The sequence below is a fragment of the Rhodovulum marinum genome, from assembly GCF_004343075.1.
In the GTDB taxonomy this organism is placed as follows: Bacteria; Pseudomonadota; Alphaproteobacteria; order Rhodobacterales; family Rhodobacteraceae; genus Rhodovulum; species Rhodovulum marinum.
On the sequence record NZ_SLXP01000007.1, the window covers coordinates 1 to 109057 of the forward strand.

The window sequence follows — 109057 nt, forward strand, 5'->3', positions numbered from 1 at the left end:
TGGCACAGGCCGGTGGCCTTGATCTCGACCAGGACCTCGCCCGCCTTCGGGCCGGCAAGCTCCACCTCCGTCACCTCAAGAGGCTTCCCCGCCTCGTACGCAACCGCCGCACGCGTCCGCATCCCAGATGTCTCCCTGTCGTATGGCACTCTTATTTTTCTTAAGTGAGGCGAGTATGCGAAGGCACACCGGGACCGGCAATTGCGACCTTGGTGGGTATTGGGCGGCGTGGACTTGCGCCCGATCCTCGCTAGACTTCGCCACAGGGAGGAGAATCCATGTCAGCACGCGCGATTTCCGGGGCGCTGGCCCTTGTCCTGGGTCTTGCGACGGCCGCGGGGGCTGCCGATTTCTCGGACCCGACATGGCCCTGCATCCAGCGCAAGGTGGAGCGGCTGTCGCCCGGCATCATGTGGCCCTACCCGATCGAGGAACAGAGCTTCGACGCCGAGACCGAGGCCGCGGTGCAGGACCTGGCGGGCCGGATGGCGCTGCGCCGGGTGACGCTGGAAGAGCTGAACCCGCTGGTCGCCGCCTTCACCGCCGCCCATGGCCGCGACCGGGCGCTGTTGGGGCATCTGTTCATGGCGGCCTTCGACACGCTGGCGGCCCAGCGCCAGGCGATCATGGCCGGCATCGCCGACTATTCGCTGAGCCAGATCGCGCTGGCCGAGCGGATCGACGCCACCCGCAGCGAGATGACCCGCCTGATGGACGCCGAGACACCCGATTACGACCGCGTCGACGCCCTGGAGGAACAACTGGCCTGGGACGAGCGCATCTATACCGACCGCGCGAAATCGCTGACCTATGTCTGCGAGACGCCGGTGATCCTGGAAAAGCGGCTGTTCGCGATTGCGCAGATGCTGGTGCAGGCCGCCGGGGAGTAGGACCTACTCCCACTCCAGTTCGGTAAAGGCGACGGTGGCGTTGCGCGCGTTATAGGCGTCGAACAGCTGCCAATGCGGGCGTTCGGCGGCGGCGATCCGCTCGACCGCCGCGCCGAGGCGGTCGCCCGCGGCGATGGCGGCGCTTGTATCGGCGGCCAGCACGTCCAGGTAGCGCCGCGTATCGGCCGCGCCCGCGGGCCAGGGCAGGACCGGGCCGCCATGGCCGGGCACGACCCCGGCGGCGGTCTCTGCGCCCATCTCGTCCAGAACCGCCTGCCAGCCGCGCAGCGACCCGTCCAGCGCGGGGGTGTGGGCGTCGAACACCAGGTCGCCCGCGAAGACCAGCCCGCTTTCGCTGTCATGCACGGTCAGGTCGGTGCCGGTATGGGCGGGCGGCCAGGCGCGCAGGCCCAGCACCCGGCCGCCCAGGTCGATCTCGGCCCGGTCGGCAATGGCGCTGTCGATCCGCGGCACCGCCGTGCCGATCAGCCGGTCGGGCCCGATCAGGGCGGCCAGGCTTTCCAGGTAGTTCGCCTGCCGGTCGGCCAGCGCGCGCGCCAGCCCCGCATGGCCCACCACCTGCGCCCCGGTTTCGGCCAGCACGGTCGCGCCGAAGACATGGTCGGGATGCATGTGGGTCAGGATCACGTGGCTGACCGGCAGATCGGTGCGTGCCCGGATCGCGCGCCAGATCGCCTCGCCCATCCAGCGCGCGCTGCCGGTGTCGATCACCGCGACCGACGCGGCGCCGATCACGAAGCCCAGGTTCGCCACGTCGCCGCCATTGTCACGGTCGGGCTCGGCGACCGTGCCGCGATGCACGAACACCCCCGGCGCCACCTCGTCGAAACCCAGCGCGGGGCCAGCGGGCCGGCAACCCGCCGCCCCCTGCGCGACCAGCCCATCAAGGCGCGCCACCGGCGGGCGGGCGGCCAGCGCGGCGCGGCACCCGGCCTCGGTCCCGGCCTCGTAGCCCGGCAACAGGACGGGCCGGCACATCTCGCCCGACAGGGCAAGGCACAGCGTCAGAACGGCCTCGAACATCGGCGCCTCCCTTTCCGGCACAGCCTGCGCCCGCACGCAGGCGTGATCCATACCGACCAATGGAGAATGTCTTTCTGCCCGGTTTCGTGACATAGTCGACCATCAGGATCGCGTATCAGGGAGGACGCGCCCCATGAAAGCCGTGCCAATGAAGGCCGTGATCGCCGCCACCATCGCCGCGCTGGCCTGCGGCCCGGCGCTGGCCGAGGACACCCGCCAGAATCCGCTGACCGACAGCTATATCTGGACCGAGTTGCGCGGCGACATCGTCGGCGATGTCGAGATCGCCGATGGCGCCGGCGCGTTCGAGGTCGACGCCCCCTACCGCGCGAACGACGCCGCGACCGTGCCGGTCACGATCCGCCAGACCGACCCGGCGGTGACGATCCGCGGCGCCAAGGTGGTGATCGACGAGAACCCCGCCCCCGTGGCCGCCGATTTCACCTTCGGCCCCGGCATGGCACCCCTCGACATGGAAATCCGGGTGCGCGTGAACCAGTATTCCAACGTCCGCGTGATCGCCGATACCGACCGCGGCGCGCTGATGACCGGCCGCTTCGTCAAGGCCTCGGGCGGCTGCTCGGCCCCGGCCACGCGCGACCCGGAACAGGCGCTGGCCGCGATGGGACAGATGCGGCTGAAACATTTCGGGCAGACGCCCGCGATGTCGACCGCCCGGCGCGAGGCGCAGATCATGATCCGCCACCCGAACTACTCGGGGCTGCAACGCGACCAGGTCACCCAGCTGTTCATCCTCGCCCATTTCATCGACCGGCTCGAGGTCTGGCAAGGCGACGAGAGGCTGTTCACCATGGCGGGCGGCATCTCGATCAGCGAGAACCCGGTATTCCGCTTCGCCTATACCGACAACGGCGCGCCCGCGCTGAGGGTCGTGGCCCATGACACCGAGGGCAACCGCTTCGAACGCGTGCTGCCGAAAGACGGCCAGATCTAGGACGCCCCCTTCTTCTGGCCGGAAATATCCCCGCCGGAGGCCCGCGCGCGTGAGCGCGCGCCACGCCCAACGCCGGGCAAGCGCGGCGCAGCCGCGGGCGGCCCGGGGGCGGGAGCGCCCCCGCCCCGGATCAGAAACAGAGGATCTCGGCCTCGGCCTGGGCCCGGCGCAACTCGGCCACCAGCGCGTTCGCCATGGCCGAGCTGCGAAAGATCGACATCCGCTCGCCGCCGACCTGGCGCATCGACAGCACCGTTTCGGCCTGGACATAGGCCTCGTAGGGCAGGATCGAGGCGATCACGTCGATCGAACAGGCGCATTTCTCCAGCACGTCGCGCCCCTGCCCGTTCGTCGCCATGCAGGCGAAGACGTAATCGGCGCGCGCCGCGGTCGGGTAATCGTTCAGCCGCGCCGCCATGCCGGCGCCGCCGCCCAGGCCCTGGGCCGGGCCGGGCACGGGCGTGCCCAGCAGCAGGCCGGCCGCGGCCAGTGCGGGAAGGAACCGCCTCATCGCAAAGCCCCCCCCGCCGCGCCGGGGTCCAGCGTCAGGCGCGAGGCATAGAACGGGTCGCCCCCGGCCGGGTCGGCAAGCTCGGCGCTCAGGCTGTGATACCAGCCGGGCACCGCGTCCGACATCGTCACCGTCACCGCCAGATCGGCAAAGCCGCGCATCCGCGCCCGGTTCGGATCGTCCTCGAACGGGTGCAGCGTCAGCGTCCGGGCCTGGACCTCGCCGCCGCCGAAGGGCGCCTCGACCTCTTCGACCTCGGCCGAGCGGACCAGCGATTCCTTCAGCCGGTTGCGGATGTAGAAGGGACTCCCGCCCGAGGTTTCGGCGACGTCACGCACCAGCGATTCCAGGAAGTACATCACCACCGGGTTGCCGACCTCGGCCGGAAACGCGCCGATGGCGCTGAAACTGTCGCCGCGGGTAAAGCGCAGCACCGCGCGTTCCGGCGTTTCGCCCGCGAAGGACAGTTCCACCGCGCCGGTGGCGGCCTCGGCGGCCTCGGGGTTGGCGCGGTTCGTCACCTCGCGCGCATAGACCAGCGTGGCCGCGCGCGGCACCGCGTCCAGCGTGCCGCCCTTGAACAGCATGTCGTAGGTTTCGGTGCCCTGGGTATCGGCCAGCGCCGCGCCCCCGGCGATCAGCGCCGCGGCCAGAAGCCCGGTCAGTGTCTTGCGCATCTGTCGTCCTCCCTGCGCGCCAGCCTAACCCGGCGCCGGTCGCTGTCACGCGATACTTTGGTCGGTCGCCACCGACGCGGCGCGGGTCTTCCAGTCGATCAGCGGGCGCAGCCGCGACAGCTGCACCGGTTTCCTGAGCACGGTGAAATCGCCCTCCAGCCCCGCGCGCACCAGGTCCTCGCCCTGGTCGGCGGTGATCATGATCGCGGGGATGGGGCTGCCGGTGGCCGCGCGCAAGGCGGCGATGGCGGCCACGCCGGTATCGTCGCCGTCCAGCTGGTAATCGGCCAGGATCACGTCGGGGGCCATGCCGATCTCGTCCACCAGCCGCACCGCCTCGGCGGTGGATCCCGCCGCCAGCACGCTGGCCCCCCAGCTTTCCAGCTTTTGCGTGGTGGCGAACAGCACGCTGGGGTCGTTCTCGACGATCAGCACGATCAGGTTCAGGTCGCCCTCGTCCTCGTCCGGCGCAGCACCCGGCCCGTCGAGGCCGGGACAATCGGGCCGCGCGGGCGCGGTGTCCAGTTCGATCGCGAAGACCGACCCCACGCCCGGTTCCGAGCGCACCGACAGCCGGTGGCCCAGGTTGCGGCAGGTGCGTTCGACGATGGACAGGCCCAGCCCCATCCCCGAGCCGGGCGGCACGTTGCCCGCGCGGGTGAATTCCTCGAAGATGCGGGCCTGGTCCTTGGGCGAGATGCCGATCCCGGTATCCCAGACTTCCAGCACCACCCGGCCGCCGCGCCGCCGGCAGCCGACCAGAACGCGGCCCGTTTCGGTATACTGGATCGCGTTCACCACCAGGTTCTGCAGCGAGCGCGTCAGGTATTGCCGGTCGCTGCGCACCCAGGCGGTACAGGGCACCATATCCAGCCGCAGCCCCTTTTTCGCGGCGACCATGGCCTGGTCCTCGACCACCGGGCGCATCACCGAGCCGATGCAGAATTCCGTGGGCGTCAGCGCCGAGCCGGTGCTTTCCAGCCGCGACAGGTCCAAGAGCGCGTGCAAGAGCGATTCCATCGAGGCGAAGGAGCCCGCCAGCCGGTCGGTCAGGGTCGCCAGCTCGCTGCCCGCGGCCATGTCGGACAGGGTCGAGATCAGGAGTTTCGCGGCGTTCACCGGTTGCAGAAGGTCGTGGCTGGCCGCCGCGAGGAACCGCGTCTTGGATGACATCGCGGCCTCGACCTCTTCCTTGGCGAGGCGCAATTCCTCTTCGACGCGGCGCTGTTCCTCGTGCTGTTCGCGCAGCCGCCTGTTCGCCTCGGTCAGTTCGTGGGTGCGTTCGCGCACGCGCTTTTCCAGCAGGTCGGTCGCGCGGGATTCCAGCGTGACATCGGCGATATCGACGAGAAACCCGCGGTCGGGCAACAGGTGCACATGCAGGTCCAGCACCCGGCCGCTGGCGTGGTGCAGCCGCTTGCGCAGCCGTCCCTCGCGGCGCAGCTCGGCGGGCCAGTGGTCGATATCGGCCATGTCGGCCTCGGCCACCAGGCGGTTGTCGCGCACGTAGCGCAGGATCGTGGTGAACTCGGTCCCGTCCTGCACCAGCGTGTAGGGCACGCCCAGCAATTCGCGGAACCGGCCGTTGCGGATCGTCACCTCGCCCGCGCGGGAAAAGGTGCAGATGCCCAGCGACATGTGATCGAAGGCGGCCTGCAGGTAATGGGCCTGCATGTCGATCAGCAGGTCTTTCTCCATCCGGTTCTTGCGGACGATATCGGTGATCTCGGTCTGCAGAAGGATGATGTTGCCCGAGCGCGTGCGCTGCTGGCTGATCTGGAACCAGCGGTCGTGGTCCAGTTCCAGCACGAAGGCCGCGCTGGCCCCGCCCGCGGGGCCGCGGATCGCCTCGGCCAGGTCGCGGCAGGCCTTGTCGGGGTCGGCCAGGTGGCGGCTGGTCTGCAGCGCGCGGAAATAATCCTCGACCGTCAGGCCGGGCAGGATGCGGGCCGAGATGTCGGGCAGGATCGACTGGAACAGGTCGTTGCAGACCTGAAGCCGCCCCTCGTTGAACAGCGCAAAGCCGCCCTCCATCGCGTCCAGCGCCTCGGTCAGGCGGCGCTGGGTCTGCTCGCGGTCGAAGCGGGCCATTTCCAGTTCGGTCGAGGTGCGTTCCAGGTCGCGTGTCTTGGCCCAGACCTGGCCCTGCAACGCCACCGCCGACTGGAACAGCGCATAGGCCGATCCGCCCACCTCGTGCTGGCGGCTGGCGCGGCGGATCAGGGCGTCGATGATGCGCGCCTGGCGTTCGATGGTGATTTCGGGGGGATCGCTGGGGTCGATCATGCCAGCACCCGCCGCCGCGGTTCGAAGAAGGCCACGCCCACGAAGGTCTGGTTCACATGCACCCCGCAATGCTGTTCGCCGTAGGTGTTGAAGCCCAGCACCCGGCGGTCGCGCAGGATTTCCGACACCCGGCCGGTCAGTTGCTTTTGCCCGATTTCCAGCTTTCGCAGGAAGCAGTCGAAGCCGAGGATGAAATCGGGGGCGCGGCCGGCCTCGTCGGTGACGTCGAGGCCCTGGTCCAGCGTGCGCAGGATTTCCTGGCCCTGGCCCAGCGTCAGCAAGAGCCCGTCGTCGATCGCCGACAGGAAGGCCAGCGCGCCGTCGCCGGTGACCTTCTGGATCGCGCGGACGTGGTAGATGGAATTGTTGCGCACCAGAACCGGGTGTTCGGCAAAGATCTCGGGCGACAGCTGGTCGACCGGACAGCCGACGAGGCGGGCGTATTCCTGGGCCGCGGGGGCGCCGTTCAGTTCCAGCACCAGCCGTTCCTCGGGGATGGCGTCGGTGACCACCATCAGGTGTTCGGTCGGCAGGAAATGGTCGAAGCCCAGCCCGGCGAATTCAAGGTCGGTTTCCAGCAGGATCAGCAGCGCCGCGTCGGAATGGAACGCGCCGTTCTGGAACACCGCCGTGCGGCGAAAGTTCATACCGTCGCCGGCGGACCCGCCGAACACCGGCAGATCGTCCAGCCCGGCGGCCAGCGCGGCGACCAGCATGTCCTCTTGCCTGGACAACCCGTCGGCGAAGATCAGCGCCAGCCGGTTCCAATGCGCGGAATGCGAGAATTGCGCGGCCAGCTTGCGCGCATCGGCCGAGACCTTTTCGATCGGGCAGGGGCCGAGCGGTTCGATCAGCATGGACGCACAACGGAAATGCGCCCGCGGGAAGGCCAGCATCATCAGCGCGTCGTCTTCGTAGCCCTCGGGCGTGATCTGGCCCGCGGTGGTGCAGCCGAACACCGGCAGCCCGGCCAGCGTGCCGCCCAGCGCCGCCGCCAGCGCGCCCAGGTCCATCCGGTCGGGCACGAAGACCAGCACGAAGCAGCTTTGCGCCAGGTCCAGCTGGGCCGCGGCCTCGGCCACGGCCCGGGCCGGATCGGCGGCCCGGGACAGGCCCACGCCGACCGCGCCCGCCCCGGGCCTGTCGCGCATCTGCAGCATCGCCGCCGCCCCCGCCCCTATTGGCTGAGGAAGGCGCGGGCGTCCGCGTCGCCAAGCCCGGTGCCGGTATCGAGGCTTGCGCTTTCGACCAGAACGGCCGCCTGGGTCCGGTTCTGCACGCCCAGCCGGCGCAGAAGCGCGGTGATATGCGCCTTGACCGTGGCCTCGGCCAGCGACAGTTCATGCGCGATCTGCTTGTTCGGCTTGCCCGCGCAGATCAGTTTCATGATGCGGGCCTGTTGCGGGGTCAGTTCGGCGATCTTCTGGCTGACCTCCTGCACGGTGGGCATGCGCGGGCGCACCTGCGCGGTACGGCAGGCGGCGCGATAGGCCGGCGGCAGGTAACGGCGCCCGGCGCGCAGTTCGATCAGCGCGGTCTTCAGCTCGTCGGTGGACGCGTCCTTGGGGATGAAGCCCGCCGCGCCACCCTCCATCAGGGCGTGCACCACCTCGACCGAGGTCAGCGCCGAGATCACCAGCATGGGCACGTCGGGGATGCGTTCACGCAGGCGCAGGAACCCGCTGATACCGGTGACGTCGGGCAGCTTGAGATCCAGCATCACCAGGTCGGGGGTGAAATCGGGGCCGAGCTGGGCCAGCCCCTCGCCCAGCGAGGTGGCGGTGCGGATCGTGCAGCCGTCGAAGACGTGGCGCAGCGCCATGGTCAGGGCGTCGCTGTAAAGCGGATGGTCGTCGATCACGAGGATCGAGCGTATCCGGCTTGCGCTGGGCGCAACCGTGTCCTGTGTCATCGAAAAGTCCTCCCGGGCGGAAGGATAGCAACACTTGAACAGATGGCGCAACGCCGCAGGCGATGCGAACCCGTCAGGGCGCGGCCTTCAGCCGGTCGAGATACCCGCCGGCCCCGCGCCGCGCGGCGCGGCGCCAGTCGGCCCCGGTCTGGCGGGCGGCCAGGGCGGCGGCGATCTCGACCTCGTCGAAGCCGCAGGCGCGCGCCATGGGATACTGGTCGGCGACCAGGTGGCCCGCCGCCCTGAGCCGGCCGCGAAAGCCCATCCGCCGCAACTCGCGCGCCAGGGTGAAGCCGCGCCCGTCGGAAAACACCGGGAAGGCGATGCGGATCGCGGCGATCCGGGGCAACAGCCCGGCCAGCGCGGCAGGATCGTCGCCGGGCGCAAGATCGACGCATCGCGGCGCGCCGGGGTCGAGATCGGCCAGCGGCACGAAGCAATCGCCCGGCCCCGCCGGGGCGATGCCGGCATCGGTGACCAGAACGGTGTCGCCCGGGCCGGTCATCCCGCACCCCCCGCCCCGGCCCGGCGCAGCACGCGGCCGCCCGCGAAATGGATGCCGCATTCTTCCTTGGCGCGGCCGCGCCAGCGCCCGGCGCGCGGGTTTTCGCCGGGCGCGACGGGGCTGGTGCAGGGCGCGCAGCCGATCGAGGCATAGCCGCGGGCGACCAGCGGGTGCCGCGGCAGGGCATGCACGTCGATATAGCGGCGCAGATCCGCAGCGGACCAATGCAGCAGCGGGTTGACCTTGACCCGACCGGCCGGGTCCAGTTCGACCGGGGCGATGGCGGCGCGTGCGCCGGTCTGGTGCCGCTTGCGCCCGGTGATCCAGGCGCCGTAGCCCGCAAGCGCCGTTTCCAGCGGCCGCACCTTGCGCAGCGCGCAGCAGCGGTCGGGGTCGGTTTCGTGCAGCGTGCCATCGGGATCGGCGGCGGCCAGCGCCAGCGGGTCGGGGCGCACCACCCGCACCCCGGTCAGGCCCAGCGTTTCGGCCACCCCGCGCTGGTAGGCCAGCGTTTCGGGGAACAGCATCTCGGTATCAATGAACAGCACCGGCAGGCCCGGGTCGATCCGCGCGACCATGTGCAAGAGCACCACCGATTCCGCCCCGAAGGACGACACCAGCGCGATGCGCCCGGCGAAGGCGTCCAGCGCGCGGGTGAGCACCGTTTCGGGCGGGGCGCCGTCGAGCGTGGCGTTCAACGCGGCCACCTGTTCCCCGGCGGGGTCGAACCCGGTCTCAGGCCGCATCGTCCGCCTCCCCTTCGCCATAAAGCGCCTGCTGGAACGGGGCGAGGCCGACCCGCCGGAACACCTCGGCAAAGGTTTCGCCCGCGTCGCGGCGCAGGTCGAGATAGGCCAGCACGATCCGTTCCACCGCGCCGACGATCTGATCGGCGGAAAAGCCCGGCCCGGTGCGCTGGCCGATCGCCGCGGTGTGCGTCGGGTCGCCGCCCAGCGTCACCTGGTAGGTCTCGACGCCCGCGCGTTCGAGACCCAGGATTCCGATATCGGCCACATGGTGATGCGCGCAGGCATTGATGCAGCCCGAGATGTTCAGCCGAAGCGGGCCGATCTGGTGTTCCAGCCTGAGCGCCTCGAAATGCTGTGCGATCCGCTGCGCGACGGGAATCGACCGCGCGGTCGCCAGCGCGCAGTAATCCAGCCCCGGGCAGGCGATGATGTCGGACACGAGCCCCGCGTTGGCGGCGCCCAGCCCGGCGCCCGCCAGCGCATCGAACAGCGCGGGCAGGTCGGCCTTGCGCACATGGGGCAGCACGACGTTCTGGCGTGGCGTGATGCGCAATTCGTCATGGCCGTAGCGCTGGGCCAGGTCGGCCAGCATCCGCATCTGCGCCGCGGTCGCATCGCCCGGCACCTGTCCGGGCGTTTTCAGCGAGACGGTGACGATGGCATGGTCCGCGCGGCGGTGGGCGGCCAGGTTGGTGTCGCACCAGGCGCGAAAAGCGGGGCTGCCGGGCGGGATCGCCGGCGGGCCGTCCCGAAAGGCGGGGGGCGCGAACTGCGCCTTGATCCGGGCCAGCATCTGCTGGTCTGCACCGCGGAATTCGGCCCGCGTCTGCGCGAAACGCGCCTCGACCAGGTCGCGCAGGCGGTCAAGGCCCATCTCGTGAACCGCGATCTTTATGCGCGCCTTGTACTTGTTGTCCCGCCGGCCCAGCCGGTTGTAGACGCCGAGGATCGCCTCGACGTAAGGGAGCAGGTCCGCCGCGGGCAACGCCGCGCGCAGCACCCGGCCCAGCATGGGCGTGCGCCCCAGCCCGCCGCCGACGCTGACCTCGAACCCGATCCCGTCGCCCAGCCGCACCAGCCGCAGGCCGATATCGTGGGCGGCGGTCACGGCGCGGTCTTCCTCGGCGCCGGTGATGGCGATCTTGAACTTGCGCGGCAGGAACTGGAATTCCGGGTGGTCGGTGGACCATTGCCGCAACAGTTCGGCGTAAGGCCGGGGATCGGCGATCTCGTCCGCGGCGGCCCCGGCGAAGGGGTCGGCGGTGACGTTGCGTACGCAATTCCCCGAGGTCTGGATCGCGTGCATGCCCACATCGGCCAGCGCCTCCAGCATGTCGGGCACGTCGCGCAGGTGGGGCCAGTTGAACTGGATGTTCTGGCGCGTGGTGAAATGGCCATAACCGCGGTCCCAGCGGTCCGCGATCATCGCCAGCTGGCGAATCTGGCGGGCGTTCAGCGTGCCATAGGGGATCGCCACGCGCAGCATGTAGGCATGCAGTTGCAGGTACAGGCCGTTCATCAGGCGCAGCGGCTTGAACTCGTCCTCGGTCAGGCGGCCGTCGATGCGGCGTTCCACCTGGTCGCGGAACTGGCGCACACGGGCGCGGACGAAATCGTCGTCGAACTGGGAATAGGCATACATCGGCTTATCCTTCGGCGGGGCGCGCGGGGCCGCGGGCGCGGACCCGTTCGCGGAACTCGACGGGGCGGGGGCCGAACGCCCCCGGCCGGACGGCGGCAAGATAGGGGGCCACCACGCGGTCGGGCCGGGCCGCGGCCTGGGCAAGGCGCGCCTGGGCCCGGGCGGGTTCGGACAGCAGCTCGGCATCGGCCAGCGCGCGCGACCAGTTGCCGCCCGGGGTCAGCCAGATCGCGTCCCCGGTCAGCAGGTCGTTCGCCGTGACGACGGCGGGCAGGGCGATGCGGGTCATGGCGCCACCTCGGCAAGCGGCGCCGGGGCGGCGGTTGCCGCGCGCGGGGCGAGGCCCAGCATGAGAACCGCGGGCCCCCGCAGGTCGGCCGCGGCAATCTCTGCCGCCAGCCGGCCCAGACGGGCGGCGAGGATGCGTTCGTCCGGGCGGCCCGCGTTCTCGACCACGCTGACGGGCGTGTCCGGGCGCGCGCCATGCATCAAGAGCCGCCCCTGGATGAACCGCGCGGCGCGCTTGCCCATGTAGATCGCGGCGACGGTGCCGGGGCGGGCCAGCGCGGCCCAGTCGTGATCGGCCAGCCCGTCGGTTTCCTGCCCGGTGAGCAGGCGCAGTTCGGAATTGCGGCCGCGCCGGGTCAGGCTTTGGCCCAGCCGCGCGGCCGCCGCCGAAGCGGCGGTGATCCCGGGCAGGATCGCCCAGTCCAGCCCCGCCGCCGCGCAGGCATCGATTTCCTCGTCCAGCCGGCCGAACACCCCCGGGTCGCCCGATTTCAGCCGCACCACCAGCGCGCCCGCCCGTGCACGGTCGACGATCAGGCGGTTGATCGCGTCCTGCGGCATCGCGGGGCCAAAGCCGGTCTTGCCCGCCTCGACGATCTCGGCCTCGCGCCGGGCAAGTTCCAGGATCGGCTGCGGCACGAGCCGGTCGTGGATCACAACGTCGGCCCGGTCGAGCGCGCGGCGCGCACGCAGCGTCAGGTCGTCGGGATCGCCGGGGCCTGCGCCGACGAACAGGACGCGGCCCGGGACCGGCGACGGGGCGTCCTGCGGGGCGGGCGCCGCGGGCGCGGTGTCGCCCGCCAGCGCGCGGTCGAACAGCGCGGCCCAGTAGGCGCGGCGCGCCCGGCCCGGCGGCAGCGCCTCGGCCTGCGGGCGCAGCGCGCGGGCACGGTCCAGCACCCGGCCCAGACCGGCGGGCAGGTGTTCCTCCAGATGCGCCTTGATCTTGCGCGCCAGAACCGGCCCCGCGCCCTCGGTGCCGATGGCGACGACCAGCGGGTCGCGGTCGACCAGCGCGGGCGTCAGGAAGGCGCTGGCCTGAAGGTTGTCGACGATGTTGCAGGGCACGCCGGAAGCGGCGGCAAGTGCCGCGACGCGGGCGTCTTCCTGGGCCTCTTCGTTGGCGGCATAGACCAGCCGCAGCCCGGCCATGTCCGCCGCCCCGATCGGGCGGGGCAGCACGATCAGGCGGCCCTTGGCCGCCCATCCGGCGATAACCGGGTCGATCTCGGCGGCGTGAACCTCGATCCGGGCCTCGGTTTTCAGCAGCAGGCGCAGCTTGGCCACCGCGGCGGCGCCGCCGCCCGAGACGGCCACGCGCTGATCGGCGACACGCAGGAAGACGGGAAAGAACTTCATCGGACACCTCGTGAAAAGATGCCGGATTTAGAACATTTTTCCGCCATTGGCGCCATATGAGCGGGCGAATAAGGATATTTTCACTCCGCTTGCGGCACATGCCGAAACACCGGCCCGGCGCGGGCGGGGTTGGCGTGCCGCCCGGCCCGGGCCGGGCGCGCCGCGTGGGAAACCCGCCCCGCCCTAGCCGCGCATCGCGAAGAAATGGTCCGTGGGCCCGTGCCCCCGCCCCACCGTCAGACGCCCCGCCCCGCGGATCGCGCCCAGCGTATAGGCCTTGGCCTCCCGCGCGGCCTGCAGCGGGTCGCGGCACAGCGCAAGCTGGGTGGCCAGCGCCGCCGACAGGGTGCAGCCGGTGCCGTGGGTGTTCGCCGTCGCCACGCGCGGGGCGGGCAGCCAGACGCGCGTGCCGGATGAGAGGAACAGGTCGGGGCTGTCCGCGCCCGAAAGATGCCCGCCCTTCAGCAGAACCGCCCCCGCGCCCAGCGCGGCCAGCGCGGCCAGCGCCTCGCCCTGGCGCAGCATGTCGTCCTCGGTCGCGGCCTCGGGGATGCCCAGCAGGTCGGCGGCCTCGGGCAGGTTGGGGGTGATGACCGTGGCGATCGGCACCAGCGCCGCGCGCAGGGCGGCGACCGCGTCCTCGGCCAAGAGCCGGTCGCCGCCCTTGGCGACCATCACCGGGTCCAGCACCACCGGCACGCCGCGCCCTGTCAGCACCTCGGCCACGGCGTGGACGATGGCGGCCGAGCCCAGCATGCCGATCTTGACCGCGTCCACGCGGATGTCGTCGAACACGGCGGCGACCTGGGCCGCGACGAAATCGGGCGCGAGCAGTTGCGCGGCGCGCACCCCTTGGGTGTTCTGCACGGTCAGCCCGGTCAGCGCGGCCATGCCATAGCCGCCATTGGCCGAGATCGCCTTGAGATCGGCCTGGATGCCGGCCCCGCCCGAAGGGTCGGACCCGGCGATGGAAAGGATGTTGGGGATCATGCGGTGCTCCATGTCCGGGCAAGGGTGCGGGCGGCCTGTTCGGGGTCGGGCGCGGCGGAAATGGCCGAGACGACGGCGAGCCCGGCGCAGCCCGCGGATTTGAGATCGGGGATGTCGGCGGCCCCCACCCCGCCGATGGCGACCGCGGGCACCGGGGCCGCGCGGACGATGCGGGCCAGCCCGTCGAGGCCCAGCGGGGCGGCGTGGTCGGGCTTGGTCGCGGTGGCGCGGACGGGACCGACACCGATGTAATCGACCACCCCCGGCGAGAGGGCGGCAAGTTGCGCCCCGGTCTCGATCGACAGGCCCAGGATCGCGCGCGGGCCGAGCGCCGCGCGGATCCGCGCCGGGTCGCCATCGGATTGGCCGATATGCAGCCCGTCCGCCGCGGCGGCCAGCGCGACGCGCAGCCGGTCGTTCACGATGAGCGGCACGCCCAGCGGCGCAAGCCGGGCGCGCAACCGGCGGGCCCGGGCGATCATCGCGGCATCGGGGGCGTGCTTGTCGCGGAGTTGCACCATGGTGGCCCCGCCGCGCACCGCCGCCAGGACCAGCGCATCGGGCGCGCCGTCGGGCGTGACGAAATAGACGGACAGGGTCATGCCGCCGCCACCCGTGCCCCGGCGGCCAGATCGTCGGGCGTGACCGCGGCCAGCGCATCGAGGAAGGCGACCTGGAAACTGCCGGGGCCGCGCGCCCCGTCGCCCGCGCGTTCGCCCGCCAACCCGTAATAAGCCAGTGCGGCGGTGGTGGCGGCGGCGCGGTCATCCGCCCCGGAGACGAAGGCCCCGACGATCCCGGTCAGCGAACAGCCAAGCGCGGTGACCAGCGGCATCAGCGGGTGGCCGTTCGACACATGCCAGCCGCGCGTGCCGTCGGTCACGAAATCGACCGGGCCGGTGACGGCGACCACGGCGCCGGTCTGCGCGGCCAGGGCCCGCGCGGCGGCCTCGGCCTCGGCCACGCCATCGGTGGCATCCACGCCCTTGCCGCCGACGCCCCGGCCCGCCAGCGCCAGGATTTCCGAGGCATTGCCGCGCACCACGGCGGGCCCCATATCCAGCAGCCGCGCGGCGGTGTCGCGCCGCAACCGGCTGACCGCAACGGCCACCGGGTCGAAAACCCAGGGGATGGCGTTGTCGCGGGCGGTTTCCACGGCCTTGAATATCCCGCGCATCCACGCGGCGTCGGCGGTGCCGAAATTGATCGTCAGCGCCCCCGACAGGGCGGTGATCTCGGCGATCTCTTCCTCGGCATGAGCCATGGCCGGCGAGGCGCCCGCCGCCAGCAAGACGTTCGCCATAACGTTCATCGCCACGAAATTGGTGATGTTCAGCACCAGCGGCGCCTGCGCGCGCATGGTGGAAAGGTGGCTGCCCCAGTCGGTCATTCCGTGCTCCTTCCGACGAGGCGGCAGGAATGACGGGAATGCGCGCCGATGGGGCAAGGCATTCGCGACTCCCTCCGCCAGCATGATCTGGTTCAGGTTCAAAGGGTGCTTCTCAGCCCGGGTGGCCCCGGACGCCCCTGTCACGCGCGCATGGAAGCACGCCAAAGCGCCGAGCGAAAGCCCCGCGGCGCGGAAATTGCGCCGCAGCCCCGGGACCGCTTGCTTTCCCCGGGGCGCGGGCGTGCTAGGGTCTGCGGTGACCTGCACGGAGAACGCCATGGCCCTGACCGCCCGTTCGACCCTTGCCGCGGCGCTTGTCGCCGGTCTTGCCGCCCTGCCCGCGCGGGCCGACGAGGGGGCGACGGTCACCCGGCACGGCATTTCCGCCTTCGGCGCGCTGAAATACCCCGAAGGTTTCGCCCATTTCGACTATGTGAACCCCGACGCGCCCAAGGGCGGCACGATGAGTTTCCGCGGCACCGGGGCCTCGCGCACCTTTGACAGCCTGAACCCGTTCATCCTGGCGGGCGAACCGGCGCAGGGGCTGGAGCGCATCTATGACACGCTGATGGTGCGCGCCCATGACGAGCCCGACGCGGTTTACGGCCTGCTGGCCGAAAGCGTGACCTATCCGCCGGACCGGTCCTGGGTGGTCTACCGGCTGCGCGCGGGCGCGCGGTTCGCCGATGGCGACCCGGTCGAGGCCGAGGACGTGGTGTTCACGCTTGAGACGTTGCAGGCCCAGGGCGCGCCCGCCTACCGCATCCGGCTGAAGGACGTGGCCGGTGTCACCGCGCTGTCGCCGTCCGAGGTGCGGGTGGAGTTCGCCGAAGGGGCGGCGACGCGCGATTTGATCGCCGATGTGGGCCAGGTGCCGATCCTGCCTGCGCATTACTATGACACCGTGGCCTTCGACCGCTCGACGCTGACGCCGCCGCTGGGGTCGGGGCCCTACGTGGTGCAGGAGGTCGACGCGGGCCGGTCGATCACCTATTGCCGCAACCCCGATTACTGGGCGGCGGAGTTGCCGGTGAATGTCGGCAAGAACAATTTCGACTGCTATCGCTATGAGTATTTCGCCGACAACACCGGCGCGTTCGAGGCGTTCAAGACCGGTGCCTACCTGTTCCACGAGGAATTCACCTCGGCGCTGTGGGCCACGAATTACGGCTTTCCGGCCATCGAGCGGGGCTGGATCCTGCGCGAGGTGATCGGGGATGACCGGCCCTCGGGGGCGCAGGGGTTCTGGATGAACCTGCGGCGGCCGCAATTCGCCGACCCCCGCGTGCGCGAGGCCATCGCGATGATGTTCAACTTCGAATGGTCGAACCGGACGCTGTTCTATGGGCTTTACCAGCGCACCGACAGTTTCTGGGAAAACTCGGGGATGCAGGCCGAAGGGCTGCCGCAGGGGGACGAACTGGCGCTGCTGGAGGAATTCCGCGACGCGTTGCCCGACAGCGTGTTCACCGCCCCGGCCGTCACACCGCGCGTTCTGTCGCCCGAGCGCAACCTCGACCGGCGTGCGCTGCGCGAGGCGGGCGCGCTGCTGGACGCGGCGGGCTGGACGACCGACGACCGGGGGCTGCGCCGGAACGCGGCGGGCGAGACGCTGCGGGTGGAATTCGTGTCGGACAGCCCCGCCTTTGAACGGATCGTGCTGCCCTATATCGAGAACCTGACCCGGCTGGGGGTGGACGCGGTGCAGACCCAGGTGGACGCCGCGCAGATGCAGCAGCGCCAGGAAGAGTTCGACTATGACGTGACCATCGCGCGGTTCGTGCTGCCGCTGAGCCCGTCGATCGAGTTGCGCACCCTGTTCGGCAGCGAAAGCGCCGAGGCGCCGGGCAGCAACAACCTGGCGGGGATCGCCGACCCGGTGGTGGATGCGTTGATCGAACGGGTGCTGGCCGCGCCCGACCGCGCGACGCTGGAAACCCGGGTCAGGGCGCTGGACCGGGTTTTGCGGGCGAAACACCTGTGGGTGCCGAACTGGTACAAGGGATCGCACTGGATCGCCTATTGGGACGTGTTCGGAAAGCCCGCCGAAAAGCCGCCCTATGACCGGGGCACCGATTACTGGTGGTGGGACCAGGCGAAATACGAGGCGTTGCAGGCCGAAGGCGCGCTGCGTTAGCGGGCTTTGACCGGGGGCGCGGGCGGGCGTACCCTGCGGCGGCACAAGGAGGATCAGCGATGGCGGGCGGATGGGCGCGCGACGGCGCGGTGAACGAACAGATCGACGCCTCGATCAACGACGAGCTGGCGCGGCTGAAGGCGCAGCGCAGGCCCGTGGGCGAAAGCCTGAGCCATTGCGCCGAATGCGACGAGCCGATCCCCGAGGCGCGGCGGCGGGCGATCCCCGGCGTCAAGCTGTGCATCGATTGCCAGGGGGCGCGGGATGCGCGGCCCGTTCAGCGCGGCGGCATCAACCGGCGCGGGTCCAAGGACAGCCAGTTGAAATAGGCCCCTAAAGCGTGGCGAGGAACCGGCAGCGGAACGCGGCGGCGTCGAAGGCGCCCGGCGCGCGGCCATAGATCGCGCAGTCAAGCGCGCGCAGCAGCACCGCCCGCGCCGGGTCTGGCGCAGCGCTTTGGTCAAGCCCCGCCGCGGCCCGGCGCATCAGGGCCAGGTCGCCCGACCGCGCGCCGTGGCGCAGGGCGGCGCGCAGGCGCAGGCGGGCAGCCATCTGGGCCCGGCGCGGTAGCGCGCGCCCGGCCAGCAGCCCGCCCAGCCCCAGCAGCACCCCCGCCCCCAGCCCGCCGAGGACCGCGCCCCGGTGCAGCGCACCGGCGACGGGTGGTTCGGCGGCGGTGTCCCCCGCCGGGGCGACCCCGGCATAGGCGACCCGCGTGGGCGAGATCGTGACGCGGCGGGGCACGCGCGCGAGGGTGTCGTAATAGTCGAGCGAGAACGGCTCGACGATCGCCGAGACCGGGCCGCCGGGCCGGATCGTCCAGCGCCAGAAGGCGATGGCGACCGGGCCGTCGGGCGACAGTTCCACCAGCCGCTTTTCCGGGTGCGGAAAGATGTCGGCGCTGGGCGAGGTCAGGTCGGGCATCGGCGGCAGCATCTCGGGCGCGATGCCCGTCGCCTCGACGCGGATCACCCGAAGGACGCCCGCGCCCGGGGCCAGCTGGTCGGGCGGGTTCGACCATTGGTCCGAGATTTCCAGCCGCTTGAGCGGCAGCCAGCGGTCGGGCGGGGCGGGCGCGGGCAGCACCTCGATCGTGACGGGGGCGGAGCGGATTTCGTGCGGGAACCAGCGGTTCGCGGAATCGATCAGGTCCAACTTGTGAACGTAGGGCGCGATGGTCAGCCGCCCCGCGCGCTGGGGAAACAGGGCCATGCGGCGGCGGAAATTCTTGACCTTCTTGCCGCGCACGGTGGTGTCGTACCAGTAGTCATAGCCCAGCTGCATCCAGCTGAAGCCGTCGAGTTCTGGCTGCGCCAGCGACTCGCGCGCGATGTGGCGGGTATAGCGGCCGTGGATCGTCACCAGAACCAGTTCGCCCACGTAAGGCGTGGCCGCCCCCGGTTCGACCGTCACGGTCAACGACAGTTCGCCCTCGGTCACGGTGTCGGTCTGGGCCGCGGCGAGAGGTGCGGAGAGGATCAACAGGATAAGGGCAAGGACCCGTTTCATCGCGGGTCCTCCGGGGCGGGCGGGGACAGGCCGGCCTCGGCGCGGCGCTTGTGTTCGGCGGCGATGCGGGCCCCCAGATAGGCGCCGGGCACATCCTCGAGCGTTTCCAGCCAGCGGGCATTGGCGCGCACATGCTTGTCGTCGAACACCTTGCGCACGGCGCCCTCGGCCTCGCTGAACAAGAGCGGCAGGCCCATGTTCGCGCCGGTATTGGTGACCGCGTCGCCGGTGCCCGCCGCGCGGCCGCTGCCCTGCCCGGAGGGCGCGGACAGACGCGGCCCCTCGCGGTCGCCGCGCCACCAGGCGACCGAATCCGGGTCGACCGCCATCCCGCCATAGGCGGCGGCGACGAGGTCGAAATTCGCGCGCGCCGCGTGGTCGGCGGGGTTCAGCGCGGCGGCCATGTCGAAGGCCTCAAGCGCGGCGGCGAACCGGCCATCGCGGGCCAGCGCCACGCCGCGGTTGTAGTGGGCGGACGGGCCTGCCTGTTCGAACGCCTCGGCCGCCTCGGCGAACCGGCCGGCGCGGGCCAGCGCCGCGCCCTTCCACGCGGGATCGGGCAAGAGCGGCACCGCCAGCCCCGGCAGGCCCAGCGCGAGCGCAAGGCGGCCGAACGGGGCGGCCCCGCCCATCAGCGCGGCGAGGCCGAGACACAGAAGGGCGGCCAGCGCGATCCTCATGGCGCGGCCCTGCGAAACAGCAGCAAGAGCGGGAAAAGCGCGAGGATCAGCAGGTAGCGGCCCAGATCGGCGCGGAACAAGAGCGCATAATCTTCGCGCGCGAGACGGTCGCCCGCGCCGGTGGCCAGCGCCGCCCGCAACGCGTCCAGATCGGCGGGCGCGTGGACCGCGCCGCCGCCCGCGCGCGCCAGCGTTTCCAGCGCCTCGCCCGGCGCGGTGCCGATCCGCACCACCGACAGCGCGGCGCCGGCCCCGGCGATCCGGTCCGCAGCCGCCATCGCCCCGGCCCCCACACCGCCGCCATCGGTGATCAGGACCACGTCTCCGGCCAGGATGTCGGCCTGGGCCAGCAGGTCGGCGGCCATGGCCAGCGCACGTTCGGGCCGGGTTCCGGGATCGGGGACCGTGCCCGGCTCGATCACCGACACGGTCAGGCCCAGCTGCGCGGTGTCGCGCGTGAACGGCGCGGCGAGGTAGGCGTCGCCCGCATAGACCACCAGCGCCGCGGGTTTCGCGCCCAGCGCGCCCAGCCCGATCCGCGCGGCGGCGACCGCGTCGGGCCAGCCCGGCCCCGCGACCATCGAGGGCGAGGCGTCGAGGACGAACACCGCCCCGTCGAGATTGCGAAAGGCGCTGGCCCCGCTGCGGTCCACCGCGGGGCCGGTCAAGGCAAGCACCACGATCCCGGCGGCCAGCGGCGCCAGCAGGGCGGCCCCGGCCGCGCCGCGCCCGTCGACCCGGCCGATGGCGCGCATCGCGCGCAGAAGGCCCGGATCGGCCGCGCGCATCCAGTCGCCAAGCCCGCGCTGGCGGCGCCAGGCCCACAGCCCGAGCCCCGCCACCAGCGGCAGCGCCAGAAGCCATTCGGGCCGGAGCAGCGCAAGCCCGCTCATTCCGGCCCCCGCACCGTCAGCACGAGGCAAAGCGCGCCGCCAAGCATCGCGGGCCAGATCCAGAGGGGGCGGTGGATCTCGGCGGCCAGCCCGTCGCCCGCCGTGGGTTCCAGCCGGTCGATGGCCTGGGCCACGGCTTCCAGGTCGGCGGTGGTGCGCACGCGGAAGCTTTCGCCGCCGCTCGTTTGGGCGATGCGGCGCAGTGCTGCGGCATCCACCGCGCCGGGTTCACCGGGATCGGCGGTGGTGAAATCGCGGGGCCCCATGGCGATGGTGTGGACGCGCACGCCCATCCCGGCGGCAAGGGCCGCCACGCCGTCGGGACGGGCCGCGCCCGCGTTGTTCGCGCCATCCGACAACAGGATCACCACGCGGCTGTCGGCGTCGGACCCCTGCAGCCGTTTCAGCGCCAGGCCCAGCGCATCGCCGATATTGGTGGCGCGCCCCGAAATGCCGATCTCGGCCCCTTCGATGGCGCGCGCGACGGCCTGGGTGTCGAAGCTGGGCGCGGCGGCGACATAGGCCTCGGAGCCGAAGACGACCAGCGCGACGCGGTCGCCCTTGCGCCCGCGGACGAAACGGGCGGCGACCCGCTTGACCGCGTCGAGGCGGCTGGCGGTTTCGCCGTCCAGTTCGAAATCCTCGCGCACCATGGACCCCGACAGGTCGAGCGCCAGCACCAGGTCGCGCCCGCTGACCGGCAGGGCGGGCGTGGGCACCAGCTGGCGCGGCCCGGCCAGCGCCACCACCAAGAGCGACCAGGCCAGCGCCCCGAGCCACAGGCCCCGCCGCGCGCCCGCCGCGCGCCCCGACAGCCCGGACAGCCGCCGGCCCAACCCGTCGGGTACCACCAGCGCCGCGCCGATCCCGGCGCCGGGGGGCAGAAGGCGCAGCGCCAGGAGCGGCAGGGGCATCAACAGCAGCGCCAGCGGATCGGCGAAACCGAAGGTCATGGCCGCGGCTTCCCGCGCAGCATCGCCCTGAGCCGTTCCGCGGACGGCAGGCCGCCCGGCGCGTAAAGGGTCGGGCGCAGCGCCGCGAATTGCGCGGGCCGTTCGCGTTTGAGCGCGTGCAAAAGGGCGATACGGTCCTCTTCGGTGCCGGTTTCGGGGGCGGCGATTTTCCGGGGGCGCGCGGTCAGGCCGCGCAGGACGGGCGCGAGGGCGGCGGCCAGCAAGAGGCCGATGCCCAGCGCGGCCAGCGCCTCGGCGGGCAGGCCGCCCGCGGCCTCGGGCGGCAGGCGCACGGGGTGCAGCGCCTCCAGCAGGGTGTCGACCTCATGCGGGGCCATCGGCGCCCCCGAGCCGGGTGGACAGGTCCTCGACCGGCCAGGCCGGATCGAGCGGCAGCGGGGTCAAACCGGCAATCCGGGGCGGGGTCTGGGCCCCTGCCCCCGCCAGCCGCACCGCCAGCCGCCGCCCCTCGCCGGTGCGGATCGGGTAGCGCCCCGCGGGCAGCGCATCGGCCCCGTCCCCGACATGCCACAGCGTCACCGGGCAGCGCCGGTCGATCTGGGCCAGCCGGTCGTCGAGCCGGGGGCCGCGGGTGTCGAGGCCGCTGGCGATCACCACGCGCGCGCCGGTCGGCGCCACGCGCGCGACCGCGGCCAGCGCGTGATCCAGCGGCGGGTCGGCGATGCGGTGGCGCGCGGCCTCCAGCGCGGCGCGGTGCGCGGCGACCATCCCGCCGATCACCGCCAGCATGCCGCGCGTCTTGGGGCGTGGGCGGATCAGCACGGGCGGGCCGTCGATCAGCGCGGCCAGCGCGACGCGCCCGCCCGCCTCGGCCACCTGCCAGCCCAGCAGCGTCAGCGCCTCGGCCGCCGCGACCGAGCGGAAGGCACGGCGCAGCCCCCACAGCATCGAGGGCCGGAAATCGGCGACCAGCACGGTGGTCCGGTCGCGTTCGTCCTGGAAGGTCTTGACGTGCAGCTCGCCGGTGCGGGCGGTGGCCTGGGCGTCGAGATGGCGGATGTCGTCGCCCGCGACATAGGCGCGGATGTCGTTGAATTCCTGCCCCTGCCCGCGCCGCCGCAGGACCACGCCGCCGGGCAGGCCCGAGGGCGCCCGCACCTCGCCCGGATGGCGCAGCGCCAGCGGCCGCAGCGCGATCAGCGCGTCCTCGGTCAGGGTGGCGCCGGGCGGGGCGGGCATCACAGGGGGTCCACCCGGCCCAGCAAGTCGGCGATCACGTCGCGGGGGCTGCGGCCCTCGGCGCGCGCGCGCCAGGTCAGCGACAGCCGGTGCGACAGGGCATCGGTCGCCACCTCGGCCACGTCCTCGGGCAGGGCATGGTCACGCCCGTGCAGGAAGGCGCGCGCCTTGGCCGCCGCGGCCAGCGCCAGCGAACCGCGGGGCGAGACCGCGTGCTCGATCTCGGATTGCATCGCCTCGGCGCGGGTCGCCATGACCAGCCGCACGATGTAGTCGCGCAAGGGATCGGCCAGGTGCACCGCCATCGCCGCGCGCCGCGCCGCGTGCAGCGCGTCGAGCGACAGCGCCCGGGGCGCCGCCGGGGGGGCGTCCTGCTCGGATTCGACGAGGTCGAGGATGCGGCGTTCGGTCTGCGCATCCGGCAGGGCAAGGTCGACATGCAGCAGGAACCGGTCGAGCTGGGCCTCGGGCAGGGGAAAGGTGCCCTCGTGCTCGATCGGGTTCTGGGTGGCCACCACCATGAACGGGTCGGGCAGCGCGCGGGTTTCGCCGCCGCTGGTGACCTGCGCCTCGGCCATCGCCTCCAGCAGGGCCGACTGCACCTTGGGCGGCGCGCGGTTGATCTCGTCGACCAGCACGAGGTTGTGAAACACCGGGCCGCGGACGAATTCGAACCCGCCCCGGTCGGGGCGGAAAACGGGCGTTCCGGTCACGTCCGAGGGCAGCAGGTCGGGGGTGCACTGGATGCGGGCGAAACTGCCGTCCACGGCGCGGGCCAGCCAGCGCACGGCGCGGGTCTTGGCCAGCCCCGGCGCCCCCTCGACAAGCACGTGCCCGCCGGCCAGCAGGCCGATCAAAAGCCGTTCGACCAGCACGCCATGGCCGATCAGGCCCTGTTCGAGGTAGTCCTTGACGCCGATGAGATCGCCCACCGGCGGTGCTGCGTCCGGGCTCATCTGTCCTCCCCGCCCTGTCGGGCGCTGTGCTGGGGATCACGGTCGCCGGTCGGACGCGATCAGGCAAGTGAGCAATTCGGATCGGTCCGGCCGGATCGCGCGCCCGATTGAACGACAGTCCCGGGGGGGCTATGGAACGGGCCTCGCATCCGCAGGGAGGGACCGTCTTGCCCCAGATCATCCTTGTGACCGGCGGCGCCCGGTCCGGCAAGAGCCGCCATGCGGAGGCGCGCGCCCGCGGCTTGCCGGGCGAGCGGGTCTATATCGCCACGGCCCGGGCGGATGACGACGAGATGCGGGCGCGGATCGCCAGGCATATCGCCGACCGAGGCGACGGCTGGACCACGATCGAAGCGCCGGTCGACCTGGTGGGGGCGCTGGATCGAAGCGACGGGCGCGGGCCCAGGCTGGTCGATTGCCTGACGCTTTGGCTGTCGAACCTGATGCTGGAAGGGCGCGACTGGGAACCCGAGGCCGCGGCGCTGGTCGCGGCGCTGGCCCGGCAGAAAAGCCCGGTGGTGATGGTCTCGAACGAGGTCGGCATGGGCATCGTGCCCGACAACGCGCTGGCGCGCGCGTTTCGAGATGCCCAGGGCTGGCTGAACCAGCGCGTGGCCGCCATCGCCGACGAGGTGGAATTCGTCGTCGCGGGCCTGCCGATGCGGGTGAAGGGGCCCTCGCCCGCCTGACGCCGGCGCCGCGGCCCCACGCGGCGCGCCCCTGCCCGAACCGGGTTCCAAGGATCGAAGAGTGGTTCTTCGCCCATCTGCCGATCGAGGGCGTGATGTCGGGGCGCGTCCCGGGCGGTTGCCCCTAGCCGTCGTCCTTCAACAAGAGGACCAGCGCCAGCACGGTCAGCGCGATGCCGCCCAGCACCAGCCCGCGCGGCACGCCGTTGCCCAGCGCGATTTCCCAGCCGATGACCCAGGTGGGCGTCAGGTAGGTATAGGCCATCACCTTGGCGGATGGCAGCCGCAGCGCCGCGTATTGCAGCAGCACGAAGGTCGCCGCACTGGCGAAGATCGCGAGATACAGCGTCACCCACCAGACCTGCGCGGGCAGCGCGGCCCAGTCGGTCGCCCGGATCGCCGGCATGCCGTAGGCCGCCAAGAGAACCAGCGCCGCCAGCATCATGCCGAAGGTGAAGACCACCGCCGGCTCGCCCCGGTTGAACCTGCGCACCAGCGGCGTATAGGCGGCATGGGCCAGCGCGCCGGCGAAAAAGATCGCCTCGCCCCGGCCCAGGTCGAAGGCGATCAGCGCCGCCGGGTCGCCGCGAAAGATCACCCAAAGCGCCCCAGCCGCCCCGATGGCCAGCGCCAGGCCCATCCGCCCCGTGATCCGCTGGCGCAGGAACAGCCAGCCGAAGCCCGCCGACATCAGCGGCGTCAGCGTGAAGATCGCCGCGGTGGACACGGGTGCGGCGGTCTTCAGCGCCTCGAACATCAGAACGAAATAGGCGGCGAACAGCGCGCCCAGCACCAGAAACCGCCAGGGCGCGCGGAACTGTTGCCGCTTCAGCCCCGGCCCAAGCGCCGCCGCCGCGCCGATCACCGCGCCCGCGATGACGAAGCGCACCGCGGTCAGCGCCACCGGGTCGATCTGGGTGGCGATGGTCTTGCCGAAGCTGAACGAGCCCGCGACCAGCGCCGAGAAAGTGAGCATGGCAAGGTGGCCGCGCCGGGCCTCGCCGCCGCTCAGGGCCATTCGCGCGCCGCCTCCTTCAGCCGGGCGGTCAGGGCCTGCACCTTGGCGGTGCGGTGCAGGTCGACATGGGTGACCAGCCACAGCGCCACGTCCCAGTCGGACTGGGCCGGGCGCATCTCGACGAGGTCGGGCATGGCCCGCGCCTGCCAGACCGGCACGAAGCCGATCCCCGCCCCGGCCTCGACCGCCTCGACCGCGCCGCGCATGTCGCTGACGCGGAAGGTGATCCGGTCGGCCGGCACGTTGGCCCGCAGCCAGCGATAGAAGGGCGCGCGGTGGTTTTCCTCGGCCGGGCCGACGAAGCGGTGCGCCGACAGGTCGTCGCCCAGGGGGCCATGCGCCTGTTCATAGGCCCGGCTGGCATAAAGCGCGCTGTGCTGGACATGCAGTTTCTGCACGATGTTGTCGGGTTCGTCGGGCTGGGCGCCCGCGCGCACGGCGACATGCGCCTCGCCGTATTCCAGCCGGTAAAGCCGCGGGTCGGCCAGCAGACGCACCGACAGGTCGGGGTGATCGGCCTGGAACGCGGCAAGGACAGGGAGAAGCAGCGGCGTCAGCGAATCCACCGTGGTCACCGCCAGATCGCCGGTCATCGCCGTGCCGTGACCGCGCAGCCGGCCCGCAAGCTGGCTGAACTGGTCGGCGGTGACCTGGGCCACCTGCAACAGTTCCTCGCCGGCCTCGGTCGGCGTGTAGCCGCGGGCATGGCGCTGGAACAGCCGGACGCCCAGCCGGTTTTCCAGCGCGTCGACATGGCGGATCACGGTGGCATGGTGCACGCCAAGCGCCTCGGCCGCGCCGCTGACCGTGCCCAGCCGCGCGACGTGATAGGCCGTGCGGACCTCGTCCCAGTTGTCCAGTTCCATATGTGCGCCACCTCACAGTTCATGTTGATTTTGGGAAATTGTGTTCGCTCACGCAAGAACCATCTTTCGCACACGTCACCCCGAACCACGGAGATTCCCCATGCCGCACACCATCCTGCGCATCGACAGTTCGGCCCGGATCGACGGGTCGGTCTCGCGCGAACTGACCGACCGCATCGTCGCCCGCCTTGCCGACGCCGAGACCTGCATCGTCACCCGCGACCTGTCGGGCGGGCTGCCGCTGTTGAACGCCGCGTGGATCGGCGCCAATTTTACGCCCGAGACCGACCGGACCGAGGCGCAGCACGCAGAACTCGCCTTGTCGGACGAGTTGATCGCCGAGTTGCGCGACGCCGACACGGTGGTGATCGGCCTGCCGGTCTATAATTTCGGCCTGCCCGCCGCGCTGAAGGCCTGGGTCGACTTGGTGGCGCGGGCCGGGGTCACCTTCCGCTATACCGAGGCTGGGCCCAAGGGCTTGCTGGGCGGCAAGCGGGTGATCGTGGCGCTGGCGTCGGGCGGGACGGGGATGGGGTCCGAGATCGACTTCGCCACGCCCTATCTGCGCCATGTGCTGGGTTTCCTGGGCATCACCGACGTGACCTTCGTGGGCGCCGACAGGCTGGCGCTGGATGCCGAGGGGGCGCTGGCGGCCGCGCACCGGGCGGTGGACGCCCTGCCCCGCGCCGCCTGACCGGCCGGCCTGCCCGCCCCCACGGGCAGGCCGCGCTTGACTCCGGCGCCCATCCGTGGCTTAAGCCGCGCCGATATCCGGAAAGGTGCAGACCCTTCCGGTCCCGGGACCATATCCGGGATCGCCCCCCGTCAGCGCGGTTGCGCCCACGGGGGCAAATCGCGTTTGGCGCATCGCGTCACGCTGACAAATCAGGCGTCCCCACCCACATTCGGGGGCAAGGTGCAACGGTCGACGGAGGGCCCCGCCCATGTTCGAAAGTCTTTCAGATCGCCTTTCCGGCGTCTTCGACCGGCTGACCAAGCAGGGGGCGCTGAGCGAGGACGACGTCAAGACGGCGCTGCGCGAGGTGCGCGTGGCGCTGCTGGAGGCGGACGTCTCGTTGCCGGTGGCGCGCAGCTTCGTCAAGTCGGTGCAGGACAAGGCGACCGGCCAGGAGGTGACGAAATCGGTCACGCCGGGCCAGCAGGTCGTCAAGATCGTCCATGACGAACTGGTCAAGGTGCTGACCGGCGAGGGCGAGCCGGGGTATCTGAAAATCGACAACCCGCCCGCGCCGATCCTGATGGTCGGCCTTCAGGGCGGCGGCAAGACCACCACCACCGCCAAGCTGGCGAAACGCCTGAAAGAGGTGAACGGCAAGCGGGTTCTGATGGCGTCCCTCGACGTGAACCGCCCGGCCGCCATGGAACAGCTGGCGATCCTGGGCCGGCAGATCGGGGTCGACACCCTGCCCATCGTGCCGGGGCAGAAGCCCGTCGATATCGCCAAGCGGGCCAAGCAGCAGGCGGCGATGGGCGGCTATGACGTCTACATGCTGGACACCGCGGGGCGCCTGTCGATCGACGAGGCGCTGATGGCCGAGGTCGAGGCGGTGCGCGACGTCGCCAACCCGCGCGAGACCCTGCTGGTGGTCGACGGCCTGACCGGCCAGGACGCGGTCAACACCGCCGAGAATTTCGACGAGCGTATCGGCATCACCGGCGTGATCCTGACCCGGATGGACGGCGACGGGCGCGGCGGTGCGGCCCTGTCGATGCGCGCGGTGACCGGCAAGCCGATCAAGTATGTGGGCCTCGGCGAAAAGCTGGACGCGATCGAGGAGTTCCACCCCGAACGCATCGCGGGCCGCATCCTTGGGATGGGCGACATCGTTTCGCTGGTGGAAAAGGCCCAGGCCACCATCGAGGCCGAACAGGCCGAGCGGATGATGAAGCGGTTCCAGAAGGGTCAGTTCAACATGAACGACCTGAAGATGCAGCTGGAACAGATGCTGAAGATGGGCGGGATGGAAGGCATCATGGGCATGATGCCCGGCATGGGCAAGATGTCCAAGCAGATGGAAGAGGCGGGCTTTGACGATTCGATCCTGCGCCGCCAGATCGCGCTGATCAATTCCATGACCAAAAAGGAACGCGCCAACCCGCAACTTCTGCAGGCCAGCCGCAAGAAGCGGATCGCGGCGGGCGCCGGGCTGGACGTGCCGGAACTGAACAAGCTTTTGAAGATGCATCGGCAGATGTCGGACATGATGAAGAAGCTGGGCAAGAAGGGCGGCCGGGCGCTGTTGAAAAAGGCGATGGGCGGCATGTTCGGCGGCAAGGGCGGCCTGCCCGCCGACATGGCCGGCATGGATCCCAAGGCGCTGGAAGAGGCCGCGCGCCGGATGGGCGGCGGCATGCCCGGCATGGGCGGCGGGATGGACCTGCCCCCGGGCCTGAGCGGACTTGGCAAGAAGAAGTGACGGCGACGGCCCGCATACCCGATCCGGCGACTGCCGCGATCACGATCCCGGCGCTGGACACCGGGCGGCTGGTGCTGCGGGCCCCGTGCGCGGCCGACGTGCCGGTGCTGCGCGCGTTCTATGCCTCGGACCGGTCGCGTTTCGTGGGCGGGCCGAAATCGGCCGAGGACAGCTGGCGGCAACTGGCCACCGAGATCGGGCATTGGGCGCTGCGCGGCTATGGCCGCTGGATCGTCGAGGAAAAGGCGACCGGCCGGGCCGCGGGCCTTGTCGGGCTGTGGAACCCGGACGGCTGGCCGGAACCGGAAATCGGCTGGGACCTGTTCGAGGGCTTCGAGGGCAAGGGCTATGCCACCGAGGCCGCGGCGGCGGCGCGCGACCATGCCTATGGCGTGCTGGGCTGGCCCACCGCGATCAGCCTGGTCAACCCCGCCAACACCGCCTCGGCCCGGGTGGCCGAACGGCTGGGCGCCACGCCCGAAAAGACGGTCGAACTTGCCCGGTTCGGCACCGTCATCATCTACCGCCACCCCGGCCCCGCGGGGGTGCGGTGATGGCCCATAGCGCGATCCCCGTCATCGAAACGGACCGGCTGGTGCTGAAGGGCCCCGCGCCCGAGGACTATCCGAATTTCGAGGCGACCTTCACCAGCTACCGCGCGCGGTTCATGGGCGGGCCGCTGTCCGAATACGAAAGCTGGATGCTGTATGCCGCCGAGATCGGGCATTGGCAGATCCACGGCTTCGGCATGTGGATGATCCACGACCGCGACACCGATGCAACCTGCGGGATGGCCGGCGGCTGGTATCCCAAGGGCTGGCCCGAACGCGAAATCGCCTGGGTGATCTGGCCCCGCGTCGAGGGCCGCGGCATCGCGCTGGAGGCGGTGCACGCCGTGCGCGGCTGGCTGTACGACCGGATGGGCTGGGACACGGCGGTGACCTATGTGGACCCCAAGAACGTCAGTTCCGTCCGGCTGTGCGAACGGCTGGGCGCAGAGATCGACGAGGCGGCCCCGACCATCGACAGCCATGACGTGGCCTATCGGCACCCCTCTCCCGCGCGGCTGCGATCCAGCCAGCTGACCGATGGGATCCTCATGGAAATCCGATGCTATCGCGATCCCGTTTTCCGCACGAAAGGAGTGCCCCTTGACTGACGACGCCACCCGCGCCGCCGAGGTTTTGGCCGAGCACCGCGCCAGCATCGACCGGCTGGACGCGATCCTTGTCTACACGCTGGGCGAGCGGTTCAAGCACACCCAGGCGGTGGGCCGGCTCAAGGCGCTGCACGGGCTGCCGCCCTCGGACCCCGCGCGCGAGGAAAACCAGATCGCCCGGCTCGAGGCATTGGCCCTGGAGGCCGATCTCGACCCGGAATTCGCCAAGAAATTCCTGGCCTTCATCATCCAGGAAGTCATCCGTCACCATATCGAACACCAGAAATAGGCGGGCCTTCCGCCGAACGCCAAAAACAGGAGAAACTGACCATGGCACTGAAACTTCGTCTCGCCCGCGGCGGCTCGAAAAAGCGTCCCTTCTACCGCATCGTGGTGGCCGACAGCCGCATGCCCCGCGACGGCCGCTTCATCGAGAAGCTGGGCACCTACAACCCGCTGCTGGCCAAGGACAGCGAGGACCGCATCAAGATGGACCTCGACCGGGTGAAGCACTGGGTCGCCCAGGGCGCCCAGCCGACCGACCGCGTCGCCCGCATGCTGGAAGCGGCCGGCGTGCTGGCCAAGAAAGAGCGCGCCAACCCCAAGAAGGGCGAGCCCGGCGCCAAGGCCAAGGAGCGTGCCGAGGAGAAGGCCGCGAAGGCCGCCGCCCCCGCCGAGGAAGCATCGGCCGAGTGATCGGCCGGCGCCCCGCCCATGCTGCGGCTTTTCGCGATCCTGTTCCTGTTCGGCGGCGTCTGGCTCGGGATGAAGCTCGAGCGGTCGATCCTTGCGGATCGGTGCCGGGATGCCGGCGGGCAGGTGGATCCGCGGGGCCTGTGCATCGGGGCCACGCGATGAGGCGCGCATGAGCGAGACACGGGTCTGTGTCGGGGCGATCGCCGGGGCCTTCGGGGTTCGGGGCGAGGTGCGGCTGAAAAGCTTTTGCGCCGACCCCACGGCGATCGCCGATTACGCGCCGCTGTTCACCGAGGACGGCGCGCGGTCTTTCGACGTCACGCTGACCCGCCCTGTGAAGGGCGGGTTCGCCGCGCGCCTGTCGGGCGTCGCCACCAAGGAACAGGCCGACGCGCTGCGCGGCACCCAGCTTTATGCCGACCGTGCCGTGCTGCCCTCGCTGCCCGAGGACGAGTATTACCACGCCGACCTGATCGGTCTGGAGGTGCTGGACACCGGCGGCACGGTGCTGGGCCGGGTCCGCAGCGTGCAGGACCACGGCGCGGGCGCGTTGCTGGAAATCCACGGTCCGGGGCTGTCCTCGACCGTGTTGCTGCCCTTTACCAATGCCTGCGTGCCGACCGTCGATCTTGCGGCCGGGCGCCTCATTGCGGACCCGCCCGAAGGGCTGTTTCCCTGAGCCGCGGAAAACAGGAACGAGAACCGTCATGTCCACTCCGAACATCTTCTACGCGATCATCCTGCTGGGCGCCTTCCTGGCCGGGCAATCCCAGAACCCGGCCTGGGTCATCCTGATCATCGCCGCGCTGGCCAGCGTGGCGCGCATCGCCGACCCCGAGACCCGCGCGGCCAACGCCGCGCAGGGCAAGTCGCTGGCCAAGGCGCTGCCGATGCTGGTCATCAACCAGATCATCTGGGTGAACCTTGCCTTCCTGATCGGCTTCGGCATCGTCTGGGCCTTCGGCGCGCCGCTGGTCGCGCTGCCGCTGTGGCTGCCGCTGGTCGTGTCGGCGCTGGGGCTGGGCGGGTTCCTGGCGCTGTCGCTGAAGGGCTGAGGCTTTCGCCTTTCGCCGCTTCCGGCCGGAGACCGCCCATGACGGACACGCCCAAGGCCCCCGGGCCCCGCTCGCACGGGCGGCTCTCGATCTCGGCGAGCCTGCAGCCCCGCGACCTGATGGACGGCCGCCCGCGCCTGAAAGGCGCGTGGACGGCGCGGGTCGTGACCCTGTTCCCCGAGGCGTTCCCGGGCGTTCTGGGCCTGTCGCTGACGGGTCGCGCGCTGGACCTTGGGCTTTGGGCGCTGGAAACCATCGACCTGCGCCCCTTTGGCGAGGGCAAGCACCGCAATGTCGACGACACGCCGGCGGGGGGCGGTGCGGGCATGGTACTGCGCCCCGACGTGATGGGCGCCGCGCTCGACCAGGCGGCGATCGGCACGCCCGGCGACCGCGCCCGCTGGCCGGTGGTCTACCTGTCGCCCCGGGGCGCGCCGTTCACGCAAGCGATGGCCCACCGGTTCGCGCAGGCCGACGGGATCACCCTGATCTGCGGCCGGTTCGAGGGGCTGGACGAACGCGTGATCGAGGAATACGCCGTCGAAGAGGTATCTTTGGGCGATTTCGTCCTGACGGGCGGCGAGATCGCCGCACAGGCCTTGATCGACGCAAGCGTCCGCCTTATACCCCGCGTACTCGGGAATCAGGCATCCACCGAGGAGGAATCCTTTTCCGAGGGCCTGCTTGAACATCCGCAGTACACACGGCCCGCCGTCTGGAAAGGCCGCGCGATTCCCGACATTCTCCTGTCGGGCCATCACGCGAAGATCGCCGACTGGCGCCGGGCCATGGCCGAAAGGCTGACCAAGGAACGCCGCCCTGACCTCTGGCGGGCTTACCGTGAGCGTCACGGTAGGGACCCGGACGGAGACCAAGAGCTCTGAGGGTTGCATCACCTTCGCGGAACGAACCGCGAGCAGAGATGGAGACGATGCGATGGACCTGATCGCAAAGCTCGAGGCGGAACAGATCGCCGCCCTCGACAAGAAAATTCCGGATTTCAAGCCGGGCGACACGATCCGCGTGGGTTACAAGGTGACCGAGGGCACCCGCACCCGCGTGCAGAACTATGAAGGCGTGTGCATCGCCCGCAAGAACGGCAGCGGCATCGCCGGAAGCTTTACCGTCCGCAAGATCTCGTTCGGCGAGGGTGTGGAGCGGGTGTTCCCGCTGTACTCCACCAATATCGACTCGATCGAGGTCGTGCGCCGTGGCCGCGTGCGCCGCGCCAAGCTCTACTACCTGCGCTCGCGCCGGGGCAAATCGGCCCGGATCGCCGAGGACAGCACCTACAAGCCCAAGGCCGAGGCGTAAGGAGAGGGTCCATGAAAAAAGAAATCCATCCCGACTACCACCTGATCGACGTCAAGCTGACCGACGGCACGGTGGTGCAGATGAAATCGACCTATGGCAACGAAGGCGACACCCTTGCGCTGGACATCGACCCGTCGGTGCACCCGGCCTGGACGGGCGGCAGCTCGCGCCTGATGGACACCGGCGGCCGCGTGTCGAAGTTCAAGAAGAAATACGAGGGCCTGGGGTTCTGAACCCCGCCCGATTCGCCTACGGACACGCCGCCCCCCCGGGGCGGCGTTTTCGTTGCGGGCCGGCGTTAAGGCGGCGTTCACCTCTGGCGGAGATAGTCATCCCGGGGGCATTTGCATCACCGGAGGCAAGACGCATGACCGACTGGGACGCCCTGATCCCGGGCATCGACGCCGCGCTCAAGAAACACATGGCCTGGAAATCCGCATTGCTGAGCGCGCTGCATTCCGGCACGTCCGAGATGTCGCCCTACGAGGCCGCCTGCGACCATGCCTGTGACTTCGGGCGCTGGTTCCACGGCCCCGATATCCCCGATGCCGTGCGCATCCTGCCGATTTACCGAAGGGTCGCGCAGCTGCACGCCGAATTCCACGCCAATGCCGCAAAGGTGCTGCTGCACGCCACCGGCGGGCGCAAGACCGAGGCGCGCGAGGTGCTGAACGGCCCGTTCGAGGCGGCCTCGGCCGCGTTGATGCGGGCGCTTCAGGACTGGAAGCATGACCTGTCCACCGCCCCGCGCACCGGTGCCGCGCTGTCACCGGCCGCCCCGCCGGTTGCAGCCGCCCCCGCGGCCCCGGCAATGCCACCGGGCCACCCGCCGGTCTGACCGCCCCGCCCCGGCGCGGCTTTCCCGCGACACGCACGCCACGGGTGACACCTTGCCCTCAACTCCGGCTTTGACTACGGGTCGCCACAACATATGGTGGTTGGCGACTCTGCCTCCCACAGGCCAACAGATCGCAGGGGGACATCGGACGTGGCGCATATCATCGTCGTCGGCAACGAAAAGGGGGGTGCCGGCAAATCCACCGTGTCCATGCATGTCGCCACCGCGCTGGCGCGGCTGGGCCACCGGGTCGGCGCGCTGGACCTCGACCTGCGCCAGCGCAGCTTCGGCCGCTACATGGAAAACCGCCGCGCCTATCTCGACCGCGAAGGCATCGACCTGCCGATGCCCGATTACCGCGAGTTGCCCGACATCGCGCCCGACCAGCTGGAACCGGGCGAGAACATCCACGACCGCCGCATCGCCGAGGCCATCGCCGGGATGGAACAGCAGAAGGACTTCATCCTGATCGACTGTCCCGGCTCGCATACCCGTCTCAGCCAGGTCGCGCACACGCTGGCCGACACGCTGATCACGCCGCTCAACGACAGCTTCATCGATTTCGACCTGCTGGCCCGCCACGACGGCGCGACGGGCAAGATCCTCGGCCCGTCGGTCTATTCCGAAATGGTCTGGAGCGCGCGGCAGATGCGCGCCCAGGCCGGGCTGAAACCGATCGACTGGGTGGTGCTGCGAAACCGGCTGGGCGCCCAGCAGATGCACAACAAGCGCAAGATGGGCGAGGCGCTGGAAAACCTGTCGCGCCGCATCGGCTTCCGCGTGGCGCCCGGCTTCTCGGAACGGGTGATCTTCCGCGAACTGTTCCCCAATGGCCTGACGCTGCTGGACCTGCGCGATATCGGCGTGACGGGCATGAACATCTCGAACGTCGCCGCGCGGCAGGAATTGCGCGACCTCATGGTTGCGCTCAAGCTGCCCGGCGTCGAGGTCGCTTTCTGAAAACACCTGCCCGGGACTTTTTCTTGGGCGAAATACCCCGGGGGTCTGGGGGCAGAGCCCCCAGCCGGTCGCCTTGGCGAAGCCAAGGCGAAACCCGGACGCCCCTCACCCGCCCGCCGCCGCCGGCAGGGCGGGCGGCAATTCGGGTCCCGCCTCGACCGCGGTACGGGCCCTGGCCACCAGGTGATCCTGGAACGCCTCGGCCGCCACCGACAGGTGCTTGCCGCGCGGATAGGCCACCTGCCATTGCCGCATCAGGGGAAACCCGGCCAGGTCCAGCACCTTCAGAACCCCGGTCTGCCCCTCCAGCGCCAGCGTATCGCGGGACAGCAACGCCAGCCCCAGCCCGCCGATGACCGCCTGCTTGATGGCCTCGTTCGACCCCAGTTCCATCCGCATCGGCAGCGTCAGCCCGCGCGCACGAAAGAACCGCTCGGCCGCCAGCCGCGTCCCGGATCCCGCTTCGCGCAGGATGAAGGGTTCGCGCGCGATCCGCTCGGGCGCGATGTTCCGCTGCCCGACCAGAGGGTGGTCATAGCGCGCCACCGCCACGATGGGGTTGTCGGCGATGGCGGTGGCGACCACGTCCAGCCCGTCGGGGACAGAGCCCAGCACGCACAGGTCGTCCTCGTTGGCGGCCAGGCGTTCCAGCATCGCTTGCCGGTTGGTCACCGTCAGCGCGACCTCGATGCCGGGGTTCTGCGTGCAGAAATCGCCCAGCAGCCGCGGCATGAAATATTGGGCGGTCGACACGATGGCCAGCTTCAGCCGCCCCTCGCGCAGCCCGCGCATGTCCGCAAGCCGCATCTTCATCCGCTCCAGCCCTTCCAGCGTGTCGCGCGCGCCCTCCAGCACCACGCGGCCCGCATCGGTCAGGAACATCCGCTTGCCGACCCGTTCCATCAGCGCCATGCCCAGCCGTTCCTCCAGCTGCCGGACCTGGGCAAAGACCGCCGGCTGGGTCAGGTTCAGCTCCTCGGCGGCGCGGGTATAGCTTTCGTGCCGGGCCACGGCCTGGAACACGCGGAACTGGCGGATGGTGACGGGCAAATATCATAACCTTTCATCTATTGTGGAAATAAAAACTATTCATTTTTGCATATTGACGCAAGCGGCCATAGTGCCCCCGACCCGACTCGGATCGGGTGGAGGAACGGCACAAATCTCGGAGGAGGCGACATGGCCAAGAAATACGATGCCGGTGTCAAGGAATACCGGTCGACCTATTGGGAACCCGATTACAAGGTGAAGGACAGCGACGTCCTGGCCGTGTTCAAGGTGATCCCGCAGCCCGGCATCGACCGCGAGGAGGCCGCGGCCGCCGTCGCCGCCGAAAGCTCGACCGGCACCTGGACGACGGTCTGGACCGACCTGTTGACCGATCTGGACTATTACAAGGGCCGCGCCTACGCGATCGAGGACGTGCCGGGCAGCGATGACGCGTTCTACGCCTTCATCGCCTACCCGATGGACCTGTTCGAGGAAGGCTCGGTCGTCAACGTCTTCACCTCGCTGGTGGGCAACGTGTTCGGCTTCAAGGCGGTGCGCTCGCTGCGGCTGGAGGACGTGCGCTTCCCGCTTTGGTTCGTGACCACCTGCTTTGGCCCGCCGCACGGCATCAATGTCGAGCGCGACAAGATGGACAAGTATGGCCGCCCGCTTCTGGGCTGCACGATCAAGCCGAAACTGGGCCTGTCGGCCAAGAACTACGGCCGCGCCGTCTATGAATGCCTGCGCGGCGGCCTGGATTTCACCAAGGACGACGAGAACGTCAACTCGCAGCCCTTCATGCGCTGGCGCGACCGCTTCGACTTCTGCCAGGAGGCGATCGAGAAGGCCGAGAAGGAAACCGGCGAGCGCAAGGGTCACTACATGAACGTGACCGCGCCCACCGTGGAAGAGATGTACAAGCGCGCCGAATACGCCAAGGAGATCGGCACGCCGATCATCATGTCGGACTACCTGACGCTGGGCTGGGCGGCGCATAACTCGCTGTCCAAGTGGTGCCGCGACAACGGCATGCTGCTGCACGTGCACCGCGCCATGCACGCCGTGATCGACCGCAACCCGAATCACGGCATCAACTTCCGCGTTCTGACGAAACTGCTGCGCCTTCTGGGCGGCGACCACCTGCATTCGGGCACCGTCGTGGGCAAGCTGGAAGGCGACCGCGAGGCGACGCTGGGCTGGATCGACATCATGCGCGACCGCTACATCAAGGAAGACCGCTCGCGCGGGATCTTCTTCGACCAGGACTGGGGCGGGATGCCGGGCGTGTTCCCGGTGGCCTCGGGCGGCATCCACGTGTGGCACATGCCGGCGCTGGTCTCGATCTTCGGCAACGACTCGGTCCTGCAGTTCGGCGGTGGCACGCTGGGCCATCCCTGGGGCAACGCGGCGGGCGCCGCGGCGAACCGGGTCGCGCTGGAGGCCTGCGTTCAGGCCCGCAACGAGGGCCGCGAGATCGAGAAGGAAGGCAAGGACATCCTGATCAACGCGGCCAAGCACAGCCCCGAACTGAAGATCGCCATGGAGACGTGGAAAGAGATCAAGTTCGAGTTCGACACCGTGGACAAGCTGGACACCCAGCACCGCTAATCGCTTAGGGAGAGAGAAACATGAGCGTTCAGGACTACACATCGCGCCTGTCCGACCCGGCCAGCCGCAAGATGGGCACCTTTTCCTACCTGCCGGAAATGGACGACGCGCAAATCCGCAAGCAGGTGGAATGGATCGTGAAACACGGCTGGAACCCGGCCGTCGAACACACCGAGCCCGAGCATGCCACGTCGAACTACTGGTACATGTGGAAGCTGCCGATGTTCGGCGAAACCGATGTCGACGCCATCCTGGCCGAGATCAAGGCCTGCGCCGAGGCCAATCCCGGCAACCATGTCCGCCTGATCGGGTACAACAACTTTACCCAGAGCCAGGGCGCCAACATGGTGGTCGTCCGCGGCAAGATGGTCTGATGCACCTTGGCCCGCCGCGCCGCACGCGCGGCGGGCCGATCGCAGGGAGGCGAGGATGACGGATGTGATCGAGCAATACCGCGTGACGGGCGAACCCTATTACCGGCCCGTCACCGACGAGGTGGCGATGTTCGAGGCGGCCTATGCCGCCAAGATGCCGGTGATGCTGAAGGGGCCGACGGGCTGCGGCAAGACGCGCTTCGTCGAGCACATGGCCTGGAAGCTGGGCAAGCCGCTGGTGACGGTCGCCTGCAACGAGGACATGACCGCATCCGACATCGTGGGCCGGTTCCTGCTGGATGCGGACGGCACCCGCTGGCAGGACGGGCCGCTGACATTCGCCGCGCGGCACGGCGCGATCTGTTACCTGGACGAAATCGTCGAGGCGCGGCAGGACACCACCGTGGTGATCCACCCGCTGACCGACAACCGGCGCGTCCTTCCCTTGGAAAAGAAAGGGGAAATCCTGCGCGCGCACCCGGATTTCCACCTCGTGATCTCGTACAACCCGGGCTATCAAAGCCTGATGAAGGACCTGAAACAGTCCACCAAGCAGCGCTTTGGCGCGCTGGATTTCAACTATCCCGAACATGCCGTCGAGGTCGAGATCGTGGCCCACGAATCCGGCGTCAACGCCGAGGACGCGGACAAGCTGGTGTCGATCGCCGAACGCGCGCGCAACCTCAAGGGGCACGGGCTGGACGAGGGGATTTCCACCCGGATGCTGATCCATGCGGGCAGCCTGATGGCGCAGGGCATCGCGCCGGTCGCGGCCTGCCAGATGGCGCTGGTGCGGCCGATCACCGACGACCCCGACATGCGCGACGCGCTTGACGCCGCCGTCACGACCTATTTCTGAGCCATGTCGACGCTCGACGAGTTTGCCGAGCTGACCGCCGAGCTGGACGCGGCCCAGCGCGAGGTGCTGGACCAATGCTGGCCCGATGCGGTGCGGGTGCTGTCGCCCCGGGGCCTGGATAACTGGCTGAAGGGGGCGGTGGCGCTGGGTCACATGGGGCGGGGCGATCACATCGTGCGCACCTGGATCGAGGTCGTGCCGGTGCTGGCGCGCGACCTGGGCGAGGATATCGTGCCCGATTTCGCGCAGACGCTTCTGGGCTTTGCCTCGCGCACCTCGGGCGCGGTGATCGAGCGGGTGATCGCGACCGCCCCCACCGCGTCACGCCGGTTGTCGGACCCCGACCTGTTCCTGGCCTACCTGCAGTTGCTGAACCAATTGCTGGCGCAGGCGCCCCGCGGTCTGCGCCCCATGCTGGAACACCTGGAAGAGTTGCTCGACGTCCTCACGCTGGGCGGGTTGCGCCGTTGGGCCAACTGGGGCGCGCAGGCGCATCGCACCGATTTCGAGGAACTGACCCGCTATTTCAGCCTGGAAAGCGCCGAATCACAGGCGATCCTGCAAAAGGAACGCAAGGGAACGCTGTTCGTCGATATCCACCGCCGGATCGGGATGTATCTGAGGGCACTCTGGGGCCGCGATTTCCTGATGCGCCCGACCGCCGGCGATTTCGAATCCCGCGAGGGCGCGCGGCCCTTTATCGCCGATTTCTTCCTGCACCTGCCGGATGCCTATGACGACTGGAACGGCGTGCCGGGGCTGGATCTGTACCGCGCCGCCGCGGCGCATGCCTCGGCCCATGTGGTCGCCACGACCAGGGCGATTCCCGGCGACGAGTTGAACGCGCTGCAACGGGCCTGTGTCGGGCTGATCGAGGATGCGCGGATCGAGGCGCTGGCCATTGCCCGGTTCCCCCGCCTGCGCGACCTGTGGCGGCAGTTCCACGCGCCCACGGGCGACGGGGCGATGGGGGCGCAGTTCGACCGGATCGCCTTGGCGCTGCTGGACCCGGAGTGGGAAACCGACGACCCGGTGGCGGCATGGGCGCGTGGGGCGTTTGCCGGGGCCGACCTGTCGGATGCCGCAATATCGCGCGACCTGGGCCTGCAGCTGGCGCACCAGTTGCGCGACCGCCCCTATTCGGCCTATCGCGACGTGCAGGGCGCGCCCTATCGCGACGACAACCGCTATATCTGGGAATTCGAGGAGATCGACTGGGAGAAGGGCTTTGCCCCCGCGCCGGAACAGGTGCGGAAATACGTCAGCGTCTCGGAAATGGTCAACGAGGTCGAGGTCGAGACCGCGGGCGACGACGCCCAGGAAATCTGGGTCGCCGAACACGAACTGTTCGACGATGACGGTCTGTCCTTCAACGAGAAGGAAGGCAAGGAACCCACCGCGCCCCCCGTCCCCTATGACGAATTCGACTACCAGATCCAGATGGCGCGCCCGGCCTGGGCGACCGTGCTGGAAAAGCGCCCGCGCCTGGGCGACCCGGCCGAGATCGAGACGATCCTGGCCGAGAACCGCAAGCTGACCCAGCGGATGCGGCACCTGCTGGACGCGATGCAGCCCCAGGGCGTGCAGCGCATCCGCAAGCTGGAGGATGGCGACGAGATCGACATCAACGCAGCCCTCGGCGCCATGATCGACATCCGCATGGGCCGCCAGCCCGACCCGCGGGTGATGATGCGGTCGGTCCGCAAGGTGCGCGACATCGCGGTGATGACGCTCCTGGACCTGTCGGAATCGACGAACGACAAGGTCGCCGGGCAGGACCAGACCGTGCTGGACCTGACCAAGGCGGCCACCGTCCTGCTGGCGGAAGCCATCCACAAAGTGGGCGATGCCTTCGCGCTGCACGGGTTCTGTTCCGACGGGCGGCACAACGTGTTCTACCAGCGCTACAAGGATTTCGATCAGCCCTGGAACGAGATGCCCAAGGCACGGCTGGCGGGGATGCAGGGGCAGTTGTCGACGCGCATGGGGGCCGCGATCCGGCATGCGGGGGCGCACCTGTCGCGCGTCGCGGCGGCGAAAAAGCTGATGCTGGTCATCACCGACGGGGCGCCCGCCGATATCGACGTGCGCGACCCGCAATACCTGCGCCAGGACGCCCGCGCCGCGGTGCAGGAGGTCGCCAAGCAGGGCGTGATCCCGTTCTGCCTGACGCTGGACCCGCGCGCCGACAGTTACGTCGCGCAGATCTTCGGGCAGCGGAACTTCTTCATCCTCGACAACGTGGAACGTCTGCCCGAGCGGCTGCCCCAGCTTTATGCCGGGCTGACGCGCTAGCCCCCCTGGAATGAAATCCGCCCCGGCCGTTCGGCCGGGGCGGTGTCGTTTCCAGTGAACGCAGCGGGTCCCGCCCGCCCCGGATCACTCCTGGGACAGCGTCGCGATATAGGCGTAGATGTCGCGCACTTCCTGCGGGTTGCGGGCGTTGTAGGTCATGTTGCCGCGGGCCTTGGGATCGCCGAGGTATTCACGCAGGAACTCGGTCGGGTTCTGCGAGTATTCGACGACCAGGTCCTCGGTCCAGACCAGGCCCGCTTCGCCGGCCGCGATCATCGACTTCGAATAGCGGAACCCTTCGACGCTGCCGGCAACGCGGCCGGGCGTGCCGTACTGGTTCGGACCGACGCGGGCGCCGTTGCCGGCCAGCATCTCGCCCGAGGGGCTGGTGACCACGTGGCAGGTGGCGCACTGGCGGAACGCCTTCTCGCCAGCGACCGGATCGCCGGTGAAGGCGGCCGCGACGACGGCGGCTTCCTCAGCCGGGGCTTCCTCGGCAGCGGCTTCCTCAGCCGGGGCCTCTTCGGCAACGGCTTCCTCGGCCGGGGCCTCTTCGGCAACGGCTTCCTCAGCCGGGGCCTCTTCGGCAACGGCTTCCTCAGCCGGGGCCTCTTCGGCAACGGCTTCCTCGGCCGGGGCTTCTTCGGCAACGGCTTCCTCAGCCGGGGCTTCTTCGGCGACGGCTTCCTCGGCCGGGGCCTCTTCGGCGGCGGCTTCCTCGGCCGGGGCTTCTTCAGCGGCGGCTTCCTCAGCCGGGGCTTCTTCAGCGGCGGCTTCCTCGGCCGGGGCCTCTTCGGCGGCGGCTTCCTCAGCCGGGGCCTCTTCGGCGGCGGCTTCCTCAGCCGGGGCCTCTTCGGCGGCGGCTTCCTCAGCCGGGGCTTCTTCGGCAACGGCTTCCTCAGCCGGGGCCTCTTCGGCGGCGGCTTCCTCGGCCGGGGCCTCTTCGGCGGCGGCTTCCTCGGCCGGGGCCTCTTCGGCCGGGGCCTCTTCGGCAACGGCTTCCTCGGCCGGGGCCTCTTCCACCAGCAGGGCCGACTTGCCGGCCAGGGCCGCGGCGCGCTGGGCAAGATCGGCGTATTCGGCAGCCAGCGCCGCCGCCTGCTCGGCCAGCGTCATCGCGCTTGCCGCGGCTTCGGGCGTATCGACGACCGGGGCTTCGACAGCTTCCATCCCCGGCGGTTCCGGCTGCGGGTTGATTTCCGACGACACAGCCTCGGCCGGCACTTCTTCAGCGACGGCTTCTTCGGCCGGGGCTTCTTCAGCAGCGGCTTCCTCGGCCGGAGCTTCCTCGGCAGCGGCCTCTTCAGCCGGGGCTTCTTCAGCAGCGGCCTCTTCAGCCGAGGCTTCCTCGGCCGGGGCTTCCTCGGCCGGAGCTTCCTCGGCAGCGGCTTCCTCTGCCGGGGCTTCCTCGGCGGCGGCTTCCTCTGCCGGGGCTTCCTCGGCGGCGGCTTCTTCGGCCGGGGCTTCTTCGGCGGCGGCTTCTTCGGCCGGGGCCTCTTCCGCAACGGCTTCCTCGGCGGGCGCCTCGACCGCGGCCGCTTCTTCGACGGCTGCCGGTTCGGGCTTCGGCGACCCACTATAGGTCACGGCATAGAACGCGAGACCGATCGCCGGTGCGGCGACGATCAGGCGGATCAGGTTCTGCTTGTTATCGGCCATCTTCCATCCTTTTTCTGTCCGCTGCCCCCGGAGGGCGCGCGCCTCCCGTGGCAGGACGTCCTCCTGCGGGTTCTCTGGCGGGAGCCCCAGTTCTCTCCCGCGTCCGGCCGTTCAAGCACCTGACCACCCGCAAGGTCACGGACCTTCGGGACGGCACATTCGCTGTCGGCCGAGGCGGACAATAGCGCGCCCCTTCCCGGATGACAGCCCGCGATCCCTGCCTGCGACGCTGATACGCGCCCCGGGCGCCTTGCAATGGCCGGTTCACTGGATGTTACGGGCTTTTTCGGCACGATCCCGCGCCCCGCGCCGGCCACGCGGGCCGGATCACGCACCCGGCGCGATTCGCAATCAGCAATCGGATCGGCGTTGATGAGGGGGAGTGGCGCGCTGGGGAGGATTCGAACCCCCGACCCCTTGATTCGTAGTCAAGTACTCTATCCAACTGAGCTACCAGCGCGTGGGTGGTGCATGTAACGCCGGTGATCCGGCTTTGCAAGGGGCAAACCGACCTGAGGCCCGATCGCGTTTCTTCGGGTCAGGAGACACCACCGTCCGGCCCGTACAGCACCGCCTCGGATTTCGGCAGGCGGATCTCGAACTCGGTGCCGGTCGCGTCACTTCGCTTGAGCACCAGCGTGCCGCCATGGCCGCGCACCAGTTCGACCGAGATCGCAAGGCCGAGGCCCGTGCCGCCCTTGCGCGTGCCGCCCTGGAAGGGCTGGAACAGGTGCTCGCGCGCCTTGGGCGGCAGGCCGGGGCCGGTATCGGTGACGTGGATCGTCCAGGCCTCTTCGTCCTCGTCGGCACGGATGCCGATTTCGCCGGGCCGGGCGGCGGCGGCGATCGCCTGGCGGGCGTTGCGGATCAGGTTGGTCAGCACCCGGTGCAGCTGTTCGGGATCGGCCCTGAGCGTCAGGCCCGCTGGCACGTCCTCGGCAAAGCTGACCTCTTCCTCGCCGGCGGCAAGACGTTCGGCATCGACGACATCGTTGACGATGGCGGCCAGTTGCACCCGTTCCAGCCGGGGCGGCGGTTCCTGGGCGCGGCCGAAGGCCAGCGTCGTCTCGCACAGGTTCACCGCGCGGCTGATCGCGCCGACGATCTTGGGCGCGGCGCGGTTCACGCCGGGGTCGTCGCTGCGTTCCATCCGGTCGGCGAACAGCTGGGCGGTGGTCAGGATGTTGCGCAGGTCGTGGCTGATCTTGGCGACCGCGCTGCCCAATTGCGCCAGGCGTTCTTTCTGGCGCAGCGCGCCCGTCAGTTCATTTTGCAGGGATTGCAGCGTGGTTTCGGCCTCGTGCAATTCGCGCACGCGCGCGGTGGGCGAGATGATGCGGCGGGTATCCTCGGGCGCCTCTGCGTAAAGCTGCATGGCGCGGACCACCCGCTTGATCGGCGTGACCAGCAGGCGGCGCACCGCGAGGAACAGCAACAGCGCCGTCAGCACCGAGATCACCGCCGACAGCAGAAGGATGCGCAAGCCGTAGTCGATCATCGCCATGCGCAGCGATTCGGTGCCCATCGTCACCTCGATCAGCAGGCCCGCGCCGCGCACGGGTTCGCCGATGACCCGGATCACCCGGGGCTGGGGATCGGCCAGCTGGCGCAGCGCGTCCGCGATCAGTTCGGCCGGTCCGGCGCTGCGCAGGTCGAAACTTTCGTGGACGGGCTCGGGGATGGGCGAGGAAAGGACCAGTTCGCGCGCCTGGTCGCGGCGCAGGACGACGTTGTAGACGCCCGCATTGGCAAGCAGTTCCTTTTCCAGGTCCTCGCCGATCATCTCGTCGGTGGCCAAGAGCGCCAGCGAGGCGATCTGGGCGCGTTCCAGCCGCGACAGCAGGTAATCCTCGCGGAAGCGCGCCACCGAGGGCACGAAGATCAGCACCTCGGCCAGCATGACGAACAGGATCGTCAGCATCAGGAAGCGGCCGGAGAGCGAATTCAGGAACATGCCTTGCGCCTAATGGGCCCCGGGGATCAGGGCACGAGGCGTTGAATCAGCCGCACGGCCCGCTTGACCCAGGGGTTCTCGAACAGTTTGGGCGAAAAATAAGCACCCGCCGCCCGCTTGTTAACCTCGCCCAGCGTCGGATAGGGCGCAACCATGTTCGCGACGGCGGTCATTTTCAGGTTGTTGGCGAGCACCAGCGCCCAGGGGCCGATCAGCTCGCCCGCCTCGGGGCCGGCGATGGACACGCCGACGGGACGGCCGCGGACGACCATGACCTTGATTCGGCCCTCGGTGCGGCCCGCGGCGATGGCGCGGTCGTTGCCGGCGAAATCGAACCGGGCGACGGTCAGCTTGTCGCCATGCTCGGCGCGGGCCTCGGCCTCGGTCGGGCCGATCTGGGCAAGCTCGGGGTCGGTATAGGTGACGCGCGGAATATGCGCGGTCTTCGCCTTGCCGGGCAGGCCCAGGAGGATCGGGCGGATCACCACGCCCGCGTGATAACCCGCGACATGGGTGAACTGCATCCCCCCCGCGGCATCGCCGATGGCATAGATGCGGCGGTTGGTGCTGCGCAGGTCGGGGCCGACCTTGACGCCGGCGCGCGTCGTTTCGACGCCGGCCGCGTCGAGGTTCAGCCGGTCGAGCGCGGGGCGGCGCCCGGCGGCGACCAGCAGGTGCGTGCCGGTGACTGTGCCCTGCCCGGTCTCGACCGTGATCGCGCCGTCGGCCCCGCTGACGCGGTCGGCCTGCGCGCCCTCGACGATCCTGATGCCCTCGGCGCGCAACCGGTCCAGCACGATGGCGGCCAGTTCCGGATCGTCGCGGTTCAGCGCGCGGTCGCCCTCGATCACGGTGACCTGCGCGCCCAGCCTGCGGTGCGCCTGGGCCATTTCCATCCCGATGGGACCGCCCCCGATGACGATCAGGTGGCCGGGGCGGTCGCGCAGGTCGAACAGCGTTTCGTTGGTCAGGTAGGGCACCGCGTCCAGCCCCGGGATCGGCGGCACGACGGGGCGCGAGCCGGTGGCGATCACGAATCGACGGGCGCGGATGATGTCGCCGCCGGCCTCCAGCTCTCGATCGTTCAGGAACCGACCCCAGGCCTGGATCACGCGCACGCCCAGCCCTTCGAATCGTTCGACGCTGTCATGGGGTTCGATGGTGGCGATGGCGGCGTGCACATGCGCCATGGCGGCGGCGTAGTCGACCCGCGGTTCTGCGGGCGCCACGCCGAAGCCGCCCTTGCGCACGGTCTGCGCCTGTTGCGCCGCCGCCAGCAACGCCTTGGACGGGACGCAGCCGTAGTTCAGGCAGTCGCCGCCCATCTTGTGGCCCTCGACCAGCACGACGCGGGCGCCCATCTGCACCGCGCCGGCGGCCAGCGACAGCCCGCCCGAACCTGCGCCGATGATGCAGAGATCTGTCTTGATCCGGGCCATCTCAGGCGGCCCCGCGGCGGATCAGGCGGACCGCCATGGGCAGCGCGGCCAGCGCCGCAAGACCCAGAAGCGGGCCCAGGATATGGGGTTCGAAGATGATGCCGAGGTTCGGCGTCTCGCCCCGGGCGAACACCTCGCCCAGCCCGGCGCCGACCCAGGTGTAGACCAGCGCGCCCGGCATGATCCCGAAAAAGGTGGTGAAGGCGAAGCGGCCCAGCGACACCCCCACCAGCGCGGGCAAGAGGTTGGCCACGAAGAACGGCACCGCGGGCACCAGCCGGATCAGGAACAGGACCGAAAGCTCGTTCTCGCGCAGCCCCTCGCGCAGGCGTTTCACCCGGCCTTCCGAGGCGTCGATGCGCGCGGCCAGCCGGTCGCCCAGCCCCCAGCGCGCAGCCAGGAAGATCAGCACCGCCCCCATGGTCGCCGCGGCCACGTTGAACAGCACGCCGGGAAAGACCCCGAACAGGAACCCGCCCGCCAGCGTCGCCACCGTCGCACCGGGCAGCGAGAAGGCGACAATCACGACATAGGCCGCGACGAAGCCCAGAACGGTGCGCGCATAGTTCGCGTCGCGGACCCCGATCAGCGCCTCGCGATGGTCGGCCAGCGCCTGGAACGACAGCTGGTCGCGCAAGGTGAGCGCGCCCAGCGCCGCCACCGCGAGGATCACGATCAGCGGCAGGCGGCGGGCAAGGCCGGGCTTCGGGGTCTGTGTCATGTCGCTCATTCTGTCCGGCCGTCCCAAGGTTGTGCATCCCCCGGAACATGCGATTTCGCCGCGCCGGGCGACAGGGCCCTCACGCCGCGTTGATCGCCGGTGACGGAGAGGACCGGTTCCGCGGCGCAAATGCAACGGCTTCGTAACATTCCCGCGGACGAACGGGGCAAATGTTGCAACAATTCCGGCCGGGGATGAATTGACTTGTCCCGCCCGACCCCCTAAAGAGCGGGCTTCGAACATCATGGGGCCTTCGAATCCGCACGCGGTTTGGGCCTGAGCGAACGGAGCGAAGCGCGATGAAACGCACTTTCCAACCCTCGAACCTGGTCCGCAAGCGGCGCCACGGTTTCCGCGCCCGCATGGCCACCAAGGCCGGTCGCAAGATCCTGAACGCCCGCCGCGCCCGCGGCCGCAAGCGGCTGAGCGCGTAAGACCCGCGCCATCACGCTGGACGACATGACACCGCCGGGGGCGAACGTGGCAGGCGACAGGCCGGAGACCACGCAAGCGCCCCCGGCGGTTTCGTCCTGTCTGCATGTCCTGACGAAACGGGCGGATTTCCTGCGCGCGGCCCGCGCCCGGCGGCAGGGCACGCCCGGATTCACCCTGCAGGCCCGCCAGCGCGCCCCCGGCGAGGCCGAGGGTATCCGCGTCGGTTTCACCTGTTCGAAAAAGGTCGGCAACGCCGTGGCGCGCAACCGCGCCAAGCGGCGCCTGCGCGAGATCGCACGTCTGGTGCTGCCCGCCGATGGCCGGCCCGGCTGGGATTACGTGCTGATCGGCCGGCCGGGGATCACCGCCACCCGCGATTTCGCCGAGATGCAGGCCGACCTGCGCCGCGCGCTGGCCAAGGTGCACGGGGGCGACCGATGACCCCGCTGGCCCGCCTTGTCGCGCTGCCGATCCGGGCCTACCGGCTGATCCTCAGCCCGTGGATCGGGTTCAACTGCCGCTATCAGCCGACCTGTTCGGCCTATGCGCTGGAGGCGCTGGAAAAGCACGGCGCGCTGCGCGGCGGCTGGATGGCGGCGAAACGCATCCTGCGCTGCAATCCCTGGGGCGGCTGCGGCTATGACCCGGTCCCCGACCCCAAGGACCGCGACGCCCCCGGGCGCTAGGGCTCAGGGCCGAAGCGCCAGGTTGCCCTGCGCGGTGGGCAGGCGGGTCGGGAATTCGTGCCGGTCCAGGTCCCCCTGCACCGTCAGGAACACGTCCTGCATGAAATGGGCATCGTCGAAATACCAGTTATGCGCCACCGTCGGTGCATCGCCCAACATGTCCTTGTGCCGGTCGAAATACTCGCCGCAATAGACATTCACGGCCTTGCCGGGCAGCGCGTCGGGCAGGCCGATCCGGCCCGCCCGGGGCGCCACGCCGATCCGCTTGATGTTGGACAGCGACAGCACCGAATCGTACGGGTTGTAATAGTTGGTCAGCCGCACGCAGTGCCGGTAGAGCGAGGAGGATTTCGGGTTGCCGTCCTCCATCGAGGCGGCCGAGATGTCGGCGCCGACCAGCATCACCTGGCTGACCGCCCAGCTGTGCGCGGCAACGGCGGGCCGGTCGTCGGCATCGTCGAACGCCTCGCGTACCACGTAGGCGCCCATTGAATGGGCCAGGATATGAACGTTGATCCGGCAATCGGGCCGTTGCAGCGCGGCAAAGGCGGCGATCCCCTCGTCGACCAGGCGGAACGCGGTCTGCTTGGCGTCGGTGCGATCCTCGAGGTAGTTCAGCGCGCTGTCGGCGCTGGGCCAGTCGAAGCTGACGACGACGCCCTTGAACCCGTGCGCCTCCAGGCCCTTGCGGATCTTGCGGTGGCGGTCGAGCATGGTTTGCTGGCTGTTGTTGTAGCCGTGCACGTTCATCACGATATCGCCCGCGGGCAGCCCGTCGAAGGTGCCGGATTTCGCCTCTTCCTGGACCCGGGCGAACCAGTCGCGCTTGGTGATCCGGTGATCGGGCACCGGCGTGGCCGCGCCTTCGGGCACCGCCAGGAAATGCGTGGCCCCGGGTTCCGAGGCGAATTGCCCGCCACGCACGCTGCGCACGCAAAAGATGAAGTCCATGGCCGCTCTCCCCGGTTTCCTGCAAGGCTTGGCCCAGTGTCGCCCCGTTCCGGCGAATCGCAAAGGGCTTTACGCGGGGCGCGGCGATTGCGATATCGCGGGCAGGCCCCCAAGGACGCGCGCCATGTTCGACAATGCCGACGATATCCACCCGCTGTTCGAGGGCGCGCCCTCGACCACCGAGTTCAAGAAACTGCGCAAGCGGATCGTGCGCCACACCCGCGAGGCGATCGAACAGTACGGCATGATCGAGCGCGGCGCGCGCTGGCTGGTGTGCCTGTCGGGCGGCAAGGACAGCTATACGTTGCTGGCGGCGCTGCACGAGCTGAAATGGCGCGGGCTTCTGCCCGTGGACCTGTTGGCGTGCAACCTGGACCAGGGCCAGCCGGGGTTCCCAGCGACGGTTCTGCCGGAATTCCTTGAAAAGATGGGGGTGCCGCACCGGATCGAATACCGCGACACCTATTCCATCGTGATGGACAAGATCCCCCAGGGTCGGACCTATTGCGCGCTGTGTTCGCGGCTGCGGCGGGGGCACCTGTACCGGATCGCGCGCGAAGAGGGGTGTTCGGCGGTCGTGCTGGGCCATCACCGCGACGACATCCTGGAAACGTTTTTCATGAACCTGTTCCACGGATCGCGGCTGGCCACGATGCCGCCCAAGCTGGTCAACGAGGAGGGCGACCTGTTCGTCTATCGCCCGCTGGCCCATGTCGCCGAGGCCGATTGCGAGAGATTCGCCCGCGCCATGAACTATCCGGTGATCCCCTGCGACCTGTGCGGCAGCCAGGACGGGCTGCAACGCAAGCAGGTGAAAGCGCTGATCGACCAGTGGGAAAAGAACCACCCCGGCCGCCGGCAAAAGATGTTCCGCGCGCTGATGAACGCGCGGCCCTCGCACCTGCTGGACCCTGCGCTGTTCGACTTTGCCGGGCTGACCCGGGGGGCGCCGCCCACGGCCCGCGAAACCGACGCCGGCTGACGGCGCGGCCGCCCGCCTGCCCGGCCAAGGCGCACGCCATCGGCCAGGGCCTGTAAACACTGCGTCAACACCGGCGCGGCCCAGCCGCATGCGTCGGGAAAACAGCTTGACCTTGGTGGGTGCAATCTGTTGAACCACCCACACCTTCAAAGGACAGGGCAGCGGTCTCCCATGGACGAACAAGGCAAGAATCTCCTGCTCGCGACGGCGTTGAGCTTCCTCGTGATCCTGGTCTGGTACTGGCTGTTCCCGCCGGAACAGCAGGCCCAGCTGCCCGAACCCGCCGCGGTCGAGATGACCGAGGCTGCCCCCGGCATCGCCTCGACCCCGCCCGCGCCCGCCACGGGCCAGGCCCCCGCCGGCACCGCCGAGACCGCCCCCGCGCCCGGCGCTGACGCGCCCCGGCTGGAGATCAACACGCCGCGGCTGACCGGTTCGGTCTCGCTTCTGGGCGGGCGGATCGACCAGCTGGCTTTGAAAGACTACAAGGAAACGCTCGACCCGGACTCGGAGATCGTGTCGCTGCTGTCCCCTGTCGGCAGCACCCGGCCCTATTACGCGCTTTACGGCTGGGCGCCCGCGGGACAGCTGTCCTATGAAGAGGTGCCCGGGGCCAACACGCTGTGGACGGTCGAAAGCGGTGGAACGCTGGGCGTGAACAGCCCGGTGACGCTGGTCTGGGACAACGGCGCGGGCCTGGTCTTCCGCCGCACGATCAGCGTGGACGAGGACTATCTCTTCCGGATCGACCAAAGCGTCGAGAACCGCAGCGGCGAAACCGTGCGCCTGGCGCCCTACGGCATCGTCGCGCGCCATGGCGAGCCCGAAACCTCGCGGTTCTTCATCCTGCACGAGGGCGTCGTTCGCCAGACGGACAAGGAACTGAGCGAACTCGACTATGGCGACATGCGCGACCTGGCATTCGTCGACCGCGAGGCCGCCCAGGCCGAGGTCAGCCAGGTCGAGGAAAACGGCTGGGTCGGCTTTACCGACAAGTACTGGATGACCACGCTGATCCCGGCGCCGGGCCAGCGCTTCACCTCGGTTGCGAAATATGTCGAGGGCGCGGATATCTACCAGGTCGAGACGCGTCTTCCGCTGATCGAGGTCGCCGCGGGGGCGAGTGGTGGAACCGAAACGATGCTGTTCGCCGGCGCCAAGGAATGGGAAACCATCCGCCATTACGAGCACGACCTGGGCATCTACCGCTTCATCGACTCGATCGACTGGGGCTGGTTCTTCTTCTTCACCAAGCCGATCTTCTGGCTGCTGCACTGGCTGAACGCGGCGATGTCGAACGCCGGCATCCCCGGCAGCATGGGGTGGGCCATCATCGGCCTGACCATCGTCATCAAGGCGATCCTGCTGCCCTTGGCCTACAAGTCCTACACCTCCATGGCGAAGATGAAGGAACTTCAGCCGAAGATGGAGGAACTGAAGGAGCGGGCCGGCGACGACCGTCAGAAGCTGCAACAAGAGATGATGGCGCTGTACAAGAAGGAAAAGGTGAACCCGGCGGCGGGCTGCCTTCCGCTTCTGGTGCAGATCCCGATCTTCTTCTCGCTCTACAAGGTGATCTTCGTCACGATCGAGCTGCGCCACGCGCCCTGGATCGGCTGGATCCGCGACCTGTCGGCGCCCGACCCGTCGTCGATCCTGAACCTCTTCGGCCTGCTGCCCTATGCGACGCCGGAGCCGGGCTCGATCTTCGCGATCTTCTCGCTGGGCGTTCTGCCGATCATCTTCGGCATCTCGATGTGGCTGCAACAGAAGCTGAACCCGACGCCGACCGACCCGACGCAGGCGATGGTGTTCGCCTGGCTGCCCTGGATCTTCATGTTCATGCTGGGCGGGTTTGCCAGCGGCCTGATCATCTACTGGATCGCGAACAACACGATCACCTTCATCCAGCAATACGCGATCATGCGCAGCCACGGCTATCACCCCGACGTGTTCGGCAACATCAAGGCAAGCTTCCAGAGGAAGAAGCCCGAACCGAGCAAGAAATGACCGCCCGCCTGGCGCAGATCTGGCGCCACCCCATCAAGGGGCACGGCGCAGAGGCGCTGCAGGCGGTGACGCTGGAAACCGGGCGGACGATGCCCTGGGACCGGACCTGGGCCGTGGCGCACGAAGCGGCGCGGACCGACGGCACCACGTGGGCGCCTTGCGCGAATTTCTCGCGCGGGGCCAAGGCGCCGGAACTGATGGCGATCATGGCGCGGCTGGACAAGGCGGCGGAAACCGTCACCCTGACCCATCCCGACCGGCCCGAGATCACCTTTTCCCCCGAGACCGAGGCCGACCGCTTCCTTGACTGGGTCGCGCCGCTGATGCCGGCCGACCGCGCCGCCTCGGCCCGGATCGTGCGGGCGCCCGGGCGCGGCATGACCGACAGCGATTTCCCCTCGGTCAGCCTCCTCGGGCTGGCCTCTCTGCGGGCGCTGTCCGACGCGGTGGGGCGCGACCTGGACCCGCGCCGGTTCCGCGGCAATTTCTGGATCGAGGGGCTGGCCCCCTGGGCGGAATTCGACTGGATCGGCCGCCGGATTCGCCTGGGCGAGGCCGAACTGGAGGTGCGGGAACGCATCGGGCGCTGCATGGCGACGACCGTGGACCCCGAGACGGGCAAGCGCGACACGGACACGCTGGGCGCGCTGGAACGCCACTGGGGCCATACAGACCTGGGCGTCTATGCCGAGGTGATCCGCGGCGGGCGCGTGACGCTTGGCGACGAGGTGACCGTGCCATGAGCACCCTGCCCTTCCCCCTGGCCCCCGAGCCCGACACCGCCACCGCCGAACGCGGGCGTAAGCTGTTCGCGGGACAGGTCGATTTCCTGAAAGGTGTCGTGGCGATGGACGGGCTGCCCCCCGCCGACCGCGCCGAGGTCTGCTTTGCCGGCCGCTCGAACGTGGGCAAGTCCAGCCTGATCAACGCGCTGACCAACCGCAAGGGGCTGGCGCGCGCGTCGAACACGCCGGGCCGCACGCAGGAAATCAACTATTTCACCCTCGGCGACAGTCACTTCCTGGTCGACCTGCCCGGCTATGGCTATGCCGAGGCGCCGGTCGCCGTGGTCGAGAAATGGCAACGCCTGCTGAAAGCCTATCTAGCCGGGCGCCAGACCCTGCGCCGGGCCTTCGTGCTGATCGACGCGCGGCACGGGGTGAAACCCGTGGACGAAGAGATCATGGGGCTGCTGGACAGCGCGGCGGTGACCTTCCAGGCGGTGCTGACCAAGGCCGACAAGGTCAAGGCCAAGGACATGGACCGCGTGCTGGACCAGGTGCGCGGTCGGCTGGCCACCCATCCGGCGGCCTTTCCCGAAATCGTTCTGACCTCATCGGAAAAAGGCGACGGAATCGCCACGCTGCGCGCGATCATCGCCGGGATCGCCTAGGACGAACGGCTGGCCCGGCGGGTGCCACCGCCCGCGGCAGCCGCAAAACCCGTCGCGCATCCCCCCGCCCCTTCGGACGCCCCGCACCTCCCCCCGGCCGCGTCTTTTTCTTGGCCGAAATACTCTGGGGGGTCCGGGGGGCAAAGCCCCCCGGCCGGGGGCCCCCGCCGGCGCCCCCGGCCCCCCCCCCCCCCCCCCCCCCCCCCCCCCCCCCCCCCCCCCCCCCCCCCCCCCCCCCCCCCCCCGGTCGCCCTGGCGGCAGCCAGGGCGAAACCCGAAGCCCCGGCGCACCGGCCAAGGGGCCCCTGAACGCCCGCCTTCGGGATCGGACAACCGCCCATCCCGTGGCTCAGACATGCTGACCGGCATTCACCTCGATCTCGGTGCCCGTGACATAGCTGGAATCCGCCGAGCACAGGAAAAAGATCACGCTGGCCACCTCCTCGGGTTGACCCAGCCGCCGGAGCGGCAGCCCCGCGACGATCTTCTCGGTGCCGGGCGACAGGATCGAGGTTTCCACCTCGCCCGGCGCGATGGCGTTCACCCGCACCCCCATCGGTCCGAAATCATGCGCCATCTCGCGGGTCAGCGCCGCCAGCGCCGCCTTGGACGTGGCATAGGCCGCCCCCGCGAAGGGGTGCACCCGGCTGCCCGCGATCGAGGTCACGTTGACCACCGCGCCCCTGGCCGCGGCCAGTTCGTCCTGCAAGCCGCGGGCCAGCACGATGGAGGCAAAGAAATTCACGTTGAACACGTGCCCCCAGGTGCGCAGGTCGGTTTCCAGCGTGTTCAGCCGCCCGCCATCTTCGGTCTTGGGCGAAATCCCGGCATTGTTGACCAGCGCGTGCAGCTTGCCCCGGGGCAGCTTGCCGCGGATCACCTCGATGGCGCCCTTGGTCGCGGCGGCATCGGCCAGGTCGATCTGGATGTGGTTCTCGGCCCCGCCGGGCCAGGGACAGCGCGGGTCGAAGGGATGGCGCGAACAGGTCAGAACCCGCCAGCCCTCGGCCGAAAACCGTTTCACGGTGGCATGCCCGATGCCGCGGCTTGCGCCGGTCAGCAGCAGAATCTTTTCTTCCATGGCCTGCTCCCCTGTTGCGGCGCCACCCTACGCGGGCCGGCCCGAAAGACAATCGCCCTTGGCGCGAGGCCCTTGGCGGGATAACAGATGCGCCCAGGAACCGGACCCGAGAGATGAGAAAACAGACCGCCATGAATCGCGACTGGATCGCCACCGCCCGGACGCTGTCCGAGGCGCTCCCTTATCTGCAGCGCTATACCGGCGCGATCGTCGTGATCAAGTTCGGCGGCCACGCCATGGGCGACGATGCCGAGATGGAGAGTTTCGCCCGCGACGTGGTGCTGATGCGGCAGGTCGGCGTGAACCCGGTGATCGTGCATGGCGGCGGGCCGATGATCAACGAGATGCTGGCCAAGCTAGGCGTGAAGTCCGACTTCGTCAAGGGCAAGCGGGTGACCGACGCGGCCACCGTCGAGGTGGTCGAGATGGTCCTGTCGGGTCGGGTGAACAAGCGGATCGTGCAGGCGATCAACGACCAGGGCGGGCGCGCGGTGGGCCTGTCGGGCAAGGATGGCGGGTTGATGACCTGCGACCAGACCGACCCGGACCTGGGGTTCGTCGGCACGCCCGCCGAGATGGACGCCACCGTGCTGCACAGCCTGTTCGAGGCGGGCTTCATCCCCGTGGTGGCGCCCTTGGGCGCGGGCCGCAACGGCGAGACGTTCAACGTCAACGGCGACACCGCCGCGGGCGCCGTGGCCGCCGCGCTCAAGGCCGACCGGCTGCTGCTGCTGACCGACGTGGCCGGCGTCAAGGACGAGACCGGCGAGGTGGTCACCGAGCTGAGCCCCGACCATATCCGCGACATGACCGAACGCGGCGTGATCGCCGGCGGCATGATCCCCAAGACCGAAACCGCGCTGGCCGCCATCGCGGGCGGGGTGCGCGCGGTGGTGATCCTGGACGGGCGCGCGCCCAATGCCTGCCTGCTGGAACTGTTCACCGATCACGGTGCCGGGTCGCTGATCCGTGCGCCGCGCTGAACGGGGTAGGCGCATGGCCAAAGCTGTGACAGGATGCCCGCACCCGACGAGCAGCATGACGGCCCGCCGATGACTTTGCGCCTGATCCTGGTCCGCCACGCGAAATCCGGCTGGGACGATCCGGCGCAGGACGACCACGACCGGACGCTGAACGCCCGCGGCCGTGACGCCGCGCCCAGGATCGCCGCGTGGCTGGCCGCGCGCGGGCATATCCCCGCCGAGGTCGTCGCATCGACCGCGCGCCGGACCATCGAAACCTGGGAGCTGATGGCCCCAACCCTGGGCGAATGCACGGTCATGCGCCGCGACCCGGCGCTGTATCACGCGCCTGCGCAGCGCATGCTGGAGGTGCTGAACAATTGTGCCGCCTCGCCCGTGCTGATGCTGGGCCACAATCCCGGCATCGGCGAATTCGCGTCCCGGCTGTTGCGCACGCCGCCTGACAATCCGCGCTTTGCCAGCTACCCGACCTGCGCCACCCTTGTCGCCGAATTCGACGCCGAGGACTGGAGCGAGGTCGGGTTCGCCAGCGGCCGGCCCGTGGATTTCGTCACGCCCAAGCAGATCGACGCCTAGACCCGCCGGCCCGCGGGGTCAGTCGGCACCGCCCGGGTTGCCCGAGAAGGTGATCGTCACGTCCTCGTCGCGCGCGATGAACTGGCAGGCCAGCCGGTAACGCGGCGGCATGTCGTTGACCTCGGCATTCTCGATCTCTTCCTCGGTGATCTTGCCCAGTTCCTTGAGCTTGCTCTTCTCCTTGTCGGTCAGCATGATCCCCTTCTTCTGCGTCGGGTCGTCATAGCTGACCTCGATCAGGCAGGACCCGCAATTGCCGTCGCGGCAGTCGAACGGGATCGGGATGCGGTGTTCCTCGGCGAGGGCGAGAATCGTCTTGGTATCGCCCGCGATGGCATAGACCGCCTTGTCCTTGTGCATCAGCGGCGAAGAAAATGTCACGATGGCCATGTCGCTTGTTCCTTGTCTGGCCGCCCTCCGGCAGGCGGCGGGTTTCGGTTCGAACCGGTCGCACGTCTCCACCTGTGGGGAAGCAGCAACCGTGCCAGACGGCGCGTGGACAGCGCTTGACCGCCGGGCCGGCCCCTGTGCGGCCTCGGAGGGTGGGTTTCGTCGCAAAGGCGACAGCGCCGGGCGGTATGTGACAGGCCCGCGCTGACGCGAAAGGGGCCGGGGGCGTCAGCCCCCGGCCCCCGGTCGCCTTGGCGAAGCCAAGGCGAAACCGATCTGCCTAACCGCACCGGCGGTCGCGCCGCGCGGGGTCAGTGCCCCAGGATCTGGCTCAGGAACAGCTTGGTCCGCTCGGATTGCGGGGTGTTGAAGAACGCCTCGGGTTCGTTCTGTTCGACGATCTGGCCCTGGTCCATGAAGATCACCCGGTTCGCGACCTGGCGGGCAAAGCCCATCTCGTGGGTGACGCAGATCATGGTCATGCCCTCTTCGGCCAGCTCGATCATGGTATCGAGCACTTCCTTGATCATCTCGGGGTCCAGCGCCGAGGTGGGTTCGTCGAACAGCATGATGTTGGGCTTCATGCACAGCGACCGCGCGATCGCCACCCGCTGTTGCTGGCCGCCCGACAGCTGGCCGGGATACTTGTTGGCCTGTTCGGGGATCTTGACCTTTTCCAGAAAGTACATGGCGGTTTCCACCGCTTCCTTCTTGGGCACCTTGCGCACCCAGATCGGCGCCAGCGTGCAGTTTTCCAGGATCGTCAGGTGCGGGAACAGGTTGAAATGCTGGAACACCATCCCGACCTCGGACCGGACCTGGTCGATATGTTTCAGGTCGTTGGTCAGTTCGATCCCGTCCACCACGATGCTGCCCGACTGGTGTTCCTCCAGCCGGTTGATGCAGCGGATCAGCGTCGATTTCCCCGACCCAGACGGGCCGCAGACCACGATCCGCTCGCCCTTGTTGATCGTCAGGTTGATGTCGCGCAGCACGTGGAACGCGCCGTACCACTTGTTCATGTTGGTGATCTGGATCGCGACCTCGTCCGAGACCGACATCCTGGAACGGTCGACTTCGCGATCGATGGCAAGTTCAGACATGGCAAAGGCTCCTCAGCGGTGCTCGGTCTGAAGCTTGCGCTCCAGATACATCGAGTAGCGGGACATGGAGAAACAGAAGACGAAGAACATGAAGGCGATGAAGCCGTACAGTTCCCAGACGATGCCGTTCCATTCGGCGTTTGCGCGGATCGAGTTCGAGAAGCCCAGCGGATCCAGAAGCCCGATGATCGAGACCAGCGTGGTGTCCTTGAACACCCCGATGAAGGTCGAGACGATGCCGGGGATCGAGATTTTCAGGGCTTGCGGCATGATGATCAGCCGCTGCGCCTTCCAGTAGTCGAGGCCGAGGGCATCGGCCGCCTCGTACTGGCCCTTGGGCAGGGCGGCCAGCCCGCCCCGGATCACCTCGGCCATGTAGGCCGAGGCGAACAGCGTGACCATGATGATCACCCGCAGGATGATGTCGAAATCGGTGCCCGGCGGCATGAAGTAGTTCAGCAGAAGCGAGGCCACGAACAGCAGGGTAATCAGCGGCACGCCCCGGATCAGTTCGATGAATCCGGTGCAGATCGCCTTGATGATGAGCAGGTTCGATTGCCGGCCCAGCGCCAGCAGCACCCCGATCGGCAGCGAACAGGCGATCGCCACGACCCCGATGGTGATCGACAGCATGAAGCCGCCGAAATTGCGGCTGTCCACCGCCTCGATCCCCAGCGGCAGGACCGACTGCATCAGCCCCGCCCAGCCCGAGGCCAGCAAGAGCCACCACAGCACCGGCACCAGCCCCGCCGCGATGGCGCCCAGCAGCGCCCCCGCGACCGACGCCACCACGCGGAACGCCACATAGCCCAGCACGAAGCCCAGCGCGACAGCCACCGGCACCCAGGCCGAACCGCCCCACAGCAGCCACGGCACCAGGAAAGGGGCCGCAACCGACAGCCACAGCATCTTGCGCGGCAATGCCGTGAACAGCACCGGGCCCAGCGCGGCCAGGGTCAGCGCAAAGGCCAGGATCGGACGCCAGTACAGTTCCGAGGGGTAGAAGCCGAAGATCAGCTGCAGATAGCGTTCGCGGATCACCGCCCAGCAGGCCCCCTCGGCATGGGGGCCATAGGCGGCGTCGATCTGCGCGCGGCACTCGTTCAGCGAGTTCGCGGTCCAGCTGGACTGGAACACCCAGGGCAGGATCGCGGCCAGCACCTGGTAGATGAACGCCACGGACAGAAGGGTCAGGATGGCGTTGAACCAGTTGGAGAACAGGTTCGCCCGCATCCATCCCAGCACCCCGACCGAGGTGGCCGGCGGCGCCTGTTCGGGCAGCATGGTGTCGCGCACATAGGCGGCGGTATGGGCATGGGTTCCGCTCATCTTACCGCTCCACCAGTTTGACGCGGTTGTTGTACCAGTTCATCACCACCGAGATCAGCAGCGAGATGACCAGGTAGCACAACATCAACAGCAGCACGCATTCCAGTTCGCGCCCGGTCTGGTTCATGGTGATCCCGCCCAGCGTGCCGGTGATGTCCATGTAGCCGACCGCGATCGCCAGCGAGCTGTTCTTGGTCAGGTTCAGGTATTGCGAGATCAGCGGCGGGATGATGACCCGCAGCGCCTGCGGCAGGATCACCAGCGACATGATGCGGTTGGGCCGCAGGCCCAGCGCCGCGGCGGCCTCGGTCTGGCCCTTGGAAATCGCCAGGATGCCGCCGCGCACGATTTCCGCGATGAAGGCCGCGGTATAGAAGGACAGGGCCAGCCACAGCGCGATCAGCGAGTTGCGCATGTGGATGCCGCCGTCGAAGTTGAACCCGGTCAGTTCCGGCCGTTCCAGCCGCACGCCCAGCGCCATAAGCACCATGATGACCGGCACGAAGACGACCGCCAGTTGCACCCAGATCGTGCGCGGGCGCAGGCCGGTCGCCTCTTGCTTGCGGTCGGCCCAGCGGCCGATGGCCCGCGCGCCCAGCAAAGAGCCGCCGAACACGCCGAGGATCACCAGCCAGTCCAGCGCCGACGAGGCGGGCTGCGCGCCGGTGGGGGCGGCGCCGGACTGCCCCTGCGGCGCCTGGCCGGGGGCCGCGGCACCGGGTGCCGCGCTGCCGCCGCCGGTCGCGATCCGGCTGCTGCCGCCGGTCATGCCGACCACGCCGGTCGGCGGGGCGGGGCTGACCGGGGCCGCCTCGGGCGCGGGCGCCTCGGGGTTGCCGCCCAGCGAGCGGTCGAAGACCGGCTTGGGGATATAGAAGCCGCGATTGGTCAGCGCGACGCTGTCGGCGAACAGCATGCTGGCCTGGGGCGTGTCGCCGCGGAAATCCCGCGGGGCGGGCAGGCTTTCGATCAGGATCGCCATGGCGAAGACGATCCACAACAGAACCGGCACGTTGCGGAACATCTCGACATAGACGGTCATGATCCGCCCGACGAGCCAGTTCCTGGACAACCGCAGCACGCCCACCAGAACGCCCACCACGGTGGCCAGCACACAGCCCAGCACCGCCACCAGAAGCGTGTTCAACAGCCCCACGACCGACGCCCGCAGGTGGCTGTCCTGGTTGTCGTAGGGGATCAGCGTCTGGTTGATGTCATACTGGGCAGGCCCCGACAGGAAGCCGAAATTGATCGGCTTGCCCAGCGCCGCGAGGTTCTGCGCGGTGTTGGAGATCAGCCACGCGGCCAGCAACATGAAGGCGATCAGGGCGACGACCTGGATGGTCAGCGACCGGTATCGCGTATCGTAGATCAGCATGCCGAGTCGGAACGAGTCCTTCGGCGGATCCGTCATCGTCGTCATGGCGGGCGCTCCCTGTAGCTCCCTCCCGGTAACAGCTTTCAGGTGCGCGCCGGATATCGGCGCGCCCTGTCCGGGGCCGGTTTTTCTTGTCTTGCCAGATAGGCGAAGGGCGCGGGATGTCCCGCGCCCTTCGATCCGTTTTCCTTACCGGAAGGGCGGCGCGTACATCAGGCCGCCATCGGTCCACTGCGCGTTCAGACCGCGCGCCAGGCCGATCGGGGTGTTCTCGCCGATGTGCTTTTCGAACAGTTCGCCATAGTTGCCGCCGGCCTTGATCGCCTTGACGGCCCAGTCGGCGGGCAGGCCCAGCATCTCGCCCAGGTTGCCCTCGGTGCCGAGCAGGCGGTTGATCTCGGGGTTCGAGGTCGGGTTGGCCGCCAGTTCGTCGATATTGGCCGAGGTCACGCCGTATTCTTCGGCGGCGATCAGCGCGTTCAGCGTCCAGCGCACGATATCGGCCCACTCGTCGTCGCCATGGCGCACCAGCGGCCCCAGCGGTTCCTTCGAGATGATCTCGGGCAGGATGACATGCGCGGTCGGATCCTCGAAGGTGGCGCGGGTCGCGGCCAGGCCCGAAGCGTCGGTGGTGTAGGCGTCGCAGGCACCGGCCAGGTACTGCTGCTGCGCCTCGGCGTTGGTTTCGATCGGTACCGGTTCATAGCTGATGTTGTTCACGCGGAAGAAATCCGCGAGGTTCAGCTCGGTCGTGGTGCCGGTCTGGATGCAGACGGTCGCGCCGTCCAGTTCCTTGGCCGAGCTGACACCCAGCGATTTCGGCACCATGAAGCCCTGACCGTCATAATAGTTCACGCCGATGAAGGTGAACTTGAGGTCCACGTCGCGCGAGAAGGTCCAGGTGGTGTTGCGCGCCAGCACGTCGATTTCACCCGAGGCGAGCGCGGTAAAACGCGTCTTGCCCGTGGTCGGCACGAATTCCACGGCCGACTGGTCGCCAAGCACGGCCGCCGCCACCGCACGGCACACCGCGACGTCGAAGCCCTGCCAATCGCCATTCGCATCCGGCGCGGCGAACCCGACGAGACCGGTATTCGTGCCGCAGTTCAGCTTGCCGCGTGCCTTGACGTCGTCCAGCGTCGCCGCGGCCGCCCCGCCGGCAACAAGGCTGGCGACGGTCAGCGCGCCAAGAATAACGGATTTCTTCATGTTTACCTCTTCCTGAGTTCTCCGCCGCTCTGGCGGCATTTTTATTCAACCCCGGCAGGGCGGGGGTCTCGCATGAGAGAACGACCCCCCTCAGCGCCGCAAGTTTGGGCAAATTCCCGCCAAGAGGTCAAGGGCGCACTGCCGCCGATGTCCCCACGAAAACCCACATTTCGCCGCAGTTTCACGATGCACAGAAAATAAGCGGGACGGCCCGGAGGCCGGGCATCAATCGGATGCGCGGGCCAGATCCAGGAATCGCCGCGCCTGCAGAAAGTCGCCCCGCTTGGCCGCCACGATCCCGGCGGCCTCGTCGTCGACGCCCCATTGTTCCTCTTGCCAGGTCTCGTCGATCCGCGAGATTTCCCACAGCCGTTCCACCGGGGCGACCGCGTCCTCCGTCGCCGCCAGCCCGATCACCAGCGACCCCGACAGCGCCACCAGGTCATGCAGCGCGGTCAGCGCGAACGCATCCAGCCCGGTCACGCGGGCGCGCAGCGCAGCCAGGCTCGCCTCGGGCTGGGCACAGGGGATCACGCCCGCGGTGGGCACCAGCGGCGCGCCCAGCGCGTCGCGCGCCCAGTCCAGCAGCGGGTCCCAGGCAGCCGCCTGCCGGGCGACCAGTTCCGCGGGGCTGTCCGCCCGGTGGCACAACAGGTCGCTTTCGCCATAGGCCGCGATCAGCGCGGCCACCTCTTCATGCTGGGCGCGAACCTTGTCGATGGCGGCATTGGCCGCACGGGTCACGGGCATGGTGCGCGGCTGAACCTCGCGCTCCTGCGCGTCCCACTCGGCGGCGATCGCCGCGGCCATGGCCCGGGTCGGCACCACCAGCGCGGCCTTGGCCGGCGTGCGCACCGCCCGGCCGTCCAGCAGCACGGTGAAACCGTCCTCGGCCTCGCCCATCTCGGCCAGCGTCCAGAACCGTTTCAGCGCCCATTCCGCCATGTCTTACCTGTCCCAGAACCGGGCAAGCGCCGCGGGCAGCGCGTCGAACCCGTCGATCACCGCATCCGCCGCCGCCAGCCGCGCCCGCGGGTGAAAGCCCCAGCTGACCCCCAACGTGCGCACGCCCGCCGCGCGCCCCATCTCGATGTCGAATTCCGTGTCGCCGATCATCACCGCGCGGTCCGGCGCGACCCCGGTCTCCTCCAGCGCCGCCAGCACCATCGCCGGGTGCGGCTTGGACGGGTGGTTGTCCGAGACCTGCGTGGTCACGAAATGATGGCCCAGCCCGTGCGCCTCGAGCAGGTGATCCAGACCCCGCCGCGACTTGCCCGTGGCGATGCCCAGCAGGTTGGTCTCGACCGCGGCCAGCGCCTCGACCGCGTCGCGCGCGCCCGGGTAAAGCGGCGAGGCGGCATTGCCGACCCTCAGCGCGAAGAACCGCTCGCGGTAGCGATCCACCATGCGCGCGCGGGTCGGTTCGGGCAGGTCCGGGGCCAGCTGCGCCAGCCCCACCGGCAACGACAGGCCCACCACGCCCAGGATATCTGCCAAGGGCGGCACGGGCAGCCCCTCGCCCTCGAAGGCGGCGGCCATCGCCGCGGCGATATGCGACTGGCTGTCGACCAGCGTGCCATCCACGTCGAAGATCACCAGCCTGAGGTCGGTCATTCGAGATCCTCGAACGGGTCGGCGGGCACATCGGCCTCGGCCCATCCCAGCATGTCCCAGGTGCGGCGCATGTGTTCGGGCAGCGGCGCGGTGATCGCCAGCGCGCGCCCCGTCACCGGGTGAACCAACCGCACCGACCGCGCGTGCAGGTGCAGCTTGCGGCTGATCTCGCCGCCCAGCTGCGCGCCCCAGCCCTCGCCCTCGTTGACCTGGCCCGAACCGCCATACTTGCCATCCCCCACGATCGGGTGGCCGATCTCGGCCATGTGCGCGCGCAGCTGGTGGGTGCGGCCCGTGACGGGCACCAGCGCGCACCACGACACCCGCTTGCCCAGCGAGGACAAGACCGCGTAATCGGTGACCGCCCGCTTGGCCCCGGGGGTGCCATCCACCGCATCGGGCAGGATGCAGTGCATCTTCTCGCCCTCGCCGCCCTTGCCATGGCCCGGCGCCTTGACCAGCCCGTAACGGATCGTGCCCATCGCCGGGCTGGGCGTGCCTGCCACCGCCGCCCAGTAGATCTTGCGCGTCTCGCGCGCCCGGAACGCCGCGGTCAGCGCCTTGGCCATGGCGCGGGTGCGCGCCAGCAGCAATACGCCCGAGGTGTCGCGGTCCAGCCGATGCACCAGCCGCGGCTTGTCCTCGGCCCCGAAGCGGAGCGCCTCGGCCAGCCCGTCCACGTGGCGGCTCTGCCCGCTGCCGCCCTGCACCGGCAGGCCGGGCGGCTTGTTCAGCGCGAGGATGTGGTCGTCGCGATAGATCACGCAGCCGCGGATCATCGCGGCATCGGCCTCGCTGACCGCGGGGCGCGGCGCGGCCGGCGCGGCACCGGGCTCGGGCAGCGGCGGAATGCGCACCTGCTGGCCCTCGTCCAGCCGGGTCGCGGGCTTGACCCGGCCACCATCCACCCGGATCTCGCCCTTGCGGCACATCTTCTCGATCCGGCCCTGGGAGACGTGCGGGAACCGCCGGCGGAACCAGCGGTCCAGCCGCTGGTCGCCCTCGCCCGCGGCGACGGTCAGGGTCTGCACCCCGCTCATGCGAAAATCCCCCGCGCCAGCCACAGCCCCACCGCGATCGCCGCCAGCGACAGGATCACCGAGGCCGCGACATAGCCCGCCGCCAGCCCGGCCTGACCGCGCTCGTAGATCGTCATCGCGTCCAGCGAGAAGGCCGAGAACGTGGTGAACCCGCCCAGCAGCCCCGTCATGAAGAACGGCGCCAGGTGGGTGCCGCCCTTCTTCGCCAGGACCACCACCAGAACGCCCATCAGGAAAGACCCCAGGATGTTCACCGTCAGCGTGCCCCATGGGAATCCCGGCCCGATCAGGCGAATCGTGGCCACCCCCGTGAGATAGCGCCCCACGGCCCCGATGGCGCCGCCAAGGGCCACCTGCAATATCGTCATGCCGGTCATGTGCCTCCCTTCGCGCCGCGCCCCCCGCTTGTCAACCGTCCCGCGGGCCCGGGACCCGCAGCCCGCCTTTTTCTTGGTGCAAATACTCCGGGGGGTCTGGGGGGCAGAGCCCCCCAGCCGGTCGCCCCGGCGCAAGCCGGGGCGAAACCCCGCCAGGGAGTCTACCCCTCGCCGCGGCGCTGGGCGCGCAGCTTGGCGAAATAGTCCAGCCGGCGTTTCAACTCGCGCTCGAAACCGCGCTCCACGGGGCTGTAATAGACCCCGCGCTTCATCCCCTCGGGAAAGTAATCCTGCCCCGAGAATCCCGCCGCGCTGTCATGGTCGTATTCATAGCCCGCGCCATAGCCCTGATCCTTCATCAGCTTGGTCGGCGCATTCAGGATGTGCTTGGGCGGCGGCTCGGACCCGGTGCGTTTCGCCGCCGCGCGGGCGTTCTTGTAGGCCGCGTAGCCCGCGTTCGATTTCGGCGCCAGCGCGAGATACAGCACCGCCTGCGCCAGCGCCAGTTCGCCCTCGGGCGAGCCGAGCCGCTCGTAGACCTGCCACGCGTCCAGGCACAGCGTCTGCGCCTGGGGATCGGCCAGCCCGATATCCTCGATCGCCATCCGCGTGATCCGGCGCGCGAGGAACCGCGGATCCTCGCCGCCTTCCAGCATCCGCGCCAGCCAGTACAGCGCCGCGTCGGGGTCGGACCCGCGCACCGATTTGTGCAGCGCCGAAATCAGGTTGTAATGCGCGTCCCCCGACTTGTCGTAGTGCGCGGCGCGTTTCTGCAGGCGCGCGGCCAGCGCCTCGGGGGACAGGGCGCCCTCGACCTTCCAGGCCGCGACCTGCTCGATCAGGTTCAACAGCGCGCGCCCGTCGCCATCGGCCATCTCCAGCAGTTGCTCGCGCGCGGGGCCGGTCAGCGGCAGCGCGCGGCCCAGCTCGTGTTCGGCGCGCTGGGCCAGCAACTCCAGATGTGCCAGGTCCAGCCGGTCCAGCACCAGCACCTGCGACCGCGACAGCAACGCGGCATTCAATTCGAAACTCGGGTTCTCGGTGGTGGCACCCACCAGCAGGATCGTGCCGTCCTCCATATGCGGCAGGAAGCCGTCCTGCTGCGCCTTGTTGAACCGGTGGATCTCGTCCACGAACAGCAGCGTGCCTTGCCCGTTCGCGTGGCGCATCCGGGCGGCCTCGAACACCTTTTTCAGATCGGCGACCCCGGTGAAGATGGCGCTGATCTGCACGAAATGCAGGTCGGTCTCGTCGGCAAGCAGCCGCGCGATGGTGGTCTTGCCCACCCCGGGCGGTCCCCAGAAGATCAGCGAGGACAGCGTCCCCGAGGCCAGCATCACGCCGAGCGGACCGTCCGGGCCCAGGACATGCTCCTGCCCGATCACATCGGCCAGCCGCCGCGGCCGCAGCCGGTCGGCCAACGGGCGCGGGCCGGCCTTGTGGGGCGTGTCGCCCTCGGTGCGGTCGAACAGATCAGCCATGGGCCAAGCCTACGCGAGGCGCATCAGACACGAAAGCGCAACACGCCGCGCCGCCCGCCGCGCAGGTATTCGACATACCAGCCGCGCCCGCCCTCGCGCGCGGCGGCGGCCACGTCGCCGGTGGTGCGGACCGTGCGGTCGTTGATCTGCAACAGGATGTCGCCGGCCCGCAGGCCCACGCGCGCTCCGACCTCGCCCGGGTCGGTTACCAGAACGCCCTGCGCCCCCGAAGGCAGGCCCGCCTCCTCGGCCACGGCGGGGTTGATGGTCACCACCGACAGCCCCGCCAAGACACTGCGGCCCTTTACGGTCACGGGCGCGCGCGGCGGCGTCTCGGGGGGCGCGATCAGGGCGACGCGCGCCGCGCGCGAACGCCCCTTGCGCAGATAGGTCACCGCGATCTCGCCGCCGACCCCCTCGGCCGACAGGCGGAACAGCATCTCTTGCGGCGTGTTCACCGGCGCCCCGCCCAGGTCCAGCACCACGTCGCCCACCTGCAGCCCGGCGCGCGCAAAGGGGCTTTCGGGGTGCAGGTTCGTCAACACCACGCCCTGCGGCACATCCAGGCCGAACCCTTCGGCAAGACCCGCATCGACCGCTTGCCCGGTGATCCCGGCCCAGGGCCGCTGGAACCGGTCGCGCCCCGCCCGGGCCTGGTCGACGAAACGCGACACCAGGTTGGCGGGAATGGCGAACCCGATGCCGTTTGACCCGCCCGAGCGCGACAGGATCGCGGTGTTGATCCCCACCAGGCGCCCCTGCATATCCACCAGCGCCCCGCCCGAATTGCCCGGGTTGATCGCGGCGTCGGTCTGGATGAAATAGCCCCGCCCGCCCCCGATCGACAGCGCCGAGCGCGCCAGCCCCGACACGATGCCGGAACTGACCGTCTGGCCGATGCCGAACGGGTTGCCGATGGCCAGCACCAGGTCGCCCACCTCGACCGTATCGGAGTCGCGCAAGTCCAGCGCCGGCAGGTCGCGCGCGCCGTCCAGCCGCAGGACCGCGAGGTCGGACTCCTCGTCGCCCAGCAACACCTGGGCGTCGAATTCCCGCCGGTCGGCGAGAACCACGCGAATCTCGGTGGCCTGGCCCACGACGTGGAAATTCGACACCACCAGCCCGTCGCCGGACACGATCACGCCCGACCCCAACGAGTTCTGCACCCGCGGCTGCACCCGGCCGAAATTGCGGAACAGGTCGGAAAAGAACGGATCGTCGGCAAAGGGGCCGGCGCGGCCCTGGACCACGCGGCGGGCATAGATGTTGACCACCGCGGGCGCGGTTTCGCGCACCACGGGCGCAAAGCTGAGGCTGATTTCCGCCTGGGAGGTCGGCAGGCGGCGGTCTTGCGCGGCCAGCGGGGCCGCGACCAGACACAGGCACAGGCACAGGTGGGAAAGGCTGAAAAGACGGGTCATCGGCACATTCGGTCCGGATCGGTCATGCAAGGATATGCGCCCGTTCCGCCCCGAGTTCAACGCCCGTCCGGCCCCCGCCCTCGCGGCGGGGACCGGTGCGTGATCAGTGCAGGTTGGCGGCGAAGTTCATCGAGACGACCTGGTTCTTGATCCCGTCGATCTCCAGCACCGGGCCCATCGGGGTCATGTCGATGCCCACGCGCTTGTACCACAGGGTCCAGTTCGCGTTCAGCAGCGTCAGGCACTGACTGGCGCCCAGGTTCCGCGCGGCCTTGGCCAGTTCCTGGACCAGGTTGAAATAGATCGGCCGGCGCTGCGCGAGCGGCACCCGCTGCGACACGAACAGGCGCGAACTTTCCCAGATGGTCTCGGCCACCGGCGCCTCGTCATACAGCAGGTGCGACGGGATCGTGTCCAGAAGCCCGCTCTGCGCGTCCCGGATCATGTAGGTATAGATACCGCAACGCGCCGTGGTCGGCGTCAGGCGATTGCCGGCCAGCACCTGGCCCAGCTCGTCATGCACGACCACCCAGCGGCTGGCCGGCGTGTCGTATTGATCGTATTCCATGCCCATCGCCTCGGGCAGGTCCCATTTGTTGCGCTCGATGAAAAGCTCGCGACGCGCGCGAAGCATGTTGGCAAACAGCTCGCCATGGTTGTGGAGATTTTCGAAGGAAAGAGTCGTGGTCTGCATAAGAGCCTCCTGCAGGGTTGGTGGTGTGGTCGTTAACCTTGCGGAAGGCGGTGGCCGTCAAAGCAGCCGATAATCCTTTGCGCGCTGAATCGCTTCGGCGGTCGTGCGTGCCATCAGCCGCTCGCGCGCAGAAGCGAGGCGAGCCTTGAGTGCACTTTCCGAGATCCCCAGCTTGCTGGCTGCGGCCGCATGGCGGTCGCCGTCCGCAATGCATTTCAGCGCCTCGACCTGAGCCTTGGTCAGCTCCCCCGGTGGCTCGGTCATGTCGTGCAAACGACGCACGATACCTTCGATCTTGTCGATCTCGGCATCCGTGAATTCCCGATCTGCTCGTGCCACGCTTGCAATGGTCCTGGAGGTAATGGGCCCCCAGGAGATCGTCACGCCGAACCTCAGCCCGTACCTCGCGGCATCTTCGAGGATGCCGAAAGGGTCGGGAATGTTCTCGTTGCTCCACCGTGTCGCGCCGGTGGTTGAAAAGCCCCACGCCACCATCGGATCGCGCAGGACGTAGCCATGTTCGGTGTAGTGGGTCAGCCACTCGGGGTCATAGGTCTGAAACGTCATGAGGGGGGACGTGAACCGGATATGAAGTCCGATATTGTACCCCTTAGGGGCCAAGCCATCGAGGACCCTCAATTCGCGATCAAACACGGACTTTTCGAACATGACTTTTTAGACAAGTTGCAAGAAACCCAGTCAACCTTAAATTGTCAGCACGGAGACAAGCCATTTCTATAGTCTAGCGGAGTATTCAGTGCGCACAATCCATCCCACTCTTTTCAACAGGTTGATGCGGCTTCCGGCCGGTATCAGAACTGATCTCCTGGAATTCCTGGGCGCCACGCCGGTCGCCGATGCCCAGCTTGAACGGATGCTGCGGGACGTGGACCACCAGATGGAACAGTCGCGCAACGCGGACCTGGTCGAGGCGATGGCCTAGGGACTTGCGCCCGATGGTCGCCCCGTGGCCCAAAGAACAAGGCCCTGCCAACCGGCAGGGCCTTTTTACATGCGAAGCATTGCCGCGCGGGCTCACTCCTCGGCGTCGGCCTCGGCAGCCTCGCGCGCGCGGTCGGCCGCGCCCTTCGCCTCGGGGTCGCGGTCGACGAACTCGACGATCGCCATCGGCGCCATGTCGCCATAGCGGAAGCCGGCCTTGAGCACGCGGACATAGCCGCCCTGACGCTCGGCATAGCGGGGACCCAGCACCTCGAAAAGCTTGGCGACATGGGCGTCCTGCTTCAGCTGCGCGGCGGCCTGGCGGCGGGCATGCAGATCGCCCCGCTTGCCCAGCGTCACCAGCTTGTCGGCGATGCGCTTGAGTTCCTTCGCCTTGGGCAGCGTGGTCTTGATCTGTTCGTGTTCGATGAGCGAGCCGGCCATGTTGGCGAACATCGCCTTGCGGTGCTCGTGGGTGCGGTTCAGGCGGCGATAGCCGCGGGCGTGACGCATCTGTTTTCTCCGTCTTTGCCCTCTACGGGCGGTTTTGCTTTGTCCGGCGGCCCATGCGTGCGGGCCACTCTCCTTGGGGCGGGATGCCCGGGTATTGGCGGTGGGTTGGCACCCACCCTACGCCAAACGGGTAGGGTGGGTGAAACCCACCGGTCCTCAGAACTGGTCCTCGAACTTCTTGGCCAGTTCCTCGATGTTTTCCGGCGGCCATTCCTCGACATCCATGCCGAGATGCAGGCCCATGCCCGAAAGCACCTCCTTGATCTCGTTCAGCGACTTGCGGCCGAAGTTCGGAGTGCGAAGCATTTCCGCCTCGGTCTTCTGGATCAGGTCGCCGATATAGACGATGTTGTCGTTCTTCAGGCAGTTCGCGGACCGCACCGACAACTCCAGCTCGTCGACCTTCTTGAGCAGCAGCGGGTTGAACTCCAGCCCCTCGTCCTCGGATTCGCGGCCGGCCGATTCCGGCTCCTCGAAATTGACGAAGATCGACAGCTGGTCCTGCAGGATCCGCGCGGCAAAGGCCACGGAATCCTCGGGCGTGATCGACCCGTCGGTTTCGACCTTGAGCGTCAATTTGTCATAGTCGAGCACCTGCCCCTCGCGGGTCGGCTGCACGTCATAGGCCACTTTTTTCACCGGGGAGTAGATCGCGTCGATCGGAATCAACCCGATGGGCGCGTCCTCGGGTCGATTCTTGTCGGCCGCGACATAGCCCTTGCCGGTGTTCACGGTCAGCTCCATGAACAGGTCGGCGCCCTCGTCGAGGTGGCAGATCACGTGGTCGCGGTTCAGCACCTCGATGCCCGTGGTTTCCGAGATGTCGCCGGCGGTGACCACGCCCGGCCCCTTGGCCGAAACCGACAGCCGCTTGGGCCCCTCGACTTCCATCCGCAGCGCCACACCCTTGAGGTTCAGCACCACGTCGGTCACGTCTTCGCGGACCCCCGCGATCGACGAGAACTCGTGCAGCACGTTGTCGATCTGGACGCTGGTGATGGCCGCGCCCTGCAGCGAACTCATCAGCACCCGGCGCAGCGCGTTGCCCAGCGTCAGACCGAAACCGCGTTCCAGCGGTTCGGCGACGACGGTGGCCTGCCGCGCGGGGTCGTTGCCCGGCTTGATTTCAAGCTGGGTCGGCTTGATGAGTTCCTGCCAGTTCTTGTGGATCATGGATGTCTCCTCAATTCCTGCCCGTCGCCCATGTCCGAAGCGAAAGACGCCCGAGGGAAATATCGACAAGCCCGGGCCACCGGCAAAGCGGCGGCCCGGGCGAAAAATCCTGGGATCAGACCCGCCGGCGCTTGGGCGGGCGGCAGCCGTTATGGGCGATCGGGGTCACGTCGCGGATCGAGGTGATGTTGAAACCCACCGCGGCCAGGGCGCGCAGGGCCGATTCCCGGCCCGAGCCGGGGCCCTGAACCTCGACTTCCAGCGTCTTGACGCCATGTTCCTGCGCCTTGCGGCCGGCATCCTCTGCGGCCATCTGGGCGGCATAGGGGGTCGATTTGCGCGACCCCTTGAACCCCATCGTGCCAGCGGACGACCACGATATGGCGTTGCCCTGCACGTCGGAAATCAGGATCTTGGTGTTGTTGAACGAGCTGTTCACATGCGCCACACCGGCGGCGATGTTCTTGCGTTCCTTGCGGCGAACCCGGGTCTTGTCGCGTGCCATACCTGATGCCCTCCCTTACTTCTTCTTGCCGGCGATGGGTTTCGCCGGACCCTTGCGGGTGCGGGCGTTGGTGTGGGTGCGCTGGCCGCGAACCGGCAGGTTGCGGCGGTGACGCAGGCCACGGTAGCAGCCCAGGTCCATCAGGCGCTTGATGTTCATCTGCACCTCGCGGCGCAGGTCACCCTCGACGGTGAAGTTCGCGTCGATATGCTCGCGGATCGCCAGAACCTCGGCATCCGACAGTTCGTTGACGCGGCGGGCGGCATCGATGCCGACGGCCTCGCAGATGCTTGCGGCCGAGGTCGGGCCGATGCCGTGGATATAGGTGAGCGCGATGGGGACGCGTTTTCCCGTGGGGATGTTGACGCCAGCGATACGTGCCACGCGTGTCGTTCCTTTCGTTGCGGTTCCGTAGCTCCAGAACCTTTTTTCACAACTGAGGCCCGAAAGCCGTTGCCTTCGGGCCGCTCTACTTCCCCGGCGCCCCGCGGGCCGGGCCCGCCTGCGACAAAGGGTCGATTCTCTATCGAGAGGCTGTGCCTAGGTCGATTCAGGTTTCCCGTCAAGGGCGAATTGACATAAGCGGTGAACGGTCCGCCCCCGAGCGGCGCACCCCGCCCGGAACCGGCCCTGTTTCCTGCGTCCGGTCGCAGGGGCGACCAGCCGGTTATCCGGCCAGCGCCCCCCGGATCGCCGCCGCCACGTCGTCCATCTCGCCCATGCCATCGACGGCGACGAGATCGCCCTTGGCATAGTAATAGCCGATCAGCGGCGAGGTCTTCTTGTAGTATTCCATCAGCCGCTGGCGCAGGCTGTCCTCGTTGTCGTCAGCGCGGCGCTTGAACTCGGTCCCGCCGCATTTCTCGCATTTGCCATCGGCCGGGATCGGCTTGGTGTTGTCGTTATACACCTCGCCGCACTCCCCGCAGGTCGAGCGCGCGGTGATCCGGGCGACCAGCGCCTCGTCGTCCACCCGCATCTCGATCACGGCGTCCAGTTTCTGGCCCTTGCTGGCCAGCAGCGCGCCCAATGCATCGGCCTGGGCCAGCGTCCGCGGGAAGCCGTCGAAGATGAACCCGCCCGGCGCGCCCTCTTCCAGCTTTTCCGCGATCAGGCCGATCACGATCTCGTCGGTGACCAGTTCGCCCCGGTCCATCACCTCGGCCACGCGCTTGCCCATTTCGGTGCCGGAACTGCGCGCCTCTCGCAGCATGTCGCCGGTGGACAGCTGCACCATGCCGCGTTCGTCGACCAGCTTGCGGGCCTGGGTGCCCTTGCCGGCCCCCGGGGGGCCCAGAAGAATGATGTTCATCGACGCGCCACCCCTTTCCGTTTGGCCTTGGTCCGCCCCTTGCCCTTTCGGCCAAGCTGGGATTTCTCGATCAGCCCCTCATATTGATGCGCCAACAGGTGGGACTGGACTTGCTGGATCGTGTCCATCGTGACCGACACCACGATCAGGACGGACGTGCCGCCGAAGTAGAACGGGATCGCCAGCTGCGAGCGCAACACCTCGGGCAGCAGGCAGACCAGCGCGAGATAGCCAGACCCCAGCACCAGGATGCGGGCCACCACGTAGTCCAGGTATTCCTGCGTCCGCTTGCCCGGCCGAATGCCCGGGATGAACCCGTTCTGGTTCTTCAGGTTGTCGGCCACGTCCTCGGTCTTGAACGCCACGTTGAACGTGTAGAAGTAGGTGAAGAACACGATCATGCCGGTGAAGAAGGCCAGGTACAGCGGCTGACCCGGCCCGAAATAGGCAAGGATCACCGACATCACCGGCCCCGCCTGGCTGTGCGAGAAGGTCGAGATCGTGGTGGGCAGCAGCAGCAGCGACGAGGCGAAGATCGCCGGGATCACGCCCGCGGGGTTCACCTTGACCGGCAGGTGGCTGGAGCCGCCGTCATAGACCTTCATCCCCACCTGGCGGCGCGGATACTGGATGTGGATCTTGCGCAATGCGCGTTCCATGAACACCACGAAGGCGATCACCGCCACGATCATCAGCATCACGCCGATGATGACCGCCGGCGACAGCGCACCCGAACGGCCCTGGCTGAGGAACTGCGCCAGCGCGGCGGGCACCTCGGCGATGATGCCGACGAAGATGATCAGCGAAATGCCGTTGCCGACGCCCCGCGCGGTGATCTGTTCGCCCAGCCACATCAGGAACATCGTCCCGCCGACCAGGGTGATGATCGTCCCGGCGCGGAAATACCAGCCCGGGTCCGAGGCCAGCCCGCCCGCCTCGAGGCTGACGGCAAGGCCATAGGCCTGGAAGGTCGCCAGGAACACCGTGCCGTAGCGGGTGTACTGGTTGATCTTCTTGCGGCCCTGTTCGCCCTCTTTCTTCAGCTGTTCAAGCTGCGGCACCATCGCGGCCAGAAGCTGCACGATGATCGAGGCCGAGATATAGGGCATGATGCCCAGGGCAAAGATGCCCATCCGCCCCAGCGCCCCGCCGGTGAACATCGACAGGATGCCCCCCAGCCCCGAGGCGGCCTGCTCCATGAAGGCGCGCAACTCGGCGCCGTCGATGCCCGGCACCGGGATATAGGTTCCCAGGCGATAGACGATCAGAAGGCCGAGGGTAAAGAATATCCGCTGCCGCAGCTCGGTGGCCTTGCCGAAGGCCCCCCAACTCATGTTCGCGGCCATTTGCTCTGCTGCAGATGCCATGCTGAGCCTCTGTTCAAGGACAGCGCCGCCGAAACCGTTTTCCGGCTCCGGCGGCACTTTGGAAAACTAGACCGTGATGTAAGCGGCGCGAGGCCCGCGAACAACCACTTATTCGGACGCCTCGGCCGGGGCGGCGGTCTTGATCGTGCCGCCGGCCTTCTCGACCGCGGCAACCGCGGATTTCGAGGCGCCGGTCACGTCGAGGGACAGCTTGGCCGACACTTCGCCCTTCGCCAGAACGCGGACGCCGTCCAGCTTGCGCCGCACGAGACCCGAGGCCACCAGCGCATCCTCGGTGATGGGCTGCTTGGCGTCCAGCTTGCCGTCATCGACGAATTTCTGGATCAGGCCGAGGTTGACCACGGCGTATTGCTTGCGGTTCGGCTTGTTGAAGCCGCGCTTGGGCAGCCGCTGGTACAGCGGCATCTGCCCGCCCTCGTAGCCGTTGATGGCCACGCCGGAACGGGATTTCTGACCCTTGATACCACGCCCGGCGGTCTTGCCCTTGCCCGAACCCGGGCCCCGGCCGATCCGCTTGGCCTTTTTCGCCGCGCCGTCGTTGTCGCGCAGTTCATGCAGTTTCATGTCGCTTCTCCTTTGCCGGACGCGCCCCCGAAGCGAGATGGGACGGCCACGGCGTTTCTTGGTTGTGAGGTGCGGCCTGGTGCGGCCACCGGGCGCGTATAGACGGGACGCTCGCACCGTTCAAGTCCTGATCGATGCGCCGCATCACCCATCTTGGGTGACAGGGGGGCCAGACGACGAATGCCCCCCGGGGACGTGCCGCGCGCGGCATGGCGCAAGTGCGGAAAGGGCCGTTCGATTTCTTCTGGACAGGAGAACGTCTAGGCCACCCCGAAACAGAGGCGGCACAGGCCCCGCGAAGCGAAATCCGGCCCACGCGCGATTCAATGCCCGCCCTCGAATGCAGGCCACAAAACGCGACGGGCCCCCGGCTTTCGCCGAGGGCCCGCAATTTTGTAGGGTGGGTGTCAACCCACCGCCCGCTCAGCCGCGCTCTTCGACGATCTCGACCAGGTGCGGGATCTTGGCGATCATGCCGCGAACCGAGGGGGTGTCCTCCAGTTCGCGCACGCGGTGCATCTTGTTCAGGCCCAGCCCGACCAGCGTCTGGCGCTGGATGGCGGGGCGGCGGATGGGGGAACCCACCTGCTTGACGACGATGGTCTTGGCCATGTGTCCCTCTCCTTACGCTTCGGCGGCGTCTTGGGCAGGGGCTTCATCCTTTTTCAGGATATCGGCCACCTTCTTGCCACGGCGCTGTGCCACGTGGCGGGGCGAGCTTTCCTTCGACAGCCCGTCCAGCGTCGCGCGGATCATGTTGTAGGGGTTCTGCGACCCGATGGATTTCGCCACCACGTCCTGAACGCCCAGCATCTCGAACACGGCGCGCATCGGACCACCGGCGATGATCCCAGTCCCCTGGGGGGCGGTCCGCATCACCACGCGGCCCGCGCCATGGCGGCCCTCGATGTCATGGTGCAGCGTCCGGCCCTCGCGCAGCGGCACGCGCATCAGCTTGCGCCGGGCCTGCTCGGTGGCCTTGCGGATCGCCTCGGGCACTTCTTTCGCCTTGCCCTTGCCAAAGCCGACGCGGCCCTTCTGATCGCCCACGACCACCAGCGCCGCAAAGCCGAAGCGCTTGCCGCCCTTCACGGTCTTGGACACGCGGTTGATCGCCACGAGACGATCGGCGAATTCCGGGTTTTCGTCGCGATCGCGACCCCCACCCCGGCGATTGTCTTCTCTTGCCATATCTCGTCTCCTCAGAACTTCAGGCCGCCTTCACGGGCGGCGTCGGCCAGCGCCTTGACGCGCCCGTGATAGAGGTAGCCGCCACGGTCGAAATAGCATTCCTCGACCCCGGCCTTCTTGGCACGCTCGGCCAGCGCGGTGCCCACCTTGGCGGCGGCCTCCACGTTGTTCTTGCCGACCACGCCCAGATCCTTCTCGAGGCTGGAGGCAGCGGCGAGCGTCACGCCGTTCACATCGTCGATCAGCTGAACGCTGATGTTCTTGTTGCTGCGATGAACCGACAGGCGCACGCGCCCGGCGTTCATCTTGCGAAGTTTGTTCCGAACGCGCAGGCGGCGTTTCTGGAACAGGTCTCTCTTGCTGTTTGCCATCTGTCGCGCCCTTACTTCTTCTTGCCTTCCTTGCGGAAGATATACTCGCCCTTGTAGCGGATACCCTTGCCCTTGTAGGGCTCGGGCGCGCGCCATTCGCGGATGTTGGCCGCGACCTGGCCGACGAGCTGCTGATCGGTGCCCTCGACCACGATCTCGGTCTGCTTGGGGCAGGTGACGGTGACGCCCTGGGGCACGTCGAAATTCACCTCGTGGCTGTAGCCGAGGTTCAGTTTCAGCGTGTTGCCCTGCATCTGGGCGCGGTAGCCGACACCTTGGATTTCAAGCTCGCGCTTGAACCCGTCGGTGACCCCCTGGACGAGGTTCGCGACCATGGTGCGCGACATCCCCCATTGCTGGCGCGCCCGCTTGGAGCTGCCACGGGGGGTGACGGTGACGGCGCTGTCCTCGACTGCGATCGTCACGTCGTCGGTGGCGGTGAAGCTGCGGGCGCCTTTCGGGCCCTTTACCTCGACGGTCTGGCCGGAGACGGATGCGGTCACACCCGACGGCAGCTCGACCGGTCTTTTGCCAATACGAGACATCTGCCTTTCCTCCTCAGAATACCGTGCAAAGCACTTCGCCGCCGACATTCGCCGAGCGCGCGGCCGCATCCGACATCACGCCCTTCGAGGTCGAGACGATGGACACGCCCAGGCCCTGACGCACCTGCGGCAGCTCGCCCACGCCCATGTAGACGCGGCGGCCGGGTTTCGACACGCGCTTGAGTTCGCGGATGACGGGCGTGCCTTCGAAATATTTCAGCGACACTTCCAGTTCGGGCAGGCCATTGGCGCCGTCGACCTTTTCATAGCCGCGGATGTAGCCTTCGTCGGCCAGCACATCCAGCACCCAGGCGCGCAGCTTGGAGGCGGGGGTACGGACCGTCGACTTGCCACGCATCTGCGCGTTGCGGATGCGGGTCAGCATATCGCCGAGAGGATCGTTCACGGACATCTTTTCCCCTCCTTACCAGCTCGACTTGACCATGCCGGGGATCTGGCCCATCGAGCCGAGTTCCCGAAGCATGATCCGCGAGACTTTGAGCTTGCGGTAATAGGCGTGCGGACGCCCGGTGAGCTGGCAGCGGTTGTGCAGCCGCGTCGGCGAGGAGTTGCGCGGCAGCTTGGCCAGCTTGAGCCGGGCCTTGAACCGCTCTTCCATCGGAAGATCCTCGTTGTTCGCGATCACCTTCAGCGCGGCGCGTTTGGCGGCGTATTTCTCCACCAGGCGCTGACGCTTGAGTTCGCGTTCGACCATAGATTTCTTAGCCATGTCGTGTTCTCCCTCCCGCGATCAGCTGTTGAACGGCATGTTGAAATGCTTCAACAGCGCCTTCGCTTCCGCGTCGGTTTTCGCGGTGGTGGCGATGACGATATCCAGACCCCAGACCTCGTCGACCTTGTCATATTCGATTTCCGGGAAGACGATGTGTTCCTTCATGCCCATCGCATAGTTGCCGCGCCCGTCGAAGGACTTGCCCGGAACGCCGCGGAAGTCGCGGATGCGGGGCATGGCGATCGTGATCAGGCGATCGAGGAATTCGTACATCCGGTCGCCGCGCAGGGTGACCTTGGCGCCCAGCGGCATGTCTTCACGAACACGGAAGCCGGCGATCGACTTCTTGGCCTTGGTGATCACGGCTTTCTGGCCGGCGATCAGGGTCAGGTCCTCCTGGGCCGACTTGGCCTTCTTGGAGTCGCGGACCGCCTCGGCGCCACAGCCGATGTTCAGCACGATCTTGTCCAGCCGCGGGATCTGCATGTCGTTGGTATAGCCGAACTCTTCCTTGAGGGCGGCCTTGATCGTCTCGCGGTACTGCGTCTTCAGACGCGGGGCGTAAGTGGCAGCATCAAGCATCGATCACGTCCCCCGTGGTCTTGGCATAGCGCACCTTCTTGCCGTCTTCGACCTTGAAGCCGACGCGGGTGGGTTTGCCGTTCTTGTCGACGATCGCCAGGTTCGACAGGTCGATCGGCATCGCCTTGGGGCGGCGGCCGGCCTGCGTGGTCTGGCTTTGTTTCTGGTGGCGGATGGCCATGTTGATGCCATCGACCACGGCCTTGCCGGCCTTGGGGTCGACCGAGGCGATGACGCCTTCGCGGCCCTTGTCCTTGCCAGCGAGCACGACGACCTTGTCGCCCGTCTTGAGTTTCGCAGCCATCAGAGCACCTCCGGAGCCAGCGAAATGATCTTCATGAAGTTCTTGGCGCGTAGCTCGCGCACCACCGGGCCGAAGATCCGGGTGCCGATCGGCTCGTTGTTGTTGTTGAGGATCACGGCGGCGTTGCGATCGAAGCGGATCGCGGTGCCATCCTCGCGGCGCACTTCCTTGGCGGTGCGCACGACGACGGCCTTGCGCACGTCGCCTTTCTTGACGCGACCACGCGGAATGGCCTCTTTCACCGACACCACGATGATGTCGCCGACGCTGGCATATTTCCGCTTGGACCCGCCCAGGACCTTGATGCACTGAACCCGGCGTGCGCCGGAGTTGTCAGCGACATCCAGATTGGTCTGCATCTGGATCATTGGGTTACTCCCGACCTTTGGGAACGCTGTCCCAGGGTTTCGTTCAAACCGGAAAGTGGATCAGGTCAGGCCTGAACCACCTCCCAGCGTTTCGTCTTGGACTTGGGCGCGCATTCCTGGATGCGCACCGTGTCACCCACCTTGAACGTGTTGTTCTCGTCGTGGGCGCGGTATTTCTTGGACTTCCGGATCGTCTTTTGCAGCACGGGGTGCTTGAAGCGACGCTCGACCAGGACGGTCACGGTCTGGTCGTTCAGGTCGCTGGTCACGGTGCCTTGCAGGATACGTTTGGGCATCTGAGGCTCACCTTATTCCGCCGCCGCGCGGGCTTTTTCGTTCAGGATGGTCTTCACGCGGGCCGCGTCGCGGCGCACCTGGCGCATGCGCGCGGTGTTCTCCATCGCGCCGGTGGCCTGCTGAAAGCGCAGGTTGAAGGCCTCTTTCTTCAGGTTGGTCAACTCCTCGCGGAGCTGGTCGGGAGTCTTGTCCCGCAGATCACTGGCGTTCATCGCCTATCTTCCTTTCAACATCACCGGCAGGCCCCAGTGCGGCATGGCCGCGGGTCACCCTGATTCCGGCGGAGTCCGTGGATGAGCGGTTCGCATACGCCCCCGGCGCCCATAAAGCAACCCCCGATCTGACCTGCGTCCCGCAAAGAGGGCCGCGCCACGAAAAAGCCCCCGCCGATCTCTCGACGGGGGCCGATCGCGTAGGGTGGGTGTCAACCCACCGATCCGTCACCAGTCTTCGCGCTGGACGATCCGGGTCTTGATCGGCAGCTTCATCGCCGCCAGGCGCAGCGCCTCGCGGGCGACCGCGTCGGACACGCCGTCGATCTCGAACATGATCCGGCCGGGCTTGATCTTGGCCGCCCAGAAATCGACCGAACCCTTGCCCTTACCCATCCGGACTTCCGTCGGCTTCGACGACACCGGCGTGTCGGGGAAGATACGGATCCAGACGCGGCCCTGACGCTTCATGTGGCGCGTCATGGCCCGGCGGGCGGCTTCGATCTGGCGCGCGGTGATGCGCTCGGGTTGGGTCGCCTTCAGCCCGTACGAGCCGAAGTTGAGGTCGGTTCCGCCCTTGGCCTGGCCGTGGATACGGCCCTTGTGCATCTTGCGGAATTTCGTGCGCTTGGGTTGCAGCATCTCTCAAACTCCTCAGCGGTCGCGGCGCGGCCGCGACGGCCCGCCTTCCTGGAGTTCCGACTGGCGACGGTCACGCGCACTGGGATCGTGCTCCATGATCTCGCCTTTGAAGATCCAGACCTTGATGCCGATGATGCCATAGGGCGTTTTCGCCTCGGCATGGGCATAGTCGATGTCGGCGCGCAGCGTGTGCAGCGGCACCCGGCCCTCGCGGTACCATTCGGTCCGCGCGATCTCGGCCCCGCCAAGGCGGCCGGCGACGTTGACCCGGATCCCCAGCGCGCCCATGCGCATCGAGTTCTGCACCGACCGCTTCATCGCGCGGCGGAAGCTGACCCGGCGTTCCAGCTGCTGGGCGATCGAATCCGCCACCAGCTGGGCGTCGAGTTCAGGCTTGCGCACCTCGACGATGTTCAGGTGCAGCTCGCTGTCGGTCATGTTCGCCAGCTTCTTGCGAAGCGTCTCGATATCGGCGCCTTTCTTGCCGATGATGACCCCGGGCCGCGCGGTGTGGATCGTCACCCGGCATTTCTTGTGCGGGCGCTCGATGATGATGCGGCTGACGCCGGCCTGCTTGCACTCTTCGTGAATGAACTCGCGCATCTTCACGTCTTCGAGCAGCAGATTGCCGTAGTCATTGGTATCGGCATACCAGCGGCTATCCCAAGTGCGGTTGACCTGGAGGCGCATGCCGATCGGATTAACCTTGTGACCCATCAGACTTGCTCCTCGACCTGGCGGACCTTGATGGTGAGTTCCGAGAACGGCTTGACGATCTTGCCGAACCGGCCGCGGGCACGCGGACGGCCGCGCTTGAGCGTCAGGTTCTTGCCGACATAGGCCTCGGCGACGATCAGTTCGTCGACGTCGAGGTTATGGTTGTTCTCGGCGTTGGCGATCGCGGACTGAAGGCATTTCTTCACGTCCTCGGCGATCCGTTTCTTCGAGAAGGTCAGATCGGCCAGCGCCTTGTCCACCTTCTTGCCACGGATCATCGCGGCGACGAGGTTCAGCTTTTGCGGCGAGGTGCGCAGCATGCGCGCCTTGGCCATCGCCTCGTTTTCGGCCACGCGGCGGGGGTTCTTGTCCTTGCCCATGGCGATTACCTCTTCTTCGATTTCTTGTCGGCCGCGTGCCCGTAATAGGTGCGCGTCGGCGAGTATTCACCGAACTTCTGGCCGATCATGTCCTCGGTGACGTTCACCGGGATATGCTTCTGGCCATTGTAGACGCCGAAGGTGAGCCCCACGAACTGGGGCAGGATCGTCGAGCGGCGCGACCAGATCTTGATGACCTCGTTGCGGCCCGATTCGCGGGCTTTCTCGGCCTTCTTCAGGACGTAGGAGTCGACGAAGGGGCCCTTCCAAACAGAACGTGTCATGGCTTAGCGACCCTTCTTGCGCGCGTGACGGGAGCGGATGATGTACTTGTCCGTCGCCTTGTTGCGGCGGGTGCGGGCGCCCTTGGTGGGCTTGCCCCACGGGGTCACCGGGTGACGACCACCCGAGGTGCGGCCCTCACCACCACCGTGCGGGTGGTCGATCGGGTTCATCACGACGCCGCGGACCGACGGACGCTTGCCCATGTGGCGCGAACGGCCGGCCTTGCCGAAGTTCTGGTTCGAGTTGTCCGGGTTCGACACCGCACCGACGGTCGCCATGCATTCCTGGCGCACCATGCGAAGTTCCCCCGAGGACAGCCGCAGCTGGGCATAACCGCCGTCACGGCCGACGAACTGGGCATAGGTGCCCGCCGCGCGCGCGATCTGGCCGCCCTTGCCGGGCTTCAGCTCGATGTTGTGCACGATCGTACCGATCGGCATGCCGGTGAAGGGCATCGCGTTGCCCGGCTTCACATCGGCCTTGGCGGACGCGATCACCTTGTCGCCGACGCCCAGGCGCTGGGGCGCCAGGATATAGGCCTGCTCGCCATCCTCGTACTGGATCAGCGCGATGAAGGCGGTCCGGTTCGGGTCGTATTCGATGCGGGCGACGACGGCCGAGATATCCATCTTTGTCCGCTTGAAATCGACGACGCGGTACAGGCGTTTCGCCCCCCCGCCGCGACGACGCATCGTGATCCGTCCGGTGTTGTTCCGGCCGCCCTTCTTGGTCAGACCCTCGGTGAGGGCCTTGACCGGACGACCTTTCCAAAGCTCCGAACGGTCGATCAGCACCAGCCCACGCTGGCCCGGCGTCGTCGGCTTGTACGACTTGAGTGCCATGCTTTCTGTCTTCCGTCAGCTTCGGACCAAAGGTCCGGTTTCCGTATGGGGCGAAACCGCCCCGGTCTCAAACGCAGCCGGCCCCGGGCGATCCGGGGCCGGTGAGTCGGGTCCGTCTATCAGAGACCCGTGGTCACGTCGATAGTGTTACCCTCTTCGAGGGTCACATAGGCCTTCTTGACGTCCTTGCGGCGGCCGCGGATGCCGCGGAACCGCTTGGTCTTGCCCTTGGTGATGGTGGTGTTGACCGCCTTCACCTTGACCCCGAAGAGGCTTTCGACAGCCTCCTTGATCGCGGGCTTGTTCGCGTCCATCGCCACTTCGAAGACAACGGCATTGGCCTCGGAGGCCATGGTCGCCTTCTCGGTGATGATCGGCTTGCGGATCACGTCGTAATGGTCAGCCTTCGCGCTCATTTCAGTCGAGCCTCCAGAGCTTCGACACCCGCCTTCGTCAACACCAGCGTATCGCGGCGGAGGATGTCATAGACATTGGCGCCCATGGACGGCAGCACATCGAGACCCTCGATGTTGCGCGCGGCCATGGCGAAGTTCGCGTTGACCTCGGCGCCGTCGATGATCAGGACACGCTTCCAGCCCAGGTTCTTGACCGACTTGGCCAGCGCCGCGGTCTTGACCTCGGCCAGTTCGGCCGATTCCAGAACCACCAGCTCCCCGGCCTTCGCCTTGGCGCTCAGCGCGTGCTTGAGCCCCAGCTTGCGGAACTTCTTGGTCAGGTCGTGGGCGTGGCTGCGCGGGGTCGGGCCCTTGTAGATGCCACCCTTGCGGAAGATCGGCGCGTTCCGGTCCCCGTGGCGTGCGCCGCCGGTGCCCTTCTGGCGATAGATCTTCTTGGTCGAGTAGCTGGTCTCGGACCGGGTCTTGACCTTGTGGGTGCCGGCCTGCGCCTTGTTGCGCTGCCAGCGGACCACGCGGTGCAGGATGTCGGCGCGCGGCTCCAGGCCGAAGATCTCGTCGCCGAGATCGACGGTGCCGGCCTTGGCGCCATCCAGCTTGATCACGTCGAGTTTCATTCTTCACCCCCTTCGGCGGGCGCATCTGCGGCCGCGGCCTCGGTTGCGGCGGATTTCAGCGCGGCGGGCAGGACCAGGTTCTCGGGCGTCGGCTTCTTGACCGCGTCCTTGATCGTGACCCAACCGCCCTTGGCGCCGGGCACCGCGCCCTTGACCATGATCAGGCCCCGGTCGGCATCGGTCTTGACGACCTGCAGGTTCTGCGTGGTCACGCGGGCGGCGCCCATGTGACCGGCCATCTTCTTGCCCTTGAACACGCGGCCCGGGTCCTGACACTGACCGGTCGAGCCGTGCGAGCGGTGGCTGATCGACACCCCGTGCGAGGCGCGCAGGCCGCCGAAATTGTGCCGCTTCATGGCACCGGCGAAACCCTTGCCGATCGAGGTGCCGCTGACATCCACGTACTGGCCTTCGAAGTAGTGATCGGCGGTGATTTCCGCACCCACCTCGATCAGGTTCTCCGGGGCCACGCGGAATTCCGCGAGCTTGCGTTTCGGCGCCACGTTCGACTTGGCGAAATGCCCGCGCATCGGCGCCGGCACCCGCTTGGCCTTGGCCGCGCCCGCGCCCAGCTGAACGGCGGTATATCCGTCCTTCTCGGCGGTACGCTGCGCCACGACCTGGCAGCCATCCAGTTGCAGGACGGTGACCGGAACCTGCCGGCCATCCTCCATGAACAGGCGGGTCATGCCCACCTTCTTTGCGATCACTCCAGAGCGCATCCGGGTGCCCTCCTTAAACCTTGATCTCGACGTCGACACCGGCGGCCAGGTCGAGCTTCATGAGCGCGTCCACGGTCTGCGGCGTCGGGTCGATGATGTCGAGAAGCCGCTTGTGCGTGCGGATTTCCCACTGGTCGCGCGACTTCTTGTCGATATGCGGCCCGCGCAGGACGGTGAATTTCTCGATCTTGTTCGGCAGGGGAATGGGCCCGCGCACCTGGGCGCCGGTCCGTTTGGCCGTATTCACGATCTCCTGCGTGCTGGCATCCAGAACGCGGTAGTCGAAGGCCTTCAGCCGAATGCGGATGTTCTGACTTTGCATTGTTCTAGCCCTTCAGGCTGACGGGCCGACTTTTTGGCCGGCCCTGGCCTTTTTCGGTTTACTCGATGATCTTGGACACGACGCCGGCGCCGACGGTGCGGCCGCCTTCGCGGATGGCGAAGCGCAGCTTCTCTTCCATCGCGATCGGCGCGATCAGTTCGACCGTGAACGACACGTTGTCGCCCGGCATCACCATCTCGGTGCCTTCGGCCAGTTGAACCGTCCCGGTCACGTCCGTCGTGCGGAAGTAGAACTGCGGGCGGTAGTTGGCGAAGAACGGCGTGTGACGGCCACCCTCTTCCTTGGTCAGGATGTAGGCCTCGGCCTCGAACTTCTTGTGCGGCTTCACCGAACCCGGCTTGCACAGCACCTGGCCGCGCTCGACCTGCTCGCGGTCGATGCCGCGCAGCAGCGCGCCGATGTTGTCGCCCGCCTCGCCGCGATCCAGCAGCTTGCGGAACATCTCGACGCCCGTGCAGGTCGTGGTCTGGGTGTCGCGGATGCCCACGATCTCGATCGAGTCGCCCACGTTGATCACACCGCGTTCCACCCGGCCCGTCACGACGGTGCCGCGGCCCGAGATCGAGAACACGTCCTCGATCGGCATCAGGAACGGCTGGTCCACGGGGCGGTCCGGCGTCGGGATGTACTCGTCCACCGCCGCCATCAGCGCGCGGATCTTGTCCTCGCCGATATTCGCGTCGCGGCCTTCCAGCGCGGCCAGCGCCGAGCCCGCGACGATCGGGATGTCGTCGCCGGGGAAGTCGTAGGACGACAGCAGCTCGCGGATTTCCATTTCCACCAGCTCCAGCAGCTCCTCGTCATCGACCTGGTCGACCTTGTTCATGAACACCACCAGCGCGGGAACGCCAACCTGGCGGGCCAGCAGGATGTGCTCGCGCGTCTGCGGCATCGGGCCGTCGGCCGCGTTCACAACCAGGATCGCGCCGTCCATCTGCGCCGCGCCCGTGATCATGTTCTTCACGTAGTCGGCGTGGCCGGGGCAGTCCACGTGCGCGTAGTGCCGCGCGTCCGTCTCGTATTCCACGTGCGCCGTCGAGATCGTGATCCCGCGCGCCTTCTCCTCCGGCGCCGCGTCGATCTGGTCGTAGGCCTTGAAATCGCCGAAATACTTCGTGATCGCAGCCGTCAGCGTCGTCTTGCCGTGGTCAACGTGCCCGATCGTGCCGATGTTAACATGCGGTTTCGTACGTTCAAACTTTGCCTTCGCCATGGTGGCCTCCTGCTATCTTGTCGGGTGGTGGGTTGGAACCCACCCTACGAGGTTGCGGTAGGGTGGGTGAAACCCACCGCGCGTTACGCGTATTTCGCCTGGATCTCTTCGCTGATGTTCTGCGGGACCGGCTCGTAATGGTCGAACTGCATCGTGAATTGCGCACGGCCCGAAGACATCGAGCGCAGGGTGTTGATGTAGCCGAACATGTTGGCCAGCGGCACGAAGGCGTTGATGACGTTCGCGTTGCCGCGCGTATCCTGCCCCTGCACCTGGCCCCGGCGGGAGGTCAGGTCACCGATGATGCCGCCGGTGTATTCCTCGGGCGTCACCACCTCGACCTTCATGATCGGCTCCAGCAGCTTGGCGCCGCCTTTCTTGAGACCCTCGCGCATCGCGGCACGGGCCGCGATTTCGAAGGCCAGCACCGACGAGTCGACGTCATGGTAGGCGCCGTCGACCAGCTTGACCTTGAAGTCGATCACCGGGAAGCCGGCAAGCGGACCCGAGTCCATCACCGAGTTGATGCCCTTCTCGACGCCGGGGATGTATTCCTTCGGCACCGAGCCGCCCACGATGAGGCTTTCGAAGCTGTAGCCCTCGCCGGGTTCGGTCGGCTCGATCTGCAGCTTGACGCGGGCGAACTGGCCCGAACCGCCGGTCTGCTTCTTGTGGGTGTAGTCGACCTCGGCCTTGTGGCTGATGGTTTCGCGATAGGCCACCTGCGGCGCACCGATATTCGCCTCGACCTTGAACTCCCGCTTGAGGCGGTCGACGAGGATGTCGAGGTGAAGTTCGCCCATGCCCTTCATGATGGTCTGGCCCGATTCCAGGTCGGTCTCGACGCGGAAGGACGGGTCCTCGGCGGCAAGGCGCGCCAGGCCCTGGGACATCTTCTCCTGGTCGGCCTTGGTCTTGGGCTCGACCGCGATCTCGATCACCGGCTCGGGGAAGGTCATGGTTTCCAGGACGACCGGCTTGGCGGTGTCGCACAGCGTGTCGCCGGTGGTCGTTTCCTTCAGACCGGCCAGTGCGATGATGTCGCCGGCAGCCGCCCAATCGATCTCTTCGCGCGAGTTCGAGTGCATCATCATCATCCGGCCGACGCGCTCGCGCTTGCCCTTGGTCGAGTTCAGCAGCTGGTCGCCCTTCTTGACGATGCCCGAGTAAATCCGGGTGAAGGTCAACGAACCGACGAACGGGTCGTTCATGATCTTGAACGCCAGCGCCGAGAACGGATCGTCGTCCTTGGCATTGCGCGCGATGTTGCGGGTCTCGGTCTCGTCATCGGGCGAGAAGCCCATGTAGGCCGGCACGTCCAGCGGCGAGGGCAGGAAATCGATGACCGCGTTCAACAGCGGCTGAACGCCCTTGTTCTTGAACGCCGAGCCCGCCGTCACCGGCACGAAGGCCAGCGCCAGCGTGCCCTTGCGGATCAGCTTGCGCAGGGTCGCCTGGTCGGGCTCGTTGCCTTCCAGATAGGCTTCCATGGCCTCGTCGTCCTGCTCGACGGCAAGCTCGACCAGGTTGGCGTGCCATTCCTCGGCCAGGTCCTTCAGCTCGTCACGGATCGGCTGGCGGGTCCAGGACGCGCCAAGGTCCTCGCCCTTCCAGGTCCACTCTTCCATGGTGATCAGGTCGACGATGCCTTCCAGCTGATCCTCGGCCCCGATCGGCAGCGCAATCGGTGCGGGAGTCGCGCCGGTGCGGTCCTTGATCATCTTCACGCAGTTGAAGAAGTCGGCGCCGATCTTGTCCATCTTGTTGACGAACACGATGCGCGGCACCTCGTAGCGGTCGGCCTGGCGCCAGACGGTTTCGGTCTGCGGCTCGACACCGGCATTGGCGTCAAGCAGGCAGATCGCGCCGTCCAGAACGGCAAGCGACCGTTCCACCTCGATGGTAAAGTCCACGTGGCCGGGGGTGTCGATGATGTTGAACCGGAACTTGGTGTCCGACGTCCCCTCGGCGGTCGGATCCTCCTGGCGCTGCCAGAACGTCGTGGTCGCAGCGGACGTGATCGTGATGCCACGCTCCTGCTCCTGCTCCATCCAGTCCATCGTCGCGGCGCCGTCATGCACCTCGCCGATCTTGTGGGACTTGCCGGTGTAGTAGAGGATACGCTCGGTCGTCGTCGTCTTGCCGGCGTCGATATGCGCCATGATACCGAAGTTGCGGTAGCGCTCGAGGGGGTAGTCGCGTGCCATTTGGTCGGTTCCCGGCCTAGTCTGTTACCAGCGGTAATGGCTGAAGGCTTTGTTCGCCTCGGCCATCTTGTGGGTGTCTTCGCGCTTTTTCACCGCGGTGCCGCGGGACTGGACGGCGTCGATCAGTTCGCCCGCCAGGCGCTCTTCCATGGTGTTCTCGTTGCGCTTGCGGCTGGCGTCGATCAGCCAGCGGATCGCCAGCGCCTCGCGGCGCTCGGGGCGCACCTCGACGGGCACCTGGTAGGTGGCACCGCCGACCCGGCGGGACCGCACCTCGACCGAGGGCTTCACGTTGTCCAGCGCCTCGGTAAAGACCTCGACGGGCGACCGCTTCAGCTTGGCCTCGACCCGGTCGAGCGCATTGTAGACGATGCGCTCGGCGACCGACTTCTTGCCGTCGATCATCAGGTTGTTCATGAATTTCGTCAGAACCCGGTCACCATACTTGGCGTCGGGCAGAATCTCGCGCTTTTCGGCGGCGTGACGACGGGACATTGACGTCTCTCCTTACTTCGGACGCTTGGCGCCGTATTTCGAACGGCGCTGCTTGCGGTCTTTGACGCCCTGGGTGTCCAGCACACCGCGAAGGATGTGGTAACGGACACCGGGAAGGTCCTTGACCCGGCCGCCGCGGATCAGCACGACCGAGTGTTCCTGCAGGTTATGGCTTTCGCCGGGGATATAGCTGATCACCTCGAAACCGTTGGTCAGACGCACCTTCGCGACTTTCCGCATGGCCGAGTTCGGCTTTTTCGGCGTGGTGGTATAGACGCGCGTGCAAACGCCCCGTTTCTGCGGGCAGCCCTGCAGGTGCATGGACTTCTGGCGTTTCACTTTCGGCTGCCGCGGCTTGCGGATCAGCTGTTGGATCGTCGGCATTCCGGTTCCCCGTGTTGCAACCCGTTCAAATCTCGTCTCACGCGCTTCATGCGTCCACGAAACGCGAAAACCGCATTCGATCCCCTCTTCGCGGGACCGACGCGGTGGAATTCCAGAGGATCGGGGCACAGACGGCCCGGATCGTGACCACTTCAGTTCTGATGTCAGGCGCGCACGGCGAAACCGCAGGCCCGAAGTGCGCGCGGTATATGGCGAGTCGGATGGGGTGTCAACACCGCTTGGCCCGCGCTCAGCGTATTCTCAAGGGCGCGGGGCCCGCGGCCCGCGCCAGGCGGCGTTCGCGGTAGAAGGTATAGATGCCCGTCGCCACCACCACCGCCGCCCCCGCCAGCGTCCAGCCCGAGGGCCAGTCGCCGAACACCACCGCCCCCAGCAGCAACGCCCAGACCAGCGCTGTATAGCGGAACGGCGCCACGACGGCGACCTCGCCGACCCGCATCGCCATCACCGAGAACAGGTAGCCGCCGATCACGAAGACCGTCGCACCCGCCAGTTGCAGCGCAGGCCTGGGCCCCAGGGCCACCCACTCTCCCCCGATGGCCGCGCCGGTGCCGGCGAACAACGTGACCCCCACCGCCGCCGACAGCGCCACCGTCAACGAAGGCACCGCGCCCGACAACCGGCGCGTGGCCAGGTCACGCAACGTCACGCAGGCCACCGCGACCAGCGCATAGACCGAGAAAATGGTGAACCCCTCGGTGCCGGGACGGACGATCATCATCACGCCGCCAAAGCCGATCAGGATGGCGCCCCAGCGCCGCCAGCCCACCACCTCGCCCAGGAACAGCGCCCCGGCCAGCGTCACCGCCAGCGGAACCGCCTGGATGATCGCGGTCACATTGGCCAAAGGCGCATTGAACAGCGCTGTGATAAAGAAATAGGCCGCACAGATCTCGGCCAGCGTCCGCGTCGCGATCAGCGCCCAGTCGCGCCGGGGCAGACGGAACCGCAGCGCCCCCATCAGGCGGGTCGCCACCAGCAACAACAGCACCGTGCCACAGCCCCGCAGGAACAGCGCCTGAAAGAACGGCACCTCGTCGGACAACGCCTTCATGCAGGCGTCGTTGAAGGTGAATGCGGCCATGCTTCCCATCATCAGGGCGGCGCCACGCGTATTCTCGGACAGGGGCGACATGGTTTCGCCAATAGCAGGACTGACGGCAATGGAAAGCGCCATCATTCCGCCCGTCGCCACCCCGGCCCGTCGTCCGTGGCCCCCATCGGCATTGCCCCTCCCCCGACGCCGCCACGCATCTTTTTCCTGGCGGAAATACTCCGGGGGTCCGGGGGCAGAGCCCCCGGCCGGTCGTCCTGGCGAAAGCCAGGACGAAACCCGGAACCCTGCCCCGAAACCGAAAACGCCCCCGCCATCGCTGGCGGGGGCGCCTGTCTCGCGGCGAAGACCGCTTATTCCTCGCGGCTCTCCGGGGTCTCGACGAGGCCGAAATCGTCCTCGCCCACATCCATCACGTCATCCATCGGCGCGACAAGCGCCGCGGCGGCCTCGGCCTCGGCTTGCCGGGCCTCGATCACCTTCTGGTCGCGCTCGGCCGCGATGCGGCGCACGCGCTGGCTGGCCCCGCCGGTGCCCGCCGGGATCAGCCGGCCGACGATGACGTTCTCCTTCAGGCCGACCAGCTTGTCGCGCTTGCCCTGGACGGCGGCCTCGGTCAGCACCCGCGTCGTTTCCTGGAACGAGGCGGCCGAGATGAACGACCGGGTCTGCAGCGACGCCTTGGTGATGCCCAGAAGGATCGGCTGGCCCTCGGCGGGGCGTCCGCCCTTGGCCATCACCTTCTCGTTGGAAGCCTCCAGCTCGGCCTTGTCGACATGTTCGCCCTTCAGAAGGGTCGTGTCGCCGGAATCGAGGATCTCCCACTTCTGCAGCATCTGGCGAACGATCACCTCGATGTGCTTGTCGTTGATCTTCACGCCCTGCAGACGATAGACCTCCTGCACCTCGTCGATCATGTAATCGGCCAGCGCCTCGACCCCCATGATGGCGAGAATGTCATGCGGCGCGGGGTTGCCGTCCATGATGTAATCGCCCTTCTGGACGAAATCGCCTTCCTGCACCGGGATATGCTTGCCCTTGGGCACCATATATTCCACGGGTTCGAAGGTCTCGTCCGAGGGTTCGATCGTGATCCGGCGCTTGTTCTTGTAGTCGCGCCCGAACCGGACATAGCCGTCGATCTCGGCGATGATGGCGTGGTCCTTGGGACGGCGTGCCTCGAACAGTTCGGCCACCCGCGGCAGACCGCCGGTGATGTCCTTGGTCTTGGCGCCCTCGCGCGGGATCCGCGCGACCACGTCCCCGGCCTTGATGTCCTGGCCATCCTCGATCGACAGGATCGCGTCGACCGACATCGGGTAGGTCACCGGGTTGCCCGCCTCGTTCCGGACCGGCTCGCCCGTGGCGGGGTCGACGATCAGGATTTCCGGCTTCAGGTCGTTGCCCTTGGGCGCGGCGCGCCAGTCGGACACGATCTTCTGGGTCATGCCGGTGGCATCGTCGGTATCCTCGCGCACCGAGATCCCGGTGACGAGGTCGACGAACTTGGCCACACCCGCCTTCTCGGCGATGATCGGCAGGGTGTAGGGGTCCCATTCGAACAGCTTGTCGCCGCGCTTGACGCTCGCGCCCTCGGCCACGAAGATCTTGGTGCCGTAGCCGACCTTGTGGCTGGCCCGTTCCACCCCGTTCTCGTCGACGATCACGAGCTGCATGTTGCGGCCCATGACGATCTGTTCGCCGGCGGCGTTCTCCAGCAGGTTCGGGTTGCGGAACTCGACCTTGCCCTCCTGGCTGGCCTCCTGGAACGACTGCTGGCCCCCCTGGGCGATCCCGCCGATGTGGAAGGTCCGCATCGTCAGCTGGGTGCCCGGCTCGCCGATCGACTGGGCGGCGATGATGCCCACCGCTTCGCCGACATTGACCATGGTGCCGCGGGCAAGGTCGCGCCCGTAGCAGGCGGCGCAGACGCCCTCCTCGGCCTCGCAGGTCAGGGGCGAGCGGATGCGCACGCTGGCCACGCCCGCCTTCTCGATGGCGTCGGCCTTGCGTTCGTCGATCAGCTCGTTACGGCTGACCAGCACCTCGTCGGTGCCGGGTTTCAGCACGTCGTCGGCCGCGACGCGGCCCAGCAGGCGCTCGGCCAGCGATGCCACCACCTCGCCGTCATTGACCGCCGCCTCGCAGGTGATCGCGCGGTCGGTGCCGCAATCGTGGCTGCGCACGATGCAGTCCTGCGCCACGTCCACCAGGCGCCGGGTCAGGTAACCCGAGTTCGCGGTCTTCAGCGCGGTGTCGGCCAGACCCTTCCGGGCGCCGTGGGTGGAATTGAAGTACTCCAGCACGGTCAGGCCTTCCTTGAAGTTCGAGATGATCGGCGTCTCGATGATCTCGCCCGACGGCTTGGCCATCAGGCCGCGCATGCCGCCCAGCTGTTTCATCTGGGCCGGCGAACCCCGCGCGCCCGAATGCGCCATCATGTAGACCGAGTTGGGTTCCATCTCGGCGCCGGCATCATCGACGCGCACGGCAGAGATTTCATCCATCATCGCGGCGGCCACCTCGTCGGAACATTTCGACCAGGCATCGACGACCTTGTTGTACTTCTCACCCTGGGTGATCAGGCCGTCCATGTATTGCTGTTCGAATTCCTTGACCTGGTCCCGGACGCCCTCGACGATGGTCCACTTGGAATCCGGAATGACCATGTCGTCCTTGCCGAACGAGATGCCGGCCTTGAACGCTTCCTTGAAGCCCATGGACATGATCTGGTCGCAGAAGATGACCGACTCCTTCTGACCGCAATAGCGGTAGACGGTGTCGATGACCTGCTGCACCTCTTTCTTGCGCAGCAGGCGGTTGACCAGGTCGAACGGCGCCTTGGCGTTCAGCGGCAGAAGCGCGCCAAGCCGCACCCGGCCGGGCGTCGTTTCATAGCGCTTGAGCACCTCGTTGCCATGCTCGTCGATCTGCTTGATCCGCGCGGTGACGCGCGCATGCAGATGCACCTCGCCCGCGTCCAGCGCGTGCTGCACCTCGTCGACATCGGCAAAGGCCATGCCCTCGCCCTTCATGCCCTTGCGCTCCATCGTGATGTAGTAAAGCCCCAGGATCATGTCCTGCGACGGCACGATGATCGGCGCGCCGTTGGCCGGCGACAGCACGTTGTTCGTGGACATCATCAACACGCGCGCTTCCAGCTGGGCCTCGAGGCTCAGCGGAACGTGCACGGCCATCTGGTCGCCGTCGAAGTCGGCGTTGAACGCCGAGCAGACCAGCGGGTGCAGCTGGATCGCCTTGCCCTCGATCAGCGTGGGCTCGAACGCCTGGATCCCCAGCCGGTGCAGCGTCGGCGCGCGGTTCAGAAGAACCGGGTGCTCGCGGATCACCTCGTCGAGGATGTCCCAGACCTCGGGGCGCTCCTTCTCGACCAGCTTTTTCGCCTGTTTCACGGTCGAGGACAGGCCCTTGGCCTCGAGCCGCGAATAGATGAACGGCTTGAACAGTTCGAGCGCCATCTTCTTCGGCAGGCCGCACTGGTGCAGCTTCAGTTCCGGGCCGGTCACGATGACCGAGCGGCCCGAGAAATCGACCCGTTTCCCCAGAAGGTTCTGGCGGAACCGGCCCTGCTTGCCCTTGAGCATGTCCGAGAGCGATTTCAGCGGGCGCTTGTTGGCCCCCGTGATCACCCGGCCACGGCGGCCGTTGTCGAACAGCGCGTCCACGGCCTCTTGCAGCATCCGCTTTTCGTTGCGGACGATGATATCGGGCGCGCGCAGCTCGATCAGCCGTTTCAGACGGTTGTTCCGGTTGATGACCCGGCGATACAGGTCGTTCAGGTCCGACGTCGCGAACCGGCCGCCATCCAGCGGCACCAGCGGGCGCAGTTCCGGCGGGATCACCGGGATCACGGTCAGAACCATCCATTCCGGGCGGTTGCCCGATTCAAGGAAGCTTTCGACGACCTTCAGACGCTTGATGATCTTCTTGGGCTTCAGCTCGCCGGTGGCTTCCTTCAGTTCCTCGCGCAGGCGCTCGGCCTCGGATTCCAGGTCGATCTGGGCCAGCATCTCGCGGATCGCCTCGGCGCCGATCCCGGCGGTGAAGGCGTCGGCGCCGTACTGGTCCTGGGCATCCAGGTACTCTTCCTCGGTCATCATCTGGCCATAGGTCAGATCGGTCAGCCCGGGTTCGATCACCACGTAGTTCTCGAAATACAGCACCCGTTCCAGGTCGCGCAGCGTCATGTCCAGCATCAGGCCGATGCGGGAGGGCAGCGACTTGAGGAACCAGATATGGGCGACGGGCGCGGCCAGTTCGATATGGCCCATGCGCTCGCGCCGGACCTTCTGCAGGGTCACCTCGACGCCGCATTTCTCGCAGACGACGCCGCGATATTTCATGCGCTTGTACTTGCCGCACAGGCACTCGTAATCCTTGATCGGGCCGAAGATGCGCGCGCAGAACAGGCCGTCACGTTCCGGCTTGAACGTGCGGTAATTGATGGTCTCGGGCTTCTTGATCTCGCCGTAGGACCAGCTGAGGATGCGCTCGGGGCTGGCCAGGGAAACCTTGATCTCGTCGAACTGCTTGGGCGCGGCGAGCGGGTTGAACGGGTTGGTGGTCAGTTCCTGGTTCATGTCTCAATCCTTGAAAGGCTGGCGGAAGGGGGAACGAGCGGTGGGTTGCACCCACCCTACGACGCTTGCGTAGGGTGGGTGCCAACCCACCATCGGGCGCGGGCCCTACTCGTCTTCCTCCGCATCCAGGAGTTCCATGTTCAGACCGAGGCCGCGGACTTCCTTCACCAGAACGTTGAAGGATTCCGGCACGCCGGCCTCGAAGTTGTCCTCGCCCTTGACGATCGACTCGTAGACCTTGGTCCGGCCCGCCACGTCGTCCGACTTCACCGTCAGCATCTCCTGCAGGGTGTAGGCGGCGCCGTAGGCTTCCAGGGCCCAGACCTCCATCTCGCCGAAACGCTGGCCGCCGAACTGGGCCTTGCCGCCCAGGGGCTGCTGGGTGACCAGGCTGTAGGGGCCGGTCGAGCGCGCGTGGATCTTGTCGTCCACCAGGTGGTGCAGCTTCAGCAGGTACTTGACGCCCACGGTCACCGGTCGGGCGAACTGTTCGCCCGTGCGCCCGTCGAAGACGATGGATTGCCCGGACTCGCTGAAGCCCGCACGCACCAGCGCGTCGTTGACGTCCGATTCCTTGGCCCCGTCGAAGACCGGCGTCGCGATCGGCACGCCGCGGGTGACAGTCGAGGCGGACTCGACAAGCGCCTGCTCGTCCATGTCCTTGATGCCCTCGTCATACACCTCGTCACCATAGGCCAGGCGCATCGCCTCGCGCACCGGGGTCAGGTCGCCCGAGCGCCGGTATTCGTCCAGCGCATCGTCGATCTTGAGCCCCAGGCCGCGCGCGGCCCAACCCATGTGGGTTTCGAGGATCTGACCCACGTTCATCCGCGAAGGCACACCCAGCGGGTTCAGCACCAGGTCGACCGGCGTGCCATCCGCGAGGAACGGCATGTCCTCCATCGGCACCACCTTGGACACGACGCCCTTGTTGCCGTGGCGGCCGGCCATCTTGTCGCCGGGCTGCAGCTTGCGCTTCACCGCGATGAAGACCTTGACCATCTTCATCACGCCCGGGGGCAGGTCGTCGCCGCGGCGCACCTTCTCGACCTTGTCCTCGAACCGGTGTTCCAGCGCACGCTTCTGCGCCTCGAACTGGGCGTTCAGCGCCTCGACCTGGGCGGCGTCCTCTTCGCCCTCAAGGGCGAGTTGCCACCACTGGCCACGGCTCAGACCGTCCAGCAATTCCTCGGTGATCTGGGAATTCGGCGCAACGCCCCGGGGTCCCTTCACCGCGGTCTTGCCCAGGATCATCGACTTCAGGCGCGCATAGATGTTGCGTTCCAGGATCGCCTGCTCGTCGTCGCGGTCGCGGGCCAGACTCTCGACCTCTTCCCGCTCGATCTGCAGGGCGCGCTCGTCCTTCTCGACGCCGTGCCGGTTGAATACGCGCACCTCGACGACGGTGCCGTAATCCCCCGGCGGCAGGCGCAGCGAGGTGTCGCGCACGTCGGACGCCTTTTCCCCGAAGATCGCGCGAAGCAGTTTTTCCTCGGGCGTCATCGGGCTTTCGCCCTTGGGGGTGATCTTGCCCACCAGGATGTCGCCCGGCCCCACCTCGGCGCCGATATAGACGATGCCCGCCTCGTCGAGGTTGCGCAGCGCCTCTTCGCCGACGTTGGGGATGTCGCGGGTGATCTCTTCCGGCCCGAGTTTCGTGTCACGGGCGGCGACCTCGAATTCCTCGATATGGATCGAGGTGAACACGTCATCGCGCGCGATGCGTTCCGAGATCAGGATCGAGTCCTCGTAGTTGTAGCCGTTCCAGGGCATGAACGCGACGATCACGTTCTTGCCCAGCGCAAGCTCGCCCATATCCGTGGACGGGCCGTCGGCGATCACCTCGTTCTTGGTCACGGTGTCGCCCACCTTCACCAACGGCTTCTGGTTGATGCAGGTGTTCTGGTTCGACCGCTGGAACTTGCGCAGGCGGTAGATGTCGACGCCCGGGTCGCCCGGTTCCAGGTCCTCGGTGGCGCGCACGACGATCCGGGTGGCGTCCACCTGGTCGATGATGCCCGCCCGTTTCGCCATGATCGCGGCGCCCGAATCGCGGGCCACCACGCTTTCGATGCCGGTGCCCACGAAGGGCGCGTCGGCCTGCAACAGCGGCACCGCCTGCCGCTGCATGTTCGAGCCCATCAGCGCACGGTTGGCGTCGTCGTTTTCCAGGAACGGGATCAGCGAGGCCGCGACCGACACCAGCTGTTTCGGCGACACGTCGATCAGGTCGACATTCTCGCGCGGGGCCATGGTGTATTCGCCGGCCTGGCGCGTGTTCACCAGGTCGTTGATGAAATGCCCGTTCTCGTCGAGATTCGCGTTCGCCTGGGCGACGGTGTGGCGCATCTCCTCGGTGGCGGACATGTAGTGGACCTCGTCGGTCACCTGCCCGTCCTTCACGACGCGATAGGGCGTTTCGATAAAGCCGTACTTGTTCACGCGGGCAAACGTGGCCAACGAGTTGATGAGACCGATGTTCGGGCCTTCCGGCGTCTCGATCGGGCACATCCGGCCGTAATGCGTCGGGTGCACGTCGCGCACCTCGAAGCCGGCGCGTTCGCGCGTCAGGCCGCCCGGACCAAGCGCCGACAGGCGGCGTTTATGCGTCACCTCGGACAGCGGGTTGGTTTGGTCCATGAACTGCGACAGCTGGCTGGAGCCGAAGAATTCGCGCACCGCGGCCGCGGCGGGTTTCGCGTTGATCAGGTCCTGCGGCATGACCGTGTCGATCTCGACACTGGACATGCGTTCCTTGATCGCGCGTTCCATGCGCAGCAGGCCCACGCGGTACTGGTTTTCCATCAGCTCGCCGACCGAGCGCACCCGGCGGTTGCCCAGGTGGTCGATATCGTCGACTTCGCCCTTGCCGTCGCGCAGTTCCACCAGCGCCTTGATGCAGGCGATGATGTCTTCCTTGCGCAGCGTCCGCTGGGTGTCGGGCGCGTCCAGCGCCAGGCGCATGTTCATCTTGACCCGGCCCACGGCGGACAGGTCATAGCGCTCGGAGTCGAAGAACAGCGAGTCGAACAGGTTGGTCGCGGCCTCGACGGTGGGCGGCTCGCCGGGGCGCATGACGCGGTAGATATCCATGAGCGCGGTTTCGCGGCTCATGTTCTTGTCCTGCGCCATGGTGTTCCGGATGTACGGACCCACGTTGATGTTATCGATGTCCAGCACGGGGATGTCGGTGATGCCCGCATCCAGCAGCGCCTTGAGCGTCCCGCCCGTGACCTCGCCATCCTTGTCGAGTTCCCAGGTCAACTCGTCCCCGGCCTCGACATAGATCGCGCCGGTTTCCTCGTTGATGATGTCCTTGGCGACATAGCGGCCGATGATGTGATCGAAGGGCACCAGCAGTTCGGTAACCTTGCCCTCGTCGATCAGCTTCTTGACCTGGCGCGGCGTGACCTTGTCACCGGCCTTGCAGATCACCTCGCCCGTGGCGGCATCCACAAGGTCATAGGTCGGACGCGTGCCGCGCACGCGCTCGGGGAAGAAGCGGGTGACCCAGCCCTTGTTCTTTTCCAGCTTGAAATCGACCGTGTCGTAATAGGCATCCATGATGCCTTCCTGGTCGAGACCCAGCGCGTAGAGCAGCGTGGTCACCGGCAGCTTGCGGCGCCGGTCGATGCGCGAGAACACGATGTCCTTGGCGTCGAATTCGAAGTCCAGCCACGACCCGCGATAGGGAATGATCCGGCAGGCGAACAGCAACTTGCCCGAGCTGTGCGTCTTGCCCTTGTCATGGTCGAAGAACACGCCGGGGGACCGGTGCATCTGGGAAACGATCACCCGTTCGGTGCCGTTCACGATGAACGTGCCGTTCTGCGTCATGAGCGGCATGTCGCCCATGAACACGTCCTGTTCCTTGATGTCCTTCACCGACTTGGCGCCGGTATCCTCGTCGACATCGAACACGATCAGGCGCAGCGTGACCTTGAGCGGCGCGGAATAGGTCATGTCGCGCTGCTGGCATTCCTCGACGTCGTATTTCGGCCGCTCCAGTTCGTAGCGGACGAATTCCAGCACGGCGGTCTCGTTGAAATCCTTGATCGGAAAGACCGACTGGAACACGCCCTGGATGCCCTCGCCATCGGCGGGTGCGGGGCCATCGCCCGAATTCAGGAACAGGTCATAAGAGGATTTCTGAACCTCGATGAGGTTCGGCATCTCCAGCACTTCGCGGATCTTGCCGTAGTATTTGCGGAGTCGTTTCTGGCCAACGTAGCTCTGCGCCATGAGTGGTCTCACCTTTCGTCTGTCGCGGGCGCATTCAGCCGTCGGGCCCCGGCTGCGCGCCGCTCACGAATGAAGGGGGCAAGGTTCCATTCCTGCAGACCGTCCCACCGGTCGCTCCCGAACCTCGAACCGCACCTTGAAAAGGGCTCGGACCGTACAAGCCCTTTTCAAGACAGGTTCGGCCGGGCCCGGAAATCCCGGACCCAGCCTTTTCAATGGGATCGCGGGCGAACCGCCCGCGCCCGGATCACTTCAGCTCGACTTCGGCGCCAGCCGCTTCGAGCTTGCCTTTGATCTCTTCGGCTTCGTCCTTGGAGACCTGCTCCTTGACGGCCTTGCCGCCGGCCTCGACCAGTTCCTTGGCTTCTTTCAGGCCCAGGCCGGTGATCGCGCGGACTTCCTTGATCACGTTGATCTTGGAGGCGCCGGCGTTCTTGAGGATGACGTCGAATTCGGTCTGCTCTTCCGCGGCGGCGGCTTCGCCACCGGCGGCCGGGCCGGCCATCATCACGGCGCCGCCGGCGGCGGGCTCGATGCCGTATTCGTCCTTCAGGATGGTTTTCAGTTCCTGGGCCTCGAGAAGCGTGAGGTTCACGATCTCTTCGGCAAGTTTTTTCAGATCAGCCATGTTCTGTTCCGTTCTTTCACTTTGTCTGTTCCAACGCGGGGCATGTTTCGCCGCACGCGGGGATCACGAAGTTGCTCAAGCGGCTTCCGCACGCTCCTCGATGGTCGAGAGGATGCTCGCGATATTGGAAGCGGGCGCGCCAATGGCACCGGCGATGTTGCTGGCGGGTGCACCGATGCAGCCGGCGATCGAAGCGATAAGCTCCTCGCGCGACGGCATGTCGGACACTGCCTTGACACCGGCCCGGTCCAGGGCCGTCTCACCCATGGCACCGCCGAGGATCTCGAATTTCGAGTTGTCCTTGGCGAACCCTTCCGCGACCTTGGCTGCCGCCACGGGGTCTTCGGAATAGGTGAGAACGGTCATGCCCGTCAGAAGGTCGGCGATGCTTGCGCAGGGCTTCCCTTCAAGGGCGATCTTGGCGAGCTTGTTCTTGGCGACGCGAACGGACCCGCCCGCTTCACGCATACGCGCGCGCAGGTCCTGCATCTCGGCAACCGTGAGACCCGCGTAGTGCGCAACCACCACGACGCCAGAGCTTTCGAAGATCTGGCCGAGTTCCTCGACCACTTTCTCTTTCTGGGCTCTATCCACAGTTTCACTCCAATTTGGGGGTTTCCCCCCGGCTCAGTTCTGCCGGACCAGGGTCCGGCGGTCGGGTCCGTGAGGTCCCGAGGCCAGGATCGCCCGAAGGAAAGACCTTCGCGGAATCTGTCTCGTTTCCCCATCTCGGGAAGGACATTAAGCGGGCCTTTCGGCCTGCACCCTCCGTCTCGGACAGGACGGGGCGTCGCCGCCCCGCCATTCCCGCACCCGAAGGCCCGGGAATTCTTGCAGGCGGGCGCCGCGCGCCCGCCGAAACTCAGTTCCCCGTGGCCGAGGCCACGTCGACCGACACGCCGGCGCCCATGGTCGAGCTCAGGCTCACCTTCTTCATGTAGGTGCCCTTGGCGCCCGAGGGCTTGGCCTTGTTCACCGCGTCCACGAAGGCGCGCAGGTTCTCGACCAGCTGGCCCTCGTCGAAGGACGCCTTGCCGATGCCGGCATGCACGACGCCCGCCTTCTCGGCGCGGAACTGCACCTCGCCGCCCTTGGCGTTCTTGACCGCGTCGGCCACGTCCATCGTCACCGTGCCGACCTTGGGGTTCGGCATCAGGTTGCGCGGGCCGAGGATTTTCCCCAGCCGGCCGACGATCGGCATCATGTCCGGGGTCGCGATGCAGCGGTCGAACTCGATCGTGCCGCCCTGGATCGTTTCCATCAGGTCCTCGGCGCCCACGATATCGGCCCCGGCGGCCTTGGCCTCGTCGGCCTTGGGACCACGGGCGAACACCGCCACGCGCACCGTCTTGCCGGTGCCGTTGGGCAGCGTGACCACGCCGCGCACCATCTGGTCGGCGTGGCGCGGATCGACGCCCAGGTTCAGCGCGACCTCGACGGTCTCGTCGAACTTTGCCGTGGCGTTGGACTTGACCAGCGCGACCGCCTCTTCGACGCTCAGGTTTTCCTTGCCGGCGACGGCTTCGCGCGCGGCGCGGGTACGTTTCCCATATTTCGCCATGTCGCTTACCCCTTCACCTCGATGCCCATCGAGCGGGCCGACCCCAGGATGATCTGCATCGCCGCCTCGATATCGTTGGCGTTCAGATCCTTCATCTTCGCTTCGGCGATCTCGCGCACCTGGGCGACGGTCACGCTGCCCACGGTTTCGCGGCCGGGGTTGTTCGCGCCCGACTTCAGCTTGGCGGCCTTCTTCAGGAAATACGACGCCGGCGGCGTCTTGATGTCCATGGTGAAGGACTTGTCCTGGTAATAGCTGATGACCGTCGGGCAGGGGGCACCGGGCTCCATGTCCTGGGTCTTGGCGTTGAACGCCTTGCAGAATTCCATGATGTTGATGCCGCGCTGACCCAGCGCCGGGCCCACGGGCGGGCTCGGGTTGGCCTGGCCGGCCTTGACCTGCAGCTTCATCGTGCCGACGAGTTTCTTGGCCATCTGGCCGTCTCCTTCCTTGTCACCGCGCCACCCACGCGAGGGCGGCGCATCGGTTTAGTGGTGCGGTCCGCGGGCGCGCCCGCTCGCCTCCCACAGGCTTCGCGTCAGGCGCCTTTCGACACCTGCGTGAATTCCAGTTCGACCGGGGTGGCCCGGCCAAAGATCGACACCGTCACCTTCAGGCGCTGGTTGTCGTCGTCCACATCCTCGACCATGCCGGCGAATCCCTCGAACGGTCCGTCGGTCACGTTCACCTGCTCGCCCACCTCGAAGGTGATCAGCGACCGCGGCGCGGCCTCGCCCTCTTCGACGCGGTTGAGGATCTGGTTCACCTCTTCGTCGCGCATCGGCATCGGCTTGCCCTGGGGGCCCAGGAACCCGGTCACGCGGTTGATCTGGGTGATCAGGTGATAGCCGCGGTCGGTCATCTCCATGCGCACCAGGACATAGCCGGGCATGAAGCGCCGCTCGGTCGTCACCTTCTTGCCGCGACGCACCTCCAGCACTTCTTCGGTCGGCACCAGCACCTCTTCGATCTCGTCCTCGAGACCGGCATCGGCAACGGCTGTCTTGATCTGTTCGGCGACCTTCTTCTCGAAATTCGAGAGTACGCTCACCGAATACCACCGTTTCGCCATCTTGCCCGTTACCTCGCGTCCACCGGCCTGGGGCCGTTATCTCGTTGCGATCTGCGCTTCCCGGAACAAAAAACAGCGCGCAACCCGAATCGATGCACGCCAGAGCCCAGAGTAGCGTTCGCCTTACAGGGGTGTTCCCCGCGTTTCAAGGCCCGGCTGCCGGAAAAGCCGCATGCTCAGCCGAAAAAGCCCAGGATCAGTTGCAGCCCGGTCCGGATAAACCAGTCGACGATGAAGAAGAAGATCGCCGTCAGTGTCGCCATGACCAGCACCATGACGGTGGTCAGGACGACCTCGCGCCGCGTCGGCCAGACGACCTTGGAGACTTCCGAACGGGTCTGCTGGATGAACTGAAGCGGGTTAGCCATGGGCGTGACGGTCCTGATCCTCATCGATGTGGCGCCGAGATACGCGCTCGGGGCGCCCGACGCAAGGGCCAAGGCCTCAGCGGCGCCGCGCCTCGTGGGCCAGACGGGCAAACGGGTCGTCCTGCCGGCGCAGCCGCAGCGGCGGCAACGTGAACCCGCGCGCCCGCGCGATCTCGGCCAGCCGGGCCAGCAGCAACAGCGCGGCGGCCAGCGCCAGCACCGCGTAGGCAAGGGTGATCATCGTCAGGTCGAGTTCGGGACGGGGCGCGGGCGCGGTCCCGGCCCACAGACCGCCCGGCAGCGCCACGGCAGCCACCCAGATCGTCATCGCGTCACGCCAGCGGGTCATTCCTCGTTTCTCCTCGCGCTTGTCCTGCCAGGCGGATTGTTCCGCCCCTTTGGCGGGACGCTCGCAGGCCGCGATGGCACGACTTGGGCGCTGGCTCGGAAATTCGCGGGCAATTCCGCGTCATCGCCTGCCGGAACCGGCCCGGGGAAAGGCGACAAAGGCCCGCGCAGCCGTACGCCCGGGGCGCATGGCGCACCGGTCCGGTCGTTTTCACGAAAGACGGAAGCGGCCTGGCAGGGGCGGAGGGACTCGAACCCCCGACCCTCGGTTTTGGAGACCGATGCTCTACCAACTGAGCTACACCCCTAGGCCGTGCGCCGGATTACGGCACGGCGGGCCGGGAATCAAGACCGGTTTTTCGCCGCGGGTCTGGTTTCGCACCGGGGGCGGTGCTACTCCGCCCGCATGACAGCCGCGCCCGATCCGGAAACCCGCGCCCGTTTCGATGCCGCCCCCTGGGACCGCATCGCGCGGGACGCGATGGGACCGGCCGGCACCGTCCCCACCATGCTGAGCGAGGCCGAGCAACGGCTGTATTTCTGGCTTGCCCGCGACTGGGCGCAGGGGGCGGGCGCCATCGTCGATCTGGGCTGTTTCGCGGGCGGGTCCACCGCGCGCCTGGCCGAGGGCCGGCGCCAGGCGGGACACGCGCCGCATGTGCATGCCTATGACCGGTTCACCGCCTCCGATCGGCTGAAGGCGCGGCTGCTTTACCCCGCCGGCATCGCCCCGTTCGACGGCCAGGACATCCTGCCGCTGGCGCGCCGGTTGCTGGCCCCCTGGGACGGGCTGGTCCGGCTGCACCCCGGCGAGATCGAGGATGATCTGTGGACCGGCCAGCCGATCGAGGTCCTCACCATCGACGCGGCCAAGTCTGCCGGCGCGGCCGATGCCATCGCCGGGCTGTTCTTTCCCAGCCTGATCCCCGGCGCCTCGGTCGTGGTGCAGCAGGACTATTTCCACTGGCGCCAGCCCTGGGTCGCGGCACAGATGGAACGGCTGGCCGAATGTTTCGTGCCGCTGGCGGTCTGCCCCGGGGCGACGGCGGTCTTCCTGTGCACCCGCGCGCCCGACGCCGCGACGCTGGCGCGCGCGGCCTGTGACGGGCTGCCGGATGCGGGGTTGCTGGCCGATCTGGATGCCGCGCGGCGTCGCATGGCGCGCTTTGGACGGGACGCCCGGTTCGCCCGGATGCGGGCGGCCATCGCCGCCAATCCCGGCGAGCGCGTGGCCTGGCGGTTCCGCAAACCCTGATCCGGCGCGGGCCGACCGCCTAATCGGCAGGCTTGTTGCCCGACCCGCGCGCGCTTTCCTCCAGTTCGGCGAACCGGTCGGGGACGAAACGTTCCGAGAATCCGGCCAGCGTGCACCACACCACCAGGCGGGCGAAATCCTCGGTCGGCCGCAACGGCAAAAGCGGTTGCGGCGCGCCCGCACCGCCGCCGGCCGCATCGGGAACCTGCCACAGGCTGAAATCGCCCTCCAGGAAGATCGGCCCCGACAGGATATTGCCCATCATCAGGAAGAACAGGATCACCGCCGCGATCGCGCCCACCAGCAGCCGCACCCACAACGCGCCCGGCGCATAGACCAGGTCCATATCGGCCCAGCGCAGCTTTTCCATCTTCTTGGCATAGCCGAACAGGCGCGAGAAATAGGCGCCCACGATGCCGAAATACATCACCACGAAGAAGGCGCCGAATTTCGACGAGGCCCAGCTGAGCGAACTGTAGACATTTTCCAGCGGCCGCGGCGCAAAGCTGTAGGAATCGGCGTCCGGCCGCGAAAACAGCGAAGGCACCTCTTCGATCAACGGCCCGAAGAACACCAGCGCCGTGGGCAGACCGATGATCAGCAGGCCCAGCCGCGTCAGCCGGCCCGAGACCTCTCCGCGTTTCTCGCGCTCCGCGAAGCGGTAGGAATACTTGACGAACATCTCCTCCAGCAGCGTGATCGCGATCGCCCGCCGCTCCTCCGCGCCGGCGGGCTCGCGCCCCGCCTCGTCAAAGCGCTTGCGCAGCGCCGCGCGGCCCTCCAGGCCCATCTCCTCGGCCTCGATGAACTTGCGTTCCGTCTCGGCCAGCAGCCGCGTGTCGTCGATCAGCCGGAACAGCCGCAGCTCGATCTGGTTCACGTCCGCCCATTGCTCGGCAAAGCTCGGCCGCCCCGCCTTGCCCCGGTATTCGGTCTTGTCGATCAGCGCGTCGATCCGGTCGTCGCGCTCCTCCAGGTCCTCGTAAAGCACCAGAAGGTTTTGCCGGTAGCTGATCCAGCCATAGGGCGGTTTCTGCGCCTTGCGTCCGAACATGATACCCTCCCGTACCGCGCCGACAGGTGTCGCAAGTCTACCGCAGATTGCCGGCCGGCCCGATTCCGCATGGCGTCGCAGCACGAAAAACGGGCGCGCCACCTGGGCGCGCCCGTTCAAGGGATCGGCGGGCCGACTTTTTGGCCGGCCCTGGCCTTTTTCGGTTTACTCGATGATCTTGGACACGACGCCGGCGCCGACGGTGCGGCCGCCTTCGCGGATGGCGAAGCGCAGCTTCTCTTCCATCGCGATCGGCGCGATCAGTTCGACCGTGAACGACACGTTGTCGCCCGGCATCACCATCTCGGTGCCTTCGGCCAGTTGAACCGTCCCGGTCACGTCCGTCGTGCGGAAGTAGAACTGCGGGCGGTAGTTGGCGAAGAACGGCGTGTGACGGCCACCCTCTTCCTTGGTCAGGATGTAGGCCTCGGCCTCGAACTTCTTGTGCGGCTTCACCGAACCCGGCTTGCACAGCACCTGGCCGCGCTCGACCTGCTCGCGGTCGATGCCGCGCAGCAGCGCGCCGATGTTGTCGCCCGCCTCGCCGCGATCCAGCAGCTTGCGGAACATCTCGACGCCCGTGCAGGTCGTGGTCTGGGTGTCGCGGATGCCCACGATCTCGATCGAGTCGCCCACGTTGATCACACCGCGTTCCACCCGGCCCGTCACGACGGTGCCGCGGCCCGAGATCGAGAACACGTCCTCGATCGGCATCAGGAACGGCTGGTCCACGGGGCGGTCCGGCGTCGGGATGTACTCGTCCACCGCCGCCATCAGCGCGCGGATCTTGTCCTCGCCGATATTCGCGTCGCGGCCTTCCAGCGCGGCCAGCGCCGAGCCCGCGACGATCGGGATGTCGTCGCCGGGGAAGTCGTAGGACGACAGCAGCTCGCGGATTTCCATTTCCACCAGCTCCAGCAGCTCCTCGTCATCGACCTGGTCGACCTTGTTCATGAACACCACCAGCGCGGGAACGCCAACCTGGCGGGCCAGCAGGATGTGCTCGCGCGTCTGCGGCATCGGGCCGTCGGCCGCGTTCACAACCAGGATCGCGCCGTCCATCTGCGCCGCGCCCGTGATCATGTTCTTCACGTAGTCGGCGTGGCCGGGGCAGTCCACGTGCGCGTAGTGCCGCGCGTCCGTCTCGTATTCCACGTGCGCCGTCGAGATCGTGATCCCGCGCGCCTTCTCCTCCGGCGCCGCGTCGATCTGGTCGTAGGCCTTGAAATCGCCGAAATACTTCGTGATCGCAGCCGTCAGCGTCGTCTTGCCGTGGTCAACGTGCCCGATCGTGCCGATGTTAACATGCGGTTTCGTACGTTCAAACTTTGCCTTCGCCATGGTGCGGGCGCCTCATTGATTAGGGGGCCCGACGGGGCCCGATTCAACATCGCGCGCTCTCTAGTCCGGGACCACGAATAAATCAAGCGTCAGTTCGACGGCGGCGCGGCCGGCGGCGGGGCGTCCAGAACCGTCGCGGACACCTCGCCCAGGGGCACGGGCGCGGCGGCCGGGGCCACAGGGGCGGGCGGCGCGGCCGCGGGGTCGTAGGCGAACCAGGTCTCGCGGTTCTCGACCAGCCAGCGTTCGATCCGAAGCGCGGCGTTGCGCGCCAGCGCGCGCATCTGTTCGGGTTTCTTGCGGGTCAGCCCTGAACCGACCACCGTGTCGCCCGACAGCCCCTCGAAGACCGACATCTGCTCGGCCTTTTCGTTCAGCTTCTTCTGCGCGGCGTCGTCCCAGACATTGGCCGAGATCACCAGCACGGATTTCGGCGCCGCCACCACCGGCACGCCCGGCACCGCCAGCGCGTATCCATCGACATTGATGCCCAGGTGATACAGCTTTTCGCCGTCATAGCGGCCGAAACGGCGTTCCAGCTCTTCTTTCATCACCGTTTCCCATTCGTCGGGCGTGGCGCTGCGGCTGGGGGGCACCAGCTTGGCGTTGTCGGCCACCACGATCGCGTACCCCAGGCTGAAATCGCCCAGCGGTTCCAGCGGCTGGTCCACCGGGTCCTTGGCCGCGCAGGCCGACAGTGCCGCAAGGCCACCGGCCAACAGCGCGACGCGGAAAAAGGAAAGGGCGCGGTGCATGGTCCCCCCAAGATTAGCAAACCCCGTCCGGGATAGCGCAGGGGGCCGCGCGGCGCAACGTTCGCCGGTCAGGTAAAGCGGTTGTCACGCGGGAAGCCGCGCGGGGCCATCCGGCCCGCGCCCGCGCGCTTGCCCAGCCATTCCGACAGGTCGCCCTCGGTGCGGGTGCGCCCGGCCGGGTCCCGCCAGGACAGCCCGTCGGCCAGCGCGAAGGTGGTGGCATCCGACAGCCCGCCATCCTTGAACTTCTGCAGCCGCACCCCCTTGCCGCGCGCCATCTCGGGCAATTCGGCCAGCGGAAAGACCAGCACCTTGCGGTTCTCGCCGACGCAGGCGACGTGATCGCCGACGGCCGTCCGGCACACGCGCGCGGTCACCGGCGCCTTGACGTTCAGCACCTGCTTGCCCGCGCGGGTCTGCGCCAGCACCTCGTCCGCGCCCACAAGGAACCCGTCCCCCGCGCTGGAGGCGACCAGCAGTTTCGCGCCGGGGCGGAGGATCATCAGCGCCACGATCTCGACATCGTTGGGCAGGTCCACCATCAGGCGCACGGGTTCGCCCATGCCGCGCCCGCCGGGCAGTTGCGCCACGGGCAGGGTGTAGAACCGCCCGTTGGCCCCGAACAGGATCAGCTTGTCGGTCGTTTCGGCCGGGATAAGGAAACGGCCCTCGTCGCCGTCCTTGAACTTTAGGTTGGCGCCGTCCTCGATGTGGCCCTTCATCGCGCGGATCCAGCCCATCTTCGAACAGACCACCGTGACGGGTTCCCGCTCGATCATCGCTTCCAGCGGAACGTCGGGGGCCTCGGCCGCCTCGGCGAACCGGGTGCGCCGCGCGCCGCCCGGCGCCTTGCCGCCGAACTTCTCGCGCACCTCGCGCAGCTCGTCGGCGATCTTCGCCCACTGCACCTGCTCGTGGGCCAGCAGCTCCTCCAGGCCCGCGCGTTCCGCCATCAGGGCGTCGCGCTCGGCCGACAGTTCCATTTCCTCCAGCCGCCGCAAGCTGCGCAGGCGCATGTTCAGGATCGCCTCGGCCTGCACCTCGGTCAGCTGGCCGGGCCCCTTGGCGGGCAGGGGCGAGACATAGTCCCTTTCCGACATCGCCCGCACGTGATCCCGGCCCCAATCCTCGGCCATCAGGGCGGCCTTGGGGTCGTCGTCGTAACGGATGATGTCGATCACCCGGTCAAGGTTCAGGAAGGCGATCAACAGCCCTTCCAGCACCTCCAGCCGGTGGTCGATCTTTTCCATCCGGTGCTGGCTGCGGCGGATCAGCACCTCGCGCCGGTGATCGAGGAAGGCGCGCAGCACCTCTTTCAGCGAACAGACCTTGGGCGTGCGCCCGTCGATCAGGACGTTCATGTTCAGGCTGAACCGGATCTCCAGGTCCGATTGCCGGAACAGCGTGCCCATCAGGACCTGCGGATCGACGTTCTTGGACCGCGGCTCCAGGATCAGGCGGATATCCTCGGCGCTTTCGTCGCGGATATCGGCCAGGATCGGGATCTTCTTGGTCTGGATCAGCTCCGCGATCTTCTCGATCAGCTTGGATTTCTGAACCTGGTAGGGGATTTCCGTGACCACGACCTGCCAGGTGCCCCGGCCAAGGTCCTCGATTTCGTACTGCGCGCGCAGACGGAAACTGCCGCGGCCCGTGCGATAGGCCTGGGCGATGTTTTCCTTCGGCTCGACGATCACGCCACCGGTGGGGAAATCTGGGCCGGGGACGTATTGCAACAGCGTGTCGTCGCGCGCGTCCGGCGTCTTGATCAGGTGCAGGCAGGCGCCCACCAGTTCGTCGATATTGTGGGGCGGAATGTTGGTGGCCATGCCCACCGCGATACCGCTGGACCCGTTGGCCAGAAGGTTCGGGAACGCCGCGGGCAACACGACGGGCTCTTCCAGCGTGCCGTCGTAATTGGGGCGGAAATCGACCGCGTTCTCGGCCAGCCCCTCCATCAACGCTTCGGCGGCGGCGGTCAGGCGGGCCTCGGTATATCGGCTGGCGGCGGGGTTGTCGCCGTCGATATTGCCGAAATTGCCCTGCCCGTCCACCAGCGGGTAGCGGACGTTGAAATCCTGCGCCAGCCGCGCCATCGCGTCATAGATCGCGGCATCGCCATGCGGGTGATAGTTGCCCATCACGTCGCCCGAGATCTTGGCCGACTTGCGGAACCCGCCGTTGGAGGCCAGCCGCAACTCGCGCATGGCGTATAGAATCCGCCGGTGCACCGGCTTCAGCCCGTCGCGCGCATCCGGCAACGCCCGGTCCATGATCGTGGACAGGGCATAGGTCAGGTAACGCTCGCCGATGGCACGGCGCAGCGGCTCGGCCAGGGGGGCGTGCATCTTGGGGTCGTCGGTGGCGTCGGACATGGATGTTGTGTATAGCGAGGGGAAATCGCGGTCCAGAGGCGAGTGGTTAAGATGGCGCAAAGATCGGTGCTGATCACCGGCTGCTCGTCCGGCATCGGCTATGACGCGGCCCACGCCATGGCCGCCCGCGGCTGGCGCGTCTTCGCCACCTGCCGGGCCGAGGCCGATTGCGACCGCCTGCGCGGCGAGGGACTGGAAAGCTTTCGCCTCGATTATGCCGACGAGGCCAGCATCGCGGCGGCGGTGGACGAGGCCCTGTCGCGCACCGGCGGCCGTCTTGACGCGCTGTTCAACAACGGTGCCTTCGCCTGCCCCGGCGCGGTCGAGGATCTGCCGCGCGGCGCGTTGCGGGAAATCTTCGAGACCAACCTTTTCGGCGTGCACGACCTGACCGTGCGGCTGATTCCGGCAATGCGGGCGCAGGGGCACGGGCGCATCGTCAACTGTTCCTCGGTGCTGGGATTCGTGCCGATGAAATGGCGCGGCGCCTACGTGTCCACCAAATACGCCCTCGAAGGGCTGACCGAC

Annotated in this window: 123 protein-coding genes, 2 tRNA genes, 1 pseudogene and 1 riboswitch (1 of these 127 cut by a window edge); of the genes and pseudogenes, 35 read left to right on the top strand and 91 right to left on the bottom strand. The window is 67.9% G+C overall.

Annotated features, from left to right (window positions below; translation table 11 throughout):
- Positions 1–122, bottom strand: a pseudogene (locus EV662_RS20095) (S-(hydroxymethyl)glutathione dehydrogenase); the annotation flags it as partial.
- A gap of 156 nt (positions 123–278) precedes the next feature.
- Here EV662_RS20095 and EV662_RS11390 point away from each other — a divergent pair.
- Entirely contained in the window at positions 279–890 is a 612-nt protein-coding gene (locus EV662_RS11390; RefSeq protein WP_132462343.1) for a hypothetical protein, read from the top strand.
- Positions 891–893: 3 nt separating this feature from the next.
- Here EV662_RS11390 and EV662_RS11395 read toward each other — a convergent pair whose 3' ends face one another.
- Complete coding sequence (locus EV662_RS11395; RefSeq protein ID WP_132462345.1) at positions 894–1934, bottom strand: quinoprotein relay system zinc metallohydrolase 2; 1041 nt, start codon at positions 1932–1934, stop codon at positions 894–896.
- 133 nt (positions 1935–2067) lie between these two features.
- Between EV662_RS11395 and EV662_RS11400 the strand changes: the two genes are divergently transcribed.
- On the top strand, positions 2068–2889 hold the full coding sequence (locus EV662_RS11400; RefSeq protein ID WP_243695830.1) for a quinoprotein dehydrogenase-associated SoxYZ-like carrier: 822 nt from the start codon (positions 2068–2070) through the stop codon (positions 2887–2889).
- Between the two features lie 130 nt (positions 2890–3019).
- On the opposite strand, the gene EV662_RS11405 is transcribed toward EV662_RS11400, so the two are convergent.
- The 13 genes from EV662_RS11405 to thiM all read right to left on the bottom strand — a co-directional run bounded on the left by EV662_RS11405 (position 3020) and on the right by thiM (position 15198).
- Positions 3020–3307, bottom strand: coding sequence for a hypothetical protein (locus EV662_RS11405; RefSeq protein WP_165915589.1), 288 nt, complete (start codon positions 3305–3307; stop codon positions 3020–3022).
- An 89-nt stretch (positions 3308–3396) separates the two neighbouring features.
- Complete coding sequence (locus tag EV662_RS11410) at positions 3397–4077, bottom strand: hypothetical protein (protein WP_132462347.1); 681 nt, start codon at positions 4075–4077, stop codon at positions 3397–3399.
- A 45-nt stretch (positions 4078–4122) separates the two neighbouring features.
- Positions 4123–6363: a PAS-domain containing protein gene (locus tag EV662_RS11415; RefSeq protein WP_132462349.1), complete on the bottom strand. Its 2241-nt coding sequence runs from the start codon at positions 6361–6363 to the stop codon at positions 4123–4125.
- Positions 6360–7523 carry an FIST N-terminal domain-containing protein gene (locus tag EV662_RS11420; RefSeq protein ID WP_243695831.1) on the bottom strand — a complete coding sequence of 388 codons (1164 nt, stop codon included), beginning with the start codon at positions 7521–7523 and terminating at the stop codon, positions 6360–6362. The genes EV662_RS11415 and EV662_RS11420 overlap by 4 nt, the downstream gene beginning before the upstream one ends.
- A gap of 17 nt (positions 7524–7540) precedes the next feature.
- Positions 7541–8275, bottom strand: coding sequence for a response regulator (locus EV662_RS11425; RefSeq protein ID WP_132462353.1), 735 nt, complete (start codon positions 8273–8275; stop codon positions 7541–7543).
- Positions 8276–8348: 73 nt separating this feature from the next.
- A complete protein-coding gene (locus EV662_RS11430) occupies positions 8349–8780 on the bottom strand; it encodes a DUF934 domain-containing protein (RefSeq protein WP_132462355.1) in 432 nt (143 codons plus the stop codon).
- Positions 8777–9526: a phosphoadenylyl-sulfate reductase gene (locus EV662_RS11435; RefSeq protein ID WP_132462357.1), complete on the bottom strand. Its 750-nt coding sequence runs from the start codon at positions 9524–9526 to the stop codon at positions 8777–8779. The genes EV662_RS11430 and EV662_RS11435 overlap by 4 nt, the downstream gene beginning before the upstream one ends.
- On the bottom strand, positions 9516–11171 hold the full coding sequence (locus EV662_RS11440; RefSeq protein WP_132462359.1) for a nitrite/sulfite reductase: 1656 nt from the start codon (positions 11169–11171) through the stop codon (positions 9516–9518). Before EV662_RS11440 ends, EV662_RS11435 begins: the two co-directional genes overlap by 11 nt.
- 4 nt (positions 11172–11175) lie before the next feature.
- Entirely contained in the window at positions 11176–11460 is a 285-nt protein-coding gene (locus EV662_RS11445) for a DUF2849 domain-containing protein (protein WP_132462360.1), read from the bottom strand.
- Positions 11457–12818 (bottom strand): siroheme synthase CysG, encoded by a 1362-nt coding sequence (cysG, locus tag EV662_RS11450; RefSeq protein WP_132462362.1) that lies wholly within the window; start codon positions 12816–12818, stop codon positions 11457–11459. The genes EV662_RS11445 and cysG overlap by 4 nt, the downstream gene beginning before the upstream one ends.
- 183 nt (positions 12819–13001) lie before the next feature.
- Entirely contained in the window at positions 13002–13808 is an 807-nt protein-coding gene (gene thiD / locus EV662_RS11455; protein ID WP_132462363.1) for a bifunctional hydroxymethylpyrimidine kinase/phosphomethylpyrimidine kinase, read from the bottom strand.
- A complete protein-coding gene (gene thiE, locus EV662_RS11460; protein WP_132462365.1) occupies positions 13805–14410 on the bottom strand; it encodes a thiamine phosphate synthase in 606 nt (201 codons plus the stop codon). The genes thiD and thiE overlap by 4 nt, the downstream gene beginning before the upstream one ends.
- Positions 14407–15198 (bottom strand): hydroxyethylthiazole kinase, encoded by a 792-nt coding sequence (gene thiM, locus EV662_RS11465; protein ID WP_132462367.1) that lies wholly within the window; start codon positions 15196–15198, stop codon positions 14407–14409. The genes thiE and thiM overlap by 4 nt, the downstream gene beginning before the upstream one ends.
- A gap of 52 nt (positions 15199–15250) precedes the next feature.
- A riboswitch (TPP riboswitch) is annotated at positions 15251–15347 on the bottom strand.
- A gap of 128 nt (positions 15348–15475) precedes the next feature.
- Between thiM and EV662_RS11470 the strand changes: the two genes are divergently transcribed.
- Both EV662_RS11470 and EV662_RS11475 read left to right on the top strand, forming a co-directional pair.
- Complete coding sequence (locus EV662_RS11470) at positions 15476–17335, top strand: extracellular solute-binding protein (RefSeq protein ID WP_132462369.1); 1860 nt, start codon at positions 15476–15478, stop codon at positions 17333–17335.
- 59 nt (positions 17336–17394) lie between these two features.
- Positions 17395–17664: a DksA/TraR family C4-type zinc finger protein gene (locus EV662_RS11475; RefSeq protein ID WP_132462371.1), complete on the top strand. Its 270-nt coding sequence runs from the start codon at positions 17395–17397 to the stop codon at positions 17662–17664.
- Positions 17665–17668: 4 nt separating this feature from the next.
- On the opposite strand, the gene EV662_RS11480 is transcribed toward EV662_RS11475, so the two are convergent.
- From EV662_RS11480 to EV662_RS11510, 7 genes are read right to left on the bottom strand one after another with little or no spacing between them, the layout of a single operon-like run.
- Complete coding sequence (locus EV662_RS11480) at positions 17669–18844, bottom strand: BatD family protein (protein ID WP_132462373.1); 1176 nt, start codon at positions 18842–18844, stop codon at positions 17669–17671.
- A complete protein-coding gene (locus EV662_RS11485; RefSeq protein ID WP_132462375.1) occupies positions 18841–19524 on the bottom strand; it encodes a tetratricopeptide repeat protein in 684 nt (227 codons plus the stop codon). The genes EV662_RS11480 and EV662_RS11485 overlap by 4 nt, the downstream gene beginning before the upstream one ends.
- Positions 19521–20417, bottom strand: a complete 897-nt coding sequence (locus EV662_RS11490; RefSeq protein ID WP_132462377.1) for a VWA domain-containing protein — start codon at positions 20415–20417, stop codon at positions 19521–19523. The genes EV662_RS11485 and EV662_RS11490 overlap by 4 nt, the downstream gene beginning before the upstream one ends.
- Entirely contained in the window at positions 20414–21370 is a 957-nt protein-coding gene (locus EV662_RS11495) for a VWA domain-containing protein (protein WP_132462379.1), read from the bottom strand. The genes EV662_RS11490 and EV662_RS11495 overlap by 4 nt, the downstream gene beginning before the upstream one ends.
- A complete protein-coding gene (locus EV662_RS11500) occupies positions 21367–21708 on the bottom strand; it encodes a hypothetical protein (protein ID WP_132462381.1) in 342 nt (113 codons plus the stop codon). The genes EV662_RS11495 and EV662_RS11500 overlap by 4 nt, the downstream gene beginning before the upstream one ends.
- Complete coding sequence (locus tag EV662_RS11505; RefSeq protein ID WP_132462383.1) at positions 21695–22570, bottom strand: DUF58 domain-containing protein; 876 nt, start codon at positions 22568–22570, stop codon at positions 21695–21697. The genes EV662_RS11500 and EV662_RS11505 overlap by 14 nt, the downstream gene beginning before the upstream one ends.
- The gene (locus EV662_RS11510) at positions 22570–23526 is read right to left on the bottom strand and encodes an AAA family ATPase (protein WP_132462385.1); all 957 of its coding nucleotides are present in this window, start codon (positions 23524–23526) and stop codon (positions 22570–22572) included. The genes EV662_RS11505 and EV662_RS11510 overlap by 1 nt, the downstream gene beginning before the upstream one ends.
- Positions 23527–23693: 167 nt before the next feature.
- On the opposite strand from EV662_RS11510, the gene cobU reads away from it, so the two are divergent.
- Positions 23694–24215 carry a bifunctional adenosylcobinamide kinase/adenosylcobinamide-phosphate guanylyltransferase gene (cobU, locus tag EV662_RS11515; protein WP_207903614.1) on the top strand — a complete coding sequence of 174 codons (522 nt, stop codon included), beginning with the start codon at positions 23694–23696 and terminating at the stop codon, positions 24213–24215.
- A 124-nt stretch (positions 24216–24339) separates the two neighbouring features.
- Here cobU and EV662_RS11520 read toward each other — a convergent pair whose 3' ends face one another.
- Both EV662_RS11520 and EV662_RS11525 read right to left on the bottom strand, forming a co-directional pair.
- Positions 24340–25233, bottom strand: a complete 894-nt coding sequence (locus EV662_RS11520) for a DMT family transporter (RefSeq protein ID WP_132462389.1) — start codon at positions 25231–25233, stop codon at positions 24340–24342.
- Positions 25224–26093 (bottom strand): LysR family transcriptional regulator, encoded by an 870-nt coding sequence (locus tag EV662_RS11525; RefSeq protein WP_132462852.1) that lies wholly within the window; start codon positions 26091–26093, stop codon positions 25224–25226. Before EV662_RS11525 ends, EV662_RS11520 begins: the two co-directional genes overlap by 10 nt.
- A gap of 106 nt (positions 26094–26199) precedes the next feature.
- Here EV662_RS11525 and EV662_RS11530 point away from each other — a divergent pair, with 106 nt between their 5' ends.
- From EV662_RS11530 to EV662_RS11590, 14 genes are all read left to right on the top strand, one after another.
- Positions 26200–26793: an FMN-dependent NADH-azoreductase gene (locus EV662_RS11530; RefSeq protein WP_132462391.1), complete on the top strand. Its 594-nt coding sequence runs from the start codon at positions 26200–26202 to the stop codon at positions 26791–26793.
- Between the two features lie 250 nt (positions 26794–27043).
- On the top strand, positions 27044–28537 hold the full coding sequence (gene ffh, locus EV662_RS11535) for a signal recognition particle protein (RefSeq protein ID WP_132462393.1): 1494 nt from the start codon (positions 27044–27046) through the stop codon (positions 28535–28537).
- The gene (locus EV662_RS11540) at positions 28534–29091 is read left to right on the top strand and encodes a GNAT family N-acetyltransferase (protein ID WP_243695832.1); all 558 of its coding nucleotides are present in this window, start codon (positions 28534–28536) and stop codon (positions 29089–29091) included. Before ffh ends, EV662_RS11540 begins: the two co-directional genes overlap by 4 nt.
- Positions 29091–29696 (top strand): GNAT family N-acetyltransferase, encoded by a 606-nt coding sequence (locus EV662_RS11545; RefSeq protein ID WP_132462395.1) that lies wholly within the window; start codon positions 29091–29093, stop codon positions 29694–29696. Before EV662_RS11540 ends, EV662_RS11545 begins: the two co-directional genes overlap by 1 nt.
- Positions 29689–29985 (top strand): chorismate mutase, encoded by a 297-nt coding sequence (locus EV662_RS11550; RefSeq protein WP_132462397.1) that lies wholly within the window; start codon positions 29689–29691, stop codon positions 29983–29985. The genes EV662_RS11545 and EV662_RS11550 overlap by 8 nt, the downstream gene beginning before the upstream one ends.
- Positions 29986–30026: 41 nt before the next feature.
- Positions 30027–30392 carry a 30S ribosomal protein S16 gene (gene rpsP / locus EV662_RS11555; protein WP_132462399.1) on the top strand — a complete coding sequence of 122 codons (366 nt, stop codon included), beginning with the start codon at positions 30027–30029 and terminating at the stop codon, positions 30390–30392.
- 18 nt (positions 30393–30410) lie between these two features.
- On the top strand, positions 30411–30554 hold the full coding sequence (locus EV662_RS19550; protein ID WP_165915583.1) for a hypothetical protein: 144 nt from the start codon (positions 30411–30413) through the stop codon (positions 30552–30554).
- A gap of 7 nt (positions 30555–30561) precedes the next feature.
- On the top strand, positions 30562–31071 hold the full coding sequence (gene rimM, locus EV662_RS11560; protein WP_132462401.1) for a ribosome maturation factor RimM: 510 nt from the start codon (positions 30562–30564) through the stop codon (positions 31069–31071).
- Between the two features lie 28 nt (positions 31072–31099).
- Positions 31100–31447: a hypothetical protein gene (locus tag EV662_RS11565; protein ID WP_132462403.1), complete on the top strand. Its 348-nt coding sequence runs from the start codon at positions 31100–31102 to the stop codon at positions 31445–31447.
- Between the two features lie 38 nt (positions 31448–31485).
- Entirely contained in the window at positions 31486–32331 is an 846-nt protein-coding gene (trmD, locus tag EV662_RS11570) for a tRNA (guanosine(37)-N1)-methyltransferase TrmD (RefSeq protein ID WP_132462404.1), read from the top strand.
- Between the two features lie 52 nt (positions 32332–32383).
- Positions 32384–32761, top strand: a complete 378-nt coding sequence (gene rplS / locus EV662_RS11575) for a 50S ribosomal protein L19 (RefSeq protein ID WP_132462406.1) — start codon at positions 32384–32386, stop codon at positions 32759–32761.
- An 11-nt stretch (positions 32762–32772) separates the two neighbouring features.
- Complete coding sequence (gene rpmE, locus EV662_RS11580) at positions 32773–32994, top strand: 50S ribosomal protein L31 (protein ID WP_132462408.1); 222 nt, start codon at positions 32773–32775, stop codon at positions 32992–32994.
- A gap of 134 nt (positions 32995–33128) precedes the next feature.
- Complete coding sequence (locus tag EV662_RS11585) at positions 33129–33599, top strand: CZB domain-containing protein (protein ID WP_132462410.1); 471 nt, start codon at positions 33129–33131, stop codon at positions 33597–33599.
- Positions 33600–33749: 150 nt separating this feature from the next.
- Positions 33750–34559 (top strand): division plane positioning ATPase MipZ, encoded by an 810-nt coding sequence (locus tag EV662_RS11590; RefSeq protein ID WP_132462412.1) that lies wholly within the window; start codon positions 33750–33752, stop codon positions 34557–34559.
- A gap of 105 nt (positions 34560–34664) precedes the next feature.
- Here EV662_RS11590 and EV662_RS11595 read toward each other — a convergent pair whose 3' ends face one another.
- The gene (locus EV662_RS11595; protein ID WP_132462414.1) at positions 34665–35609 is read right to left on the bottom strand and encodes a LysR family transcriptional regulator; all 945 of its coding nucleotides are present in this window, start codon (positions 35607–35609) and stop codon (positions 34665–34667) included.
- Between the two features lie 129 nt (positions 35610–35738).
- Here EV662_RS11595 and EV662_RS11600 point away from each other — a divergent pair, with 129 nt between their 5' ends.
- From EV662_RS11600 to EV662_RS11615, 4 genes are read left to right on the top strand one after another with little or no spacing between them, the layout of a single operon-like run.
- Positions 35739–37157 carry a form I ribulose bisphosphate carboxylase large subunit gene (locus EV662_RS11600; protein ID WP_132462416.1) on the top strand — a complete coding sequence of 473 codons (1419 nt, stop codon included), beginning with the start codon at positions 35739–35741 and terminating at the stop codon, positions 37155–37157.
- A gap of 20 nt (positions 37158–37177) precedes the next feature.
- Entirely contained in the window at positions 37178–37531 is a 354-nt protein-coding gene (locus tag EV662_RS11605) for a ribulose bisphosphate carboxylase small subunit (protein WP_132462418.1), read from the top strand.
- 55 nt (positions 37532–37586) lie between these two features.
- Entirely contained in the window at positions 37587–38390 is an 804-nt protein-coding gene (locus EV662_RS11610; protein ID WP_132462420.1) for a CbbQ/NirQ/NorQ/GpvN family protein, read from the top strand.
- Between the two features lie 3 nt (positions 38391–38393).
- Positions 38394–40685: a nitric oxide reductase activation protein NorD gene (locus EV662_RS11615; RefSeq protein WP_132462422.1), complete on the top strand. Its 2292-nt coding sequence runs from the start codon at positions 38394–38396 to the stop codon at positions 40683–40685.
- Positions 40686–40769: 84 nt separating this feature from the next.
- On the opposite strand, the gene EV662_RS19735 is transcribed toward EV662_RS11615, so the two are convergent.
- The 5 genes from EV662_RS19735 to EV662_RS11650 form a co-directional block, all read right to left on the bottom strand.
- Positions 40770–42344 (bottom strand): c-type cytochrome, encoded by a 1575-nt coding sequence (locus EV662_RS19735; RefSeq protein WP_207903615.1) that lies wholly within the window; start codon positions 42342–42344, stop codon positions 40770–40772.
- Between the two features lie 383 nt (positions 42345–42727).
- A tRNA-Arg gene (locus EV662_RS11635) sits at positions 42728–42804 on the bottom strand.
- A 78-nt stretch (positions 42805–42882) separates the two neighbouring features.
- On the bottom strand, positions 42883–44298 hold the full coding sequence (locus tag EV662_RS11640; RefSeq protein WP_132462424.1) for a sensor histidine kinase: 1416 nt from the start codon (positions 44296–44298) through the stop codon (positions 42883–42885).
- Positions 44299–44324: 26 nt separating this feature from the next.
- A complete protein-coding gene (locus tag EV662_RS11645) occupies positions 44325–45737 on the bottom strand; it encodes a dihydrolipoyl dehydrogenase family protein (RefSeq protein WP_132462426.1) in 1413 nt (470 codons plus the stop codon).
- A 1-nt stretch (position 45738) separates the two neighbouring features.
- Positions 45739–46467: a TVP38/TMEM64 family protein gene (locus tag EV662_RS11650; protein WP_132462428.1), complete on the bottom strand. Its 729-nt coding sequence runs from the start codon at positions 46465–46467 to the stop codon at positions 45739–45741.
- 290 nt (positions 46468–46757) lie between these two features.
- On the opposite strand from EV662_RS11650, the gene rpmH reads away from it, so the two are divergent.
- Genes rpmH through yidD form a run of 3 tightly spaced genes read left to right on the top strand, consistent with a single transcriptional unit; the run spans position 46758 to position 47579 of the window.
- Positions 46758–46892, top strand: a complete 135-nt coding sequence (gene rpmH, locus EV662_RS11655) for a 50S ribosomal protein L34 (RefSeq protein ID WP_132462430.1) — start codon at positions 46758–46760, stop codon at positions 46890–46892.
- A 25-nt stretch (positions 46893–46917) separates the two neighbouring features.
- Positions 46918–47334: a ribonuclease P protein component gene (rnpA, locus tag EV662_RS11660; protein WP_132462432.1), complete on the top strand. Its 417-nt coding sequence runs from the start codon at positions 46918–46920 to the stop codon at positions 47332–47334.
- Complete coding sequence (gene yidD, locus EV662_RS11665) at positions 47331–47579, top strand: membrane protein insertion efficiency factor YidD (protein ID WP_132462434.1); 249 nt, start codon at positions 47331–47333, stop codon at positions 47577–47579. Before rnpA ends, yidD begins: the two co-directional genes overlap by 4 nt.
- 3 nt (positions 47580–47582) lie before the next feature.
- On the opposite strand, the gene EV662_RS11670 is transcribed toward yidD, so the two are convergent.
- The gene (locus EV662_RS11670; protein ID WP_132462436.1) at positions 47583–48530 is read right to left on the bottom strand and encodes an alpha/beta hydrolase; all 948 of its coding nucleotides are present in this window, start codon (positions 48528–48530) and stop codon (positions 47583–47585) included.
- 124 nt (positions 48531–48654) lie between these two features.
- Here EV662_RS11670 and ttcA point away from each other — a divergent pair, with 124 nt between their 5' ends.
- The 4 genes from ttcA to yihA all read left to right on the top strand — a co-directional run bounded on the left by ttcA (position 48655) and on the right by yihA (position 52915).
- Entirely contained in the window at positions 48655–49512 is an 858-nt protein-coding gene (gene ttcA, locus EV662_RS11675; protein ID WP_132462438.1) for a tRNA 2-thiocytidine(32) synthetase TtcA, read from the top strand.
- 171 nt (positions 49513–49683) lie between these two features.
- Positions 49684–51522, top strand: coding sequence for a membrane protein insertase YidC (yidC, locus tag EV662_RS11680; protein WP_132462440.1), 1839 nt, complete (start codon positions 49684–49686; stop codon positions 51520–51522).
- A complete protein-coding gene (locus EV662_RS11685) occupies positions 51519–52265 on the top strand; it encodes an MOSC domain-containing protein (RefSeq protein WP_132462442.1) in 747 nt (248 codons plus the stop codon). Before yidC ends, EV662_RS11685 begins: the two co-directional genes overlap by 4 nt.
- Entirely contained in the window at positions 52262–52915 is a 654-nt protein-coding gene (yihA, locus tag EV662_RS11690; RefSeq protein WP_132462444.1) for a ribosome biogenesis GTP-binding protein YihA/YsxC, read from the top strand. Before EV662_RS11685 ends, yihA begins: the two co-directional genes overlap by 4 nt.
- Positions 52916–53264: 349 nt before the next feature.
- Here the strand turns inward: yihA and EV662_RS11700 are convergent, their stop codons facing one another.
- The gene (locus EV662_RS11700) at positions 53265–53996 is read right to left on the bottom strand and encodes an SDR family NAD(P)-dependent oxidoreductase (RefSeq protein ID WP_132462445.1); all 732 of its coding nucleotides are present in this window, start codon (positions 53994–53996) and stop codon (positions 53265–53267) included.
- 113 nt (positions 53997–54109) lie between these two features.
- Between EV662_RS11700 and argB the strand changes: the two genes are divergently transcribed.
- Positions 54110–54979: an acetylglutamate kinase gene (gene argB / locus EV662_RS11705; protein ID WP_243695833.1), complete on the top strand. Its 870-nt coding sequence runs from the start codon at positions 54110–54112 to the stop codon at positions 54977–54979.
- A 33-nt stretch (positions 54980–55012) separates the two neighbouring features.
- Entirely contained in the window at positions 55013–55555 is a 543-nt protein-coding gene (locus tag EV662_RS11710; RefSeq protein ID WP_341799081.1) for a SixA phosphatase family protein, read from the top strand.
- Positions 55556–55573: 18 nt separating this feature from the next.
- Here EV662_RS11710 and EV662_RS11715 read toward each other — a convergent pair whose 3' ends face one another.
- The 13 genes from EV662_RS11715 to EV662_RS11775 all read right to left on the bottom strand — a co-directional run bounded on the left by EV662_RS11715 (position 55574) and on the right by EV662_RS11775 (position 68260).
- Positions 55574–55945, bottom strand: coding sequence for a 2Fe-2S iron-sulfur cluster-binding protein (locus EV662_RS11715; RefSeq protein WP_132462447.1), 372 nt, complete (start codon positions 55943–55945; stop codon positions 55574–55576).
- A 311-nt stretch (positions 55946–56256) separates the two neighbouring features.
- Entirely contained in the window at positions 56257–57048 is a 792-nt protein-coding gene (locus EV662_RS11720) for an amino acid ABC transporter ATP-binding protein (protein ID WP_132462448.1), read from the bottom strand.
- A gap of 12 nt (positions 57049–57060) precedes the next feature.
- Complete coding sequence (locus EV662_RS11725; RefSeq protein WP_132462450.1) at positions 57061–58377, bottom strand: amino acid ABC transporter permease; 1317 nt, start codon at positions 58375–58377, stop codon at positions 57061–57063.
- 1 nt (position 58378) lies between these two features.
- Complete coding sequence (locus EV662_RS11730) at positions 58379–59800, bottom strand: amino acid ABC transporter permease (protein ID WP_132462452.1); 1422 nt, start codon at positions 59798–59800, stop codon at positions 58379–58381.
- A 144-nt stretch (positions 59801–59944) separates the two neighbouring features.
- Complete coding sequence (locus tag EV662_RS11735) at positions 59945–60964, bottom strand: amino acid ABC transporter substrate-binding protein (RefSeq protein WP_132462454.1); 1020 nt, start codon at positions 60962–60964, stop codon at positions 59945–59947.
- Positions 60965–61189: 225 nt separating this feature from the next.
- A complete protein-coding gene (locus EV662_RS11740) occupies positions 61190–61909 on the bottom strand; it encodes an ATP12 family chaperone protein (RefSeq protein WP_132462456.1) in 720 nt (239 codons plus the stop codon).
- Between the two features lie 3 nt (positions 61910–61912).
- Positions 61913–62578, bottom strand: a complete 666-nt coding sequence (locus EV662_RS11745) for an HAD-IA family hydrolase (protein ID WP_132462458.1) — start codon at positions 62576–62578, stop codon at positions 61913–61915.
- Positions 62575–63618, bottom strand: a complete 1044-nt coding sequence (locus EV662_RS11750) for an RluA family pseudouridine synthase (RefSeq protein ID WP_132462460.1) — start codon at positions 63616–63618, stop codon at positions 62575–62577. The genes EV662_RS11745 and EV662_RS11750 overlap by 4 nt, the downstream gene beginning before the upstream one ends.
- Complete coding sequence (gene crcB / locus EV662_RS11755; protein ID WP_132462864.1) at positions 63615–63986, bottom strand: fluoride efflux transporter CrcB; 372 nt, start codon at positions 63984–63986, stop codon at positions 63615–63617. The genes EV662_RS11750 and crcB overlap by 4 nt, the downstream gene beginning before the upstream one ends.
- A 170-nt stretch (positions 63987–64156) precedes the next feature.
- A complete protein-coding gene (locus tag EV662_RS11760) occupies positions 64157–65476 on the bottom strand; it encodes a replication-associated recombination protein A (RefSeq protein ID WP_132462462.1) in 1320 nt (439 codons plus the stop codon).
- 23 nt (positions 65477–65499) lie between these two features.
- The gene (locus tag EV662_RS11765; RefSeq protein WP_132462464.1) at positions 65500–66897 is read right to left on the bottom strand and encodes a trypsin-like peptidase domain-containing protein; all 1398 of its coding nucleotides are present in this window, start codon (positions 66895–66897) and stop codon (positions 65500–65502) included.
- A gap of 103 nt (positions 66898–67000) precedes the next feature.
- On the bottom strand, positions 67001–67591 hold the full coding sequence (locus EV662_RS11770) for an acyl-homoserine-lactone synthase (protein ID WP_132462476.1): 591 nt from the start codon (positions 67589–67591) through the stop codon (positions 67001–67003).
- Between the two features lie 57 nt (positions 67592–67648).
- Positions 67649–68260, bottom strand: a complete 612-nt coding sequence (locus tag EV662_RS11775) for a helix-turn-helix transcriptional regulator (protein ID WP_132462478.1) — start codon at positions 68258–68260, stop codon at positions 67649–67651.
- A gap of 88 nt (positions 68261–68348) precedes the next feature.
- Here EV662_RS11775 and EV662_RS19555 point away from each other — a divergent pair, with 88 nt between their 5' ends.
- Entirely contained in the window at positions 68349–68534 is a 186-nt protein-coding gene (locus EV662_RS19555) for a hypothetical protein (protein WP_165915584.1), read from the top strand.
- Positions 68535–68626: 92 nt separating this feature from the next.
- Here the strand turns inward: EV662_RS19555 and rplQ are convergent, their stop codons facing one another.
- From rplQ to EV662_RS11985, 42 genes are all read right to left on the bottom strand, one after another.
- Positions 68627–69046, bottom strand: coding sequence for a 50S ribosomal protein L17 (gene rplQ, locus EV662_RS11780; protein WP_132462480.1), 420 nt, complete (start codon positions 69044–69046; stop codon positions 68627–68629).
- Between the two features lie 156 nt (positions 69047–69202).
- Positions 69203–70219: a DNA-directed RNA polymerase subunit alpha gene (locus tag EV662_RS11785; RefSeq protein WP_132462482.1), complete on the bottom strand. Its 1017-nt coding sequence runs from the start codon at positions 70217–70219 to the stop codon at positions 69203–69205.
- A gap of 115 nt (positions 70220–70334) precedes the next feature.
- Positions 70335–70724, bottom strand: coding sequence for a 30S ribosomal protein S11 (rpsK, locus tag EV662_RS11790; protein ID WP_042456782.1), 390 nt, complete (start codon positions 70722–70724; stop codon positions 70335–70337).
- Between the two features lie 15 nt (positions 70725–70739).
- A complete protein-coding gene (gene rpsM / locus EV662_RS11795; protein ID WP_132462484.1) occupies positions 70740–71108 on the bottom strand; it encodes a 30S ribosomal protein S13 in 369 nt (122 codons plus the stop codon).
- Positions 71109–71391: 283 nt separating this feature from the next.
- Entirely contained in the window at positions 71392–72036 is a 645-nt protein-coding gene (locus tag EV662_RS11800) for an adenylate kinase (protein ID WP_132462486.1), read from the bottom strand.
- Positions 72033–73403: a preprotein translocase subunit SecY gene (gene secY, locus EV662_RS11805; RefSeq protein WP_132462488.1), complete on the bottom strand. Its 1371-nt coding sequence runs from the start codon at positions 73401–73403 to the stop codon at positions 72033–72035. Before secY ends, EV662_RS11800 begins: the two co-directional genes overlap by 4 nt.
- Positions 73404–73511: 108 nt before the next feature.
- Positions 73512–73988, bottom strand: coding sequence for a 50S ribosomal protein L15 (gene rplO, locus EV662_RS11810; protein ID WP_132462490.1), 477 nt, complete (start codon positions 73986–73988; stop codon positions 73512–73514).
- Between the two features lie 423 nt (positions 73989–74411).
- Complete coding sequence (gene rpmD, locus EV662_RS11815) at positions 74412–74600, bottom strand: 50S ribosomal protein L30 (RefSeq protein ID WP_132462492.1); 189 nt, start codon at positions 74598–74600, stop codon at positions 74412–74414.
- Between the two features lie 12 nt (positions 74601–74612).
- Positions 74613–75179 (bottom strand): 30S ribosomal protein S5, encoded by a 567-nt coding sequence (gene rpsE / locus EV662_RS11820; RefSeq protein ID WP_132462494.1) that lies wholly within the window; start codon positions 75177–75179, stop codon positions 74613–74615.
- 11 nt (positions 75180–75190) lie between these two features.
- On the bottom strand, positions 75191–75550 hold the full coding sequence (gene rplR / locus EV662_RS11825) for a 50S ribosomal protein L18 (RefSeq protein WP_132462496.1): 360 nt from the start codon (positions 75548–75550) through the stop codon (positions 75191–75193).
- An 11-nt stretch (positions 75551–75561) separates the two neighbouring features.
- Positions 75562–76095, bottom strand: coding sequence for a 50S ribosomal protein L6 (gene rplF / locus EV662_RS11830; RefSeq protein ID WP_132462498.1), 534 nt, complete (start codon positions 76093–76095; stop codon positions 75562–75564).
- 13 nt (positions 76096–76108) lie between these two features.
- Positions 76109–76507 carry a 30S ribosomal protein S8 gene (gene rpsH / locus EV662_RS11835; RefSeq protein ID WP_207903616.1) on the bottom strand — a complete coding sequence of 133 codons (399 nt, stop codon included), beginning with the start codon at positions 76505–76507 and terminating at the stop codon, positions 76109–76111.
- 12 nt (positions 76508–76519) lie between these two features.
- Positions 76520–76825, bottom strand: a complete 306-nt coding sequence (gene rpsN, locus EV662_RS11840; RefSeq protein ID WP_132462500.1) for a 30S ribosomal protein S14 — start codon at positions 76823–76825, stop codon at positions 76520–76522.
- Positions 76826–76846: 21 nt separating this feature from the next.
- Positions 76847–77410, bottom strand: coding sequence for a 50S ribosomal protein L5 (gene rplE, locus EV662_RS11845; RefSeq protein WP_132462502.1), 564 nt, complete (start codon positions 77408–77410; stop codon positions 76847–76849).
- A complete protein-coding gene (gene rplX / locus EV662_RS11850) occupies positions 77403–77714 on the bottom strand; it encodes a 50S ribosomal protein L24 (RefSeq protein ID WP_132462504.1) in 312 nt (103 codons plus the stop codon). Before rplX ends, rplE begins: the two co-directional genes overlap by 8 nt.
- On the bottom strand, positions 77714–78082 hold the full coding sequence (rplN, locus tag EV662_RS11855; RefSeq protein WP_011567679.1) for a 50S ribosomal protein L14: 369 nt from the start codon (positions 78080–78082) through the stop codon (positions 77714–77716). Before rplN ends, rplX begins: the two co-directional genes overlap by 1 nt.
- Positions 78083–78147: 65 nt before the next feature.
- Complete coding sequence (gene rpsQ, locus EV662_RS11860) at positions 78148–78378, bottom strand: 30S ribosomal protein S17 (protein ID WP_132462506.1); 231 nt, start codon at positions 78376–78378, stop codon at positions 78148–78150.
- Between the two features lie 12 nt (positions 78379–78390).
- Complete coding sequence (rpmC, locus tag EV662_RS11865) at positions 78391–78591, bottom strand: 50S ribosomal protein L29 (protein WP_132462508.1); 201 nt, start codon at positions 78589–78591, stop codon at positions 78391–78393.
- Between the two features lie 228 nt (positions 78592–78819).
- Positions 78820–79233: a 50S ribosomal protein L16 gene (gene rplP / locus EV662_RS11870; RefSeq protein ID WP_132462510.1), complete on the bottom strand. Its 414-nt coding sequence runs from the start codon at positions 79231–79233 to the stop codon at positions 78820–78822.
- A 12-nt stretch (positions 79234–79245) separates the two neighbouring features.
- Complete coding sequence (gene rpsC, locus EV662_RS11875) at positions 79246–79950, bottom strand: 30S ribosomal protein S3 (protein ID WP_132462512.1); 705 nt, start codon at positions 79948–79950, stop codon at positions 79246–79248.
- On the bottom strand, positions 79950–80330 hold the full coding sequence (gene rplV, locus EV662_RS11880; RefSeq protein ID WP_132462514.1) for a 50S ribosomal protein L22: 381 nt from the start codon (positions 80328–80330) through the stop codon (positions 79950–79952). The genes rpsC and rplV overlap by 1 nt, the downstream gene beginning before the upstream one ends.
- 5 nt (positions 80331–80335) lie before the next feature.
- Positions 80336–80614 (bottom strand): 30S ribosomal protein S19, encoded by a 279-nt coding sequence (gene rpsS, locus EV662_RS11885; protein ID WP_132462516.1) that lies wholly within the window; start codon positions 80612–80614, stop codon positions 80336–80338.
- A 3-nt stretch (positions 80615–80617) separates the two neighbouring features.
- Positions 80618–81457: a 50S ribosomal protein L2 gene (gene rplB / locus EV662_RS11890; protein WP_132462518.1), complete on the bottom strand. Its 840-nt coding sequence runs from the start codon at positions 81455–81457 to the stop codon at positions 80618–80620.
- Between the two features lie 119 nt (positions 81458–81576).
- Positions 81577–81873 (bottom strand): 50S ribosomal protein L23, encoded by a 297-nt coding sequence (locus EV662_RS11895; protein WP_132462520.1) that lies wholly within the window; start codon positions 81871–81873, stop codon positions 81577–81579.
- The gene (rplD, locus tag EV662_RS11900) at positions 81870–82490 is read right to left on the bottom strand and encodes a 50S ribosomal protein L4 (RefSeq protein WP_132462522.1); all 621 of its coding nucleotides are present in this window, start codon (positions 82488–82490) and stop codon (positions 81870–81872) included. Before rplD ends, EV662_RS11895 begins: the two co-directional genes overlap by 4 nt.
- Positions 82487–83212 carry a 50S ribosomal protein L3 gene (gene rplC, locus EV662_RS11905; RefSeq protein WP_132462524.1) on the bottom strand — a complete coding sequence of 242 codons (726 nt, stop codon included), beginning with the start codon at positions 83210–83212 and terminating at the stop codon, positions 82487–82489. The genes rplD and rplC overlap by 4 nt, the downstream gene beginning before the upstream one ends.
- A 13-nt stretch (positions 83213–83225) precedes the next feature.
- Positions 83226–83534 (bottom strand): 30S ribosomal protein S10, encoded by a 309-nt coding sequence (rpsJ, locus tag EV662_RS11910; protein WP_042456850.1) that lies wholly within the window; start codon positions 83532–83534, stop codon positions 83226–83228.
- A gap of 58 nt (positions 83535–83592) precedes the next feature.
- Positions 83593–84768, bottom strand: coding sequence for an elongation factor Tu (gene tuf / locus EV662_RS11915; protein ID WP_132462526.1), 1176 nt, complete (start codon positions 84766–84768; stop codon positions 83593–83595).
- A gap of 83 nt (positions 84769–84851) precedes the next feature.
- Complete coding sequence (gene fusA, locus EV662_RS11920) at positions 84852–86975, bottom strand: elongation factor G (RefSeq protein WP_132462528.1); 2124 nt, start codon at positions 86973–86975, stop codon at positions 84852–84854.
- Between the two features lie 24 nt (positions 86976–86999).
- Positions 87000–87470, bottom strand: coding sequence for a 30S ribosomal protein S7 (gene rpsG / locus EV662_RS11925; RefSeq protein WP_132462530.1), 471 nt, complete (start codon positions 87468–87470; stop codon positions 87000–87002).
- Positions 87471–87482: 12 nt separating this feature from the next.
- Positions 87483–87854, bottom strand: a complete 372-nt coding sequence (gene rpsL, locus EV662_RS11930; RefSeq protein WP_132462532.1) for a 30S ribosomal protein S12 — start codon at positions 87852–87854, stop codon at positions 87483–87485.
- A 250-nt stretch (positions 87855–88104) separates the two neighbouring features.
- Entirely contained in the window at positions 88105–89055 is a 951-nt protein-coding gene (locus EV662_RS11935) for a DMT family transporter (protein ID WP_341799082.1), read from the bottom strand.
- Between the two features lie 227 nt (positions 89056–89282).
- Positions 89283–93530, bottom strand: a complete 4248-nt coding sequence (gene rpoC / locus EV662_RS11940; protein ID WP_132462534.1) for a DNA-directed RNA polymerase subunit beta' — start codon at positions 93528–93530, stop codon at positions 89283–89285.
- Positions 93531–93635: 105 nt separating this feature from the next.
- Complete coding sequence (gene rpoB / locus EV662_RS11945; protein WP_132462536.1) at positions 93636–97772, bottom strand: DNA-directed RNA polymerase subunit beta; 4137 nt, start codon at positions 97770–97772, stop codon at positions 93636–93638.
- 247 nt (positions 97773–98019) lie between these two features.
- The gene (gene rplL, locus EV662_RS11950; protein WP_132462538.1) at positions 98020–98400 is read right to left on the bottom strand and encodes a 50S ribosomal protein L7/L12; all 381 of its coding nucleotides are present in this window, start codon (positions 98398–98400) and stop codon (positions 98020–98022) included.
- A gap of 75 nt (positions 98401–98475) precedes the next feature.
- Positions 98476–98994, bottom strand: coding sequence for a 50S ribosomal protein L10 (gene rplJ, locus EV662_RS11955; protein ID WP_132462540.1), 519 nt, complete (start codon positions 98992–98994; stop codon positions 98476–98478).
- 268 nt (positions 98995–99262) lie between these two features.
- Positions 99263–99961 (bottom strand): 50S ribosomal protein L1, encoded by a 699-nt coding sequence (rplA, locus tag EV662_RS11960; RefSeq protein ID WP_132462542.1) that lies wholly within the window; start codon positions 99959–99961, stop codon positions 99263–99265.
- A 5-nt stretch (positions 99962–99966) separates the two neighbouring features.
- Positions 99967–100395, bottom strand: a complete 429-nt coding sequence (gene rplK, locus EV662_RS11965) for a 50S ribosomal protein L11 (RefSeq protein ID WP_132462544.1) — start codon at positions 100393–100395, stop codon at positions 99967–99969.
- Between the two features lie 104 nt (positions 100396–100499).
- Positions 100500–101033, bottom strand: a complete 534-nt coding sequence (gene nusG, locus EV662_RS11970; protein WP_132462546.1) for a transcription termination/antitermination protein NusG — start codon at positions 101031–101033, stop codon at positions 100500–100502.
- Positions 101034–101209: 176 nt separating this feature from the next.
- Positions 101210–101401, bottom strand: coding sequence for a preprotein translocase subunit SecE (secE, locus tag EV662_RS11975; RefSeq protein ID WP_132462548.1), 192 nt, complete (start codon positions 101399–101401; stop codon positions 101210–101212).
- A 76-nt stretch (positions 101402–101477) separates the two neighbouring features.
- Positions 101478–101750, bottom strand: a complete 273-nt coding sequence (locus EV662_RS11980) for a hypothetical protein (RefSeq protein WP_132462550.1) — start codon at positions 101748–101750, stop codon at positions 101478–101480.
- Between the two features lie 231 nt (positions 101751–101981).
- A tRNA-Trp gene (locus EV662_RS11985) sits at positions 101982–102057 on the bottom strand.
- Between the two features lie 98 nt (positions 102058–102155).
- Between EV662_RS11985 and EV662_RS11990 the strand changes: the two genes are divergently transcribed.
- Complete coding sequence (locus tag EV662_RS11990) at positions 102156–103004, top strand: class I SAM-dependent methyltransferase (RefSeq protein ID WP_132462552.1); 849 nt, start codon at positions 102156–102158, stop codon at positions 103002–103004.
- 19 nt (positions 103005–103023) lie between these two features.
- On the opposite strand, the gene EV662_RS11995 is transcribed toward EV662_RS11990, so the two are convergent.
- From EV662_RS11995 to EV662_RS12010, 4 genes are all read right to left on the bottom strand, one after another.
- Positions 103024–104058: a hypothetical protein gene (locus tag EV662_RS11995; protein ID WP_132462554.1), complete on the bottom strand. Its 1035-nt coding sequence runs from the start codon at positions 104056–104058 to the stop codon at positions 103024–103026.
- A gap of 165 nt (positions 104059–104223) precedes the next feature.
- Positions 104224–105399 carry an elongation factor Tu gene (gene tuf, locus EV662_RS12000; RefSeq protein ID WP_132462526.1) on the bottom strand — a complete coding sequence of 392 codons (1176 nt, stop codon included), beginning with the start codon at positions 105397–105399 and terminating at the stop codon, positions 104224–104226.
- An 89-nt stretch (positions 105400–105488) separates the two neighbouring features.
- On the bottom strand, positions 105489–106154 hold the full coding sequence (locus EV662_RS12005; RefSeq protein ID WP_243695835.1) for a hypothetical protein: 666 nt from the start codon (positions 106152–106154) through the stop codon (positions 105489–105491).
- Positions 106155–106222: 68 nt separating this feature from the next.
- Complete coding sequence (locus EV662_RS12010) at positions 106223–108529, bottom strand: DNA topoisomerase IV subunit A (protein ID WP_132462556.1); 2307 nt, start codon at positions 108527–108529, stop codon at positions 106223–106225.
- A 51-nt stretch (positions 108530–108580) separates the two neighbouring features.
- Here EV662_RS12010 and EV662_RS12015 point away from each other — a divergent pair, with 51 nt between their 5' ends.
- Positions 108581–109057, top strand: partial view of an SDR family NAD(P)-dependent oxidoreductase gene (locus EV662_RS12015; protein ID WP_132462558.1) — the 5' portion only. 354 nt of this gene lie beyond the right edge of the window; only the first 477 of its 831 coding nucleotides appear in the window; its start codon is at positions 108581–108583; its stop codon lies beyond the right edge, outside the window.

Coding starts and splice junctions, on each gene's coding strand:
- rpsG (WP_132462530.1), bottom strand. CDS start 87,470: ATGTCCCGTCGTCACGCCGCCGAAAAGCGCGAGATTCTGCCCGACGCC.
- trmD (WP_132462404.1), top strand. CDS start 31,486: ATGACGGACACGCCCAAGGCCCCCGGGCCCCGCTCGCACGGGCGGCTC.
- EV662_RS12010 (WP_132462556.1), bottom strand. CDS start 108,529: ATGTCCGACGCCACCGACGACCCCAAGATGCACGCCCCCCTGGCCGAG.
- rpmH (WP_132462430.1), top strand. CDS start 46,758: ATGAAACGCACTTTCCAACCCTCGAACCTGGTCCGCAAGCGGCGCCAC.
- EV662_RS11500 (WP_132462381.1), bottom strand. CDS start 21,708: ATGGCCCCGCATGAGGTCGACACCCTGCTGGAGGCGCTGCACCCCGTG.
- EV662_RS11735 (WP_132462454.1), bottom strand. CDS start 60,964: ATGAAGAAATCCGTTATTCTTGGCGCGCTGACCGTCGCCAGCCTTGTT.
- EV662_RS11990 (WP_132462552.1), top strand. CDS start 102,156: ATGACAGCCGCGCCCGATCCGGAAACCCGCGCCCGTTTCGATGCCGCC.
- yidC (WP_132462440.1), top strand. CDS start 49,684: ATGGACGAACAAGGCAAGAATCTCCTGCTCGCGACGGCGTTGAGCTTC.
- rplC (WP_132462524.1), bottom strand. CDS start 83,212: ATGCGCTCTGGAGTGATCGCAAAGAAGGTGGGCATGACCCGCCTGTTC.
- rpoB (WP_132462536.1), bottom strand. CDS start 97,772: ATGGCGCAGAGCTACGTTGGCCAGAAACGACTCCGCAAATACTACGGC.
- EV662_RS11390 (WP_132462343.1), top strand. CDS start 279: ATGTCAGCACGCGCGATTTCCGGGGCGCTGGCCCTTGTCCTGGGTCTT.
- EV662_RS11715 (WP_132462447.1), bottom strand. CDS start 55,945: ATGGCCATCGTGACATTTTCTTCGCCGCTGATGCACAAGGACAAGGCG.
- EV662_RS11995 (WP_132462554.1), bottom strand. CDS start 104,058: ATGTTCGGACGCAAGGCGCAGAAACCGCCCTATGGCTGGATCAGCTAC.
- EV662_RS12005 (WP_243695835.1), bottom strand. CDS start 106,154: ATGCACCGCGCCCTTTCCTTTTTCCGCGTCGCGCTGTTGGCCGGTGGC.
- EV662_RS11770 (WP_132462476.1), bottom strand. CDS start 67,591: ATGCAGACCACGACTCTTTCCTTCGAAAATCTCCACAACCATGGCGAG.
- EV662_RS11935 (WP_341799082.1), bottom strand. CDS start 89,055: ATGATGGCGCTTTCCATTGCCGTCAGTCCTGCTATTGGCGAAACCATG.
- thiD (WP_132462363.1), bottom strand. CDS start 13,808: ATGATCCCCAACATCCTTTCCATCGCCGGGTCCGACCCTTCGGGCGGG.
- secE (WP_132462548.1), bottom strand. CDS start 101,401: ATGGCTAACCCGCTTCAGTTCATCCAGCAGACCCGTTCGGAAGTCTCC.
- EV662_RS11605 (WP_132462418.1), top strand. CDS start 37,178: ATGAGCGTTCAGGACTACACATCGCGCCTGTCCGACCCGGCCAGCCGC.
- rplQ (WP_132462480.1), bottom strand. CDS start 69,046: ATGCGTCACGCCCGCGGCTATCGCCGCCTGAACCGCACCCACGAGCAC.
- rplP (WP_132462510.1), bottom strand. CDS start 79,233: ATGCTGCAACCCAAGCGCACGAAATTCCGCAAGATGCACAAGGGCCGT.
- EV662_RS11475 (WP_132462371.1), top strand. CDS start 17,395: ATGGCGGGCGGATGGGCGCGCGACGGCGCGGTGAACGAACAGATCGAC.
- secY (WP_132462488.1), bottom strand. CDS start 73,403: ATGGCATCTGCAGCAGAGCAAATGGCCGCGAACATGAGTTGGGGGGCC.
- fusA (WP_132462528.1), bottom strand. CDS start 86,975: ATGGCACGCGACTACCCCCTCGAGCGCTACCGCAACTTCGGTATCATG.
- EV662_RS11415 (WP_132462349.1), bottom strand. CDS start 6,363: ATGATCGACCCCAGCGATCCCCCCGAAATCACCATCGAACGCCAGGCG.
- rpsJ (WP_042456850.1), bottom strand. CDS start 83,534: ATGCAAAGTCAGAACATCCGCATTCGGCTGAAGGCCTTCGACTACCGC.
- rpsL (WP_132462532.1), bottom strand. CDS start 87,854: ATGCCGACGATCCAACAGCTGATCCGCAAGCCGCGGCAGCCGAAAGTG.
- EV662_RS11785 (WP_132462482.1), bottom strand. CDS start 70,219: ATGATCCACAAGAACTGGCAGGAACTCATCAAGCCGACCCAGCTTGAA.
- EV662_RS11435 (WP_132462357.1), bottom strand. CDS start 9,526: ATGCGGCCTGAGACCGGGTTCGACCCCGCCGGGGAACAGGTGGCCGCG.
- crcB (WP_132462864.1), bottom strand. CDS start 63,986: ATGACGATATTGCAGGTGGCCCTTGGCGGCGCCATCGGGGCCGTGGGG.
- rplV (WP_132462514.1), bottom strand. CDS start 80,330: ATGGGCAAGGACAAGAACCCCCGCCGCGTGGCCGAAAACGAGGCGATG.
- EV662_RS11485 (WP_132462375.1), bottom strand. CDS start 19,524: ATGAGGATCGCGCTGGCCGCCCTTCTGTGTCTCGGCCTCGCCGCGCTG.
- rplE (WP_132462502.1), bottom strand. CDS start 77,410: ATGCTTGATGCTGCCACTTACGCCCCGCGTCTGAAGACGCAGTACCGC.
- EV662_RS11765 (WP_132462464.1), bottom strand. CDS start 66,897: ATGACCCGTCTTTTCAGCCTTTCCCACCTGTGCCTGTGCCTGTGTCTG.
- yidD (WP_132462434.1), top strand. CDS start 47,331: ATGACCCCGCTGGCCCGCCTTGTCGCGCTGCCGATCCGGGCCTACCGG.
- rpmD (WP_132462492.1), bottom strand. CDS start 74,600: ATGGCCAAGACCATCGTCGTCAAGCAGGTGGGTTCCCCCATCCGCCGC.
- rpsK (WP_042456782.1), bottom strand. CDS start 70,724: ATGGCACGCGACAAGACCCGGGTTCGCCGCAAGGAACGCAAGAACATC.
- thiM (WP_132462367.1), bottom strand. CDS start 15,198: ATGACCGACTGGGGCAGCCACCTTTCCACCATGCGCGCGCAGGCGCCG.
- EV662_RS11420 (WP_243695831.1), bottom strand. CDS start 7,523: ATGCTGCAGATGCGCGACAGGCCCGGGGCGGGCGCGGTCGGCGTGGGC.
- ffh (WP_132462393.1), top strand. CDS start 27,044: ATGTTCGAAAGTCTTTCAGATCGCCTTTCCGGCGTCTTCGACCGGCTG.
- EV662_RS11410 (WP_132462347.1), bottom strand. CDS start 4,077: ATGCGCAAGACACTGACCGGGCTTCTGGCCGCGGCGCTGATCGCCGGG.
- EV662_RS11615 (WP_132462422.1), top strand. CDS start 38,394: ATGTCGACGCTCGACGAGTTTGCCGAGCTGACCGCCGAGCTGGACGCG.
- EV662_RS11740 (WP_132462456.1), bottom strand. CDS start 61,909: ATGGCGGAATGGGCGCTGAAACGGTTCTGGACGCTGGCCGAGATGGGC.
- EV662_RS11725 (WP_132462450.1), bottom strand. CDS start 58,377: ATGAGCGGAACCCATGCCCATACCGCCGCCTATGTGCGCGACACCATG.
- rpsS (WP_132462516.1), bottom strand. CDS start 80,614: ATGACACGTTCTGTTTGGAAGGGCCCCTTCGTCGACTCCTACGTCCTG.
- rpsE (WP_132462494.1), bottom strand. CDS start 75,179: ATGGCAAGAGAAGACAATCGCCGGGGTGGGGGTCGCGATCGCGACGAA.
- EV662_RS11720 (WP_132462448.1), bottom strand. CDS start 57,048: ATGTCTGAACTTGCCATCGATCGCGAAGTCGACCGTTCCAGGATGTCG.
- EV662_RS11470 (WP_132462369.1), top strand. CDS start 15,476: ATGGCCCTGACCGCCCGTTCGACCCTTGCCGCGGCGCTTGTCGCCGGT.
- rpsH (WP_207903616.1), bottom strand. CDS start 76,507: ATGTCCGTGAACGATCCTCTCGGCGATATGCTGACCCGCATCCGCAAC.
- EV662_RS11750 (WP_132462460.1), bottom strand. CDS start 63,618: ATGAGCGGGGTGCAGACCCTGACCGTCGCCGCGGGCGAGGGCGACCAG.
- EV662_RS11480 (WP_132462373.1), bottom strand. CDS start 18,844: ATGAAACGGGTCCTTGCCCTTATCCTGTTGATCCTCTCCGCACCTCTC.
- EV662_RS11685 (WP_132462442.1), top strand. CDS start 51,519: ATGACCGCCCGCCTGGCGCAGATCTGGCGCCACCCCATCAAGGGGCAC.
- EV662_RS11710 (WP_341799081.1), top strand. CDS start 55,013: ATGCCCGCACCCGACGAGCAGCATGACGGCCCGCCGATGACTTTGCGC.
- EV662_RS11505 (WP_132462383.1), bottom strand. CDS start 22,570: ATGCCCGCCCCGCCCGGCGCCACCCTGACCGAGGACGCGCTGATCGCG.
- nusG (WP_132462546.1), bottom strand. CDS start 101,033: ATGGCGAAACGGTGGTATTCGGTGAGCGTACTCTCGAATTTCGAGAAG.
- yihA (WP_132462444.1), top strand. CDS start 52,262: ATGAGCACCCTGCCCTTCCCCCTGGCCCCCGAGCCCGACACCGCCACC.
- EV662_RS11700 (WP_132462445.1), bottom strand. CDS start 53,996: ATGGAAGAAAAGATTCTGCTGCTGACCGGCGCAAGCCGCGGCATCGGG.
- EV662_RS11545 (WP_132462395.1), top strand. CDS start 29,091: ATGGCCCATAGCGCGATCCCCGTCATCGAAACGGACCGGCTGGTGCTG.
- EV662_RS11760 (WP_132462462.1), bottom strand. CDS start 65,476: ATGGCTGATCTGTTCGACCGCACCGAGGGCGACACGCCCCACAAGGCC.
- thiE (WP_132462365.1), bottom strand. CDS start 14,410: ATGACCCTGTCCGTCTATTTCGTCACGCCCGACGGCGCGCCCGATGCG.
- argB (WP_243695833.1), top strand. CDS start 54,110: ATGAGAAAACAGACCGCCATGAATCGCGACTGGATCGCCACCGCCCGG.
- tuf (WP_132462526.1), bottom strand. CDS start 105,399: ATGGCGAAGGCAAAGTTTGAACGTACGAAACCGCATGTTAACATCGGC.
- rpsC (WP_132462512.1), bottom strand. CDS start 79,950: ATGGGTCACAAGGTTAATCCGATCGGCATGCGCCTCCAGGTCAACCGC.
- EV662_RS11395 (WP_132462345.1), bottom strand. CDS start 1,934: ATGTTCGAGGCCGTTCTGACGCTGTGCCTTGCCCTGTCGGGCGAGATG.
- EV662_RS11565 (WP_132462403.1), top strand. CDS start 31,100: ATGTCCACTCCGAACATCTTCTACGCGATCATCCTGCTGGGCGCCTTC.
- rplL (WP_132462538.1), bottom strand. CDS start 98,400: ATGGCTGATCTGAAAAAACTTGCCGAAGAGATCGTGAACCTCACGCTT.
- EV662_RS11640 (WP_132462424.1), bottom strand. CDS start 44,298: ATGTTCCTGAATTCGCTCTCCGGCCGCTTCCTGATGCTGACGATCCTG.
- rplA (WP_132462542.1), bottom strand. CDS start 99,961: ATGGCGAAATATGGGAAACGTACCCGCGCCGCGCGCGAAGCCGTCGCC.
- tuf (WP_132462526.1), bottom strand. CDS start 84,768: ATGGCGAAGGCAAAGTTTGAACGTACGAAACCGCATGTTAACATCGGC.
- EV662_RS11800 (WP_132462486.1), bottom strand. CDS start 72,036: ATGAACATCATTCTTCTGGGCCCCCCGGGGGCCGGCAAGGGCACCCAG.
- rnpA (WP_132462432.1), top strand. CDS start 46,918: ATGACACCGCCGGGGGCGAACGTGGCAGGCGACAGGCCGGAGACCACG.
- rpsQ (WP_132462506.1), bottom strand. CDS start 78,378: ATGCCCAAACGTATCCTGCAAGGCACCGTGACCAGCGACCTGAACGAC.
- EV662_RS11530 (WP_132462391.1), top strand. CDS start 26,200: ATGCCGCACACCATCCTGCGCATCGACAGTTCGGCCCGGATCGACGGG.
- EV662_RS11980 (WP_132462550.1), bottom strand. CDS start 101,750: ATGACCCGCTGGCGTGACGCGATGACGATCTGGGTGGCTGCCGTGGCG.
- EV662_RS11440 (WP_132462359.1), bottom strand. CDS start 11,171: ATGTATGCCTATTCCCAGTTCGACGACGATTTCGTCCGCGCCCGTGTG.
- rplO (WP_132462490.1), bottom strand. CDS start 73,988: ATGAAACTGCATGAACTGCGCGACAACGACGGCGCGGCGAAAAAGGCC.
- EV662_RS11510 (WP_132462385.1), bottom strand. CDS start 23,526: ATGAGCCCGGACGCAGCACCGCCGGTGGGCGATCTCATCGGCGTCAAG.
- EV662_RS11585 (WP_132462410.1), top strand. CDS start 33,129: ATGACCGACTGGGACGCCCTGATCCCGGGCATCGACGCCGCGCTCAAG.
- EV662_RS11610 (WP_132462420.1), top strand. CDS start 37,587: ATGACGGATGTGATCGAGCAATACCGCGTGACGGGCGAACCCTATTAC.
- EV662_RS19735 (WP_207903615.1), bottom strand. CDS start 42,344: ATGGCCGATAACAAGCAGAACCTGATCCGCCTGATCGTCGCCGCACCG.
- EV662_RS11650 (WP_132462428.1), bottom strand. CDS start 46,467: ATGAGCGACATGACACAGACCCCGAAGCCCGGCCTTGCCCGCCGCCTG.
- cysG (WP_132462362.1), bottom strand. CDS start 12,818: ATGAAGTTCTTTCCCGTCTTCCTGCGTGTCGCCGATCAGCGCGTGGCC.
- EV662_RS11520 (WP_132462389.1), bottom strand. CDS start 25,233: ATGGCCCTGAGCGGCGGCGAGGCCCGGCGCGGCCACCTTGCCATGCTC.
- EV662_RS11430 (WP_132462355.1), bottom strand. CDS start 8,780: ATGACCGGCCCGGGCGACACCGTTCTGGTCACCGATGCCGGCATCGCC.
- rplF (WP_132462498.1), bottom strand. CDS start 76,095: ATGTCTCGTATTGGCAAAAGACCGGTCGAGCTGCCGTCGGGTGTGACC.
- rplD (WP_132462522.1), bottom strand. CDS start 82,490: ATGAAACTCGACGTGATCAAGCTGGATGGCGCCAAGGCCGGCACCGTC.
- EV662_RS11895 (WP_132462520.1), bottom strand. CDS start 81,873: ATGAGCGCGAAGGCTGACCATTACGACGTGATCCGCAAGCCGATCATC.
- EV662_RS11490 (WP_132462377.1), bottom strand. CDS start 20,417: ATGAGCGGGCTTGCGCTGCTCCGGCCCGAATGGCTTCTGGCGCTGCCG.
- EV662_RS11445 (WP_132462360.1), bottom strand. CDS start 11,460: ATGACCCGCATCGCCCTGCCCGCCGTCGTCACGGCGAACGACCTGCTG.
- rpsN (WP_132462500.1), bottom strand. CDS start 76,825: ATGGCTAAGAAATCTATGGTCGAACGCGAACTCAAGCGTCAGCGCCTG.
- rplR (WP_132462496.1), bottom strand. CDS start 75,550: ATGGCAAACAGCAAGAGAGACCTGTTCCAGAAACGCCGCCTGCGCGTT.
- rpsP (WP_132462399.1), top strand. CDS start 30,027: ATGGCACTGAAACTTCGTCTCGCCCGCGGCGGCTCGAAAAAGCGTCCC.
- EV662_RS11670 (WP_132462436.1), bottom strand. CDS start 48,530: ATGGACTTCATCTTTTGCGTGCGCAGCGTGCGTGGCGGGCAATTCGCC.
- EV662_RS11730 (WP_132462452.1), bottom strand. CDS start 59,800: ATGACGACGATGACGGATCCGCCGAAGGACTCGTTCCGACTCGGCATG.
- EV662_RS19550 (WP_165915583.1), top strand. CDS start 30,411: ATGCTGCGGCTTTTCGCGATCCTGTTCCTGTTCGGCGGCGTCTGGCTC.
- rpoC (WP_132462534.1), bottom strand. CDS start 93,530: ATGAACCAGGAACTGACCACCAACCCGTTCAACCCGCTCGCCGCGCCC.
- rplK (WP_132462544.1), bottom strand. CDS start 100,395: ATGGCCAAGAAACTCGTCGGCACGATGAAGCTGCAGGTCAAGGCCGGC.
- ttcA (WP_132462438.1), top strand. CDS start 48,655: ATGTTCGACAATGCCGACGATATCCACCCGCTGTTCGAGGGCGCGCCC.
- rplB (WP_132462518.1), bottom strand. CDS start 81,457: ATGGCACTCAAGTCGTACAAGCCGACGACGCCGGGCCAGCGTGGGCTG.
- rimM (WP_132462401.1), top strand. CDS start 30,562: ATGAGCGAGACACGGGTCTGTGTCGGGGCGATCGCCGGGGCCTTCGGG.
- EV662_RS11600 (WP_132462416.1), top strand. CDS start 35,739: ATGGCCAAGAAATACGATGCCGGTGTCAAGGAATACCGGTCGACCTAT.
- EV662_RS11495 (WP_132462379.1), bottom strand. CDS start 21,370: ATGACCTTCGGTTTCGCCGATCCGCTGGCGCTGCTGTTGATGCCCCTG.
- EV662_RS11645 (WP_132462426.1), bottom strand. CDS start 45,737: ATGGCCCGGATCAAGACAGATCTCTGCATCATCGGCGCAGGTTCGGGC.
- rplS (WP_132462406.1), top strand. CDS start 32,384: ATGGACCTGATCGCAAAGCTCGAGGCGGAACAGATCGCCGCCCTCGAC.
- rpmE (WP_132462408.1), top strand. CDS start 32,773: ATGAAAAAAGAAATCCATCCCGACTACCACCTGATCGACGTCAAGCTG.
- rplN (WP_011567679.1), bottom strand. CDS start 78,082: ATGATCCAGATGCAGACCAATCTGGATGTCGCTGACAACTCCGGCGCA.
- EV662_RS11400 (WP_243695830.1), top strand. CDS start 2,068: ATGAAAGCCGTGCCAATGAAGGCCGTGATCGCCGCCACCATCGCCGCG.
- rplX (WP_132462504.1), bottom strand. CDS start 77,714: ATGGCTGCGAAACTCAAGACGGGCGACAAGGTCGTCGTGCTCGCTGGC.
- EV662_RS11405 (WP_165915589.1), bottom strand. CDS start 3,307: ATGGCGGCGCGGCTGAACGATTACCCGACCGCGGCGCGCGCCGATTAC.
- rpmC (WP_132462508.1), bottom strand. CDS start 78,591: ATGAACGCCAGTGATCTGCGGGACAAGACTCCCGACCAGCTCCGCGAG.
- EV662_RS11745 (WP_132462458.1), bottom strand. CDS start 62,578: ATGACCGACCTCAGGCTGGTGATCTTCGACGTGGATGGCACGCTGGTC.
- EV662_RS11425 (WP_132462353.1), bottom strand. CDS start 8,275: ATGACACAGGACACGGTTGCGCCCAGCGCAAGCCGGATACGCTCGATC.
- EV662_RS11775 (WP_132462478.1), bottom strand. CDS start 68,260: ATGTTCGAAAAGTCCGTGTTTGATCGCGAATTGAGGGTCCTCGATGGC.